The organism is Symplocastrum torsivum, assembly GCF_059505465.1.
Window position 1 is genome coordinate 57672 of the sequence record NZ_JCACKQ010000134.1, and the last position, 89885, is coordinate 147556.

An 89885-nucleotide genomic window follows, 5' to 3' on the forward strand; every position below is an offset into this window, starting at 1 on the left:
AACCAAGAAGAGATATTCCGGGTTGTGCAAGAATTGGGTTCAATGTATGAACAGGTAGTGCTGTTGGGTTACCCGCCTTTCCTCAAAACGGTAATTGATACTGGGATTGCACGGGGAGTGGAGTGGCAGCAGTATCAGATCAAAATGGTGTTTGCTGGAGAGGTTTTTAGTGAAGAATGGCGTAGTCTAGTAGGCGATCGCGTTGGTTCAACTAACCCGTGTTACGATTCCGCCTCACTTTATGGAACGGCAGACGCGGGTGTGTTGGGTAATGAAACGCCTTTGAGCATCTGCATTCGCCGTTTCCTTGCAGACAATCCCGACGCTGCTCGTACTTTATTCGGGGGATCACGCTTGCCGACATTGGTACAGTATGACCCTTTGAGCCGCTTCTTTGAAGTTCACGAGGGGACACTGCTGTTTTCGGGAGACAATGGCATCCCGTTGGTGCGCTATCACATCTCGGATAATGGGGGGCTGATTTCTTACAAGATGATGCTCAAATTCCTTGCAGAATGGGGATTTTATCCACTAGGAGAGTTACAGAAACAGGGTGGACAAGGAATACATTCTCTGCCGTTTGTCTATGTATTTGGACGATCTAACTTTACTGTCTCGTACTTTGGGGCGAATATTTACCCAGAGAATGTTGTTGTTGGATTAGAGCAATCAGAGATTCAAGAATGGGTGACGGGTAAGTTTGTCTTGCAGGTGAAGGAAGATGCAGACAAGAACCGATTTTTATCAATTGTTGTGGAGTTAGCGCCACTTGTGGAGAGTAGTGAGGAGAAACAAAAAGCGATCGCTTCTTCCATACTCTCTCAGTTGCTGCGACTCAATAGCGAGTTTGCTAACTATGTTCCACCACCGTACCAGATGCCACAGGTGACTTTAGCCCCAACAGGTGACTCGGAGTATTTTCCGATTGGTGTCAAACATCGCTATACTCGCCAGTAAATTGTTTGACTGGAAATGTGCGATCGCTTTCGTTTAGTTTTTTCAGTAGCGCTCAGTTGCTCGAAGCTCAGAAACAATTGAAACAGCAGAACAGCGCTTTTTGAGCGATTCTGCTAGGGAATCGTTCAATTTCTTAATGATTGTTCTGAACTTGTCAACTTCTTCCTGGGTTAATTCAAACTCAGCTAAATCAACTTTGGCTTCAGCTTCAACAACTTCTACCGCTGACCGATTTGACAATCTCACAGCAATGAGAAGATTTTCAACTACAGCCAATTTACTTGCAGGTTCCACGATCATGCCTTTTGTACGTGCATTCACTCCTCATCATCTTTCTCACTGAAGGCATTGTCACCTAACCAAAGGCTGACAGGGAAGCGACATGAGTTCTTCGGCATGGTGATTAAGGGACAGTTGATCAAGCTGTTGAACCTTTTTATCTTATTCACTAGGTCAGAAATCTCCTTTAACTTAGGAATCTATTTGCTACTCATTCGGAGGACAAACTATAGCTGAAACCTAAGGTTTGCTAACCGAATGCTTCGCCCTTATCCCAAATTTTGGATTTGGCAGAAACGCTCTAGTCAGAAAAGAACATTAGGGAACTTGTAAACATAACAAGCAATTTCCCGCACCCTTGCTAGAGGAACAGGAAACCCGATTGTACAGTAGCCTTGATTTTGTACCCTTTTCTTTTCGAGCATTGCCAGGTGTTCCAAAACTAACCACCTGAACTTGCCTGGTTCAATGACCAAAATCTCTTGCCCAGGAATGAAAAAAATCCAGAGGTCAGCTTGCGAAGTCAATCCCCAACCAACAATATTGCGATTGTCAACAGATACAATCTCAAAAAACAGGTTTCCAGTTTGCTTGGCTTTTACATCAGTTTTGTACTCAGCCTTTGTGATAGAACCGTCTGGACGAATTAATAAACGGTCAATACCTGCCTTCTGATACTCTGGCGACTCTGAGACATCATCAATTCGATAACCAAGAGCCTGTAGCCAATGGTCTATCACTAACTCTCCTGCTTTTCCGACTTTATATTGAGTGGAGAAGTCGTAATATCCCATTCGTGCAGATCCATTTTCTCTGACATTCCCCACTGAGTCAGGAAAGCTCAAGCTATCTGTACCGTTCAAAGTCATAGAACCTCATATTATTCAATGGTTGACACGGACGAGTGGCATTGCTGAATATGACCTCAATTCGTAAAATCTTGTCGCGAGTCTTACCCAGCTAACGCGAGAATGCGTTTCTGAGGATGACTGACTACTGCATGACTGACTTTTGAGTGATTGTTATTGTGACAACTCAACAAGAGGATGTCAAGGTTACTCTTGATATATTAAGAAACTATCTGCGACTCAATTCTCTAGCTTTAACGCCTGACTGGACGTTGTATGACTGACTGACTAGCTTTAGAGATTAAAATAGAAATTTATCAACTGCTGTGGTGGGAGTATGGCAAAGCGATCGCTTAAAGCATCTGAACAGGGACTTGAGCAACTCAATCAAGCTCTGGTGCGGAATGGGCAGAGCAAAATGGCATTAGCGGAAGAAGTTGGCGTAGCTCGCTCAACTGTTTCACTCCTATTTACAGGTAAATCTATTCAACGTGAGATATTTTCTAAGATTTGCGAAACACTAGGACTGGATTGGCGAGATATTGCACATATTGGTGAAGAGGAAGCCGAATCAGATATCGATGCCTTGGTGCAAGAGGTACGCGAAAAGGTAAAACCCCTTATTCAGGAACGCTGCGGCACGATGCGGGTGCTGGATATGTCCCAGCCAATCGGATTGAATGACATCTACACTGATGTCAACATTCTGGAGAAAATCACTGGACGCAGGCGGCTAGAAATTTCTGAGCTGCTGCAAGGTTTTGACCCAGAATCAGAAGACTTTGACCGCTTTGGATTGAGCAGGGTTACTGAAAAGCGAGTTCCAGGACTAAAGGCTGTAGAGCATTACTCTAAGTTGATGGTTTTGGGTAAGCCAGGGGCAGGAAAAACAACTTTTCTGAAATATCTGGCGATTCGCTGCATCAGTGGTGAGTTTCAAGCAGAGCGAGTGCCAATATTTATTACACTTAAAGATTTTGCTGAAACTCCCGCTCAGCCAGGTTTATTAGAATTCATCACCCAGATGTTTGCTAATTCCGGGGTAACGGATACTCAAATCACTGAAGTGTTAAAGAAAGGGAGAGCATTGCTTTTTCTCGATGGATTGGATGAGGTTAAAGATGAAGATAGCCAGCAGGTTTTGAGGGAGATTAGATATTTTTCTGAACAGTATTACACGAACAATTTTGTTATTACCTGTCGGATAGCAGCACAAGACTATAGATTTGAAAGATTCACTGATGTAGAACTAGCCGATGTAGAAGTTGCCGATTTCGATGATAAACAGATTCAGACGTTTGTAACTAAGTGGTTTAAGGCGAAACAGTTAGATTTAGCTGAACGATTTATGCAACAGCTAAATTTAAATCAGCCAATTAGGGAACTAACCACAAGTCCTCTGCTGCTGACATTGTTGTGTCTAGTATTTGAAGATTCAGGTAATTTCCCTACAAACCGTTCAGAGTTATATCAAGAGGGTATAGCTATTCTATTGAGGAAATGGGATGCTACACGCAGGATTGAGCGAGATCACGTATACAAAAAGTTATCAGTTCATCGCAAGGAGGATTTACTCGGACAAATTGCTTTAAATACTTTTGAGCATGCGGATTACTTCTTTAAGCAGAGAGATGTTGAGCGATATATTGCCGATTACATCCGCAATTTACCTGATGCTCAAACTGACCCAGAAGCCTTACAGCTCGATAGTGAAGTAGTTTTGAAATCTATTGAGGCGCAACATGGGTTACTGGTTGAACGAGCGAGAGGTATTTACTCTTTTTCCCATCTTACATTTCAGGAATATTTTACAGCTAGAGAGATTGTAAACACTTGTAATTTCCACTCATTAGATGATAAACTATTGCACAATTTGGTTAATCACATTACAGAAAAACGTTGGCGGGAAGTCTTTTTGCTAATCGTTGAGTCGTTGCCAAGTGCAGACTGCCTATTGTTGTTAATAAAACAGCAAATTGATGTACTTGTTGCTGATGATAAAAAGTTACAGCAGTTGCTGATGTGGGCAAATCAAAAATCTCTCTCTGTTGAGCTTCCCTACCAGGCAGCAGCCATTCGTGCTTTTTACTTCGCCTTCGCCTTTGACGGATACCCCCGCATCCTAACTACTGGCTATAATCTTACCCGCTTCCTCAACCCAATCCTCTCCCATGCTCTTGACCAAGCCTATGCTCATGACCCCATTTTTGATCTCAACCTCGCTCACGCTCTAGTTCTCGATCTAGCCTTCGCTTACACCTACTTCAAAGCCCTTCGCAGCAATGTTGAGGGCAACAACTTTCATGACTTCTTTTACATTCATACTATTAAGGGCACTCTTTCCAAGATTTGTACTCTCCCCCTCGATCCTAAACTTCAGCAAGTGCTACACCAACTTAAGGAACTAATACCTGACATAAATAGTGATAAGGAAATACTCAAGCAATGGTACGAAGATGAAAGTCAAGCTTGGACTGAGCAATTAAGAGCAATGATGGTTGAGCATCGCAATATTGGACAGGATTGGCAATTCAACGAACAGCACAAGAAATTGCTTCAGCAGTATTACAATGCCAATCTGTTGTTACTGCAATGCCTGAATAGCGATTGTTATGTGAGCCGTGAGGTACGATCGCACATCGAAGACACCTTACTCTTACCCATCGCTGAGATTGAGAAACGGACATACAGAGATTGAGTGCGATCGCATCCTTCCCGAAAAAGCGATCGCTCCGGCTAAAATCCCGTAAGCACACAGATACAATAATCATTGAATAGCTTCAAATAGGTTACATCGTGGCGAGAATCACCCTTGAAGTCCCTGATGAACTCTCCAAACAACTTGAACACATAGGCGATCGCCTTCCAGAATTACTTGCGCTTAGCCTCCAACAGCCAGCACTACCAGCTCACATCTACCGCTACATTCTCAACTTTCTGGCTAGTAAACCTACACCTGAAGAAATTGCTGCTTTCAGCCCTACACCAGAAATGCAAGAACGTTTGCGTATTCTGCTGGCACGAGAACAAGCAGGTGAACTATCCTCTACAGAACGCCTTGAACTGGACGAGTACGAGCAGATTGAGCATCTAGTGATTATGCTCAAAGCTGGTAATTTACCTTACCTATCGAGTACCCCGAACTCGTGAGCTATATTCCTGCTGCACTCCGCCGACTCGTTGAAGAACGAGCCAATTATCAATGTGAGTATTGCTTACATCCTGCAAGTGTTGCCTTTTTCCCCCACGAAGTTGATCATGTCATTGCTCAAAAGCACGGTGGGAAGACTGAGGCTGATAATCTAGCTTTCGCTTGTTGGCGTTGTAACCGCAACAAAGGTACTGATCTTGGTTCATTTGACCCCCAAACTGGAGAATTTAGTTTTCTCTTCAACCCACGAACGCAACAGTGGGCTGAACACTTTAAGCTTGAGGAAAAGACATTAACATTAATAGGCTTAACTATTCAAGGACGAACAACCGTCAACTTACTTAAGTTAAATAGCGATGTACGCATTGCTGAACGACAGCGTTTGCTTTGAACTTTGCTTAAATCATTGCCACTTGCAGATTCTAAAGCGTATTGGACAGATAACAATATCACCCTAAATACATAGTGAAAGAGAATCTACCAAATGCTAGCAACAAGGTGTACAGGATGATTGTACCTTCTTCAAAAAAGTGATCGCATTTCTATCTCATTTACATACTAAATTTCTTTCAATGACTTTGCTTATCTTTTTAAGAAAAAAGACCTACATTTAAACCTTTATTGAAATTCTCCAATTGTAGAGCTAGGTGAATCTAACTGACGTTGTAGTTCAGCTCATTTCCTGCAAGCTTTTTTCTCAACAAATAATCAAACTAAATGCCTATATCCCTCGGCTGACTGGAGGTTTGGCAATATCCCCCTTTAGCACAACGTCAAGCCTAACCTGTTGTTGTTAAGTTAGCAGTAGATAAGAAGACAATTTTAGCGTAAGGGAGTTAAGGATATTATGATGAATACCAACGGACAATTTTTTGACGAGTATAACAACAACGTGGAACCCATTCCACCAGTAGTTCACTCTGATGATTATGTGGAACCTGCTATTACGGTTCAAGCTGAAGACGCTTTAGATGAGGCAGAAGGCGAGGCAGGAGCGGGTAATATTGCGGCTGGAGTAGCCGGAGCAGCAATTGGTAGTGTAATTGGTGGCAGAATCGCTGGTAGAAAAGGTGCAGTTATTGGTGCTGTTGCGGGTGCAGTAGCAGGTGGTTTTGCAGCTAAAGCGACACCCGACGATGCAGGGGAAAAGCTTAAGAACGTTACTGAAAACGCAGCAGAAAAAGTGAAAGATGCGGCTGAACACGCCAAGCCATCACTCGAAAGTGCAGCAGATAAAGTAAAAGATGCCGCGCTCAACACCGCAGACAAGGTTAAAGAGGCTGCTGAAAAGGCTAAGCCTTCAATAGAGAACGCCGCAGACAAAGCAAAAGAAGCAGCTAGCAACACAGCAGATAAGGTTAAAGATACGGCTGAAAATGCTAAACCCTCAATAGAGAATGCTGCCAATAAAGCAAAAGAGGCAGCTAACAACACAGCAGATAAGGTTAAAGATACGGCTGAACAGGTCAAGCCATCGGACAACATTCAAGATGTTCACTCTGCTGATGTAAAAGAGCGAATCGTCATTGAACCAACGGCGGATGTTGTGACTGAACCAAGCTTCGTTGCTGGTACAGGGACTTATCTGGGAAGCGAAGTTGCTCCCATGGATCTTTACGAAGAGGAAGAGATAGTTACACCTGAAGTCGAAAGACAAAACATCTACACTCGTGAACCTGAGCAACGTTTCTAGTAGTTCATCCAGGCAAAAATGCAGGGTTATCTTTAACTTCCAGTAACCTCTGTAGGGGCGCACAGTTGGGCGCCCCTACCCTAATTTTTTGATAGCCCACCTAATCCCCAATCCCCTTCACAACGCGATCGCAGGACGATTGGTACTCCAAGGCTTAGCCGCTTCTATTTGTGCCGCTAGAGCAATGATTGTTGCCTCAGCCGCGGGACGTCCCACAAGTTGAACCCCTACAGGTAAACCATTCGTATCAAAACCAGTAGGAATTGCGATCGCAGGTAATCCCGATGCATTAAAGGGTGGACAGGGCGCAATCCAACTAATAATTTTCTGCAATGTCTCTTCGGGATTCAAATCAGCCCACTCGCCAACGCGAATCGTTGGAAACAGATACGTTGGCAACACCAAAACATCATAGGCTTCAAAGAACATCACAACCCGTCGTGCAACAATCTGCATTTGGGAAACAGCTTGCAGATATTCTCCAGCCGAACCCGATTGCTCAGCAATCCAGCGATTCATCGGGGAGAGTACCTCATTAGGAATCCCCGCCGTTGTCACACCCGCTTGCCAAATCTTGATAAACGGTTCAATTAAACCTGTGAAGTCTGGGCAACCCTGTTCTACGATATGCCCCATGCCTTCCAACTGTTGCACCGTCTCTTGCACGGCTTGCTGGCATACCGTTTGCGCCTCACCAATTGGGGGAAGTGACGTTGTAAAAGCAATCCGCAACTGTCCTGGCGGTTGACGTGCTGCATCGATAAAGGAGTTCTCTGGTGCAAGCACCCAGTAAGGGTCACCTGTAACATAACCCGACATCACATCCAGCAGTGCCGCAGCATCGGCAACAGTACGAGCAATTGGGCCATTCGTGGAAATGCCACTTTGATAATCACCCACAGGTGCCCAAGTCACCCGACCCCGTGAGGGCTTAATCCCTACCAATCCACAGCAGAACGCTGGCCCCCGAATCGAACCCCCAGCATCAGAACCTTGGGCAATGGGAGACAACCCAGCCGCTACCGCCGCTGCTGCACCACCACTCGACCCCCCAGCCGTATAGTCCAGATTCCAAGGATTGCGAGTTGGTGGAAACCCAGGTGCCTCACTGTAAGGCAATGAACCCAGTTCTGAGGTTGAAGTTTTACCGAGAATCGTAAACCCTGCCCGCTTAATTCGCATCACCACCCCATCATCGTAGGTAGCGATTTTATCCTTCAAAACGTTCACACCATAAGTGCAGCGAATCCCTTCAACGGCGTTGAGGTCTTTAATCGCAATTGGTACACCAAAAAATGGTGGCAAGTCTGAATTACTCTTGCTCAGTTGCTCAGTCTTAGCTTTTGCATCAGCGATCGCTTGCTCAGCTGCTACGGTGAAATAGCTACCTAGCTTGGAATCTAGGCGTTGAATGCGCTCCAGATAAAGCTCTACTAACTCCAATGGTGACACTTCGCCTTGACGGATGAGCTGTGCTTGTTCTAAGGCTGAAGCAAACGCTAAATCAATTTTATTCATGATTTTCTGAGTTGGAGAAAACAGCTACGGCTGACTAGGACTAGATAGAGATTTGCTATGTGCAAATGCTTAGAGGTCATATTCTAAACAAGGCACCCGCCAACTAGTCGAGTGCCTTCAACAGCGTTGCAGTTTCCAGTGATTGTGACACTTGTCAAGCGATCGCTCAACCTTCAAAAGTGCGAAATGATAGATTGGGAATCTCTAAAGCCCAGCAATAGTCTACTATCTCAAAAAATCTCCAGTAGCCGGAACCCTTGTTTTATCAATCGTAACCCTCGAACCATTTGGATAATAGTAAGTTGTGGAACCATCCCCATTTCTTATAGTCACGTTCGGGAAAACCACTTCACCTTGTGGCGTGGTAATCGAACCGGATGATCTAACACGCGAACCGTAGGGATAAGAACGGTTAGTGCCATACCGATTTTGCACACCTGGATTTATTCGCTCAATCGGGTCGTTTAAGAGAGTCCGATTCGGGTTTGGATTGGTTCTATTGAAGGGTTCATTCTGGGAATAAGCAGGCAAGGCGATTAAAGTACTAAAGCCCAGTATCCCTAGCCAACCTGTCAGGATTCTGATGTAAGCCAGCATATTGATTAAACAACTTATGTCTAGATCTCTAGCCTAATTTCGTCAGCATTAAGAAACACCACTCCATTGGGTGAGCTACCGGAAACTTTCCTATTTAGAGCCATAGTAGGGTGCGTCACGACGCACCCTACTACAACTAAGATTTGTTCTTTGTTGTTAGGTGTTTTTATTTTTTACAACGTATTAACAAAATCCAATAAATGATGAGCTAACTGTAACTTGCTACAAGGTGAAATCTCTACTTGGCGTCCTTGGTTATCGAGAAAGATCGCTTGATTGGTATCACTGCCAAAACCTGCATCTGGTTGGTCAATGGGATTAGCCGCGATCGCATCTAGCTTCTTCTGTTTCAACTTCTGCAATGCTGGCTTGACAATATCACCAGTTTGTGCAGCAAACCCAATCAAACGTTGATGGCGCTGCTTGCTTTGTCCCAACTCTGCCACAATATCCGGCACAGGTTCTAAGGGTAAGGACGTCGGGAGTAATTTCTTCGGTAACTTCTCGGTAGCGTATTCTGCTGGTTTTACATCTGCCACCGCTGCCGCCATTACAATCAAATCAGCCTCTGGAAAGCATCCAAGCATCGCCTGTTGCATTTGGGCAGCACTCACCACGGGAATGGCTCGAACCCCCTCTGGGACTTCCCAAGTAGCTGGTGCGTGAACTAGCGTTACATTGGCTCCCCGATGCATCGCTGCTTGTGCCAAAGCCAGCCCCATTTTGCCCGTAGAGGGATTACCAATAAAGCGTACAGGATCGAGATGTTCTCGCGTTCCTCCTGTACTGATTAGGACTCGCTTACCCACTAAATCTCGCTTACCGCCCGTGTGCAACAATGATTCAACCGCTGCCAGAATCTCGGCGGGTTCTGCCATGCGTCCCGAACCAACGCGATCGCACGCTAATAGTCCTGCTCCAGGCCCAACACTGTGATATCTTTGCTCACTCAACAATTGTTGCCAATTTCGCTGCACTGATAGCTGTTCCCACATTTGGGTATTCATCGCTGGTGCTAGCAGTATCGGGCATTCAGAAGCTAACACTGTATTCGTCAGCAAGTTATCCGCCAAACCGTGTGCTAGCTTTCCCAAGGTGTTAGCCGTTAGCGGTGCAATGACAAAGACTTCCGCCCATTCCCCCAACTCAATATGCACAGGGCGATCATGAATCGGTTGCCAAAATCCCTCATCGGTATACGCTGGATGACGTGAGAGCGTTGTTACCGTTAGGGGAGTAATAAACTCTTGAGAGGCTTCGGTAAGAATTGCCCTAACCTTTGCTCCTGCCTTAAACAAAGTAGAAACAACCTCACAAACTTTATAGGCGGCGATGCCGCCGCCTACACCAATTAAAACTCGTCTACCACGAAGTATCTGCATAGATATTAGTAGGAGTAAAGAGCTAAGCGATATTGGCTGCAAGAGGCAAGACTTCAATCGCTAATCTGTCATGAGGTTCTCAGCTCACAACTTATCACTCTTCAACTCATTACTTTACTTACGCTTCGTCGTAACCTTCCAAGTCGAGTAAATAGAGATATGGTTCGGCTAACTCTGGACGTTGAAACGCCAGCGCCCGGAGTAGATGCCAATCATCCAGCCCTTCAAAGGCACTAGCATAATCATCCCGCTCTAAACGTGCAGCGAGTTCTGCAACGTCATCTACTGTGAGAGCCGAAATTTCACGCCGGGAAATGGTTAAAGTTGCCATCGCTAACGCCTCCCTTAACTAGCATCTATGTGAAACGCTGTACAGATTTAACAGCCGTTTTTATATTATCGCCATTTCCTGGCAGGACTATGTTTAAATACTACAAAGTATTATGTAAAGTAATGATGAGGTTTTGGTTTTAGCGTTGAGTTATTCATTAATGAATGAAAAACGAAAAACTCATCCTTCTCAACTCTTAACCACTAGTCAGAGATTTACCAGGATAAACTCTCGGATTACTTCTAAAACATCTGGTAGTATCTCATGCCCCATCTCAAATTCTTTGTATTGCATGGGTGTTCCTAAACCCATTAAGTGATCCCTGACTCTTTGCGCTGCACTTAGGGGCACAACATTATCGTGTTTACCATGCACAATTAAGACTGACGGCAATGGTGGCTCAAGTTCTTGAGGTGTCCGATGGAGATAACCGCTCAGGCAGATTAATCCTGCTAGTGGTAAGGTTAAGCCGACATCTAGGGTCATGGCTCCACCTTGAGAAAAGCCACATAAAACTGTCGATGCCAGAGGAATGTCTGTTAGATTCTCCAAAGATTGAAGCCATTCTGTTAGCATTTCCTGACTTTGGGTTAATCCCTTGTAGTCTTCCCGTTCAAGGTCATACCACATCCTGCCCTCTGGAACTTGAGGGTGAAGAAATGGCGCATTAGGAAGTAAGAACTGATAATTGGGCAAGTTTAGGACTGACGCCAGAGATGCCACGTCTTGGGCATTGGCACCCCAACCGTGCAAAATCACGATTAACCCAGCAGGTACCTGACCTGTTTCTGGGGGAATTGAAATAAAGTCGAGAGACAGGGCCTTACTCCAGAAGAATGCAACTCACCGATCAATATATTTTTGAAGCTGTCATTCTAACAGGATAATGTGGTAATTGTGCAAGAAAATCACCAATCAGAGATATCCTTGAAACTGTCGTTGTTCAGAATCAAATGGCGATCGCGATCAAAAGTAATTGCTCCTTCACTGCGTAGCTTGCTCAACAGTCGTGTCACTGTCACTCGTGTGGTTCCAATCGCATTCGCTAGGTTCTGATGGGTTAGCCGCACTCCTAAACGAGTCCCTTCCTCCACAGGTTGACCAATTTCCCGCTTCATCAGCATCAGCAGATGTTGCAAACGGTCTTCTACTCGGCGTTGACCGGATATCGCTAGGAGTGCCTCTGTTTGACGCATCCGGCGAACCAACTGCGGTAATATTACTTGCGCTAGTCGTGGGGAAGCATTCACTTCAGCTAAAGAAAACCAAGTGAGATGGACATCAGACAGTGCTGTTGCCTGATAGCTTTGTAGCAGGGAAAACCAATGACCAAAGAACGTTGAAGGTTCTGCCCAACCTAACCATATTTCCTCTCCATTCTGGCAAAGTGTAGTTAGCCGCACTAAGCCCTGGCAGACTTGCCATATACCTTGAGATACCAGAGGGATTTCTTCCCCTTTGGCATAAAAATGCAAGCGGCGTCCTTCATTCGGTTCGCGTTGATCGATTTCGAGAATTGCTCTGGAAGCTTGGGGCATGAGGTGCAACGTTTTCCAGTTTTTCAACAACTGGCTTAGATAGCCAGCCTCAATGTAAGCTACTCAGGTAAAGACTCGGTAATCACGAGATTAAGTGATTAATATTACAAAAATCTTGTTGAGGTGAGTTGAAAGACTATTCGGAAGGGCTTCTAGGCAATAGGCTAGACGGATTGGGCTTTTCTTCCCATAGCCTCTAGCCCTTTTCCGATCAGGTAAAAATTATTGCTCAACACCGCCTGAAGTGTCACGGACTGTTGTTGAAACAGGTTGCAGCACTGCCAGATGAAAGTCTTTCCTCACTTGAGGATTGAGATAGCGCTGTTGTAAACGCTGCCACTCCTGCCATGCTTGGTAACGAGCTTCGGTTAGCTGAGCAGCAAGTGTTGGCAGTTGAACGGTAATCTCTGAGTTGAGGGTATCAGCAAGAAAACCTGCCAAGACGAAGCTGTCTTGAATCTCCCCTAAAATCCTTTGGATTTCTTTGATGTCGTTGAGATAGTCCTGATATGTAGAGCTGTAAAAGTCTGTAAATAGCTCCATCTGATAGCGTACTCGCTTGGCTTGCTTACGCAGACTATGAACCTGATCTCCGTGAGTGTTTAAAAGTTGCACCACGCTGTCTGAGTTAATAGCACTGGGAATTTCTATCTCTCCAGCTTCGAGTTTGACCCCAACTAGCCAAGCTGGACTGAGAAAGAATTTACTCACTGAGGGGAGTAGCAAATCTGGCAAGATTTCGTAGATTGAGATTTCAGACAACTCTCCGTAAGTCGGTTCCTCTAGCCAATCTTTGAAGGCTCGCTTCAGTTTCGGATAGGGTTGCTCTTTGAGGGTACTCTGAACTTGCTCAAGGGACTTTTGACGCTGCTTTTCTAGCGTCGATAAAACTTTCTTGAGAGTGCCTTGTTCTTGCGTTGGTAGTGCTGGAAGGTAATGATTTTTGAGAGCATCTTGCAGTACGTCGATGTCCCGTAGTTCGCCTAGCCGTCTGGCAACTTTGGCAATTTTTTTCTCTTGGGCAGCTTTTGGCAAGTCTAGGGCGGGTGCGAAACCTGTTACGGCTGTACGCAAACGCCGCATCCCCACGCGCATCTGGTGTAAAGCTTCTGGGTCTTTATCTTTGAGAACGTCGCTTTCGTGTTTGTTCGTTTTCTGGAAGTGTTTTTGTAGTGCCAGATAAGCCCAATCACCGAAGGTTTTTGGGTCTGAGTTTTTAGTTTTTGTCATTTGAGCAGATGCTGGCTTTTAATGGTGAATTTGAATTAAAAGCCTATTTAATGAGGATGTATAGGCTAATCCTCTACTATACTATGTTTTTGACTCAATGCTTGTAGTAGAAATTACTTAATACCAAGGTGGTTGTGTGATGTCTAACGGACGAGAAACCCATAGGTCATAGCGGGTTGATGTTTCGCCCGTATGGAGATGCTTGACAAAAGGCTTACCTGTCCAGATTTGGCAGCTACAAACAGGTTTCGGCTCTTGCATTTCAAATCCACCGTTGGTAGTCGCTAGTTTGAAGAATTCAATATGCCAATGCGCGGGTTCAACGGCGATATGACCAAGATCTGTCTTGTCTTTCGCTGAATTGGAATGCCGATTATCGCGCTTGATGGCGGTGGGCAAAAAGTCGATATCAAGTAAATAAGACTCAAATCCCTGCTGACGGGCAAAGGCTAGGACTTCCTGCCAGCCATGAACAGGCAGACGATCGCCTTGGCGGTGGCAGTGTTGGCTAAAGCAGTATCCTCCAAATAGCCAGACGAGTTTTTCTAAGATGCTTTCGAGGCGATCGCGATCGCGTGTCATCAGTTCGACATCTTCGGGGAGGAGAAGGCGATCGGGTACGCACCACCAATACTCCCAAGACACCTCGTGATCTAAGGGTATAGTTCGCTTAACCACGCCAGGAATGCGATCGCGCCGTTGCACCTCCCGCACTTCCTCAGCATTTTGGGTATCAGGAATCGGCAATTCTAGATTTTGCTCTAGAGGATGTTTTGGTGCGATCGTGATTTCATCAGGAATAAAAGAGTCAAAGTCAATCATCAATCATCCTCTCAAGTCTTTGGTGCCGACAGCTTGCTCATTGCTTACCATAAAAGGTTGAAAATAGTAACTCTCGCTTGCCTAGTTTGCCACGCAACCATTATCTTTAAAGGATAAGTTTTTTAGACGCACTAACTACACCGAACACAATCCTTCTGTATGATGCCGAGCCAAGACTTGGGAGCAGCAGAGTCCATCGGGGCAATTAATACAAGAGACTTTTCCAGCCTAATGCCGAGACCTGGCTGGAATTGGAGCCGTCCTACAAAAGATAGATTTTTGTAGCGGTTGCTACAGCAGGAATGTAGTGAACTCAAGTAGCGAATAGCCATTATTTACTGCTTCCGTTTCACAAGAAATCGTGTAGTAGTGCAGTGTTAGGGGAGGTGACATAGGCTGAGCTGTCAAAAAAAGCTTTCTGCGTTTGACAAACATCATGGATATCATGAATCGCGGCTCCACTAAGAGTTGCCATTACTATCGCAGGCTTGGAACACTCAGTCTTAGTACAACTCGTAGGTTAATCAGGAAACGACCTTTAGTTAGCGAGGCTGTTCTAAAGGGAAGGCAAAGGTTTCAGATTGACGACTTGCTTCACAAAACGTCCCTTGTTTCCTTTTATTGACATCATTGTTTCCATCACTTTTCCCCTTTTAACTGTAGAGCCATCAGCCAAGCGTGATGATTCTTGGTTAAACCAATCAAGAATTTACCCTTGGCTCACTACCGCCTTCAATTAGAAGGGATTGAAATCGTACTCATTTCCAAAAAACTATTAGCTAACCCCTGCCACATGAACTTTCTTTTTATCCCAAGTTGCAGTCTAGTGCAGCATTTGACGCGGAGCTTTCCGCTTTTGGTTCCCCGTGTCTTGGCATCAAATATCACAACAGAATGCAACTGGGTATTAGAAAATCATGGCGAACCTGGGGCTGATTAACAGCCAATAAAATCAGGCAATTTTTATGAAAGCCAGTGAATTTTCAAGTGAAGATGTACTTTTGAGTCGGCATGAGACAGGAGAAAAAAATTTCTCCGGTGCCAATCTCATTGGAGCCGATTTAAGTGAAGTTAATCTCAATCGAGTCAATTTAACTTCAGCCCGTTTGAAGGGAGCAGATTTAACAAAGGCTAAACTCATTAGAGCAAATCTTAGCAATGCAGATTTGCGGTTTGCCAATCTTAAGGGCGCTCAATTGATTGAGACAACTCTTTCACGAGCTGACTTGACGAAAGCAATACTCAGTGAAGCAGATTTGAGTGGAGCGATTCTTTCTGGAGCTATTCTCTGTGGAGCAGATTTGAGGGCGGCTACCTTAATTGGCACTAGTCTAGTTTCCACTAGACTCAAAGGCGCAAAACTGACAAAAGCAAACTTGACTGGGGCAACACTCAGTCGAGCGATTCTTGTACAAGCCGACTTAAGAAAGGCAACGCTGAGTCGAGCGATTCTTAGTGAGGCTGACTTAAGTGGGGCAAATCTGAGTGGAGCGAGTTTGATGCGAACCTATTTGCATCGAGTGGACTTGCGGGGAGCCAATCTGGAAGATGCAGACTTGAGTGAAGCTGACCTTAAGGGCGCAAACCTAAGTGGGGCAAATCTGAGTGGGGTTGACCTACGAGGTGCAGACTTAAGGGAAACTAATTTGAGTGGTGCTGACCTCAGTGGGGCTGATTTGCAAGGCGCTAATCTCAGTCTGGCGAGTCTCAAGGGACTACTCCTAAAGAAAGCGAATCTCCGGGGGGCAGAACTGAGCAAGGCAAACTTGTACAAAGCAAACCTCTATAAAGCGAATCTCTCAGGGGCAAATTTGCTTGAAGCTAATTTACGGGATGCTAACCTGAGTCAGGCAAATCTGCTACGGGCGGGTTTGCTGCTAACTTATTTGACGGGAGCAAACCTTAGTGGCGCAAATCTCAGTGGTGCTAACTTAATCGGCGCAAATCTGAGTGAAGCCAATTTGAGTGATGCGGCTTTGGAAGGGGCAATTATGCCCAACGGTACAACCTATAGTTAAACGGCTTCGATTCCCGTTTTCTAGCCCCCAATCAACACTATATCGGTGTTTGTTGGGGGTTGATGTTTGCTACATATCTAAAGGAAAAATCTTCTATCAACTCAAATGCCTACACAGATGAGCCAATGTTTTAGGGAATTGGTACTACTCCTGATTTTCGGGCTGCACTCCAAGAATTAACAGCATCGCCTCCCTGTTCTTTTGCCTGATGCAGTGCTTGTTCAGCCGCAGTAATTAGCATCTTTGGAGAATACTCATAGCTAGGAATAATACTAGCTACTCCGAAACTCGTGGTGAGATATTGGCTAGCTGGAGGATTTGTTGGAATTTGTAATGCTTTCACTCCCTGACGAATTTCTTCTGCTATTCGGACAGCCCCTTCAGCTTTTGTCTGCGGCAGTATGATAATGAATTCCTCAAAACCATAACGTGCTACTAAGTCCGCAGGATGGCTTGCTGCCTTGAGAATCATTTGGGCAACTTTCTGTAAACATCTATCACTAGCTTGGTGACCGTAGGTATCGTTATAAACGTTAAAAAAGTCGAGGTCACAAAGAATGACAGATAAAGAAGCTTGCTCCTGCGCCATACGTTGCCACTCTTGCTCAAGATAGGCTTCAAAACAACGGCGCTTTGCAACCTGAGTCAGGCAATCCAAGAAAGTTAGGTGCTGTAACTCTCTACTCACTTTAAAGGAACAATCTAGTTCTTCACTTTGCTGCCATCCGCCTAAAGGTGGATGATATCCAGGAAGAAATTGACTACTCCAATGTTGTGAAGAAGCTTGAGTTTCTAAAATATTTTCTATGTCTGGCATCTCTTGGTGACATTGGCTACAAAACCAGTAGCTTCTCTTGTAGGAGACATGACGAAGTAAAGGATGGGAACAGCAAGGGCATAAATGTCTATTCATAGTAGTTTTTATCACTTTCTCTGAAAAGCTAGAATGGATGTGTCAGATTTGTTGACTTAGTAACCTTATTTATCTACTTATATTTTCCTTGTTTTTATAACAATAAAGATGTAGTTATTAGAATATTTATTGATAAGTATTAACTTGATACGGAATTAGGTCAATAGATGCAAAACCTCAAAGAAAGAGGCTGTTGCATTATTTAGCGATCGCTTTTCTGTCGGCAAGAATTTTTATCAACTCCAGAGGGGTGCCTACTCTCGCCATAGCTACGCTATGGCGGCTAGGGTTTTTAATCGAGGGTAAACTGAGTCCTGCGCTCAAAACTTCAATCAGACGAGTTTGCCCTGATTTAATCGACGATGCTCAACAACCCATGCCGAACGCCGTAAAACACCCGATCAATTAGTGTCCGCTCTTGTTCATTCAGTGTTTCATCCCTGAGTAAGGCAAATCTCAACAGTTGCTGATCGGTGTATGTAATTCTACGATGCATTAAAATTTGGGCAACGAGTTCCTCAATACTAACTTTGGTAGAACGCAATTTTTGTGGAAATACTTGAGCTGACATAGTATTTTCCAGAGTAAGTTTTTTCTACTCTTAATATGAGGTCTTCCTGAAGATGATTCTGTGATCCCAAAGTGGCAATAAAAGTGACACAAAGCCAACTTGATCTGTGATGTATGTCACTACAACAGACAGTATGTAAAGAAATTTGACCAAAAATCGAGGTGGGAAGAGTCGTAGTTATAATTAATTTCGCTTAACTACTTAAAATCATCACTCTGTGGCAAAAAAGAATGAGCGAAAATTGCTGCTTGAGTGCGATCGCGTAAATTCAACCGAGTCAAAATATTCGTTACGTGATTTTTGACCGTTCCTTCAGAAATATATAAAGACTGAGCAATTTCCCGATTACTCGCTCCCTTGGCAATCAACTGTAAAACATCCTGTTCTCTAGGTGTCAAGTCATCCCAACTTGGTGGTGGTGCTGGCGAGGCGGTTGGCACTTTTGCAATAATTTTCTCAACTAATCCCGGTGCTAGCTGAGTGTAACCCTTATGAATCGCTCGAATTGCAGCAGCTAACTCTTCGGAGGGCGTATCTTTGAGCAAATATCCCATCGCCCCATGACGTAACGCGGCGGCTACATATTCATCATCATCAAACGTTGTCAGCACTAAAATTTTTGTACCTGCAAACCGTTTGGTAATTTCTCGCGTTGCGGCTACCCCATCCATAAACTGCCTAAGTTTTTCATTAGCACTTACAAGTTTTTCTCGACTCTGACGCTCAGTCAGTAGAGCATTCATTAATAGCAGCACAAAGGCTAAACTTAAGCCAAATAAAAGTGCATAGCTCAAGAGGAAAAAACGCAATTTATTTTGCAGAACGGGGCGTGCAAGAAAGTTTTGAAACCAGCGTAACAGTGTTAGCAAAAATAAAGAAAATGATAAACTTGTAATGACTAAACGCCCTGGTAATTGAAAGATTAAACAACTGCGAATGACAAGCACAATGTAAGGGAAGGGAAAGAGCCGCATTCCTCCTGCAAATGTGGTTACTGAAATCAAGAGAATTTCCAGACAAGTGTATATTAGCTTGTGAATATGCTTCCCTGTCGGTAGTCTCAAACCAATTGCCCCATAGGCGGCAATACTTGAAAATGTTAACAGTGGCAACCGAGGAATTCTGCGAAACGGGTAAGGTGAAACTTCAGAGAGAGCAGCAACAGCCAGTAGTATCCACTCTCGATAGAGCAGAAACCGAAATGGATGGTTGTGGATTTGTATGGGTCGGCTCATCAGGAACTCTTCGGTTTTATTTAGGATAAAAATCCCAGCTAATAATTGTTTGATGGTTAATCATTTAACTCTATAAGGAGGTAAATCTAGGGTCGTGGACAACATTAGACTAATGGGTTGTCTTTTAACCCATGACTATAGTCATGATGTAGAACATGACTTTTTGGATATGTGATCTGACGGTTGAAATTTCTATGATGATGACATCGAACAAAGGCTCTTACAGGAGATTACAGATGAAACTCAAATTAATGCCTATGTTAGTTGGTGGAGCCGCTGCACTCGCCCTTGTTGCTACTCCCTTCGTTCTCAAAGCCGATGCCAACACTTCTGAGCAACCCTTACTAGCGCAAGCACAACGTCAAGGTCAAGGTCGGTATGCAGGACTAGACCTTACCCAGGAACAACAAGACAAAATTGCTCAAATTCGGCGGGAGACGCGATCGCAAATTGAAGCACTCCTCACACCAGAGCAACAGGAGCAACTAAAAGCCCTCAGACAGAACAACCGACAGCAGCAACGAGAAGCATTCCGAGCCGCTCGCGAGGCAGTGAATCTCTCTGACACTCAGATAGCTCAAATGCGAGAGATCAGAAAGTCTGCAAGAACCGAGATTCAAGCTATTCTAACTCCACAACAACAGGAACAGTTGCAACAAAACATCCAAGAGCGGCGTCAGCAGCGAAACAGTAACACTAATTAAGCTGTCATGCATTTAAGAAAGTGATACGCACTCATGGGACAAAGGTTAAAGGGAAACCAGCCTTTCCCTTTTCCCCTACTCTTGCTCTCTACTACATTTGAACGCAACTTGGTATTAGTCCTATTTACAGGCTCAGATCGCTTGTATAGCTGTCGCCATAAATGTTAGGACATTAGCAGGAGCTTGCGTTCCTGAGCTAGAGCCGATTTGACCAAAAGCTGACCGCTGAAAGCTGACTGCTGATTGCTATAGCATAGGTTGAAGTAGTAGATGAAAATGAGATTGAAAGTCTGTAATGAAAAAAGCATTGTGGTCGAGTCTGTTGCTTTTGTTGTTGCCACTGGTAGCTTGCTCACCGCAACCAATCAGAACTTCAACAACAGGTAAAACCGAAGCAAAACCCCTAGTTATGGGTGCGATTCCAGACCAAGACCCACAAAAGTTGCAGCGACAATACGAAAAGCTAGCAAGCTATCTGGAGAAAGAACTGGGTGTACCAGTGGAATATAAGCCAGTAACTGACTATGCCGCAGCCGTGACTGCCTTTAAAGTTGGCGATGTGCAGTTGGTTTGGTTTGGGGGATTAACGGGTGTTCAGGCACGGTTACAAGTGCCAGGTGCAGACGCGATCGCACAGCGGGATGTCGATGAGCAATTCCACAGCCTCTTCATTGCTAACAAGCAGAGTGGGCTAACCCCAATTAAAGATACTGCCGAACTCCAGCAGCTTAAAGATCGTACCTTTACCTTTGGCAGTGAGTCTTCCACTTCTGGGCGTCTAATGCCGCAATACTTCCTGGAACAAGCTGGTGTCAAACTGGAAAACTTCAAAGGTCAACCCGGTTTTTCTGGCGATCATGATAAGACAATCAAACTGGTTGAAGCTGGCACCTACGAAGTGGGGGCTGTGAATGAAAAAGTTTGGCAGAAGCGAGTTGCTACCAAAGAAGTAGACCTAAGTAAAGTTGATGTGATTTGGCGATCGCCTGCCTATTACGATTACCACTGGGTAATTAATCCAGATGTCACAGATTCATACGGAAAGTATTTTATCAAGAAAGTGCAGGATGCTTTTTTGAAACTAGACCCTAATGTGCCAGAACACAAGGAAATTCTCGATCTGTTTGAGGCGAAGAAGTTTATTACCACTCAAAATTCCAACTACACTCAAATTGAAGAGATTGGGCGGAAAATTGGCAAGATTAAGTAATTGTCAATGTGAGAGTGTTATGGCAGTCGCCAACGCAACTCTTGACTCTCACCAAATACTGAAACCAAGACCCGTCAATCTTTCCGCTTCTGCCTTCTGCCCTCTGCCTTTTGCTATAGATGGAGACAAGCTTCAAACGAGCCGAGATATCTGATATAGAAATCCTGATGGAGTTCATCCGGGAGTTCTGTGAGGTCGATCATCATCCATTTGATGACTCTAGTATTCGTGTTGCCTTAGCAAAAATTGTGAGCGATGAGTCTCTAGGGAGAGTGTGGTTAATCCAACACAATAACCAAGCGATCGGGTATATTGTCCTGACGTTTGGCTATAGTTTGGAATACCGAGGGCGTGAAGCCGTTATTGATGAAATTTACATCCGCGAGGGTCATCAGGGGCAAGGAATAGGCAAAAGAGCTATAGAGTTTGTAGAAGAAGTTTCTCCGTCTCTCGAAATAAAAGTCCTTCATTTAGAAGTTGAGCGGGAAAATACTGCCGCCCAAAACTTTTATCGGAAGGTGGGTTTTGAAGCTCAGGATAGCTATTTGATGACCAAATGGATAGCAACCTGAGTGGTGAAATGAACTCAAGTTTACCTATCTTTGAACTGAAAAACGTTACACAACAATTTGGGAGTTTTCAGTCGTTAGTTGATATAAATTTGCAAATTCAAGCAGGCGATCGCGTTGCACTGGTTGGTTCTAGTGGGGCAGGGAAAAGCACCCTGATTAGTTTGCTCAACGGTACACTATTACCAACACAGGGCGAAGTTTGGGTACTCGGTCGCAACCTTGCTCAGCTTCGCCCAAAGCTGCTGCGCCAAGTCCAACGGCAGATTGGGACAGTTTACCAGCAATTTCATTTAGTCGATAACTTGCGGGTGATTCACAATGTGAATGCTGGACACCTCGGTCGTTGGTCGTTTCTGAAAGCTGCTGCCTCACTCATGGTTCCAATGGATGTTGAAACGGCTTTCAAAGCGTTGGCACAGGTTGGAATTCCCGAAAAGCTGTATGAACGCACTGATAAGCTTTCTGGTGGTCAACAGCAACGAGTTGCGATCGCGCGTGTCCTTGTCCAAAATCCTACAGCTATCCTTGCTGATGAACCGATATCCAGCCTCGATCCAGAACGCAGCCGTGAGATTATGGACATATTGCGCCAACTAAGTCAGGACACAGGCAAGACATTGGTTACCAGCCTTCACGCGATCGAGTTTGCTCGTAGCCATTACCAACGCATTATCGGTCTGCGACAGGGACGCATTTTGTTTAATACACCTGCTGAAGCCCTGTCAGACTCGATGATTGAAGAGTTGTATCATCTTTCGAGATAAAACTAAACTCACCGTTACGGCTTTCCTGATGTGCTTTCTGAGTCCAACTATCATTGGACAACGGCTCATCAGAAATTTTGGGATAAAACGGATGGGGAGGTTCCTGGGCAAATAAGGCAGAACCTTGGTCATGGGATTTAACCAAGTTGACTAGCCAAGGCAAAAAGTCTAGAATCTCCTCCGGAAGAAGGGTTAACTCAAAGTGCCAATCCTGATTAAGTCCTTGATGGTCTCTTCTCCACTTTGTAGCTGTAGCCACACCGCCACCTTTATTAAGAGATAACCGAAGAATAAAAGGACGCTCAGGGATTAATTGATCAGGTGCAGTGTGAACATAAATACGCAAATAATTCAGTCGTTGCTGGTCATCTATCCAAGATGCCATTGGAGGATTACCAGTGGATGAACTACCGTTAGTAACGTTCACTGGTACTTCCATCGCTGCGGCAAATAGAGAGTAGAACTCACGCCTTAGCTGAGAGATAATGCGTATCGCTTCTGGAGTCATGGTTACTGGACCTTTTGGAAAAACATATGCTAAGTGACTCTTTTTATAACTACTGAAGAGCTTGAGCCAAATAGCCTTTCATCTCGTTTACCATTTAGAGCGGGAATGTCTCTTAGATTGCTTGTGCCTTGCAATTAGTTTGCGCTTGCGTTTTTCAAGAGGCGTTTCAAAGTGGCGATGCTTCCTCATGTCGGGAAAAATTCCTGCTCTAGAAACTTGTCGCTTAAATCGACGAAGAGCTGACTCAATTCCTTCGTTTTCGCCAAGAATTACTTGGGTCATCTGTTTTCCTCCATTGCCTTAGTTAGTAGCGTTTTTTGTACTGAGTAATCCAGTAAGCCGGTGTATAAAAAAGGACAGACTCGGAGCCTGCCCTTTAGACCTCAGAGCTAAATTTTTAGTCTCAAGACTCTTAGTTGTAGTTGCGCCGAGACGTTCTATTGTTGTTGCCCCAGTTACCACCGCCACCACCAGATGGTTTTCTATCTTCGCGAGGCTTAGCCTTATTTACCTTCAGATCACGCCCCATCCATTCAGCACCATCAAGTGCCTCAATTGCAGCCGCTTCTTCTGCCTCTGATGCCATTTCGACAAATGCAAAACCTCGGACTCTCCCCGTTTCGCGGTCTGTGGGTAGTTGAACCCGACTCACAGTTCCGTACTCTGCAAAGACCTGGCTGAGATCTTCTTGGCTGACCTCATAGGAGAGGTTCCCGACGTAAATTGACATAAATGTCTCCAAATCAGAGGGTGTAGAGAACTAGATTCGGAGAGAGGCTTGTCAATGCTAAAGAGCAAACTACGCAGCCGAATTTAAGCTTCCCTGGACATATTAACACACCAAGGAGAGGTAGGGTGGGAGAAAGAAGGCATAGGAGCTATAGGCTAGATCGATGGACATGAGCGAGTGTTTTTGGATGTGATATGAGACGAAATCTAAATCATCTATCATATCCTCTCCCTCATCGCCCCTCACTCCTCAACGTTAGAAGCTTGTGGGGCTTAGTATTAGTAGCCTCTCTTGTCTGGTCATTGCACACAGCAGGTTTATTTCAGGGGGATCTGATTAACCAAGGGGGCTGGACACTTGTCCTACGTTTTCTTGCTGCGGCTATTCATCCTGAACTGAGTGCAGAATTACTGAAGCTGACACTGGAGGCATCCCTCAAGACACTCGCTTACGCTGTGTGTGGTACAGCTTTGAGTGTACTTATCGGTTTGGTCGGTGGTGTTCTTTCGTCTGAGGTGTGGTGGCAGTCTGTCTTAGCTGTGAGTCGGGGCACGACATATCGCACTCCTACTTACTGGTTGGTGGTACGAGCCGTTTTAGCAATTCCTAGAGCAATTCATGAACTGATTTGGGCATTGTTTTTCGTCAACATCTTTGGACTTGACCCACTTGTCGCAATTTTAGCGATCGCAATTCCCTTTGGTGCCATCACTGCCAAAGTCTTCTCAGAGATTTTAGATGAAACACCTCGCCAAGCCTTACTCGCACTCCTCAACAGCGGCGTTCCACCGCTCAATGCCTTTATCTACAGCCTAATTCCGCAAGCCTTTCTCAATCTCCTCTCCTACAGTTTCTATCGGTTTGAGTGTTCGATTCGTTCAGCCGCCGTTCTTGGCATCATCGGTGCGGGTGGACTCGGTTATGAACTTCTCCTCAGCCTCCAGTCTCTACGCTATGAACAGATGTGGACGTTTTTGATTGCTCTAATTCTATTAAGTGGCATCACGGATTTCTGGAGTGCGATGCTGCGCCGTCGTTTAGGGGCACCTAGTCGCCTAGATTTGAATGTCCTCAATCTTCAAGAACGCAAAAACCCAGTTTCCCAAACTGATCCAGTCGTAAAGGGTTCATTTTTGGGTGGCATTGTTTTAGTTCTCTTCTCCTTCTGGTATGTCCAAGCTGACTATTCCAAGCTTTGGGCACCACGAACCGCCCAACTGTTAGCGGGAGTCGTTCAGGATGCGTTTCCACCGGATGGTAGCCAGCTAAGCCAACTGTTCACCTTGTCATTGCAGACGTTGGCAATGTCTATTCTGGCAATGGCAGTAGCAGGCTTAGGGGGCATCTTGCTTTCTTTTCCTGCCGCAAGTAACTTCCTTTTACCAGGAGGAATTTTTGACCGTGGCAAATCTGCCCAACCCTCCTTTTTCAGGGGAGATCTAAATCGCTGGTGGGGAACCAGTGTTTTGGTATGTACCCGATTCCTACTGCTTTTTGTTCGTGCGGTTCCTGAACCGATTTGGGCGTTAATCTTCCTATTTGTCTTATTTCCAGGAATTCTACCCGGAGCGATCGCACTCGGTTTGCACAATCTAGGCATTCTAGGGCGTCTGATGGCGGAAGTGACAGAAAATTTAGATGAACGCCCAATGCGATCTCTTAAAGCCTTAGGTGCAACAAGTCCTCAAGTCTTCCTGTACAGTGTCTTACCCCTCACCTTGCCTCGCTTTATTGCGTACATTCTCTATCGTTGGGAAGTCTGCATCCGCGCTACCGTAATTGTTGGCTTAGTGGGGGCTGGAGGATTAGGTCGTCTACTGACAGAGCAACTAAGTAGCTTTGACTACAAAGGACTGCTAACAACTTTAATCGTTTTTATTGCCCTTACCTTCCTCGTAGACCTAATCAGTGCCTCAGTGCGACGGACATTAAGGTAGTAGTAACAAGCCTGTCCTCACTTCGACAAAGCAGAAAATCTCGATTTTAATAGAGCAGTTGAGAGATTTTTGAGGATAATCCCTAGATGCGAGTACTAAAAAGTTTTTTTTATAGACTCCGAAGACGTAGAAAAGACTGGGTTATCTGGCTTGTTTTTACTGGCGCGATCGCTTTCTTGTTGGCGGTTATCCTCAACCCTCAAAAGCTTCCCATAAGCATTGCAACTAACGAAACAGCTACAAAAACTCGCGTTGTAGTGATGACAGATATTGGAGATGACGCTGATGATCAGCAATCAATGATTCGCTTTCTCAGCTATGCTAACGAATTTGACATTGAAGGGATTACAGTTACACCTCTCTACAGACCCGGAAGACCTAACAGTGTTGCCGCTAGTATGGCAATTATGGAAAGCTTGCTAAATGCTTATGGAACTGTTCATAGCAATTTAATTTTACATAGTTCAGACTTTCCTACAAAGGCTTATCTAGAAAGCGTGACCAAGACGGGAAATCACGGCTTGAAGTTTTATACCTATGGTTACGAATCAAATATTGGGGATTGGATTGGGGAAGGAAATACACCATCGGGACCGGAGTGGGTCGTACAACCTAAGGACTCAGAGGCTTCCAATCTAATTGTTTCAAGTTTGAAAAAAAATGACCCTCGCCCAATTTGGTTCCTAGCTTGGGGAGGAACTTATCCGCTTGCACAAGCCCTTTATCGAATTGAACATTCTGGGCATAGTAAAACGGAGATTGCGGCAATGAAAAGTAAGATAAGACTTTATGATATCGACAAACAAGATACAACGTTCCCTAATTATATTCAAACGAATCACAAGGATATTAAAATCATTGCCAGTGGTATAACTTTCAACCAAATTCATACCCCTAACGAACCCGATCACAACTACAAAGATAGTAATTGGGTAGAGACAAACATCCGTAATAATCACGGAGAATTAGGTGCTAAATACCCAAATTATACTGGCGATGTAGTCGGAGTAAAAGAGGGCGATAGTCCAACATTCTTGCACCTAATCCCCAATGGCTTGAATGACCCAGAAAAACCTGATTTTGGAGGTTGGGGAGGGCGATACCAGCTAAATACAGCAAATGGCTCTCAATGGTATGAAGATATTACAGACCCTTCAGGTCTTGATATGTGGGGTCGGCGGATAGAAAGCTCAATTCCTCAATGGCGCAAGCAATTCCAAAACGATTTTGCAGCTCGAATGGATTGGCAGACCAGGAGTTATGCTGAAGCCAATCATAATCCTACCGCTGCTTTTAATGGTGAGCTTTCTAAAAATGTTATTCTCCAAAATATCTCACCGGGTCAGACAGTAACCTTGAGTGCTACTGGTTCTAGCGACCCTGATGGAGATTCACTGTCTTACAATTGGTTTCAATACAAGAAACCAGGAACTTACAGCGGCAATCTTGAAGTTAGTAATTCAAACTCTAGTAAGGCAAGCTTTGTTGCGCCGAATGCTGTAGGGCAAACTATCCATATCCTTCTTGAAGTTCAAGATAATGGAAACCCATCGCTAGTAAGCTATCGAAGGATTGTCTATACCATCAGATGAGTCGGCTGCTTCATAATCATTTACAAACTGCCTTTAGGAAGTTGTTCTTAATAAAAAATGAGGCGTAGCTTGCTCTACTCAAGCAGATTGTAAAACTTTGGAGTTAATTTGATAAAGTTTTCAATAATTTTCTTCCGGAATCAGTAACAGCTAGTTTGTAGGTTGCAGTGTTCCTACAGGAAGTTTAACAACGCGGATAAATAAGTTTGTTTAAGCCAACATTCTCACTTAAATCGAGAGTTTGGTTACAAGAAGCTGTTTATCCAAAGTCTTTTTCTGTAGAAAACACTTAAACACTAACTTACAAAATAAGGCAATAAACATGGTTAGATTTCATGGTTTTAGCCCTCGTACAGGGGAGAATTGCCCTCCTGGTCAATTTGCTCAAACCGGAAAGTTTGGCAGGATGTTTCCAGAACTTCGTGCCTTGACTCCCTCCTTGGACGCTTTGGAGGACTTGGGAGACGCGATGAATGATGCAAACCCTGAGTCTCCAAAAGGCGACAATAAAGACGTGCCAGCCGGGTACACCTACCTCGGTCAATTCATCGATCATGACATCACCTTCGACACTACAGCTCTACAAGAAATCATTGTTGACCCGTTGGCGGTGAGAAACTTTCGCACGCCGATGCTCGACTTAGATAACCTCTATGGGAGTGGTCCGAGTGTACAACCCTATCTCTATCAACTCTCTGACCCTGAGCTATTTTTGATTGGGAAAACCAACGCACAGCCTGGTGGAGGAGACTCCAGCCTTCCCACTCAGCTACCCAACGACCTCCCTCGTGCCGAGAGTGGTCTAGCAATCATTGGTGACCCACGCAATGACGAAAACTTGATTGTTGCACAACTTCACTTAGCTTTTCTCAAGTTTCATAACAAGATAGTTGCAGGAATTCGGGATGGTAGCATCCAACAAGAATCTCCTATTCGCAAGTCAGCGTTTGAAGAAGCCAGAGATTTAGTAATTTGGCATTATCAGTGGATTGTACTTCACGACTTTTTGCGCCGCATTCTTGATAATGAGCAACTAGACCAAGTTCTGAATGGAGGTAGACGCTTTTACAAATTTGAGAAAGAGCCGTTTATTCCGATTGAGTTTTCGGTCGCAGCTTATCGTCTCGGTCATAGTATGATTCGTGCAATTTATGACTACAACCGAGTCTTTACACCTCGTCCTGGTGGAGTCGTACCTGCTTCGTTGGAACTACTATTTAACTTCACTGCCAAATCAGGCCCACAAGGCGAGTTTACCAGTGTTCCCATTCCTAGTGACTGGATTATTGATTGGAGAAGATTTTTTGAAATAGACCCTAAGGTGCCAGTTGGGTTCAGTCGTGAACTAGACCCGTTCCTGGTTGACCCACTGAAGAATTTGCCGAATGTTCCAAAACCAAATTCACTGGCTGTCAGGAACTTGCAACGTGGTCGCAGTGTCGGCTTGCCATCCGGTCAAAGTATAGCGAAGTTCATGGGATTCAAGCCGTTGGCTAAGTCAAAGATTGCTCAAGGTCCCGATGGAAAGGTTGCTAAGAAGCATAAGTTTGATATTGAATCACCGCTCTGGTACTACATCCTTAAGGAAGCACAAATTCAAGGTCAAGGAAAGCGTTTAGGTCAAGTGGGAAGTCGGATTGTAGCTGAGGTTTTTGTTGGTTTACTGCAAGCAGATAGCAGTTCATTCTTGGCGCGGAATCCAGATTGGAAGCCAACACTGCCTGCTGAGAAAGCCGGAACATTTACGATGGCAGATTTGCTGAGATTTGTGGATGACATTAATCCCATTGGCTAAGCCATTACCACTTTACTTGTGATGATTGGAAAAGGGTTACGAGCATCTACAGTAGGGAGGTACAACTGTACCCCCTACCATGAAATGTCGTGAACGCCAGTGAATCCTTAGCAAAGCGGTTCGGACAGGACTAGCGTAGAGCGTACTTGCTCGAATAGCTGAGCAACTTTATCTAAATCTTTATCTCCAGGCGATCGCTCTACACCACTTGATAAATCTACCCCATTCGGTTGCAACCCGCTCAGAGCCTCTAAAATATTATCCGGTGTTAAGCCGCCAGCTAGTAACCACGGGCAATCGGGACTAAATTGCCGCAGCGTTACCCAATCTAAGGTTTTACCCGTACCTCCCAACATTTGAGGATGATAAGCGTCTAGTAACAGCGTATCCACACAACTGACGTAAGTATTCGAGTGGCTTAAACACTCTGGTGTCTTAACTCTGAGCGCTTTAAGAATTTCCACTTCTGGGAGAGACTCTCGCAGCCTTTGACAAAATTCTGGGGATTCACTGCCGTGTAATTGCACAGCACTCAAACCCGCTTCAGCAACAATCTCAGTGATGTCTTCAATTGTGGCATCAGCAAACACGCCAATTCGATCAACCTCTACAAGCAATGCCTCTACGATTGCCCGAATTTGCCCCGGCGTTACATAACGGGGAGAGGCTTGCACACAGATGAATCCTAAGGCTGTTGCTCCTAGTTGTGCGATCGCCTGACCTTGATCTGGTTTGGTAATACCACAAATTTTGACCCGCATCGTCTACAGTTCTCAGTTTTTGTGAATTGTATAGCTTTGTATCAAAATAACTCGTAAAAGTGTTAATTCTTCAAACAAGTTGTCAATTTTTTCCTTAGAGCTTTTTATAATGCCCTTAAATGTAAGGAGTGTAAACCGCAATCATTCCCAAGGAAGAAGGGATAATTCACTTTTCTCGGTAGTCTTCAATTACTCTATTAATGTTCTTCGTGACAAAAGGAGAAGAAAACTTGATTGACTTAATTAATTCAATTTTATTGGCAGCAGTGCAGCCGACCGTCGCTGACACGAGTACGTGGAGCTGGAGCGGTTCGCTCGTCATGAATATTTGCGTCCTCCTTGGTATTATCATTGCCAAAATTGGTATCCGCAACAAAGGAAAAGGTCCTGCCCTGCCTTTGCTAGAGCCATTTCTGGGGAAGAACTTTGGTGCGCCTGAGCTAATAGCGGGCGCAAGCATCGGTCATCTATTAGGGGTTGGTGCTATTCTGGGGCTGACTAATATTGGTCTCATTACATAAAGACAATACCCAGAAAGGATAACGATCTCCAAGAGACGCTCGATTTGAGCCACTAGCGACTCAAACTGGGCGTCTAAATTTTTGGTAAGAAGCATCATCTGCTATAAGCTTTTCCCCAGGTTTATAGGTATGGCAGTGGATAAGAATATCTTGCTGCTTATCGCAAGTGCCACCTTCTAGGTAAAGATTTGTTCTTTTTTTGCCGTTTACGCTGGGGCTTGTACTCTAGCTGAATGCTGAATGCTGATAGCTTTTTTGGTCAAGCCTAGAAGAGAGGGAGAAGAATAGTCATGCAAGCAAGTTGGCGAATTGGCTCTTTATTTGGAATCCCACTATTTTTAGACCCATCCTGGTTTCTAATCTTAGTGTTAATCACAATTATCCATGCGTTGAACTTTTACCCTTCCTTCGGATTAGCTTTGGCTTCGAGTGCTGGGTTAGTCATGGCGCTGTTGTTGTTCGGTTCAGTTCTCTTGCATGAACTCGGTCATAGTTTAGCCGCGCGATCGCAAGGCATTAAAGTTAACTCAATTACTCTATTTCTCTTTGGTGGAGTAGCGTCCATCGACCGGGAATCCAAGACTCCAGAGGGAGCATTACAAGTTGCGATCGCAGGACCAGGTGTAAGTTTGCTGCTATTTGGGTTATTTACTGTGCTAGCGCAAGTGCTACCCAGTAATAGTGTGGCAGAGGTCTTAACGTCAAACCTCGCTAACATTAACCTGATTTTGGCGCTATTCAACTTAATTCCCGGTCTGCCTCTGGATGGGGGACAAGTTTTGAAAGCGGTAGTGTGGAAGCTGACGGGTAACCGCTTTAAGGGTGTCCACTGGGCAGCTTTGACAGGTAAAGTGTTGGGAGGTTTAGCGATCGCATTTGGTCTAGGACTTGCTCTTTGGACAAGGGAGTTAGGAGCAATTTGGATTGCTTTCATTAGTGGGTTTGTGTTCCGTAATGCCAACGCCTACGACCGCATCACAACGTTGCAAGAAGCCTTACTCCAACTTTCAGCCTCAGATGCCATGACCCGTGAGTTTCGGATTGTAGATGCCAATCAGACACTACGCTCCTTTGCTGACGAGTACATCCTGGCAGACCTCCAGACCCCGATGCCTTACTACGCCTCATCTGATGGGCGTTATCGTGGTCTAGTAGCAATTGAAGATTTACAGTTTGTAGAACGTAGCCTCTGGGAAACCCAGACTCTTGAAAGTATTGTTCGCCCTTTATCAGAGATCGTCTCAGTTGAGGAGAAAACTCCTCTGGTCGAGGTGATTAACCGCTTAGAGGCGCATCAGACCAATCGCCTGACTGTCCTTTCCCCCGCAGGAACCGTTGCTGGTGTGATTGACCGAGGCGACATTGTGCGTACCGTGGCGAAGAAACTGAACTTACCAATTCCAGAAGCTGAAATCAAGCGTGTTAAAGCTGAAGGAACCTATCCTCAGGGATTACAACTACCTGCGATAGCGCAAGCTACAGGTCAGTAAACAATATTAGATTCTCACTTGGGTGAACCAACCTCTAAACTCGGTTGTGCCAAGATAGCTTGCCACTCCTCATCCAATAACGGCTTGTTCACCAACTGAACGCCAAAACAAGCAGCGGCGGCGTTAGTCAGCGCGTCTACCACCGTTTGAATTAAACCATCTCCACGTTGAGCAATTGGTAGATGAATCGGTGGTAGCGCCTCTTCCCCAAATACTTGCTTAAATAACTGACTATCTAGCTCTAGGCGCATTGAGCCATGTTGTAAAATCGCGTTGCCACGTCGCAACTGAGCGCTACCAATAAGCTTATAATTCTCAGCCGATACTAAATCTGCACCTGTAGCTGTACCAAAACAGTTGGGATTGTGTATGTACCCTCGTCCTACTGAACCATAGTGCAACTCAATGCCAAGCGATCGCCAACCTTGAATCAAAAACTCGCAAATCGCCCGATAATCATCGAGACGCTTGCCAGTCAGCCCTGACATCACCACCATATAGGTCAAATCGCCTTGGTGCAGCACGGCCCTCCCCCCAGTTGAACGCCGCACCAACTGTATCGGCTTTTCTTGCCAAGTTAGTTGCTGCCAAGATTCTGACCAACGTCGTTGATGATATCCCAGTGAGATTGTGGGTGATTCCCAGGTGTAAAACCGCAACGCTGGCGGATGCTTCCCTGCCTGATGTTGCTCCAGTAGCCACTGGTCAATTGCCATCTGAAGCTGTCCAGATGCGCGTATTAGTGGAATCAAACGCCAAGATGAGTGGGGATTTTGGATTAAGTTATTTTGATTCATTTAATCTTCCCATCCCTAATCCCCAATCTCAAGCTAAGCTTTATGCTGCACCAAATTCAGCTTGCAAAGCATCATCATTATCATCGGCAATTGTTGCAACTACAGTAATTGCACGAGAAATTTCTCCAGCAGAAAGTTCGGCTACGGTTCGCGAACTCAACACAACAACTTGATTATCGACAATGCCGAAACTGGATTCAAACGTATCAGACCAGTTCATTTCTAGAAGCTTACGCATCAACTGTGGTTCATTCTTGGCAGGTAACGGAAGCACCGAAGACCAAACGGTGAATGTATCATCATCCGTAGAACCAGTGAGTTGCACAAACACTTCAACGCTACCGTACCTGAACTTCCATAGGTGCCCCTCTTCACTTTGGCTTACCATGGCGGTGTCTTCCTGGTCTAGGCTGGAGATAACGGTTTCAATAATCTCCACATGGTTCACAGTAGCGGAATCCTCGATTAGCTCATTGCTAACTATATCTGCTGTTGAAAAGCTTTCAGTAGAAACCGTTTCAGGATTTGGCTGTTGGGTAGTCATGGCGGTTTGTTTTTCCCTCCTCTTGGGGTTTGCTCAAGACTCAGTATCGCCTGTGGGTGTCCTTCTTGGTATGTATCTTGATGTGTAGTGGTTTCTCTAATCAAGTTTTAGAGGTTAAGAGGCGATCGCCTTTCCTAGACTTCCTCACTTAGTCTCACGTTAGGTGGTAGGTGATGAACTGGCTTTCTCTACCACCTACCACCTACCCTCTAAGCCGTAACCTTCTGTTTCTTGTTGTTTTTGTTGTTTTCCCCATTAAGGTTTGCCAAGAACATCGGCACAACCTTTTCCATAAACATTTGAGGATTTTTGAAGACGCGCCCAGCGAGATCAATCCTAGTCATTTGTAAGTCTGGAGCAAGTAAAGTCTGCGGCAATCGCTCCATCAGGTACTGTGGCCGTTGCCACAACGGCATTGTCTCGGCGATATCTAGGAGTTTGCCCACTCTCCGCAGTTCGGCACCCAACATGATATCCATGCCGGATTCAAAGGCTGCCTGTTCAATCGCGATATATTTGCGCTTTGCCTGTTCGACTTTCTGACGATTTTCCGGGCTTTTACGTGCCAGTTCTGCTAACCAGCGATTTCCCCAGCGTACATGACCCGCTTCCTCTGGAAAAATTCGTTCGATGGTTTCACGGATTTTGATGTTTTCTTCCGTTTGTGGTGCCTCTTTTAAAGCATGAATGTGAGCCGAGAAATACTCACAACCCCGTTTTTCAGTGACATTAATCGCGGCTAATGCAGCAATGATGCCATCTTCTAGGTTTCGCTGTGGGTCAAAAAATTCTCTGTCTACAAGACGATCAAATTCATCGATGTAAGAAGAACCAGGCGGCGTCCCTACGTCTGCTCCCAACTCTACCAACAGATCTGTCAACCACATCGCATGACGCGATTCGTCAGAGATGTGATGAGACAAATCACGTACTAATTCTGGCGGTTGTCCGTTTAGCTGTTCAATAACATCTGTCAGGTCTTTACAGCTACGTTGTTCGCTGTAGCGGTAGCGGTTGAGAGTCATCAGATGAATGCCGCGATCGCTCACCACTTGTTTGAGGATGTCACGCGCACCCATTGATTTATTCAGTTTGCGGGGATAAGCAACCGTCATATCTTTATATGTCGTTTTGTAAAGTTGTTCATCTAATCGTAACGTAGATTTTTTTGATGAAACAGCTCACGCCTCGACTGATATACGGTTGCTTTACCTTATTCACCCTACTAAGGCTTATGAGCAACCCAGTACTTACTCATAAAGTGGTTTTCCGTTGCAATATCCTGGAAGCCCGCTCGCTTCAGACGTTCTACCAAATCATCAGTGGTGTAATGCCTGTAGAAAGGTTCATGGAACATCGCAGGAAAGTTTTCCATCAGTGGCATCATTTCCGGAGAATCAATCGCCTGAATCGAGTCACAGATAACGAAGACTCCACCCGGTTGAGTCACCCGAAACGCTTGCTCAATCACATGCTGACGCGCCGCAGGCGGCAACTCATGAAATAGAAAAACGCTAGTAACTCCCTGGAAATAGTTATCACGATAAGGTAAATCCTCTGCATTCGCCTGAATCAGTTGCGGCAACTCGCCTGGATTCTCAGACAACAGTTGGTTGGCCTTACGCAGATAAGCTGGCGATAAGTCCATCCCAAATAATGAGACTTGAGGCAGCATTCCCCGGATGAACTTCAAAGTACGACCTGTACCACAAGCAATATCCAGTACCTTGATTTGCTTTTGTGGCAGTGAATTAAAAGCTTTCAGACCTTCCTTTAAAGGAGCGAGAACCCGCCGCCGCATCGCATCAGCGGAACCATTAAAGAGAATTTCCACCTGCAAATCATACAGATTGGCAGACATATCACTTAAGTAGCCATCAGTCTGATGATGGAAGTTTTGCAGGTAGTAGCTGGGATAGCCTTCCGTCTCAATCCCTGGCGAGAAATCTTGATATTTCTTTTGATTAGCTCGTTGCCAAATTGTTGGCGTATCGAGCCACAACGCTGGATAGTAGCGAAAGAAATCTTCCCAAGGATTATCAAACAGCAATGCGGCTGGGTAAACGCCCCGTTGTGCATCCTGCCAATCTGTTTCAATAATCCGATTGAGCCGCTGCTGAATTTCTAAGAGAAGCTTCGGGTCAATAGGATTCGTCTTCAGTTCATTAATAGGAGGAGAAATTAGATTCAGCAGTTGCGAACTAATGGTCTTGTGTGCCAGACCAAATACGCTTTTGCTCTGCTGAAACGACTGATAAGCAAGCTGAGTTAAGGTGTCAGACATGGGGATTGCTTGACTCGTTTTAATCCATTTCTATGTAGTATATGAATAATTGTAACGAATAGATGAGAAATAATTCCTGACCAAAAGGTAGAGTTGGTAAGAGATACAGAAGATATAGAGGCGCTCAAACACATAAAAAACCACCCTTGGGGGTGGCTGATGTTGTCTTTTGTTGCTAATTGCTCATTTGAGCAAGTGACGTGAAACCTTTTAGGGCAGTTGTTTAGCAATCGTAGTAGAGGGCGAACTCGTATGGGTGAGGACGCAGCCGCATTGGGTTGACCTCATTGTCGAGTTTGTACTCAATCCATGTGGTAATAAAGTCTTCCGTGAACACACCACTCTCAACCAAGAAGCCATGATCTTTCTCTAGGGCTTCTAGGGCTAAATCTAAAGAACCTGGGGTTGAAGGAATCTTGCTCAATTCTTCTGGAGTGAGGTCGTAGATATCGACATCCAAAGACTCACCAGGGTCAATTTCGTTCTTGATGCCGTCAATCCCAGCACAGAGCATAGCAGCAAAAGCTAAGTAGGGGTTTGCTGTTGCATCAGGACAACGGAACTCTAACCGCTTCGCCTTGGGATTGGTACCAGACAGAGGAATACGGATGGAGGCAGAACGGTTGCCTTGAGAGTAGGCGAGGTTCACTGGCGCTTCAAAACCAGGTACCAAACGCTTGTAAGAATTGGTGGTTGGGTTGGTCAAAGCCAAAAGTGCTGGAGCGTGTCTGAGGATACCACCGATGTAATTCAGTGCCATTTTACTCAAACCAGCATAGCCATCACCTGCAAATAGAGGCTGTCCATCCTTCCAAATAGACTGGTGAGTATGCATCCCAGATCCGTTGTCGTTAAACACGGGCTTTGGCATGAAGGTGACGGTTTTGCCATATTTCTTGGCAACGTTCTTGATGACATACTTATAGGTCATTAAATAGTCAGCGGCTTTTACCAAGGTGTCAAAGCGGAATCCGAGTTCGCACTGACCACCAGAGGCAACTTCATGGTGATGCTTTTCAATCGGAACGCCGCATTTCGCCATCGTCAGCAGCATTTCCGTCCGCATATCTTGCGAGGTATCCGTTGGGGCAACTGGGAAGTAACCTTCTTTATAACGTGGCTTGTAGCCGAGGTTGCCACCTTCTTCTTTTCTGCCAGAATTCCAACGACCTTCTATGGAGTCTACGTGGTAGTAGCCTTCATGTTGGTTTTGGTCAAAACGGACATCATCAAAGATGAAAAACTCCGCTTCAGGACCAAAGAAGGCGGTGTCACCAATGCCAGTGGAAATTAGGTAGTCTACTGCCTTCTGAGCAATGGTACGAGGACAACGACTGTAAGGTTCGCCTGTCCGGGGTTCTGTAATGCTACAGATGACACTCAATGTCGGTTCTGACATGAACGGGTCGATCCAAGCCGTTGTGGGATCGAGTACCATCGTCATGTCGGATTCATTGATCGTTTTCCAACCCCGAATACTAGAGCCGTCAAAAGGTACGCCGTCTGTAAAACTGCTTTCATCAATTTGGTTTTGGAACAGCGAGAGGTGCTGCCAGATACCTGGCGTGTCAATAAACTTTAGGTCAATAATTTGGATGTTGTTCTCTTGTACATAGGTTAGGAACTCTTGCGGGGTCTGGAACATGGAATAAACTCCTTAATCTCTCAACAATCTAGAGCTACTAGGGGACAGGCTAAACACAGGCTCAACAATTTAACGATATTCACTGCTAAGGAACGAATTGGTCAAACTTGGTACAAGTTAAGAGTTTAGTATTAGCAAATGGTAGGGCGGTTGGTTGTTGACAGCTTGGCTTTGCCTTACAAAGAGACCGGAGAAGGTTTCCCCAGAAGGCGGTAGTCTAGACAATCATCTGAATAATCCTAGGGAGAGCGAGTAGCAGCTTTTGTATCCAACGATACAGATTCTCGCTTCCTAATTTTGGGTATCTGGAGAAAATTACGAATTGTAGCAAAATTAGAAAAATCTTACCTTATGCATTTCCCAAAGTTTAATATTGTATCAGAAGCTACAGTTTATTGATTAGGGGGAAGTTATGAGTTCTAATTTCTGTGTTGATGATTTGGATCAACAAGAAGCGCTCAGATACCGACCCGGACAACGGGTAGAACTCAAAGCAAATCCTGGGGTTGTAGATGTTATTACTGAATATGACCCAATGATGGTACCCCCCATTTGGCTGGCGAATGATCCAAAGCCGCGATATCCCCATGAATTGAGTGTGCTTGTTAAGCCGATGATAGGCATGGGTTGGTTAAGATTATCCAAGCGTTCCTCCGCTAGACCTCCAGTGCAACAGTCTCGCGTTCACATAGCAATCGGTTCTAGGTAGGGCATCATCAGTGGTGTCTACAAAACGTTACCTTGTGATTGACACTTTTACAGGTCTCTTCCTATGTGATTATTAATAGATAAAGATATGCAGATTGTTGTTGGGAGAGCATTTTCATGCGAGATGCAGTCACAAATCTGATCAGGAACTACGATGGCGCCGGCCGTTACCTGGATCGTAATGCGATTGATTCACTCAAGTCTTACTTTGAAACTGGCACAGCACGAGTAGCAGCAGCGGCTGTAATTAACTCCAATGCTGCATCAATCGTCAAGCAGGCGGGTTCACAACTGTTTGACGAACTGCCAGAACTGATTCGTCCGGGCGGAAATGCCTATACGACTCGTCGCTATGCGGCTTGTTTGCGAGATATGGACTATTACCTACGTTATGCTAGCTACGCGCTGGTTGCAGGTGATACGAATGTACTCGATGAACGGGTGTTGCAAGGTCTGCGGGAAACCTACAACTCTTTGGGTGTACCAATTGCACCAACGGTTCGCGGTATCCAGTTGATGAAAGACATCGTTAAGGAACAAGTTGCAGCGGCTGGTGTGGAGAATACCGCATTTATCGATCAGCCCTTTGACCACATGAATCGGGAACTGAGCGAACAGGATATTTAAACACCAATTTAACAAAATTGAGCGATCGCACTTTTAACGGGTAACACTGTAGGGTGCGATCGCTATTTTTAGGGCTTGTTATTCCCAGTCCCAGCAAAACAGTTATCTTCTCTTGATGACAAGATTACCGTCTTGCACCTGAATATCGGTGATGTTTTTCAGCCAAGCTTGTACTCTTGGGTCAGAGTTAACCATTTGATTAAGATTCTGTGTCTTCAATGCTTGCAAAATAGCACCTTCAACTTCAGGAGGAATTTGTTGCCCGTCGGTGGTACTAATCGATGTAGGAGTAATGGCTAAGAGTCCATTCTCTACAGCAACCTTCAGAGAAAAATTTCCATTGAGGTAGCGCCCACTAAATCCCGGTACAGCATCCAGAGGAACAGCACTTTGTACCATGACTTGATCGTTCTCTATCTTGAAGTAAGCCTTCCCCGCTAACGTGGGGCTATTGGCAACTAAAGTGTTAATGTCATCAGCACTTAAAGCCAATTCGGCTGGTTCCGCTTCAACACCAGCACCAATACTAGGAGTAGAGAAGGCTTCAATTCGACGATTAATTTCAACTGACTTTTCTGCTGAGGGTTCAATAGGGATGTCTGCTTTTTGAGTTGAGGTAATTAACTGTCTGGCTGAGTAGGTTCTATGGATTAGGAAAGCCGCGCCGCCACCAATCAGAAAGAAGGCTATGACAAGCGTCAGACTAATAAGAGAAAAATAGCCATGTTTTTTCGGCTCAAGCATTGGTTGCATTCGAGTAAGTATCCTTTATTTTGATCAATAGCAGATTATGTTTTTTGCAATAGGCGATCGCTTTCCAGAATATCAGCCAAAGCGATCAGGGCTGTGGTTGCAGAAAGGGTGGAAACAGAGACACCGTTCCTACAACTCCTGATTTTCCTGTAAAGAGCGATCGCTTATGGAATCAGAAGCAATACCCTCGGACTCTTGTGAGGCTGTTGCCTACCACTAAGTTCAGTGTTGTCTTCGATGTTGATGCGCTAAATTAGACGCTAAGACAGTGACTATAACTGCATGATTAATCCACCGAATAAGGCGGCATGAGACTTATGACTTCAGAGGCATTGGGTGAATTGGAAGATGAGGAATTAGAACAAATGCCCAGCCTGGAACATGGTGCGATCGGAATTAGGCTGGGGCGCTATCTTGATGCTCATGTTGAAGAATATCAGCTAGGTCTAGTCTGCAATTCTCAAACGACTTACAAGTTCGTTGGTCAGAAGTCAAATCGCTTGCCTGACTTATCGTTTGTCAGTCGTGAGAGACTCCCTCAGCGCATTGACCAAAATGCTAACTTTGCACCTGATTTGGCGGTCGAAGTTCTATCCAGAGGAGACGATGTTGCGGAAATTGACAAAAAGGTTCTGCAATATCAGAAGTCTGGAGTTCGCTTGGTTTGGGTCATTCATCCTGTTATTCAAGCGGTTGATGTTTATCGTTTAAAAGATGGGATGAAGTTACAGCGCTTACTTATTGATGATGAAATGGATGGAGAAGATGTCATCAAGGGTTTTAAGTTGAAAGTCAAACGTCTTTTTGACTTGCCGAACATGGGTCAACCCGATGATTTTAATTAGTGGCTGAGGGAGGGTTCTGTTTGAAAATTGTTGATAGATTCACTAATTTAATCCCTAAACCTGTCCCTTCAAAAATATGAGTAAAGATAGGCACAGTAAAAGCCAAAATCCATAGGGCTATTGAGGGAACAATCAAGACTGTCACTATTAATTAGAGCAGAAGGTATCAGAATGCTACAGGTGGCTGGAACGTCGATCTCTGCTGACGGAGGGGAAGTAAGACCTTCATCTGGACGCAAGTCTGTCTTGAGGCATTCCCCCTTGATGTCAGAAACCGCCTGACGCGCTCTTCGACTGGCGGTAGTTCATTCCACTTCCTTAAGGGAGATTGGCATAGTAACTGATTGGCGGTACTATATTACACCTCAAGGACACAAAATACCTTATACAATAGCTTGATCATAACTTTGGGGCAGCCATAATCGGTAATTAGTGTTACTGTATGGCAGCATACTGTTTTATAAGAATAAGTTTGCTGAAATACTTTGCGAAATGCTTGTCCGGAAAGTTCCCCCCAACTGATGGAGCTTCTAGATCAACGGTATCTCCACAGCTGCCTTAAAACCTCTGAGGAGAGACTGGGTTTAACTCACTTATTAGCTCAGATTATTTCTCTGCTCAATTAATGCTCCCAACGCTGACGCTATGACAGCAAGGCCGATTCCACGCCAACCCTCAAGTTCAACTGACAGCAGCAGTAGTAGCACTGCCGCTGAAGGAACTCCCGTTTCTGCTCTCAAAGAACTCGTGGCACGTCTGCACAGGGAACAACACAAGATTCAAGATTTGTTGAGTTCACTGGGGTTTGCCTTACGCAGTTTCAACAATTTGAATCAGTTTTTGGAGTTAATTCCGCTAATGGCATCACGGGTAACCGATGCTGACGGTGGGGCACTGATTCTATTCAAATCAAATGGTCAGGTAAGACTAGAGCGATTACATTGCCAGGAAGGTCAAGCTTGCAATGATATTCGGAAAGCGATAGAAAAGGCAACTCGTAAAGTTACAGCAGCGAACAGTGAGGAAGGGGCTGCCTCGACGAACTCAGTTTCCGCCGATTTCATTCAATCCTCCCTTGATGAGCAAGTGACTCAGGCTCTAGGCGCAGACGTACAGCTATTTGGTACGCCAATTCTGATCAAGAATGCTGAACGAGGGCGTCTCTATGTCTTTAGCCATGATCCAAAATACACCTGGACAGCAACACGGCAGAAGTTAGTACGATTGGTCGCCGATCAAACCGCCGTTGCGATCGCAAATGATGAACTCACGGTTGAGCTACGCAAGAAAGAACGCTTAGATCGAGAGTTAGAAATTGGAGCAGATATCCAACTGCGCCTCCTACCACGGGAATGTCCTGAGATTGAGGGCATTGATCTGGCGGCGATGTGTAAAACGGCTAACCGAGTCGGAGGCGACTACTACGACTTCATTCCGACTAACTACGACCAGCTACGCCCCAAAAAGCAAGACAGCACGGAAGCCAGCGACCCTCAGAAGGTGTCTGTCCCCTGGAGTGTTGTGATCGGTGATGTGATGGGAAAAGGTGTCCCGGCTGGATTGATTATGACAATGACACGGGGAATGCTTAGAGCAGAAGTCCTTAACCGTCACTCGCCCGCACAGATTTTACAGCACTTAAACCGAGTCATGTATGCCGACTTGGAAAATTCCAATCGGTTTGTCACGCTGTTTTATTCCGAATACGATCCCCAGACACAGATACTCTCCTACAGCAATGCTGCCCACAATCCACCGTTGTTGTGGCAAGCGTCAACTCAGTCAATTGTGCGTCTCGATACAAACGGGATGCTGATTGGTTTAGAGGCAGATTCTCAATACGAAGACGCTCAAGTCAAACTCTCCGAGGGAGACACAATTATTTACTACACAGATGGGTTTACTGACGCGGCAAATCAAAATGGCGATCGCTTTGATGAGGAAAACTTGACGCAATCTTTCCAGTGGGCTTGTGAGCATTGCGACAGTTGTCAAGAAATTCTAGATTACTTATTTGAGCAAGTACAACTATTTATTGGCTCAAAAAACCGTAATGGAGATGATATGACCTTGGTCGTGATGCAGGTAAAATCTTCCGAGTGACCTAAATTTGTCAGAGGCAAGAATCGCATGGTCGTTGAAGGACTACAAGCCGTAACTGCTGGGTTGGATAGCATCAGCCACTTGAGTGAGGCTCTAGGAACGTTGAACCATTATTTATCAAACGATTGGCTTGTGCTAGCGCAATCAGTCCAAGACCCAGAAGTTCTAACACGGATTCAAGATGCATGGAACAATTTCATTAGCACGGGTCAAGTCTGGGCACTGATAATTGGGCTAATTATTGGTTACCTCTTCCGGGGCATAACCTCATAGTGAGATTGGTCAATCGAAAGTTCTTAGTTTTTAGTTGTTAGACAAGGCTGCCCTTCTAACAACTAATAACCAACAACTAACAACTGCGAACTAAAGACTAAGGACTACTGCTGTGACAAAACAAACAACCTGGAGCCAGCGGTTTGAATCGGCTTTGCATCCTGCGATCGCTCGTTTCAATGCTAGTATTGGCTTCGATATTGCACTGATTGAGTACGACCTAACAGGCTCTGTTGCTCATGCCAAGATGCTGGCGCGTACTGGCATTATTTCCCCTGAGGAAGGGGAGCAACTGGTTGCAGGCTTAGAACAAATCCGCTCAGAGTACCGCGAAGGCAAGTTTAATCCCGGCGTTGATGCTGAGGATGTCCACTTTGCCGTTGAGCGACGCCTGACGGAGATTGCGGGAGATGTGGGGAAAAAGCTGCACACAGCGCGATCGCGTAATGACCAAGTAGGAACGGATACACGACTCTACCTCCGAGATCAGATTTCCCATATTCGCACTCAAGTGCGGGAGTTCCAATCTGTTCTCCTCAACCTCGCCGAAGCCAACGTCGAAACCCTGATTCCAGGCTATACTCACCTCCAACGTGCCCAGCCCCTGAGCCTAGCGCATCACCTTTTGGCATACTTTGAAATGCTACAGCGCGACTGGACGCGACTAGGGGAGATTTACCAACGGGTGAATATCTCCCCTTTAGGAAGCGGTGCCCTTGCTGGAACCACATTTCCCATTGATCGGCATTACGTTGCCAAAGAGTTGCAATTTAGTGGAATTTATGGTAATAGCCTGGATGGTGTAAGTGATCGCGATTTTGCGATCGAGTTCTTATGTGCCGCTAGCCTGATCATGGTTCACCTGAGTCGGTTGTCAGAGGAAATCATTCTCTGGGCATCCCAAGAATTTAGCTTTGTTACCCTCAAAGACACCTGCTCAACGGGTTCCAGCATCATGCCCCAAAAGAAAAACCCTGATGTCCCAGAACTGGTACGCGGGAAGACGGGTCGTGTTTTCGGTCACCTGCAAGCAATGTTGGTGTTGATGAAGGGGCTACCTCTGGCATATAACAAAGACTTGCAAGAGGATAAAGAAGCATTGTTTGATAGCGTCAAGACGGTTCAAGGCTGCTTAGAAGCAACGACAATTCTCTTGCGGGAAGGTCTGGAATTTAAGCGTGAGCGTTTAGCCGAAGCCGTTGCCGAAGACTTTTCTAACGCCACCGATGTTGCCGATTATCTAGCGTCGAAAGGCGTTCCTTTCCGAGAAGCTTACAACTTGGTTGGGAAAGTCGTGAGAACTTGTCTTGCGGCAGGTAAATTGCTGAAGGATTTGAGCTTGGAGGAATGGAAGGAATTACACCCAGCCTTTGAGGACGATATTTACAATGCGATCGCACCGACTCAAGTGGTTGCCGCCCGAAACAGTTACGGTGGCACAGGCTTTGAGCAGGTGCGTCAAGCCCTAAAAAACGCTCACGAGCGCTTAGTTGCTGAGTAAATTAGAGCTAAGTTAAGGTGTTGGCGGGATACGCTAGGTAAACCGCCTAAAAATATGAACCAAGCTTCTTTTTTCGGAGTGTTAGTTGCCATTGCACTGCCCTTCACAGGAATTGGTCTTCAACCAAGCACCGCTCAAGAAGGGCAACAACTCATCGCTCAACGCATCAACTGTACTAATCCAAATAGCACTGTAGAAATTAACGAATGTAGCCGTCGAGATGCTGCCGAATCTGACCGAAAGCTCAATCAAGTCTACCAGCAGCTAAGACCAAGATTGGTAGGGCAACAACGCCAACGATTAACTGATGCCCAACTCGCCTGGATTAAGTTTCGAGATACAACTTGTGAATATGAAAGAGGTGAGTGGGGTAATGGAACAGGTGCGCCCTATGGCTACTCGATTTGCCTTGATCGAGTAACACGACAACGGACAGAAGATTTGGAGCGATATTTGGAGAGGCTTAATCAATGATGCTGCATTGAGAATCTACTGATAAGCTGACTAAAAATCAGGAGTTAAAAGGACATTGCCATGAGGAATGAGACACTGGCAGTACACGCAGGTCGTAGCATTGACCCAGCAACAGGTGCTGTAACACCTCCGATTCATCTGTCTACTACCTTTGAGCGAGAAGCTGACGGTAGCTATCCTCATGGCTATGACTACATTCGTACCAACAACCCGAATCGAGAAGCCCTAGAAAAATGCCTGTGTGAATTAGAGGGCGGAGTTGCCGCTGCTGCTTTTTCTTCAGGTTCAGCCGCAACGGTGAGTGTATTTCAAGCCCTTGCACCAGGCGACCATGTTATTGCACCCAATGATGCATATACGGGAACGACGGCTCTTTTGAGAAATGTTCTTGCTCCTTGGGGTTTGCAGGTAACGTTCGTGGACATGACCAATCCCACTGACGTTAGCCAAGCAATTCAACCGAATACACGGCTGATTTGGATAGAAACACCATCCAATCCCCTACTTAAAATTACCGATATCGGGAAAATTTCTGCGATCGCTCATCAAGCTAATGCACTGTGTGTGTGTGATAACACTTGGGCTACTCCAATCGGTCAAAAACCCTTCAGCTGGGATGCTGACTTGATTGTGCATTCGATGACAAAGTATCTCGGTGGACACAGTGATGTCTTGGGAGGTGTGGTTATTTCCAGAGTTGAAGATGACTTCTTTAGGCGAATCAAGACCATTCAAACCAGTGGAGGTGCTGTTGCTTCACCCTTCGATTGTTGGCTAATCCTCCGGGGTATTCAAACCTTGCCCTATCGGATGCGGGCACATTCAGAAAATGCCTCAAAAGTAGCAACGGTCTTAAGTGACCACCCAAAGGTCGAACTTGTCCATTACCCCGGTCTCAAAGAGCATCCAGGACATGAAATTGCCGCGCTTCAAATGCCGCTTTTCGGTGGAATGCTTTCTTTCCAGGTAACAGGAGGACGTGAGGAAGCGTTTGCGTTAGTGGCAAAAGTACAACTGTTCACACGAGCAACTAGCCTTGGTGGTGTTGAAAGCTTGATTGAACACCGAGCTTCAATTGAAGGGCTAGGAACAAGCACTCCTGATAACCTGCTGCGAGTTTCTGTTGGTCTTGAACACCCAGATGATCTAATTGCGGATTTGGCGCAAGCTTTGGGTTAGTAGTTCGTTGTTTGTTATTGGTTGTTTGTTGTTATAGCAGTAGCTAATTAGGTTAGGACATCGACTAGAAGCGAGTCCTCGCCCCTTTTGCTATTTGGCTGAAAGCTGATTGCTGAAAGCTGACGGCTGATTGCGATGAAAGCAAAAACTGGGCATCAATCCGATCATAAATGGTTGATGCCCAGCTAAGTTAGAGCAAGTTTTTGCGTTGTAGATCATCTCTTGCTCACTCCTACGCAGGGATTGAGCTAATTCTCGTTTCCTATGTGCGGGAAGCTTCGCTTTTATTGACCGTAAGCGCGTGCTTTAGGGCTGTTTTGACTGCCCACAAGGTGACGCTATCAGCGAGGAGCATACTTCTAGAAATTCTCTTAAAGAGCAGAAGTATCTCGCTCGCCTCCTTGATCGCTATCTTCCTCTTCTTGGTTTTCATCCCTCGAAGTTCTGCTGTACCGCCGATTTTTAGAGAAACGACCCGTATTTTTGCGTTTACGAAACTTACGGGCGTAAGCTTGATTCCGCTGCGCCTTTTCTTTTTTTAGATTGCGGCGCTTTGCCATGTTTACCTCATGAATAACAAAAAATGTGCCTCGCTTGCCTCTTGCTTTGAGATTAAGCTTGGCTTGTCTATCTTACCAGTGTTAGACCTCCTGCTTGAGAAGCTGCCTCAAAACAGGTGATGTCTAGACTACTATGTAAGGCTTGCCAATGCTAGTATCTCTTGCGATCGCCACTTGGTTTCCAATGGTTTGTTTTGGGTCAAGCGTTGATAACACAGCAAAGCACGTTCAATCCATTCTGCACTATCTAGAGCAGAAATTGCAGAGTCTTCTTGGTGGAGTTGTTGAGGCGCGTGAAGAGTAAAATTCTTAAACGTTCAACGTTGAATTGCGTCAAAAAGTAGCTTTTTAACCGCTAACATGACCGAACTTGCATCAGGAGCGTCTATGATAACAGTCTGTAAGCAACCGATTACATAGGTAAAGAGAGCTTTCTCATCAATGTATCGAAAATGGCAATTTGTACAAACAGTGCTTGGAGTTATATTTCGCCATCCTGTCCCTGGCACCAGCATCATTCCAATTTTGCCGGATGGGCAAATTGTGCTGGTTCGGCGTCGTGATAATGGTAAGTGGTCACTGCCAGGAGGTATGGTGGACTGGCGCGAAGATATTGCTACATCCGTGCAGCGAGAGTTGGCTGAAGAAACAGGGCTAGAGGTGTTGGAAATTGCTCGATTAGTTGGAGTTTATTCAGCACCCGATCGCGACCCTAGGCTCCATTCTATTTGTGTCCTGGTAGAAGCAAAGGTTCAAGGAACAATACAGATACAAGACACATCAGAAATTTTGGAAGCTCAAGCCTTTCAACCCTCAGATATTCCATTAGGCACCCTCAGCCATGATAATGACCAGCAGTTGCAGGATTATTTTGATGGCAAAACAACTCTTGCTTAGAGGCTGAGGATGTAGAACAGTGAGAAGGTTGTCTTGTCTCCTCTTGTACTCTCTTGCCTAACAGCACATGTCTCACCAGAAAATGGGCAACCGTCTTGCCAATCTCCAATCCTTGAGAGTTAATCCCTTTTACCCGTCGGACTTAAAAGAAAAAGACCTTGCGATCAGGATGAATCTACCCTTACGAAATTCTCGAATTAAGCTACAGTCGGGGCAATTGTTCTGGCGTGAAGTGGGTCAGGGGCCAGTTCTCGTCTTTCTACATGGCTCTTGGAATGATGGTAGTCAATGGCTACCCGTTATTCAACAATTAAGCCAGGATTACCATTGCTTAGCCCCTGACTTACTGGGGTTTGGCGACTCACTCAAACCCAAACTCCACTACTCAATCCAACTAGAAGTTGAGTGCCTAGCGGAATACCTAGAATTGCTACACCTACCCCAGGTATATTTAATTGGTCATTCCTTGGGCGGTTGGATTGCTGCTAGCTATGCCTCGAAATATCCGGAGAAAGTCCGTGGTCTTGTATTACTCGCACCAGAGGGGGTTCAGGTAGAAGGACAGCGAGGACGTTGGCGGGGTTCACGATGGTTAGTCGGGCGTTCCTCTATTGGTTATAGTATTCTGCGATCGCTTTTGCCCCTAGCACGGCTATTTGGTCGTCATAAAGGCATTGAACAAGCCCTACAGCAACGGCAACTGCTCAACAGTTCACCCACCGCTTGCCAACTTTTGTTCCAGCGACGCCGCGCCGAAATTCAAGCCGAACTCTTGCAAGAACAACTTGACTGGCTCAAAGTACCAACGTTGATTCTACAAGGCAGCAGGGATACAACGGATGCGATCGCACGTAGCCAAACCTATGGCGATAAACTGCCACAAGCCTATCTAGAGATGATTGAACAGGCCGGTCATGACTTACCGGAAGCCTTCTCAGAACTGGTAGCTCAGTACATTAATGACTTTGTTGTAACGCAGGAGGAAAGTGTTCAAACAGATAACGTAGTAGGACTGTGAAAGCTGTTTTGCTCTCTTGGTAATCTCTTCCCCCACTCCCTACTTCCCTTGTTCAATCAATAAGCGCATTCCCCAAAAGATTAAGTAGGGGTCAGCTACAAGATGATATATGTCGTGAGGAAACTGGGCTTGAAGGTGAGTTAGCAGCAAGCGAGAGTCGCCGCCCGTTAGAGCAATCTGAGTATCTGGAAACTGACACCGCCAATCATTGATAAAGTCCTGGATACCTGCCAAGACGGTATAGACTACACCACTTTCAATTGCCGCTGATGTCTGCTTAGCCCAGCGAGGTGGTAGCTGTGGTGCGAGTTGGATGGCTGGTAAGGCCGCTGTGCTTCCTGCCAAAGACTTTAGCTGTAACCCTAGTCCTGGTAAAATCGCTCCCCCAATTAGCTGCTTGTCGGCATCAGCACCTGTAAAGGTTAAGGCGGTGCCAGCATCAATGACTAGCACTGGGTAACCATAAGTTTCCCCTGCACCCAACAAGGCTAAGGCACGGTCAATCCCCAAAGAAGGATAAAGTCCCAAAAGTGGCACTCGCTCTAGGGTAATGACATCACTATCAGAGTAGGTTTGCCAGAGTTTTGTCTGTTCTGGTACGACTGAAGCGAGATAAAGAGGTAGCGGGTTGGGATCATCCAATTGTTGAGATACTAACAAGGACGGAAAAATTTTCTCTGACATTACCCCAACTGCCCATTGCTGAATTAGTTCCTCAACGGTGGCTGTTGATAAATGGTCAGTATCCCAAGCCTCTCGAAGAATTCCCTCGACAAACCAAGCCCAGTGTAATCTGGAATTTCCAATTATTAAGGCGAGGCAGTTTCCTTTCACAGGGGTATAGGGCAGGGAATGAGTTGTTTAAGTATTTTTACTTAGCTACTATAGAAGAGTGAACCTGCTGAGTTTAGGGTTGATGCATCTTCTGCTCAAAAAAGCAAGATATCAATCTATAGCAAGATCTATGAAGAACCTATAAAAAAACAATAACTAAATGCAGAAAAGAAATGCATTGAGATTTCAATCTTCTTACGCTTCATATTAGGTTGCTTGATAAAGCCTCTAAAAATAGTTGTGTAAAAATAAAGAAAACATAAAAAATTAAAAGTAGCTGATTAAGGAGTTAAGAAATGGTATTACTCACTGACAGAAGCCAAAAGCGATTAACGATTCAGACGGGCGAAATAGCGGCAGATACAACAACGATTCGCTCATTGGACTGGGATCGCGATCGCTTTGATATTGAGTTTGGACTACAAAATGGTACAACCTACAACTCATTTCTGATTCGGGGCGAGAAAATCGCTTTAGTTGATACCTCTCATGAAAAGTTTCGTCAGCTATATTTAGACACCCTCAAAGGATTAATTGACCCTCCTAAAATTGATTACCTAATTATTAGCCATACGGAGCCAGATCATAGCGGTTTGGTCAAAGATGTCCTTCAACTCGCGCCTGATGTGACAGTGGTAGGAGCAAAGGTGGCAATTCAGTTTCTTGAAGATTTCGTGCATCAGCCCTTTAAGCGGCAAATTGTCAAAAATGGCGACAAATTGGATTTGGGCAATGGGCACGTTCTAGAGTTTGTCAATGCCCCTAATCTACACTGGCCTGACACAATCTTCAGCTACGACGCAGGAACTCAGGTAATCTTCACTTGCGATGCGTTTGGGATGCACTACTGCTCAGAGAGTACCTTTGATGAAGATTTAAGCAGGATTGAACCGGATTATCGATTTTACTACGACTGCCTAATGGCTCCAAATGCCCGTTCTGTGCTGTCTGCCCTCAAGCGGATGGGCGAGTTGGGTGAAGTAAAGATGGTTGCTAATGGTCATGGGCCATTGCTACGCCACAATGTTGAAGAATTAGTGAGTCGCTACCGCCGTTGGAGTCAAGCGCAGACAAAAGCAGAGACATCGGTTGTTGTGTTTTATGCTTCAGACTACGGCTATAGCGATCGCCTTTCCCAAGCCCTCGCTAGAGGTATCACCAAAACTGGTGTTGGTGTAGAGATGATGGACTTAAAATCCGCCGACCCTCAAGAAGTGCAGGAATTGGTCAGTCGTGCGGGTGGAATCGCGATCGCAATGCCTCCAGTATCCAGTAAGACGGCGGCGGCGGCTGTGGGCACAGTACTTGCTGCGGCTAAGTCTAAGCAAGCGATCGGTATTTTCGAGTCTTACGGTGGGGATGACGAACCGATTGACCCTCTATTAAGACAATTCCGGGATTTGGGCTTGAAAGAAGGCTTTCCTGCGATTCGGGTTAAGGATACCCCGACAGAAGCGACGTATCAACTTTTTGAAGAAGCGGGTACGGATATGGGGCAGTTGCTGACACGCGATCGCGGTATCAAGCAAAGAAAATCTCTTGATACTGAACTCGATAAAGCGCTAGGACGGATTAGTGGCGGATTGTATATTATCACCGCGAAAAAAGGTGATATTAAGGGCGCGATGCTAGCCTCCTGGGTATCTCAAGCCAGCTTCCAACCCTTGGGCTTGACGATTGCGGTGGCGAAAGACCGGGCGATTGAGTCGTTGATGCAAGTAGGTGATCGCTTTATCCTCAATATCTTAGAAGAAGGTAACTACCAAGCACTAATGAAGCACTTCCTCAAGCGCTTCCCACCTGGTGCCGACCGTTTTGCTGGGGTGAAAACTCAACCTGCTGAAAATGGTTCCCCAATCCTGACTGATGCCCTAGCTTATATAGAGTGCAAGGTTTCTAGCCGGATGGAACTTAGTGACCATTGGGTTGTTTATGCGACAGTTGATGCGGGTCGTGTTTCCAAGTCTGATGCTCTCACCGCCGTTCACCATCGCAAAGTCGGGAACTATTATTAAAGGGATTCAGGGTGGGCATTTCCCACCCTACAACTATCCATAGGGAAAGGTTGGAAGATGCTAGAAAAACCAGAAGAATTGGCTATAACTTTATCGGCTTCACCCAACCTTCCTACTAAGAACTCTCGAAATCTCAACAGAACTATTGCATTAGTTGAGGAGCTATTAGCCAAATCAAAGTCACCCAATGAGGCATTAGATTGGGCTAGAGTACGCGAGGTGATTCTTCGCCAGAATGAAGAAGTTAAACGAGAAAACCACCTGCGTTTTCTGGAAAAAAGCCAAATTATCTATAAGATTTCATTCTCCGGGGTTGCTTTCGTAGTCGGGATAGTGCTTTTTATCTGTGGCTATAAAGATGCTCTTTATCTAATCGGTGTAGGATTTGTGCCGCTAATTTCACGAAAAAAACCTACTTAGGCATTTTAGAGTAACACTCATGTTAGAAACGAAGCAAAGAGATGTCCAAGTTCTCCCAATCGGTGCAGAAACAACAGTCTTGCGATCGCGTACTTGGGATAGACTCAAGTTTGAAATCGAATACGCCCTACAACGAGGCACCACGGCTAATTCTTATTTAATTCAAGCCGATAAAATTGCTCTTTTTGACCCACCCGGTGAATCATTTACTGAAATATTCTTGGCGGCATTGCAACGTCGCATAGACCCAACCTCGTTGGATTATGTGATTCTCGGTCATGTCAATCCGAACCGGGGCGTTACGCTGAAAGCCTTGCTAGAGAAAGCTCCTCAGATTACCTTTGTTTGCTCAAATCCAGCCGCGATCGCTTTACGCGCTATTTTGCCAGACCACGACCTCAACATCAAGGTCGTGCGGGGAGAACAAACCCTAGATTTAGGCAGAGGTCATCACCTGCAATTTATCCCAACTCCTAGCCCCCGTTGGCCAGACGCCGTCTGTACCCACGACCCACAAACGGAAATTCTCTTTACCGATAAGTTATTTGGGGCGCACGTCTGCGGTGACCAGGTACTTGACGAAGGATGGGCGACGATTAGCGAAGACCGACGCTATTACTTCGATTGCCTAATGGCACCCCACGCACGGTATGTAGAAACAGCGTTAGATAAACTTACTGACTTCCAAGCCAGGATTTATGCAACAGGTCATGGCCCCTTAGTACGCTATAGCCTCATCCTACTAACTCAGTATTATCGCCAGTGGTGTGAGCAGCAAAAGTCTCAGGATACGACTGTTGCCTTGATTTATGCTTCGGCTTATGGTAATACAGCGACATTGGCACAAGCGATCGCACGGGGCATTACAAAAGCAGGGGTTGGAGTTGAATCGATTAACAGCGAAGTTGCTCAACCTTCGGAAATCCGGGAAGCGATAGAGAAATCTGACGGGTTTATTATGGGTTCCCCAACCCTTGGCGGTCATGCACCAACGCCCATCCAAACCGCATTGGGTTTGGTACTATCTACGGCTACTAAAACTAAACTTGCTGGTGTCTTTGGTTCCTACGGTTGGAGTGGTGAAGCCATTGACTTGATTGAGGATAAATTCCGCGATGCAGGTTATCGCTTTGGCTTCGAGACAATTCGGGTTAAATTCAAACCCACCGATGTCACCTTAAAGTTCTGTGAAGAAGCAGGCACGGACTTTGCCCAATCGCTAAAGAAAGCCAAAAAATCCCGAACCCCCAAGCAACCCGTCGGTGACTCCCAAGCTGCCCGTACCGAACAAGCGGTGGGGCGTTTGATTGGTTCTCTATGTATTGTCACCGCTAAACAAGGAGAAGTTAATGGTGCGATGCTTGCGGATTGGGTGTCTCAAGCCACGTTTACGCCTCCAGGTCTGACTATTGCTGTTGCCAAAGACCGGGCGATTGAATCACTGATGCACTCTGGAGATAAATTTGTCTTAAATATTCTCGAAGAGGGGAAGCATTTGGGTTTGATGAAGCATTTCCTCAAGCCATTTAGTCCCGGTGAAGACCGATTCGCTGGGGTTGCGACTCAAGAGGCTGAGAATGGCTGCCCGATTCTGACTGACTCCCTCGCTTATCTAGAATGCACGGTTGAAAATCGCATGGAATGCGGCGATCACTGGCTCGTCTATGGGGTTGTCAAGAATGGCAAAGTACTACAACCCGAAGGCGTTACGGCTGTGCATCATCGTAAATCAGGCACTCATTACTAAGCCGTCAACATTTCGTTTTCACAAGGATACTTGTGGCGATAAGTCGTAGAGACGTACCCTTTGGGAACGGCTAGGCTAGCGCCTCGCTAGTGCTGACGCACCGCTACGCTAACGCTAACGCCGAACCGCCGGAATGTCTCTACAAAGTTTTATGGGTTGCCGAAAAAGGGGATAGCTGACCCGGATTCGTATCACTTAAGATTCAGGAGTTACGCAGCTAATCGCTGAAAGCCTGATTTTGTCATAGGAACTTGGCAATGCCAAGCCTGTACAGCGTGTTGAAGTGGTAACCCTAAATCATATAGTTTCGTTTCGTGAAAACTCTTCCATCGGAGGGATGGTCTTAGGTTAAGATTTGGTTAATCATAGATTAAAGAAAACCTGTTGAGCAAGACTCTATTTCTAAAATCATGAAAAATCTTGACCCAATGAACAAAAACGGCTTTCTCTATCCGCGAAGCCGCTACTATGGAGCGTTTTCGCCGGAAACTCTAGCGTTTAATGCCAATTTACAAGAATTTGCTCAGAAAATTTCTTATATTTCTGCTTTAGAGACAGGAGGTAAATTATCTCCTGAGGAAGCTTACACTCAGGTAAAGCGTTTGTGGAAGCAGTTGAAGCAGAGTAAGAAGGAACTGAGAATTGGCTCAAATCCATCACCAGAGACGAAGTAGTTATTTTAGCCAATACATCTTCATTGAAAAATTGAAACAATCTATTCAAGCCAGGGAGTTGGCAAGTGCTGCTTTTGTCGTCGTACCGTAGTCCAATTCTCAAATAGCGATCGATGGCAAAGGTATTGGTGATTGAAGATGACGAACTGCTGCGTGAGAGTATCCTACACATATTAAACACAAGAGAGTTTAATGCGATCGGCGCTGGAGATGGTCGCTGCGGATTGCAGTTAGCCAAAGAATTTGTTCCAGATTTAATTTTGTGTGATGTAAGGATGCCAGAAATGAATGGCTATGAGGTTTTGAGGTCGTTACGTCAAGACCCAGTTACGGCAAGCCTTCCTTTTATCTTCCTCACTGCTGAGTCTAGCGAAGATGTCCTTCGCCAAGGGGAATTATTGGGAGCAAACGGCTATCTGACCAAGCCCTTTGCCACAGCTGAACTTCTGGAAGTCCTCGAAACCCATCTCAGGAAATAAAACTTTTTTCTCAGGTGAAGTTTCTAGGAAGTAGAAAAAATAATTAAACGCATATCCCGTCTCGATCCCTCCCCGATTCGGAGAGGGGTATCTGGTGCCCTTGCCTCATAGAGACAGAGCAAGGAAAACAAAAAAGCTGATAGCTGGCGGCTTTCTGCTATATCTGTGACTTCCATCAATACTCTCACTGGAGTAAGCGAATGTTTAACTCTGAAGTCTGGAGACTTCTGCAGTCTTTCTTGAGCTTTCTCAAGCGTCTACTGACTAAGCATTGGCGATCGCTCCTACTGCTATTGATTGGAGTTTTTTTGCCGTTACAGGTTTTTGGGGAGCTTGCTGAGGAGGTTTGGGAGAACGAAGGGGGTTTCCCTTGGGATGTGCCGCTTCTGTTAGCCATTCGCACAACAGCGCGACCTCAACTAGATGTTTTTGCAGTAACGCTGACTAAGTTTGGCGTGTTTTGGGGGGTATTTCCGGTCGCTGCTGTCGTTGTGCTAATTTTGTTCAGACAACGACGGTGGCGAGCGCTTGCTTATTTAACCACCACTTTGTTAGGAAGCATCGTCATCAATCGTACTGCCAAAGTTCTGCTGCATCGAGTACGTCCCCATTTGTGGGAGTCACCAGCGCCAGAGTTTGATTATGGATTTCCGAGTGGTCATGCGATGTCGAGTATGACGTTGGTGGCGGCTTTGCTGATTTTGACTTGGCATAGCCGTTGGCGCTTGCCAGTTCTGGTTGTTGGGGGCTTGTTTGTCTTAACGATTGGCTGGACAAGGCTCTATTTGGGGGTTCACTACCCTAGTGATATTTTGGCAGGCTGGATGGCTTCAGTTGCTTGGGCAGTGGGGGTTAGTGTACTTCTGAGACTACATCCCACGAACAGGCGCTCAAAGAATCAATAGAAATAGCAGGGGAGGGAAATTTTCATGCCATCGTTGTGAGTATTGGCTCATGATGCCTTCCCTTCTTGTGACGCTCCTACACCTCCCTAACGGATGAGACGTGAGGCTCCTGCGGGGTTAGCTGAATCTAGACGATCGCAAATTTTATTCAGTTTCATCTGTTAAAAGGAAGAGAAAACTGGGAACTATAGATGTGGAACGATATTTCCACACTATTAAATTTTCCATCCCAGTGGAGAGATAGAGATGCCTGAACTACCAAACTTCCGCAATGCTTCACTCCTCAGCCTTGCGCTTACCCATTGCTCCTACCGTGATGAACATGGGGGACTCGAAGACAATGAACGACTGAAGTATCTCGGTAACTCTGCCCTAGTTTTTTTGAGCAGTGCGTTTCTCTATAAGCTTTACCCAGAGATGGGGGAAGGAGAACTGACCTATCGGCGTTCTTCATTAATCAATCAAAATCAACTAGCAAAGTTCGCAATCGTCCTGGGCATCGATAAACAAATGCTAGTTGGCACAGAGGTAGTCAAAGAAGAGGGCGACCTAAGTACAACGTTACTTAGTAACATATTTCAAGCGATTATCGGTGCCTACTTTCTAGACTCCGGCATTGATGCTGTCCGTGCTTTTGTTAAACCTCTGTTCACCTCAGTACTAAGAAAAACAACTCGTTCTCGCTCTAGCCTGGATTACAAGGCTTTGTTTCAGCAATGGTCGCTCTTAAACGTTGGTCAAGTGCCTGATTATTTCATCCTTGAAGAGTCTCAACCAAATTGCCCTACAAGATTCACCGCCGCCGCCTGCGTAAGTGGCGAAGTGTATGGTGTGGCAACAGAGAGTAATCAACAATCTGCCGAGAAGCTTGCGGCTGAAGCGGCACTGAAAAAACTTGGACTAATGTTTTAGATCAAGGGAAAGGCGATCGCTATCTCTTAACGGATGCTTTGATTTCCTCCCACGTCAGCACATGATCTGGAACACAATCTTTATCAGCAATTCGACGAGCAAGCTCTTGCTTCTGTGCATTGGTTAGATCAGGGTAAACTTGCTCGGCTGCAATACCACTATCCCAAATTGCTTACACAAGTAGGTTGTTGCTCCTATGGCAGCCGACTGCGCCATTTCTTTGGATCTTGAGAACAATGAAAAACTGAGTAGACAATAATTGTATTGTCTGAATACTCATAGAAAAGAACGTAAGGGAATCGCCGAACTACAGCCCTTCGATAGCTTTCATAAACTACCCGGTAAAGCTCTGGATTCCGCCGGATGAACTGAATACAAGCATCGACACAACGAAGAAACTCTTCACCTAAACCAGATTCCTGTTCTTCGTACCAAAAATAAGCTTGAGCCGCATCTTGTTCTGCCTCTGGCAGAATAATCAGACTTCTAAGCACCATGCTGTCTGCTACGAATTCGTTCCTTAACGGCTTCCCATGAACTGCCTGAGTCAGAATTTTGCAAATAGATTGCTTTCCTCCTAGCAAGTTCTTCTTTTTGCCAATCAAGCACAGGGATTTGATCGGGAACCAAGGCAATACTGTCCCATAAGTCTTCGAGAAGTTGCAATTTTTCTGAGAGGGTTAACTCAAAAACCTGAGCAAATTCTGCGTTCATACTAACCTCGCTCAGTAACTAGCCATTATTTTGTTCTCAGTCTATCACTACCAACACTGATGTCCTCAGAATGACGTTTTGAGAAGCTATTCAACCGCTTGAAGAACAAACGAACTTCTGATGCACCTTGACGATTTCAGGACAGGTAGTCTAAATTAGGTATACCTATTCAGGAGTACCTAATTATGTCCTATTATTTGTTTGAGGTTCCTTCTGTAAGCGGTCATCATACGGATCTGGTTCTTGCAGACCCGGATAACCCAAATGCACCTGCTTACTCTCACTACGCTTTTACCATCGGAACTCCCGCGAACCCAAACGAATTAACACAGCGTCGAGGAATTCCATTTAGCAGCTTTCGTGATTGGGAAAAATTGTCTAGCAACTTTAATATCGAAGAGATGCTGATCCCAAAGAAGGCATACCTTCCTGGAGGGAGTGTGCTTGGGGAAAAAGATTTAAATCCAGCATTTCAAGCTAACACGGCTATGCGGCTTGGTGCGTTAGAACTACTTGCCAACATCTCTTCGGGTCGAATTACTGCCAGTGACAAAGATCCTTTTCCTCATCAATTGGCGCTGCAACAGTATATGAAGGCTCATCAGACACAAGTTCAACGCCTCCTTATTGCTGACGAGGTTGGACTTGGAAAAACAATTGAAGTGGGTTTGATACTACGAGATTTGCTTGTTGCACAGGTTGATTCTAAGCTGCTTCGCTGTCTTTACCTAACAAAGGGTGGACTCCTAGATGATGTCAGGCTGAAACTCCAGTCAGTTATCCCTGGTGTAGATGGTGAGAGTATTGTTCAAGTTGAGAAATCTTTTGTTGAATATGGCAATCGTACTGACGGAATTCATATCGCCAGTATGGATGCTGCGAGACGTTATGTAAAAAAGGCACAGAAAAAAAAGTTGCCTACAGGGGTTAGCCCCGAAATTTTAATTATTGACGAAGCACATCATTGTGCAAGCGAAGATGAACTAACTAGCCCACAGCGTATTGGTCTAAAAGCAACAACAAGAGCTTATGAAGCTGCTTACCAAATGATCACTGGAGAATTTTGGCATGATTCCGCTCCTCCAAAGCTAGTAATCTTCATGAGTGCTACTCCCTTTCGCTCCAGACCCCAATTTATCAACCTATTACGTCTTCTCACAAATAAGACTTCAGAGATTGAAAATGCATATTCACCTAAGTTAACTGACAGAGAACTCGTTCAAGTTTTAGGTTCTGATAACTCATCTACGGCAGTCATTTGGCGGCAGCATTATAATGTCCGTAGCTGGTCTGATAAACGCTTATTCCCGAACTTGGCGATCGAACGTCCGCCTCTCCAAGCAAGCGAAGCCTACTTGAAATTGATTGAAGATATTCGGGAAAAAATAAAAGAGATTTATAGTAATTACGGTGAGAGTTTTGGTGGATTTGCAATTCGTCAACTTGAAACGCGATTAACTAGCACTACTATTACTGGCGCAATGTGGCTGTTCCGTTGGTGCGTCAGACATCAAGAGTGGAAAACTCAAGATGAATACAGACAAGATATTTCCGAAAGTACAGCGAATCTTCGCAAGCTTATTAAAGGAATTTCTCAAAAGCTTGCCGCTTACGACGAACGCAATAAATCTGGGCACGTTACAGTCTCTTTTCCCAGCGATGATTTTTCGTTTGATGCAAAAAGCTTAGGACAACCATTACCGGGTAATAAAATAGTCGATATTTACAGACTTAATGAAAAGCTTCGTAGAGGTGATGATGAAGATAATACTTTTGTTGCTACTCATGAAGAGATTACAGAACTAACAGAATTTGCGCTAGAACTGCTGAACTTTGCAGATTTTCATAGTGAAGATGAAACTGGAGCGGAGAATGCCAAGCTAACTTGGCTCAAAGATATCTTGGCAAAGCATCCTGAGTCAAAATTTCTAGTTTTTACTGAGAGTTTACAAACCTGCGAGATTATCATTAAAGCTCTTCCCAGAGAGAGTGAAAAACTGACTGGAGATATGAGCCTTGCTCAGAGAGAGGAAGCTGTTGCCAAATTGCGTGATGTGAATAGTCCCGTAAGAGTCCTAGTTGCAACTTCAGCCGCAGACGAAGGGTTTGATTTTCAAGTTGCAAACCGCGTTATTCATTGGGATTTGAGTCCAAATCCAGCAGTGCTGATGCAACGAAACGGTCGCGTCGCTCGACTGGGGCAAATCTTAGATGTTATTGCTTATTACTTGATTATTGCTGGAACGCATGAGCAAAGACGGGAGCAAGCATTAGTTGATCGCTTTACTCAACTTGGAATCACAGATGAAAGAATGCGTCTTAAAATTCTGGGTTCTCTCAGTATTGAACAGGAGGAGAAAATCTTTCAGGATATCGAAGAAGAAAAGTTTTCACTAATTGACGATATCCTCAAGCAGGCTGAAGCCGACCAGAAGGATATGGAAGAGAAATTAGGGGAACTTCAAACACAACTTACTCAGCAATGGGTCATCAGTCGAGAAGAACTAGCGAAGCGGCTTGACAGATGGATGGAATTAGGATTACCTGGTGTTGATCAGAAATATGAACTTACATTTAGTACCAAGGAGTGGAGCCGTCCTGTATTCCGTGACGAAGGTACAGCTATGGAAACTGCTCAGGCTAAGATTGCTACCATTCAAGGCAGGAAATTCACGTTTGACCCAGAATTCAAGGTCTTTGGCAGGGAGAAAGAAAATATCTTGCTAGCAGGTCTTTATCCTTGGTTTAAGAATGAACGGGAGGGAGTAATCGAGCATCGTCCGCTTCCCCGCAACGCCGATCCAATTGGTTATCTTGCGTGTTCTCTAGCTCGACAGCGTAAGGCAGACTTTACTACAATCTCAGCGAACCAGTTGTATGAACAATTTCCTAATCTGCGAGATGCTCATTATCTCTTATTTGCCACTCACCCGCTTCGTGAAGTAGAAAATCATGCGCTAGCCAGCACCGATTCTTACTTAACGTTTTACGCTTTCAGTAGTGACTTATCCAAGTCTATAGAAGCTCAAGGCGCATCAGCCAAAGAAGTTTACCAAATGATTTCCCTGTTGGAGAAAGATGCACTTAAAACGGGTTCAACATTAATAGAAACTGGTGTGCTTGAGGCTGCAAAAAGCGCAAGCCAAGAACTTGCAAAATGGTTGGAGCAATCAAGAAAACTTGGGGGACTTACTAAGAAGTCATATTTTCTCCCAATTCCAGTGGCACTTGTTGCAGTGCTTCAGTAGGAGAGAACAGACTTGAATAGTGGCGATCGCTTCTTAATCTTGTCAAGCAATGAGTGCCCCACCACCAACCTCAAAACCATATCCTTGCGAATAGTCTCACGGTAACTTACCCCTGAATACCAAGAGATCACTTTCGGGATACACCCCACCTACAACTCAAGTAGCAAAACTTTTTATTCAACCGCAGAAGTGCGAAATAGAAAGCAAGGGCAGGGGGAGATTGGCTTCTCGCTTCCCCTGCCTACTTCCTACACATTGGAGTTAATTACACACTCACTAGAGAGACAACAACCCTAAGGCAACTGACTCAACCAGTGGCTGACATCTACAGCCAGTTTTTCACCAAGCTGGAGCAACTGGCGTAGTTGAGTAGTATCCCAATCAGTTTTTGAAGGCAGTTTCGTCAACTCACCCACGTCGTTCTTTTCAGAAATCAACTGGGCTTGAATTGCCAGTTTGCACTGAGGGACGAGGCGCGTTTGTAGGCTGCTGAAGTACAGTTCCTGGCAACGATCCAGGCATAACCCAAGGTGAAGCTGATTGCCTAACTCAATTAGACGCTCAATGCGGTAGATATCAAATTTTAAGGTGTCTGGATTAGCGTCGTGCAAGACTTGCCAGAGCGATCGCAAAATCATCTGTTCTAGCGTTTGCCTTGCTTCTGGGATTTTGAGCTGGCAACGTAGATGCTGGGCTTCTGTTGCGATCGCTTCCAACTCGGCTAAGTGACTGAATACCATCTGGGGATCGCTTGTTTCCTGCTCTAGCGATCGCAAGGAACATAAGCACCGATTTGAAAGCGCAATCTCCGCAGCCACTTGCAATTCCTGCGGAACTGACAACTCATCTCGATGGAATGCCATCAATACGCCATAATTATCCCGGTAAACCTGAGTATAAAGCTGATCTAATCGTGTCAAGGTTTCCTGACTTAATAGTCCCATAATCCGGTGACGCTCCTCAGCAAACAGGTTCTGCAAGCTAAACGATTGATCACCAAACATCTGGTTCATTGCCAGAATTGCATGGGCAGCACTCGCCTGTTTTAAAGCCTCGAACACCTTTTCTTTAAGTTTGCTGTAGGCACGGCGTCCCGCAAACGGTTGAATGCAGCAGTGGAAGTCCCAACCCCCTAAGTGCAGCACAGCAAATACAAGATGAGAACTTTCCCAGGTAATTTCTGAAACCAGGCGTAACTGTCCCACAGCTAGCGTCAGCGATCCCATCCGTTGTAGCTGGTAGTCGAGTTGATGAGCCTCGTAGCAGTAGAGTCGTTGCTGTTGGGGATAGCTGGTGAACAGTGAACTAATTGCATAGTGGGCAGCTACTTGCTTAAAGCTGATTTGTGCCGACACCACCAGTTGCCGATAAACCTCTAAACCAGTTTTGAAGAAATCAACATTACTAGGTGCAAGGGCAAGGCGTCTAAGGAAGCCTTTTTCCAATTGCACCCCAGCGACATCACCCGCTAATTCCAACGCATGAGAGGCATAACGGAGAATCTGTACCCCTTCTGGACGAGAGAGTTCTTCAAAGAACCAGCCGCAACTGGTATACATCAGCAGCGCGTGACGCTGCATTTCCAAAAGGCGTAAGGCATCAATCTGTTCGGCAGGTGAGAGTTTATGATTGCGATGACGATCCAAAAAGCTTTCGACATTCGCTGGGGAGCGATCGCGCATCACTTTGATATACTCATCCCGTGCTGCCCAAGGATCACGGAATAACTGCCGCCCTGTCTCTTCATAAACCTTAGCTAATCGATCCCGCAGCCAATCAAGAGCATCCCGCAACGGACGCCGCCACTTCTGGTTCCATGCCCCACCACCACCGCAACCACAGTCCTCCTGCCAACGCTCAACTCCATGGGCGCAACTCCAAGCAGTTACAGGCTTCAGTACGACTTCCCAAGTCGGTGGATTGATGCTGAGGTAGTGAGCAAAGTTCGTGACAGTCCAGCCTCGATTGGGAATTTCTTGGGTAAAAGCGTAAGCAAGACATTTCTCTGTCCCGCCTTTATGGTGCCCAAAGGTTTCCCCATCTGTTGCGACAGAAATAAGCTGTGCTGGTCGATGATCCCCACGCACGGCTTGACCCAAACGCCCCAAAAAGTGAGGGGAGTAACTTAAAACATCGTTAAAACCCATATCTCTAGAGATTGGGCCGTCGTAGAAAAAGATATCAATATACTTGCCATCAGCAAGGAAACACCGATAAGGGCGAGTGGGATCAATTTGGCTACCACCCACTTCCAGCCATTGAGTAACAGGTTGATCGTCATTGGGGAGGGGGCGACACCGTTCTGCTTGGGAGGGAGCGAGAATGATAAATTTAATTTCCTCTGCAACGAGTGCCTCTAATGTGGCATAGTCCACAGCCGTTTCCGCTAGCCACATGCCTTCGGGATCGCGACCAAATCGGGAGCGGAAGTCTTCTTTGCCCCAACGGATTTGGGTGTATTTGTCCCGTTCGTTTGCCAGAGGCATGATGATGTGGTTGTAAACCTGCGCGATCGCATTACCATGACCATTTAGACGCTCAGCACTTTTGCGATCGGCTTCTAGAATCCGCTGATAAACCTCAACATCGTAGCGTTCCAGCCATGACATCAGCGTTGGCCCGATGTTAAAGCTCAAATACTCATAGTTGTTCACGATCCCCACAACTTCACCCCGCTCATTCAACACCCTGGCAAAGGCATTGGGGCGATAACATTCATGGTGAATTCGCTCATTCCAGTCGTGGAACGGTGTTGCACTGGGCTGGCGCTCAATCGTGTCAAGATAAGGATTTTCACGCGGCGGCTGATAAAAATGACCGTGAACCGTCACGTACACACCTGTAGCCGTCTGTAGGGAATCGGGAGCGATCCCCGTATCGTCTGTAAACTTTATAAGCGCATCCATTGCAACAGCTTGTGAAGCTGGAAGATCAGCAGCAGAAGTCATGGGATTACCAAATACTAAAAAACTAGTTAGACTACTTTCCTCGCCCTACACGGAAATCATCACTTGGGTAGGGAACTATGCTCCGTCAAGCCAGTATCTACTTCAAAGGCAACAATCTTGAATCAGGAACACGTAAATAAACTTTGGCGAGGATTAAGAAAGGACTGGTTAAGCTTGCTTTGGGGTGGAAGCTTAAAAACCTTTGACACTGTTCTTATTCAACCGCAATGCCTAAGTAGAGCTGACAGTCGGTTCATGGAACTTGCCTTAAGTTCATAGAACTTAATTGCAAGATAACAGTTCTTCAACGCAACGACACCCTATCGAACGACATAATCCTGCTCACCTCTAAGTAAGAAGCGAGTATTCTAGAGTCGAATGAAAGCACGCCTTTTGAGGTGCAGAAAATCTAGATGCTGACCAAAAATACAATTTTGTTTGCTTTGCTGGTGTTTGTTCCCATTTCCATTGCGGCTCATTTTCTGGAGTGGGGAGCATCCGTTGTCTTCATTACGTCTGGTTTGGCGATTGTTCCCCTGGCTGCCTTTATGGGTACGGCGACGGAAGAAATCGCTGTGGTGGTTGGGCCATCGCTAGGTGGTTTATTAAATGCGACCTTTGGCAACGCTACCGAATTAATCATTGCCCTGATTGCCTTGAATGCAGGGTTGGTGAATGTGGTCAAAGCCACAATTACGGGATCGATTATCAGCAACTTACTTCTGGTGATGGGCTTTGCCATGCTGTTGGGCGGCTTGCGCTATAAAGAACAGGATTTTCAGCCCGTTATCGCACGAGTGAATGCTTCCTCTATGAACCTTGCCGTGATTGCGATTCTAGTACCAACGGCTGTAGATGCCACCTCAACAGGTATTGGTGAAGCTACGTTGCAGAAACTTTCGGTTGCCGTTGCGATCGTGTTAATTCTGGTCTATGGGTTGACGCTGCTATTTTCTATGAAAACGCACAGCTATCTATTTGACGTTGGTGTCGCAGAAATGGATGGAGAGGAGTCAAACCTGGCGAAAGAAGATACTGAAGAGAAGCCTAACTTGACGCTTTGGATTAGCGTGCTGCTAGGGGTGACTCTTCTGGTAGCGGGGGAGTCAGAATTGCTTGTGGAAACCTTGGAAGAAGCAACCTCGCAATTGGGCTTGAGTACCTTGTTTACTGGTGTCATTCTTCTCCCAGTGATTGGCAATGCCGCAGAACACGCCACAGCCGTGACAGTAGCGATGAAAAACAAGATGGATCTTTCTGTTTCTGTGGCAGTAGGGTCTAGTTTGCAAATTGCTCTATTTGTTGCGCCCGTGTTGGTTCTTGCTGGGTGGTTCATGGGACAGCCGATGGATTTGGACTTCAATCCCTTTGAACTCGTGGCGGTTGCTGTGTCAGTTTTAATTGCCAATTCGATCAGTTCTGATGGTAATTCAAACTGGTTAGAGGGAACGTTGCTTCTTGCTACTTATGTGGTTTTGGGACTAGCGTTTTTCTTCCATCCGATTATTGAAGGCTTAGGCTAGTAGACGTAGAAAAATTATTTCTTTGTGTCATCAGTAGCCGCAACTTCCCTTGAAACTGGAAACCACGCTTCTATTTTTAAGAAATGAAGCGTGGTAGTTCACAGCCTTTTTAAAACCTCGCTGAATCCTTGTGAGTGCTTACTGCTACTCATTGCAGTTAGCCAACTCGTCAAGGTATGTGGCATAGCACAGACACTTCCCAAATGAACACGCCATTTACTCCAAGAACGTACTGCACGGGAGAAGGGATAAACGTGCCAGAAACGATTGACAGAGCAAACTATTTCATTACCTAATGCAGTTACTTCATGAGACCATCCCGCAGGAATGAAGAGTATATCTCCCCGGTTGAGGATGACTTCGTGACGGTGCTGAAGTGCTAGTTTGAACTTGGGAAATGATTGAAAGTCTGGTTTCTCAGGATAAACCTGGCTATATCCAGCACGCTTCCTTAATCCGTGCCGTAAATGAACAGCAACTGGAAACGGATAAAGATTGTACAACTGTGAGGGTGGGAAGAGTACAATTCTCTTTGCACCATGCAACTGCATTAAAGTGCCATCCATCGTGTCATAGTGAAGACAGGTTGTATGCCCTCCCAGACCCAGCCAGAGATTTAGGTCAGTGGCAGGCAGCCGCAATCCCATGCTTGCTTCCGTAGACTTGATTAAAGTAGCATCTGCCAATGGGGTATTGGTCAGGGTCGCTTTAGCTAGGTAGAGAGCGTTCTCCTTGGCTTCACCGTTCCGCAGTAGTTCGGCATACTGAAGAAAGGACATGGTTTTGGTTTCTACACCACTGCCAATGTTTGCCCATTTTCGTTTGTCTTGCTCATACCTTTGCTGCCCGTTATAACGTATTGGAAACTCTGTAGTTCCTAACTTCTCACAGAGATAGTCAAGCGTCCAATCCGCCTCGGCATCCAGCAATCCAGTAATAACAACAGGGATACCATGGTTCTGGTACTCCTCAAAGAAGATTTGGGGAGTTAGCTTTGCTGCCTGTATACGAGAGACAGGAAAATCTCGGTTGTTTAGCTTGGGTAAATTATCTTCTTCTGGCTTTGTTTGCATGACTCTATCTAGAGAGCGTTAAATTACACGTCATGGCTGTTTTTAAAAGCTCAAAATCCGCGTTGAGGAGGGCATTACTTGAAGATAGTCGAAGCCATAGCCAAAAATACTCTGAGCTTTGCGCCTATGCCTCTTAATCTTGAGAGGGTTCTGTTGCTTCAACCGAACTATTACCACATCCATCAGTAAATGGCAAGGGCTAATCTAGCAATCAGCTTGCTCAATCACTCCACTGCGGTCGGGTAAGATGCATCTAAAATCTAAGGATGACAACTTTTCAAGGGATCTATAGAAATGCCTTCCCACAAATCTACCCGTGGGATTTTCTCTGATCGTCGCCGATTTTACCTTAGTCTTTTAGGAGCGATCGCCTTTATCGGTGTTGGGATTGCTGTTTATTGGAGTTACTTTAAGCGCAATCCCTCGTCAATTAGTCCTTCTGTGTCTAGCACGGCTTCGGAGACTCGTTCCTCAGGCGATCGCACTACAATCAGTGCATCAGGCTCAACGAGTCAACCTAAGGCGAAGTTGGCTTACATCTTAAAGGGAGATTCATCTTCTGTTCACTCCCTCGCGATTAGCCAAGACGGGCAGACGCTTGTTAGCAGTAGCGATTACTCAAGTGTGATGGTCTGGAATCTGGGTGCAGGCTGTACGGGTACGGTGTGTAATCCTCCAACGCGCACTTTGCCAATGTACTCAATCTCGGTCTACTCTGTCGCCCTCAGCCCAAATCGTCAAATTGTCGCCAGTGGTAGCTGGAAGGACATTAAAATCTGGAATCTGAATGAGGGCGAACTACTACGAAACATTTCGGGACATTTAGGGGCTGTCTATACGGTGGGAATCAGCCCCAATGGACGAACTCTCGCTAGTGGCAGTGGTGACGATGAAGTGAAACTTTGGAATCTGGACACGGGGAAGCTGTTGCACACTCTCTCTGGTCATTCCGAGGCTGTGTATACCCTAGCCTTCAGCCCCGATGGAAAGACTCTCGTCACTGGCAGTTCGGATAAAACAATTAAGATTTGGAATTTAGATAGCGGCTGTACGAGTGAAACCTGCATTAGTTCCACGCACACGCTTTCTGGACACACAGAAGATATATCCTCTCTTGCGATTAGCCCGGATGGGCAAACATTAGTCAGTGCTAGTGCAGATCAAACAATTAAGATTTGGGATCTTCCGAAAGCAACACTGGTTCGTACTCTCTCTGGGCACAAGGGGAAGGTTTTATCGGTTGCGATTAGCCCGGATGGCACGATGGTAGCGAGTGGTGGTGCGGATCAAACGATTAAGCTATGGCAGTTGAATAACGGCGAGTTATTGGACACGATTGCTGGGCATTCTGATGTGGTTAATGCTGTCGCCTTTAAGCCTGATGGTCGTACTCTCTTGAGTGGGAGTGCTGATAAAACGATAAAGATTTGGCGGTTGCAGTAGTTGTTTGTTGTTGGGTTGAGGGTGCGATCGCGTTCTCATTCACAATCAAAAAAATCGCACCTCCCATTGAGGGAAATGCGACTAACTTTACAAAGTTGTGGCTTCTAGTTCTTCCGATTAGAAGAACCTGATTTTTGTAATAACATTACCGGACGCAAGACCCAAAGCAGAATTGCGATCGCAAGAATAATCGCTGTTGGGCTGTTGCTTTCCAATAATGGAGTTGGGTCAATCGGTAAAGTTGTTGTGCTTGGTTGGCTAGCGGAAATCGTGGATTGTGCTTGAGACATTGAGTTATTTGTCCTTGAAAACTCTACAGTCTCATCCTCTGATCAGGCTCACTGAGGTCGAATCTGAGCAATACCTGAGTTAATAGCTGATTTCGTGACTGACTTCCGTTCAGAAGCGAGATTGCTAGAATCTGGGTAAATTTTAGGAATAAGCTATGCCACGATCCGTTAAGATTCACCCAGATCGCAAGCAAGAGGTCATATCAGCTCTTGAGCGTAATAGCTTTCTAACTCAGGGTGACTTAGCAGCGCATCTAGGGATAGCTCTATCCACAATCAATAACTTCGTCAACAGCAAACCTGTTTACATCTCGAAGTTTGAAGAAATTTGTGAGGCATTGGGGCTAGATAAGCGAGAAATCACTAAGCCAGTTGAGCAAGGTAGCAATAGTGCCTCTGAGCAGCCTGCTCCTCCAGTCAGCTTTTTTGCTTATGATTCTTCCTGGGTAGGTCGAGAGCAGCTAGTTGCTGATCTGAGTGAAAAGCTTCGAGAGAGATGTCGGCTATTAATCCTCGTTGGCATCACGGGAATTGGTAAAACGGCTTTGGCTGAAAGATTGGCAGTAAAGTTACAAGACTGGTTTCTTGGAGATTGGAAGAACAAGTTCAAGAGAGCGAATTTTGACTACGAGGACAAAGCTACAGATTTTGCCAGTATCGCTGGTAGATGGCTAGAGGAGTGGGGAGAGAGACTCCCACTAGAGGAGAAAAAGCCAGAGCTACTGTTATATAGGTTAGTAAAATACCTACGCGAGAATCAGGTTCTAGTGCTGATTGATTCTCTAGAAAGACTGCTGACAGGAAATGAAGAAGACGGCTGGGGTGATTTTGCCGATGAGTGGTGGCAGAAATTCTTTTTGAGCTTATTGTCAGCAGAATCTTGCCAAAGTCGATTAATTGTCACCTCACAGGATTTGCCAGTTAAGTTAGTAGACTCCCGTTATAAAAATTTCTGGCATCACCAAGTTTTATATGGACTAGAGGAATCGGAACAGGTTGCCTTGTTCGAGACAACGGGGTTAGATGTTAGCGAGGATTCACTCGATAAACCTCTGCTGTTGACAATTGGAAAAGCTTACGAGGGTCATCCTTTAGTTTTGCGGGTGATTGTAGGAGAAATTACGGAATCTTTTAGCGCGAATGTCCGAGCTTACTGGAAAAAATACGGCGATGAGATTGAAGAGGTAAAAGAGGCTTTGGACTTAGCTCGTAATGAAGGAATAGTTGAAGGAAAAACGGATCGGTGGGCGCTAGATCGATATACCCATGAATTGAAAAAGCAAGTGAAAGTACGTCTCGATAGGACTTTTGCTCGGCTGGAAACGGATGTTAAGGATGCCTATTTTTTGCTTTGCACTGCGTCAGTTTATCGCTGCGAAGTACCTGAGAATTTTTGGCTTAGCCATTTGGAATATCGAGGTTACGATAAGCCGCGATGCGAAGATGCGTTGCAGACATTGCGCGATCGCTATCTGGTTGAGGACAGAGGAATTGACCATGAAGACGAGCGTCTTGTAGGGCAACATAATCTGATTCGTAGCGTTGCGCTCACTCGTCGAGCAAACCTCTTTCCAGAGAACTGAACAACTACTATCCACTCTAGCCCTCTCAGTATGACAAATAGCCTGACACCCTCAGGGGAGATTATTCTTGCAGAGCTTAACATCAATCCAAACAGTCTGGTGGCTCATGTCCCAGCTAGTAAGCTCGATGATTACATAGCCGTTGTAAACTGGCTCAAGAAGTACAAACCCAAATCGGATGCTACCAATCTACAGAAAGTGCGTGGATATCTGGAAGCATTCCACCATCTGTGTGAAGTAGAAGCATGGGAAGAAGCTTTCAAAATACTTTCTACTCACCTTAATACTCCGACCAATGAAGAGTTACACAATCAACTCAACACTTGGGGGTACTATCGCGAACAAACTGAACTTTACAACAGAATTTTAGGCAAATTAGATCCGATATTGAACGCTGTTTGTTTGAATGGTTTGGGAAATTTGTACCAGGTTTTGGCAGAGTATGACAAAGCAATTGAATGCCATCAGCAGTATTTGGCAATGTTTGCTGATTGCGCGGCAAATCAAAGACGGTAGGGGAGAAATGGCAGCCATTGCACAACAGGGAAGGAGTTATGCTGCACTAGAAGACAATGCCAAAGCAATTGAGTCATATCACCAGTTGCTGCCAATTGCGAGGAAAATCGGAAACCGTGAAGGAGAGATAATTGCACTGGCTGGTTTGAGTTCTGCTTATGCGGCACAAAAAGACCATGCCAAAGCGATTGAGTCCTACCACCAGATGTTGCCAATAGTGCGGGAAATTGGAAACCGCGAAATGGAGATAGTTGCACTGGCTGGTTTGGGTTCTGCTTACGCCGCACTGAAAGACCATACCAAGGTGATTGAGTTTGAGCAACAGATTTTGCCAATCTTGCGGGAAATCGGAGACCGCAAATTAGAGATAGCGACGCTAGGACGTCTGGTACTGGCTTATGCCGCACGAGGAAACTATGCCAAGATGCTCGCAAATATCCTAAGGCTACTCCTCATCCTCAACTAACTCGCCTAAATACAGTTCAACAAACTTCTTTGCCGCCGCTGGCTCGATTCCCTTCAAAGCCGTGACTATCTCTACAATTGCCTCGCCAGAAGGGTCTGTCTGTTCGTGAAACCAACGAAAAACAATAGAACGATCTACGCCTAAAGCGACTGCCAACTTGTTTTGGCTAATGCGATAGGTTTCCAATGCCTGTTTGAGGGCTTTGCCTGCTCTTCCCATGCCTCTAATCGTGTCAGAGGAGCATGATCTCGTAAATGTTGATATATTATCCTACTTGAGTTGATATATTTGCCTACAAACCATGAACTCAAAGTCGTTAGCAAATATATCAACAAAAAGGTGAACTCTAATGTCCGAAGAATTTATTCCAGATACCAGCGAAACCCCCACTCCACCTGCATTCTCCAATCCTCCCAGTGAATCCTCTCCACGTCGAGAACCCATCAAAGTACTTGTCATTGGTTCTCCCCAAGGTGTCAACAATACAATTCACACCCTGTACAAGCGGGGTTTTGCCGAAGTTACTGAGTGGAGTCCTCTGCAACCGACTTCCAATCCTGGTGAAGTTATGAGCGTTTTGAGGCGGCAGCTTCGGATTCACTGAATTGAGGAATCGTCAGGCGATCGCATTTCTAAATTGGTCTCAAGATGCGATCGCTTATCATAAATACCAAGACGCGATCGCAAATTATGGAGAAAGGATGGAGATTGCTAAGTTGTTGATGGATGGCGATAAGCAAGCTGTTATCTTACCCAAAGAATTTCAGTTTCAGGGCAGCGAAGTTTATATAAAAAAAATAGGAAATGTTATTGTCCTGATTTCCAAAGAAAACCCATGGAAGACTTTGTTCGACAGTTTAAGCCTATTCTCTGAAGACTTTATGGAAAGTCGGGAACAGCCTGTAATAGAAAGCAGAGAGGCTTTTGAATGAGGTTTTTGCTAGATACAAATATTTGCATCTACATCATCAAACAGAAACCTGCCAAAGTTTTCGAGAAGTTCCAAATGCTTAATCCATCAGAGGTAGGGGTGTCATCAATTACTGTTGCCGAACTGGAATATGGAGCTTATAAAAGCCAGTGGGTAGAGTGAATGTCTCTGTGAGGATAGGTTTGCGATCGCATTTCTAAATCAGAATAGCGCGTCTAAATCATTTGTACAACCAACTGGCTTCATTACCTAATACTTGATGTTTGTGAAAAATTTTTGGCTTGTAACTCTTAAGTTCTGACCTTTGCTTTTTCTGCTTTACCTGAGTTGTACGACTCAATTAGACGCGCTATATCAAGATGCGATCGCCTATCATCAATACCAAGACGCGCAGCTAAGTATTGCTTTGTTACTGATTGTTATTGGTCACTCCCGCCCTAGAAGCCTACCCAGACAGTGAGAAGTTCGCCCCAGATGAATTTTTGGTAAGCTTGATGGGATAGGATTCTTGTGAGTCTGATGTTTTTCAAATAGTTTGTTGGATTCATGAGTGAGTAAAAAGGGATAAAGGTACGGATAAGTTTTGTAGTAATTCAGTAAAACTTTCCATCCACAACTCCTTTTTAAGACACTCCAGCACCAGGAGATTCGATGAGTACATCAGGGGAGTAACCCGTTGGTTTCAAGCCAACTGGCTTACCGCCATGAATCATCCCTTGATGATTTGGCTCAAAGAACGTGTAAGGAAACTGAGGTTCAGGACGACTAATTGCCTCAAGGCGTGAGTTCAGTTCGCCTGGAATCTGAAAATCCAAGGCTTTAAGATTGTCTTCTAGCTGGGATAGCTTTGTAGCTCCAACAATCACACTTGCAACACCAGGCTGGTTCGCCGTCCAGTTGACTGCAACCTGAGCCATGCTGTGACCCAGTTCCTTAGCCACATTTTCCAGTTCTGCTACTATTTTCCAGTTTCGCTCGGTGAACTTCTGGAATGCTGAATTCTTACTGTCTCGGAGTGCTTCAAGTCGTCCCTCGCCGCTGATGCTACCCTCACTCGGCTTATATTTTCCACTGAGAAGACCGCTTGCTAAAGGACTCCACACCGTGATGCCCATGCCAAGTTCCAGACCCAAGGAAATGAACTCACGTTCAATGTTCCGCTCAACCAGCGAGTATTCAAGTTGTAAACTACACAGCGGTTCATAGCCGCGCCACTCGGCAATTGTCTGTGCCCGTGCTGCGTACCAAGCGGGTGTATCACTCAGCCCCACATGACGAACCTTTCCTGATCGCACTAAATCGTCAAGCGTCCGCATCACCTCTTCGGCAGGCGTAATCCGATCCCAGGTGTGGAGAATGTAGAGATCGATATAGTCTGTTCCCAGACGTTGCAATGAACCCTCCACGGCTCGAAGGATATTCTTGCGTCCGTTCCCGCCAGCGTTTGGGTTTCCGGGTTGGGCGTTGTAGCTGAACTTGGTGGCAATGACAACGCGATCGCGCAATCCACGCTCTGCAACGAACTTACCAATCCAAGCTTCCGAAGTGCCGTTGGTATATAAATCTGCCGTGTCGATGAAATTTCCACCCGCATCAACGTAGGTATTGAATAGTTGACGCGCCGTATCTTCATCAGCACCCCAACCCCATTCCGTGCCGAATGTCATGGTACCCAGTGACAGACGACTGACTCGTAAACCTGAACGTCCCAGTGTGTAATAAGTATCGAGAGACATGAAGTTACTCCTTTGATTTCAATTCAGTAGAACCAGCATTTATGGTTCATGGTTCACAGCGATTTACGAAAGCTTTTATATCGTTTTCAATCCACCTACTAACCCCAACCACCACCATTTACAGATCTTCTGTTCCATCCCGCTGAATCCAGATTTTGCCATCAATGATGTCAATATGCAGCAAACAGCCATGCACCCGGCGATCGCCATCCCAGCCTACATCCATCCACAAATAGCGATCGCGGATGCGGTCAAACACGACTTCCGGTTGAATATCTGCATAGGAATAAGGCAACGAAGCGTATTCGCTCAGAATCGCTTCAATAACTTGGCGGTAGTGTTCTAATTGGGCGTGATCCATTGTTTTACAACCTCCTGGCTTGGCTCAAAGGTTATCAGCTTCAAACGGCGATTTTTCAGCAATAGCTTCCCGATCGGTTCTTCAAACAAATCCTCAAAGACACTGCTAGGAATTGCTAGATACAGCAACCGTTCTGGCTCTAATTCAGCCAAAATATCTTGATTTTATACCTTGAACGAGTTGCCTATGTATCCTGAAAAGACATAGTTGTAGAGTAATCAAGCAGTTATCTAGGATTGGTGCAGCGATCGCTACTTTTCGTAGATTATCACAGGAACACTATTTTCACTTTCGTACTCTTTACTAAGCTCTCTTCATGTCTCGACCAGCTTTATACTTTGCAATCACCAGCCACGGTTTTGGTCATACAGTGCGGGCGGCTTCTGTGGCGGCAGCTATCCAGCAACTTTGTCCAGAGATTCTGCTAATTCTCGTAACAACAGCACCGCGCTGGTTATTGGAGTCTTACATTTCAGGAGATTTTATTCATCGCCCTCGCTCTTATGATGTCGGTGTCATTCAGTCTGACAGTTTGACGATGGATAAAGAGGCAACACTAGAAAAACTCCAGCAACTTCGCTCTGAACAACGCTCGATTATCGCAGGTGAGGTGAACTTTATCCGGACTAATCGAGTGGGACTTGTTCTGGGAGATATTCCTCCTTTGGCACCGCTGATTGCTTCTTCTGCGGGGATTCCCTGTTGGATGATGAGCAATTTTGGCTGGGACTATATCTATCGAGATTGGGGAGGAGGGTTTGTTGAGATTGCGGATTGGATTAGTGAATGTTACGGAAAGAGCGATCGCTTATTTCGTTTTCCCTTACATGAACCGATGAGTGCCTTTCCCAACATCACTGATGTCGGCTTACCTGGAGGTTCGCCTCGCTACAATTTAGACGAGTTGCGAGAAAAACTAGGTCTTACTGCCCCTCCTGAGAAAATAGTTTTACTCACCTTTGGCGGATTGGGGTTGGAGCAAATCCCTTATGAGGGTCTAAATCAGTTTCCGGACTGGCAATTCGTCACTTTTGACAATAAAGCTCCAGATATGCCCAACTTACTAAAAGCATCTGGTCATGACTACCGACCTGTAGACTTGATGCCATTATGTGGGCGAGTTATGTCCAAACCGGGACACAGTACCTTTTCTGAAGCCTTGCGCCTCGGTACGCCAATCGTTTCACTCACCCGCGAAGGCTTCGTGGAATCGTTCATCCTGCTGGATGGCATCCGAGATTACGCTTATCATCAAATCTTGACACCCGAAGAATTTTCCCAAGGCGACTGGGAGTTTCTGCGCCATCCTCTAGAACCGCCCAGGCTAGCCCAAACGGTAGCCAAAGATGGAACAGAAGCGATCGCACAAATGGTGGTCAACTACTTTCAAGCTCAGTAACTAGGAATTAAAGATGAGAAGGCAAGATGTTTAAGCGATCGCGCTATTTTACCATCCCTTCATCACCCTCATTAACCGATATGGCACATTATCAACAGTTAATTAAAATTCAGACCACTGGTAAATCGTTATCTAAAATTACCTCAAAAGTCCAATCAATAGTTGCCGAATCCGGCATTAATACCGGACTTTGTACCATTTTCTTACGGCATACTTCAGCAAGCTTGCTGATTCAAGAAAATGCAGACCCAGATGTTCTCAAAGATTTATCTAACTTTTTTGCCAAATTAGTACCAGAGGATGGCAAAAGTTATATTCACGATGCAGAAGGTCCTGATGATATGCCAGCTCATATTCGCACCGCCCTGACAAAAACCTCGGAACAAATTCCAATCGCTTATGGAAAATTACTTTTAGGAACCTGGCAAGGAATTTATATCTGGGAACATCGTCACCATAGTCATTATCGTGAAATTGTTGTTCATATCACAGGTGACTAGTGCGGCTTTGCTCTATTTGGCACTCTCCCCCTCCGTCCTATAAAAATGGAGATTCTTTCGGGGATTTCGCGGGATTGCCGAAACACTCTGCAATCACGCTGTTAACGGATAACCGTCGCCCAATGCCCTCGATCTCAACCTGTTGGATCAAGTTCAGGCTTGCTTGCTGAGCACCATGACCTAACTCATTCACAGGTGGGCAATCGTGGACTAATTGCTTCTGTGTATGTTGGGCTGCCCGTGCCAGTTGCTTACGCTTGGCGTCGAGCTTGCCAGAGGATTCCAAATTAGGCGATCGCATATTATCATCGTTCCCGGCAACCATGATCTCAATTGGGAACTGGGCGACAAAGCGTTTTCCTACGACGAAAACGGTCTACCAAAACGCGATCTGACGCAACACCAACGGCCGACCTACTTATTTGAACTCTAAATGAGAGTATCTTTCGATCACATTTAGGAGTGGCACCAGTAGAATTAGCAGGCAAGCTGAATAAACATCACCACCCCAGCCGTCATGGAGCCACTTGAAGGCGCTATCTTGTCCAGTACCATGAAAGAACGTCAAGACTGTATTGCGGATGATATTACCACTGACACTAATTATCACTGCCCCTAGTAAGAACACAGTTGTTGCCTTGCGGGAAACCCAAGTTCCTCGGCTGTAGAGTAGCATCATGCCGACATAAAGAACGGTGAATAACATTTTCAATCCGGCACAATAGGGTGCAACTTCGACTAAGCGTCCACCTACCGATAAGTAAATCTGGTTGACGCTGACATCAATGCCACACTGAATCAAAATAAATCCAGCGGTTCCGGCAATAAATTCTTGTAGAGGCAGAGTAAAGGGCGCGATTAGGTAAGGAACGGCTGTTGGAGTTGCCAAGAATACTAATAAGAGGGGAAAACTCTGAAGCTTAAAACCAGGAACACCTTTAAGCCAAAGACTGATGCCTGCTAATACAGCAGGGAACGATAAGTTTACCAATTCGGATTGACCGCTGAGATAGAAGAATCCTCCAATAATTAAGCAGACAAAACCAAGCGGATGCGTTGTATTCGGTAGCTGATGCCATTGCTGTCGATGTGTCCAGACAATATAGGCGGCAAACGGCAATCCGATTAAACCATGACTGAAGTATTCATGTTCAAGGCTGATGGTTTTGTTGAGCCAGCCATCGTACCAGTGAATGAGTAAGGGTGCATAAATGGCTACTAATAAAGCGATGATCGCACCATCGAGGAGGTAACGCTCGATCGCGATTGGAATCTTGGGACGATATAGCATGGTACTACCCTGAAATTAAAGCAATAGAACGAGTCTTCAGCAGATTTTTAAGAGAGTCAACGACTTGATTGATTTGAACTTCACTCAAGCCAGGATACATCGGTAAAGACAAAATCTCTTGGCAGAGCAGTTCCGTATGAGGGAAGTCACCAACTTTATAGCTTAAATCTTCGTAGGCGGGTTGGAGATGACACCCAATCGGATAATGAATGCCTGTTTGAATTCCTTGCTCTGCTAGTTCCTCTTGAATAACTTGTCGAGTAACAGGACACTCTGCACTGATGCGAATCACATAGATATGATAAATGTGACCTGTACTGCTGTGATTCTGTAAGGGAAAAATTCCTTGAGTTTTTAGTGGTGCTAGGAGAGCATCATACTGTTGAGCAATTAAATTACGAGACTGATTCCAGCCAGCTAAATGAGGCAGCTTAACATTGAGGACAGCAGCTTGGAGAGTGTCTAAACGGCTGTTTTTGCCCTCGTCAGGGTGGAAGTACTTACGCGGTGAGCCATAGTTACGAAGCGATCGCACTTTTGTAGCCAAACCCGCATCCTTTGTGATCAGCATCCCGCCATCCCCAAAAGCACCCAAATTTTTACTTGGATAAAAGCTAAATGCAGCCGCAATTCCTACAGAACCAGCATGATAGCCTTCTCGTTGAGCGAGGTGAGCTTGAGCGGCATCTTCAAAAATTAGTAAATTGTAAGTATTGGCTAGCTCCAATAGCTGAGTTGGTGACACCATCTGACCGTAGAGATGGACAGGAATAATTGCCTTGGTTCTGCTGGTAATTGCCTTGGGAACAGCACTCAAGTCAATCAGAGCGGTGTCCGGGTCACAATCCACCAAAACGGGTGTTGCTCCTGTATCACGAACACCGATCAGTGTGGCAATAAACGTATTCGCTGGCAAAATCACTTCGTCACCTGCACCAATGCCACAGGCTTGTAATCCCAGCGCGATCGCATCTGTTCCCGACGCTACGCCAACACCATATTCAACACCCGATGCTTGGGCAAATGCTGCCTCAAAGTCCGCTAAGGCTTGACCCAAGACAAAATCGCCGCGTTGGATTACAGTCTGGATTGCCTGCTCCAACTGGGCTTGAATCGGCTGGTGCTGGAGGGTGAGATCAACGAAGGGAATGTTTACCGAGACTGGGTGGCTCATATAGGCTGAGGTTTTATTCTAATTATTGATTTTTTTGCGGGCAGCTTCTAAGAGTAGGCGTTGTTCGGCACGAGCGATCGCGTTGTAGATGCGCTCTACATCATTCACATCGACAGAAATGGATGTAATACCCCATTCCACCAAAGCATCAATGAGTTCAGGATATTGAGCGGGTGCTTGACCGCAGATCGAGCAGGGAATACCCGCCTGTCTCGCCATTTGGATCAGTTGCTGAAGCGCTCGCTGCACTGCCGGATGCCGCCCATCTAGCGTAGAGCCTAACCGTTCTTGGTCGCGGTCAACAGCAAGCAACAGTTGTGTTAAGTCATTTGTACCGATTGAAATCCCCTGAACACCCGCTCTGACATAATCCGGTAACAAAAACAAAACAGAGGGTACTTCCGCCATAATCCACAGTTGGAAGTGGGGGTTTTCCGTTAGCCCTGCCTGTTCAACACGGCGACGGCAAAAAGTGAACTCCTCAACCGCACGAATAAACGGCAACATGAGCTGGACATTGCTGTAGCCATAAGCCTGAACCTGCTTTAAAGCAGCAAGCTCTAAATCAAACAAGGTTGGGTCAATCAAATAGCGCAGCGTACCACGTAGACCAACAATCGGATTAACTTCCGGTTCTGAAGGAGGAGTGACTCCGGAGAGGAAGGGAACTTCATGTGAGGCGCGAGGTGCTAACTCCGCTTCACGCCAATCTATAGAGCGATACAACACAGGACGTGGTGCAAAGGCAGCAGCAAACTGAATAATGATTTCGGCAAAGCGTGTGACTAACTCACTCTTGTTTCCCTGTCGGAGCCATTCATTAGGGTGTAGATTTTCTAGAGCGTCCAGCATAATTAGTTCTGAACGCAATAAACCGACTCCATCTACTGGCAAATCAATGATTTTTTCCAGGGAGTTGACTTGGCTGAGGTTGACTAATAGTTGGGTAGCAATTGGCGGGAGGGGAGAGTAAGACATCACTGGTCGAGAGCGCTCAACTTCGCGGTTAGGGTCTTTGACACGATGAATTTCTCCCTGGTCACCATCCACCAGTAGAGACTCGCCAGTTTCAAACAATTGGGTAACACCGATAGCGCCAACAACGGCTGGGATACCGAGTTCTCTGGCAATTATTGCCGCATGACTGGTCATCCCCCCCTGTTCAGTCACAACAGCCGCCGCTTGCTTGAGTAAAGGTAGCCAACTGGGAGTGATGCTTTGGACAATTAAAATCCGTCCGGGAATGATGCCTGTGAGGTTTTGGCTATTACTTGGGATCACTTGCGCCGTTGCAATCACTCGTCCGGCAGCAGCGGGTAGACCTCTAACAAGCTGTGGAGTGGGGCTTGGAGAGGAAGGTTGGCTAGAGGGGGAAAGCAAAGATCCTACAGGTGAGAGTTGAGGGGTCAACTGCATGATTTGTAGCTGCGGTTCCGGGCTTCCTGGGATTTGACACAGTGCCCACTCTAGTGAAAAAGCCGGAGAGATTTCAGTAGCGAGGCGCTGGGACAGATCAATTAGCTGGTTGAGGGATTTTTCGTCTAGGGCGTACTGTTTTTGTTGCTCTTCACTCAGGAGATAGGGTTGTACACCGCTTGCTATAGGTGCTTCGGAGTCTTCGAGATTGTACAGATGATAGGCACGAGTTTTACTGCCTAAGCGTTGCGTTCGAGTTTGGACAGTGCCAGATGCCAGTGTTAACTGGTACTGATCGGGAAGTACTTCTCCTTTGGCGATCGCAATTCCTAGTCCCCAAGTTGCTTGAATCGTCCACTCAACTGGGCTAGCGAGTAGTGTACCAGAAGCGATCGCGTCCCAAAGGGGTTGCACTAAGACGGCAACTGAAAGCTGCTGTAGTCCAATGCCGTTCCGCTGCCAGTAGAACAGACTTCTCGCCCGAAACAGTTCTGCCCAAACTTGTTTTAAACCCTTTTGAAGTGCATCCGCTTGATTTGGGCAGATGTAGGATTCCCAAATTCCCGGTGGTACGTCAGGATACTCTTGCCCGTTAGCTCTCGAATGCCCAATATCGAAGGTCTGATTGAGTGATCTTATTGATAGGGAGGGATGCAAAATCAGCGTTGGGGCTGACATTGCCTCGGCAGCGGCGAGGAATGCCGATTCCCACATGGCTGGTAAACTCGCGGCTGTAAGCTCTTGCCGAAGTTGTTGGGCGACTAGTTGTAATTGACGTGGATTGTCTACATCCACATAAAAAGAAGAATGGGGCAAGTCAGCTAAAAGGGGTTCCGACTTGCCCAGCGTTTCCATACATTCCCAAAAGGCGATCGCTGGCACGACAAAACCCGGCACAACTGGGTAGCCACGCTGTAAAAGCTGGCTCAAGTTAAATGCTTGATTGCCCACTAATGGGCGTTCGGAGCGTTGAATCTGATCAAGCCAGTAGAGGTTGTCCAATGTTAGGTGTTGGTTGTTGGTTGTTAGTGGAAGAGTTTAAGAGGATTCGGTTGCTTAAACAATTGCTGGACTAGACCGATAGGGATAAAAATCCTTTATTCCTTCTTTCCTCTGTCCTCTGCCTTATTTTCAAGACAGGTCTACTGAAGTTCTGAAGATTTCAGCCAACTTTCCACTAACAACCAACTACAACTCAACCTGTGTTCCTCATCCCAGCCGCAATTCCGTTGATGGTCAACAGTGCGCCACGAAGTAACTCGCCTTTACTATAGCGGGAGTGAACAATTGCCGATGTCGGTTGGTTGCTGTGTTGACGCAGACGTTTCAGCAGTGAAACCTGCAAGAACCCAAGCGGAACAATCGTACCGTTACGGAGCTGCACTGAACGCTGTAATTCTGGGTCACCATCTAGAAGGCGCTTGTGTCCGGTGATCGAGAGAACTATGTCGCACGTTAGGTTGAATTCATTGGCAATCTGTTCAAACAGTTGCTCAAAGCGTTCTTTGTCTTCCTGTCTTGACAATTCACGCACATAGTGATGAGCAATTTGGATGTCTACTTTCGCCAACGTCATCTCTACCTTAGAAATTGCCATTTTGAAGAACGGCCACTTGAAGTAGAAGTAACGCAGCAGCTTGAGATTTTCCTCCGTCTCCTCATCCAAAAATCCTTGGAGTGCTGTTCCGACACCATACCAGGACGGTAGGAGGAAACGGCTTTGAGTCCAGCTAAAGACCCAGGGAATCGCCCGCAGACTGGCTAAATCTTTCTTGCCACCGCGACGGGCTGGGCGAGAACTAATCTGGAGTTGGCTAATTTCTTGGATAGGCGTAACTTGGTGGAAGAACTCAACTAAGTCAGGCTGATCGTAAATGAGCGCCCGGTAGTGGGTACGCGCTCGTGTTGCCAACTCCTCCATAATTTCGTTCCAAGGCTCAATATCATCAAAGCCAGTTCGTAACAAGCTCGCTTGAATGACTGCTGTCGTGACGGTTTCCAAGTGATAAAGCGCCAGTTCTGGGAGAGAGTACTTCGAGGCTAAGACTTCCCCCTGTTCGGTAATCTTGATTCGCCCATTAATACTGCGTCCAGGTTGCGCCAAAATAGCTTCGTAGGCTGGGCCACCACCCCGACCAACTGAGCCACCCCGACCATGGAAGATGCGTAAAGCAAGGCTGTAGTCCTCAGCAATTTTCTGGAGTGCTTTTTGCGCTTTGTGGATTTCCCAGTTGCTACTCAGGAAGCCAGAATCTTTATTGCTGTCGGAGTAGCCCAGCATCACCTCTTGTAGGTCTTTTGTCAGTAGTCCATCATCAGGTGCTAGTTGTTTTTTTGTTTCTCCTGATGACTGAGCGTTAGTCTCTGACAAATTCTCATAACCACCTGCAAGACAAGCGCGATAGAGTGGCAGATCGAACAACGAACTCATCACGCCGGGGGCACGTTTCAAGTCGTCTACTGTTTCAAACAGTGGCACTACCTGAATAGTACTTGCGCCCGTTGCTGGGTCATACAGACCTGCTTCCTTAGCTAGCAAGAGTACTTCCAAAATGTCACTACCATCGTGACACATGCTGATGATGTAGGTTTGACAGACAGGGCGACCAAACTCCTGTTGCAGTTGGCGCAGCATCCGGAATGTTTCAACCGTTTCGCACGTTTTCTCGGAAAAGGGCAACTCAGCAGGGATTAATGGGCGTCGAGTTTGTAACTCAGTGGTTAGCCAAAGCGATCGCTGATTTTCTGAGAGTTCGTTGTAGGACTTGGGTAAAATTTGCAGGTACTCAGAAATCTCGTTCAGGGCATCTGAGTGGCGAGAGCTTTCCTGACGAATATCCAGATGCGCCAGGTTAAAGCCATAAATCTCTACCTGACAAATTAGATTCTCCAAATCCCGGCAGCTCAATCCTGTTTCTGATAGGTTCCGCTCAATCAGCCGCAACTCTGCCAAGAATTCGCTTCCAGAGCGGTAAATGTAGGGGCTTGTCAGGGCGGCGAGGTCTTCTTCTAAGGGCTTGCCATGACGCAGGTGCTGATTGCGATCGCGTGTATTTTCCAGCCGTTTCTGCACGTAGGCAAGTTTCAGTCGATATGGCTCTTGACGGTAGCGAATTGCTAGCTGCTCATAAACCTCTGGCATTTGGGAGCGCTCCTGTTCCAGAGAGTCCAATAGCTCCGGTAAGACATCACTCCAGTGCAACGACAGGCTGAGTAAAGTCGTTAAACGTCCGACTGAATTGATATATTTTTCTAGCACCAAATCGCGTTGGTAACAGGCAGTTGCCCAAGTGACTTGAGGAGTCACTGAAGGATTGCCATCTCGATCTGACCCAACCCAAGAGCCAAATTTACAGAAGTTATTACTGGGAGGCTTTAGCCAAGGATATGAGGCTTTTAAAGCTTGTCCGAGACGTTGATACAGTTCGGGAATTGCCTCGAAAAGGACTTCTTGGAAGTAGTGGAGTGTGTAATCGACCTCATCGAGTACAGTTGGCTTAAATTGATGCAATTCATCAGTACGCCACCAGAGGCGAATTTCTTCCATTAGTTGTTCGGTATAGTTCTCTACCTCCCAGGAAGACGTTAACCCCAAGGCTCTCAAGGCTTCTTCTGCTTGGTCTAACTGTTGCAGAATCTTCGCAATGCGCCGCTGTTTTGCTCGAATCGTGTGCCGAACGATTTCCGTCGGATGTGCCGTGAAAACTAAGCGAATATCGAGATTGTCAATCAGCCGCTGAATTTGCTGGGGTGGCATATTCAGTTGTTGTAGGTAGGGAAATAACCAGTGAAACGTCCCAACTTCTTTGTTGGACGCTCCGTTTTCCTGCCAGCTTTTCTCTAGTAGATCGGCAACGGGATCAACACTTTGAGCCTCTGACTCAACAGAGTTTACAGAAACCATTGCTGACTTTCTGTCTTCCGCATTACTGGCTTGCTTCGCCGAAGACTTTGTCATCGTGGAAGCGTTATAAGTCGCGCGTCGTGCAAGCTGTTGATCGCGCTGTTCGTAATGCTGCTCAACAATGTTGATGAGCTGAAAGTAAAGGGCAAAGGCGCGTGAAGCACGGATTGCCGCATTCAGGTCAAGTTTTTCGATGACCTTGGGAACGGACGATTCCGGTAAGTCCGTTGCTTGTCCCTCCGGAGAACACAAATCACGCAGTTGTTTGAGTAGATCGACAAGTTCCTGCCCACATTCGGAGCAAAGAACAGACTCCCACAAGTCTTCTACAACTTTGAGGCGATGGCGTAGAAATAGTTCGGAGGTTGAAGGAACGGCGAATTCTTGGTCAGACGGATGGAGGAGCGAACTCATAATGTCTGTTCACAGCAAGACAAAGATAATCCATTGTAGGGGGATAGTGTTCCGCAGAGTCGTTTCGCAGTTAACCAACTGAAGTTTTGATTTGAGTTATGGTTCCTGCTTAAACTTTGTGCCTTACCCCTCCTCTTGGCATCCTGTATCGGGGAAATGGAGTACAGGTAAGCGATCGCCTCGAAATACTTCCTCACTAGCCACTCCTGCCGCTTGCAGCCAAGAGCCAACTGCCTGAATCGAGACGATACCCAGTAGCACTGGAGCCGCCGCAAGACTTAATAAAAATTCTGTAGGAATTCCTGATGTCGCTGGGTTGCCAGCAGCCGTTTGGGGTGTGTTTTTGTTAGGAGACATTTTAAGCCAGTGAGTCAGTAACTGTATTCAGCTAGTACAAATATCCTAACGCTACCGGAAAAGTATGCAACACAGTTTTAGAGTTTAGAGTGAGTGTTATGTCAAACTATTTAGATGTATTTTGATGAAGTAAGCCGATGTAAACAACAAGTTATGTTTTATTGTGCTTACTTGCTTAATGGACTCGTAGGGGAGGAACCGATACCCGCTGTTGACTGTTCATACTTGACTATTGACTGTTTTCCAGTCAACGGTCAACCGTTTATAGTCAACGCTATCCCCCAACTAAAACTACGGGGAAGAGTCAATCGTCCGTTATCAGTCCAGGTGACAGATTTGTGATGTTGGATGTCGATCAGCTGGCCCAAAACGATCGTCCGTCCTCTCTAGCTCGGTGGGCATACCATGCCATCGGGCAGCCAGGGGTGTGCTTAAGAGTCCGATTGCGAGGGAATGACCTGCATATTTTATGTGAGAGCCGCCAAGGTTTAGAAGCCAAAACGGTTGTAAGTAGCTTCATCAAGGCACTCAAAAGGCAGGAGGAGGGTGATTCTCTTCCAGTTACTCCAGGAAACCCGATTTACCAAATCATCCTGTATGGGCGCACGATTGGACAGCAGCGTCCAGACTGGATTAAGCAAATCCGGATTAAGTCGCCTCAACAGGTTAGTAAAGCGGCGAGAGTATCTACAACAGCAGGAAGTGATACGGCGACGGATGCTGCATTACTCGTTTCTAATGAAATTCTTGCTCGTTCTGGCTCTCCAGAAGCGATCGCTCGTTATCTGAGCGAAACCCTCAGCCCATTGGGAGTCAGCGTTAAGGTGCTGATCCAAAACCTTCCCGATGCATCTGCTCAACCGGAAGAGGAGGAAAAAGCCGCTAGTTTATCTCCTAACCGCCGTCTTTGGGTCGTTTGTAATTCCAACTACAGCCCAGATGCGTCGTTGATTGCGGAACCTGTTGTTGAACAGTTGCGGCACTTACAGCTCAAAGGCTTCCGTGATGCGGCGATTTGCTCTCAAGTGAGTGGGGAAGCGACACCAGAATGGATGTTGCGGGTGGATTTGACCCCCCCAGAAGAAATGCTCAAGGAGTGGGCACACTGGGGCGATGTCCAAGCGATCGCTCGAACCTTGAACCAGAGGCTCTCAAGCGTAGGGATGGAAGTTCGAGCCGTTCTCAAAGACGCTACAGTTCATTTGTTTTGCAGCCTCTTAAAGCCTAAGGGCGCTGTTGCTCCAGACAAACAACGGGCAATGAAAGCGATCGTCCCTGTACTGGAGCGAATTGCCCCCCAAGGCATCCAATCGGCTATGGTTTATGGCGTAGAGACGTGTCATGATAAGGCTTTCCAGCAGCGATTACTCGCTCCAGAGCCAGAGGCACCCAATTGGATTGAGTGGCTCAACTTACCAGCAGCCTTCAAACCCCATTTAGCAGAATCGGCGTATTCACTAGCACAAAAAGGCAGCCAAGAAGCAATTACCTTTTTGCTCCATCGCTTACTCAATCCTGACCTGGATCGGCGCTTAGCAACGGGTGGAATTCATCTCAAAATTCGCCGTAAACAAGACCTGTTGCACATCATGAGCGAGGCACCAATCTGTCCGCCACAAGCTCAGGTTGGACCACCCATTGCCAAATTTCTGCGCCAGTTAGCCATCCCAGAGATTGTTGGAGTACGGGTTTATGGTCGTCGCGCTGGTTCAACTGCCCCGGCTTGGAATTATGGGGATGATTTTGTCCATCGTCGGCGGTTAGTACCAGAAGCAACTCCAGAGTTTGCCGCATCGGATGCTTATGTGAGTGAGCTGGTGGCTCCGACAGAGGAATCCGCTCTGCGCCCAGACTTAACCAAAGAAGACCTCAAAGATGGTTTAAGGCAGACACTTCAGGCAACAGTCCGTACACTTCGCCGTGGCTTGTGCTACTCGCAGCTATTTGTCCCCGCCGTCGAGAACCAAGACCTAGCAGCCGTTCCCCAACGTTCAACCCCTAGCAGTTTTTCAGCATCTCTAGGGTTTAAAGTGGCAATGGTTTGGGGAACGTTGGGATTGTTGCTCACAATCCAAACGGATTGGCTAGTTGGTCAGCTACTACGCTCACCAAAAGCATCTCCAAGTGTGACAATAACGGACGGGTCACCCACAGCTGTACCTTTGCCTCGAATATCTTTGCAGAAAGGTGGTAAGCCAGGTACAGGCGACTTCAATGCGTCTGGGTTTACGCGAACAGGCGAGACGAGTGTCATTATTAACGAACGAACCGAGACACCGGAGAAAGCGAGTGCCGCAACAGCAGCAAGTTTAGCGGCGGCGCGATCGCCGAATCCCTCGTTCAACAACCCACTGTTAGATGAGAAGATGGTAATCTACCAACAGCGCCTTCTCCAGAGTGGGCCCCCTGATGTTTTAATTGTCGGAAGTTCCAGAGCCTTGCGAGGAATCGATCCAGTTGCCCTCCAAGACGCTTTAGCGGCTCAGGGCTACCCTGATATTGAGGTGTTTAACTTTGGTATCAACGGCGCCACTGCTCAGGTTGTAGACTTCCTAATCCGTGAGGTGTTAGCGCCAGAGCAACTACCTAAATTGATTATCTGGGCAGATGGGGCACGGGCGTTTAATAGTGGTCGGGAAGATGCTACCTATAAAGCGATCGCGACTTCTGAGGGCTACCAGCATCTCAAGGCTGGAACCTTCCCTACTTTAGTGCAAGTCGGTAGCGATCGCACAAATCGTAGTTCTGAGGGAATTAATGCTGAAGCCGCAAACCCGATAGCGTCTTGGAAAGCAAGTTATCAGTCAATCAATGATTGGCTCAATCAGTCTCTAGGAAAACTTTCCTCAACCTATCCTCAGCGAGACGAACTAAAATCGGTCTTGCGAGAGCAGTATGTCTCCCTTGTGAAACGTACCAATGTTTCTTCAGACCAAACCTTGTCTGCTACCCAAAAAGAAGTATCCAACACCGAGTCCATTGACTTTGATGGCTTCCTTCCTCTTTCTGTTCGCTTCAATCCCGCTACCTACTACCAGAACCATGCCAGAGTAGCTGGGGATTATGACAGCGATTATCAATCATTCCAACTAGCTGGTGAGCAAGACGCGGCTCTTGAAGCACTCTTGCAATTTTCCAAAGCTCATGAGATTGGTGTTGTTTTTGTCAACTTACCCCTTACTAAGGATTACTTAGACCCCACACGTACAGCCTACGAGGAACAATTTCAGAAGTACATGCGTACCTCAGCCTTGCAAAGGGGACTGATTTTCCGAGACTTGACTGAGTTATTACCAACTAAGCATGATTACTTTTCTGATCCTAGCCACCTCAATCGCTATGGCGCATACCAAGTTGCCAAGCAACTAGCTCAAGACCCATTAATTCCTTGGGCAGTTAAGCCAACTAAGGACTAGGTATGGCGTTTCTCACTTAGGTGAAATACATGCTCTCTCTCATTGTTTGTTCATAGTTCATGGTTCATAGCGATGAACTATAAACGGGCACTTCACAGCGATAAGAATTTTAGGAATTTTTTAGATAGATGACCATGAACTCCGCCCACAACGAAAGAGGAAAATTTCCTCTGCCCTACCACCTACCATCTACCACCTAACACCTATTCCCAGAACAATGACATTTATTTCAATTCCCTATGCTCTATTTCTCTTGGTTGTCCTGGGAATTTACTGGTCGGTACGAAAGCAATCTTTACGCCTACGTGTATTACTCATTGCCAGTCTAGTCTTTTATGGCTCCCTGCAAATTGCGTATATCCCTTTGCTACTCATAATTACTTTAATTAACTTTGGCTTGGGAAAAGCAATTGGCTCGAATACAGCACCAGGTTCTCACGCGACTAATCAGCGTCTTTCCAATGAAGAATGGCTATTTGCTCAAGGAGTGTGGAATCGCCGACGATTGAGGATTCTGTGGTTAGGGATTATTTTGAATGTCATCGGCTTACTAGGCTTTAAATATCTTCCTTTTTTCTTAACTAACCTTGCCGTATCGCTAAATTTGCCAGTTGTCCAAGCGGGTGCTGACTGGCTCAGTACTCATTTAATTGCTCCTTTAGGACTTTCATTTTTTATTTTTGAGTGTATTGCTTATTTAATTGATGTCTATCGGGGGGCACCAGCAACACAGAATTTAATGCAGTTTGCTACCTACAAATTGTTTTTTCCAAAAGTGATTTCTGGCCCAATTACTCGCTTCCATCCCTTTGCAACTGGGCTAAAGTCATTACATTTTCCTAGTTCTGATCAATTAACAGAAGGACTGTGGTTAATTGCCTGTGGTGCTATTAAAAAGGCACTCCTCGCTGATCAATTAGGTATTTTTGTTGATTTATGTTTTGGTAACTTAGAACGAGCGGGTAGTGGTGATTTATGGCTAGCAATCATTGCCTACGGTCTGCAACTGTATCTCGATTTCAGCGGCTATGTAGATATTGCGCGTGGTAGTGCAATTCTCCTGGGATTTAACCTTCCAGAAAACTTTGATTTTCCCTATTTCAGCACGAGCATTGCCGACTTCTGGCGTCGCTGGCATATCACTCTAGGGGACTGGATACGCAACTATCTTTACTTCCCTTTAGGTGGTTCCCGTAAAGGTTTGGGTCGAACCTGCTTGAACCTGCTGATTGTGATGCTCATTACTGGTATTTGGCATGGTGCCGCTTGGGGTTTTGTCGTTTGGGGTGGATTGCATGGTCTTGCCTTGGCGGCGCACCGCTTGACACAAGCGGTATCGGAACGTCAGGAATGGGCAAAACATTGGTGGCAAAGCTGGTCAGGTGTACTGGTTGCCTGGTTGTTAACCCAGTCAATGGTTTTTACATCCTGGATTTTTTTCCGGTTACCCAGCCTCAAGCAAGCAGGCTTAGTAATTCAGCGTCTTTGGGGGCACCCAGCGGATATTCAATTTGCTCAAAAAGTTTACGTGGAGGTGGTTGGTATCAGACCCCTCCCGATTGCTCTACTACTCGCTGCCTTGATGGTGCTAATGGCTGTAGCTTACGGTATCCAACGAGGCTTAAAGCTACAGATCAATTGGCCATTAAAACTGCTATTAGTACCGCTATGTCTATATATAGTCTGGGTATTAGCTCCTACGGGTGGGTTGCCTTATATCTATTTTGATTTTTAGCGGGCACAAATGCGATCGCCTAATCGCCTTACCAAAGCTTTGGTACAACTGTCCACGTAGTAGTGGCAATGATTCTTGTTGCGATCGCAACTTCACATCGCTTAGGACGAGTTAGCACTGCTGAATCTCTACTCCTCTGGAAAGACTTTACCAAGAGAGCCAGTCTGCTAGCAAAGCGAGGCGAATCCTGAAACAACAGCACACAAAGTGCTTCGGGAAAACCTATTCAACTAAATATATAAGGAAATCTGATTACAGATAGTTAAGTAATTAAACAAAAACTGTTGAATTTATAAATAACCCTAAATAATATCAAAGAAAGGGTAAGAATTACTTGCCTTGATTCAAATCAAATTGATAGTAATCATTTAAACTATGACGACCACATTACAAAGAGAGCGTAGCGGCAATTTGTGGGAGCGCTTCTGCGCCTGGATCACAAGCACTGAGAACCGCCTGTATATAGGTTGGTTCGGCGTATTGATGATTCCAACACTACTCGCTGCCACCACCTGCTTCATCATCGCCTTCATCGCCGCTCCCCCAGTAGACATTGACGGCATCCGTGAGCCTGTTGCTGGTTCCTTACTCTACGGAAATAACATCATCTCTGGTGCTGTTGTTCCTTCTAGCAACGCTATTGGCTTACACTTCTACCCAATTTGGGAAGCCGCATCTCTTGACGAGTGGCTCTACAATGGTGGACCTTACCAGCTAGTGATTTTCCACTTCCTCATCGGCGTATTCTGCTACATGGGACGTGAGTGGGAATTATCGTACCGCTTAGGAATGCGTCCTTGGATTGCCGTAGCTTACTCAGCACCTGTAGCAGCAGCTACCGCAGTATTCCTCATCTACCCAATCGGACAAGGTTCTTTCTCTGACGGAATGCCCTTGGGAATCTCTGGAACCTTCAACTTCATGTTTGTGTTCCAGGCAGAGCACAACATCCTGATGCACCCCTTCCACCAGTTAGGTGTTGCAGGTGTCTTCGGTGGCGCTCTGTTTAGCGCGATGCACGGTTCTCTGGTGACCTCATCACTGGTACGTGAAACAAGCGAAACCGAATCACAAAACTACGGTTACAAGTTCGGGCAAGAAGAAGAGACCTACAACATCGTCGCTGCACACGGTTACTTTGGTCGTCTCATCTTCCAATACGCTTCCTTCAACAACAGCCGGAGTCTGCACTTCTTCCTCGCCGCTTGGCCAGTCATCGGCATCTGGTTCACGTCGTTGGGCATCAGCACGATGGCATTCAACCTAAACGGTTTCAACTTCAACCAGTCTGTGATTGACTCTCAAGGTCGTGTGATTGGAACTTGGGCAGACGTACTCAACCGCGCCAACCTAGGTATGGAAGTCATGCACGAGCGTAATGCTCACAACTTCCCTCTAGATTTGGCATCGGGTGAAGCAACTCCGGTTGCTCTAACCGCTCCTGCTATCAATGGATAATTCTTAGGAATCTAGCTGAAAAAGAAGCGCTCTCCTTCAGGGGGGCGCTTTTATTAATATGAATAAACTCTACATAGGGCTTGCTGCACAAAGCCGAAACCCTTAGCCATCAATAGTTTAAGCGGGAT

Annotated in this window: 90 protein-coding genes (1 of these 90 only partly in view); 49 read left to right on the forward strand and 41 right to left on the reverse strand. The window is 45.8% G+C overall.

Going from position 1 to position 89885, the window contains the following annotated elements:
- On the forward strand, positions 1-957 hold the 3' portion of the coding sequence (locus AC5JL3_RS34805; protein WP_496078808.1) for a phenylacetate--CoA ligase family protein. 549 nt of this gene lie to the left of the window's left edge; the window shows 957 of its 1506 coding nt (coding positions 550-1506); its start codon lies off the left edge, out of view; the stop codon is at positions 955-957.
- A 42-nt stretch (positions 958-999) separates the two neighbouring features.
- On the opposite strand, the gene AC5JL3_RS34810 is transcribed toward AC5JL3_RS34805, so the two are convergent.
- Together AC5JL3_RS34810 and AC5JL3_RS34815 are read right to left on the reverse strand one after the other, a co-directional pair.
- Positions 1000-1251 (reverse strand): hypothetical protein, encoded by a 252-nt coding sequence (locus tag AC5JL3_RS34810; protein WP_192221679.1) that lies wholly within the window; start codon positions 1249-1251, stop codon positions 1000-1002.
- Positions 1252-1541: 290 nt separating this feature from the next.
- Entirely contained in the window at positions 1542-2105 is a 564-nt protein-coding gene (locus AC5JL3_RS34815; RefSeq protein ID WP_496078809.1) for a hypothetical protein, read from the reverse strand.
- A gap of 316 nt (positions 2106-2421) precedes the next feature.
- On the opposite strand from AC5JL3_RS34815, the gene AC5JL3_RS34820 reads away from it, so the two are divergent.
- The 4 genes from AC5JL3_RS34820 to AC5JL3_RS34835 all read left to right on the forward strand — a co-directional run bounded on the left by AC5JL3_RS34820 (position 2422) and on the right by AC5JL3_RS34835 (position 6928).
- Positions 2422-4782 carry an NACHT domain-containing protein gene (locus tag AC5JL3_RS34820; RefSeq protein WP_496078810.1) on the forward strand — a complete coding sequence of 787 codons (2361 nt, stop codon included), beginning with the start codon at positions 2422-2424 and terminating at the stop codon, positions 4780-4782.
- A gap of 98 nt (positions 4783-4880) precedes the next feature.
- Complete coding sequence (locus tag AC5JL3_RS34825; protein WP_496078811.1) at positions 4881-5234, forward strand: hypothetical protein; 354 nt, start codon at positions 4881-4883, stop codon at positions 5232-5234.
- Positions 5231-5626 (forward strand): HNH endonuclease, encoded by a 396-nt coding sequence (locus AC5JL3_RS34830; RefSeq protein ID WP_496078812.1) that lies wholly within the window; start codon positions 5231-5233, stop codon positions 5624-5626. Before AC5JL3_RS34825 ends, AC5JL3_RS34830 begins: the two co-directional genes overlap by 4 nt.
- A 456-nt stretch (positions 5627-6082) precedes the next feature.
- Positions 6083-6928, forward strand: coding sequence for a hypothetical protein (locus AC5JL3_RS34835; RefSeq protein ID WP_496078813.1), 846 nt, complete (start codon positions 6083-6085; stop codon positions 6926-6928).
- Between the two features lie 117 nt (positions 6929-7045).
- On the opposite strand, the gene AC5JL3_RS34840 is transcribed toward AC5JL3_RS34835, so the two are convergent.
- From AC5JL3_RS34840 to AC5JL3_RS34875, 8 genes are all read right to left on the reverse strand, one after another.
- Positions 7046-8446, reverse strand: coding sequence for an amidase (locus tag AC5JL3_RS34840; RefSeq protein ID WP_496078814.1), 1401 nt, complete (start codon positions 8444-8446; stop codon positions 7046-7048).
- A 225-nt stretch (positions 8447-8671) separates the two neighbouring features.
- Positions 8672-9043 carry a hypothetical protein gene (locus AC5JL3_RS34845; protein WP_496078815.1) on the reverse strand — a complete coding sequence of 124 codons (372 nt, stop codon included), beginning with the start codon at positions 9041-9043 and terminating at the stop codon, positions 8672-8674.
- A 173-nt stretch (positions 9044-9216) separates the two neighbouring features.
- On the reverse strand, positions 9217-10425 hold the full coding sequence (coaBC, locus tag AC5JL3_RS34850) for a bifunctional phosphopantothenoylcysteine decarboxylase/phosphopantothenate--cysteine ligase CoaBC (RefSeq protein WP_496078816.1): 1209 nt from the start codon (positions 10423-10425) through the stop codon (positions 9217-9219).
- A 118-nt stretch (positions 10426-10543) separates the two neighbouring features.
- Positions 10544-10756 carry a protein IsiD gene (gene isiD, locus AC5JL3_RS34855; RefSeq protein ID WP_192221671.1) on the reverse strand — a complete coding sequence of 71 codons (213 nt, stop codon included), beginning with the start codon at positions 10754-10756 and terminating at the stop codon, positions 10544-10546.
- A 207-nt stretch (positions 10757-10963) separates the two neighbouring features.
- Positions 10964-11575 (reverse strand): alpha/beta hydrolase, encoded by a 612-nt coding sequence (locus AC5JL3_RS34860; protein ID WP_496078882.1) that lies wholly within the window; start codon positions 11573-11575, stop codon positions 10964-10966.
- 89 nt (positions 11576-11664) lie between these two features.
- On the reverse strand, positions 11665-12294 hold the full coding sequence (locus AC5JL3_RS34865) for a Crp/Fnr family transcriptional regulator (protein WP_192221670.1): 630 nt from the start codon (positions 12292-12294) through the stop codon (positions 11665-11667).
- A 222-nt stretch (positions 12295-12516) separates the two neighbouring features.
- The gene (locus tag AC5JL3_RS34870; protein WP_496078817.1) at positions 12517-13524 is read right to left on the reverse strand and encodes a CHAD domain-containing protein; all 1008 of its coding nucleotides are present in this window, start codon (positions 13522-13524) and stop codon (positions 12517-12519) included.
- A 117-nt stretch (positions 13525-13641) separates the two neighbouring features.
- On the reverse strand, positions 13642-14346 hold the full coding sequence (locus tag AC5JL3_RS34875; protein WP_496078818.1) for a hypothetical protein: 705 nt from the start codon (positions 14344-14346) through the stop codon (positions 13642-13644).
- Between the two features lie 965 nt (positions 14347-15311).
- Between AC5JL3_RS34875 and AC5JL3_RS34880 the strand changes: the two genes are divergently transcribed.
- Positions 15312-16364 carry a pentapeptide repeat-containing protein gene (locus AC5JL3_RS34880; RefSeq protein WP_496078819.1) on the forward strand — a complete coding sequence of 351 codons (1053 nt, stop codon included), beginning with the start codon at positions 15312-15314 and terminating at the stop codon, positions 16362-16364.
- Positions 16365-16494: 130 nt separating this feature from the next.
- Here AC5JL3_RS34880 and AC5JL3_RS34885 read toward each other — a convergent pair whose 3' ends face one another.
- The 3 genes from AC5JL3_RS34885 to AC5JL3_RS34895 all read right to left on the reverse strand — a co-directional run bounded on the left by AC5JL3_RS34885 (position 16495) and on the right by AC5JL3_RS34895 (position 19083).
- Entirely contained in the window at positions 16495-17277 is a 783-nt protein-coding gene (locus AC5JL3_RS34885) for a diguanylate cyclase domain-containing protein (protein WP_496078820.1), read from the reverse strand.
- 352 nt (positions 17278-17629) lie between these two features.
- The gene (locus AC5JL3_RS34890) at positions 17630-17848 is read right to left on the reverse strand and encodes a hypothetical protein (RefSeq protein ID WP_496078821.1); all 219 of its coding nucleotides are present in this window, start codon (positions 17846-17848) and stop codon (positions 17630-17632) included.
- A gap of 197 nt (positions 17849-18045) precedes the next feature.
- Complete coding sequence (locus AC5JL3_RS34895; RefSeq protein WP_496078822.1) at positions 18046-19083, reverse strand: LuxR C-terminal-related transcriptional regulator; 1038 nt, start codon at positions 19081-19083, stop codon at positions 18046-18048.
- 236 nt (positions 19084-19319) lie between these two features.
- Here AC5JL3_RS34895 and AC5JL3_RS34900 point away from each other — a divergent pair, with 236 nt between their 5' ends.
- The 4 genes from AC5JL3_RS34900 to AC5JL3_RS34915 all read left to right on the forward strand — a co-directional run bounded on the left by AC5JL3_RS34900 (position 19320) and on the right by AC5JL3_RS34915 (position 22333).
- A complete protein-coding gene (locus AC5JL3_RS34900) occupies positions 19320-19787 on the forward strand; it encodes a hypothetical protein (RefSeq protein ID WP_496078823.1) in 468 nt (155 codons plus the stop codon).
- A 295-nt stretch (positions 19788-20082) separates the two neighbouring features.
- Positions 20083-20997: a putative selenate ABC transporter substrate-binding protein gene (locus tag AC5JL3_RS34905; protein ID WP_496078824.1), complete on the forward strand. Its 915-nt coding sequence runs from the start codon at positions 20083-20085 to the stop codon at positions 20995-20997.
- A gap of 119 nt (positions 20998-21116) precedes the next feature.
- The gene (locus AC5JL3_RS34910) at positions 21117-21569 is read left to right on the forward strand and encodes a GNAT family N-acetyltransferase (RefSeq protein WP_496078825.1); all 453 of its coding nucleotides are present in this window, start codon (positions 21117-21119) and stop codon (positions 21567-21569) included.
- Between the two features lie 8 nt (positions 21570-21577).
- Positions 21578-22333 carry a phosphonate ABC transporter ATP-binding protein gene (locus AC5JL3_RS34915; RefSeq protein WP_496078826.1) on the forward strand — a complete coding sequence of 252 codons (756 nt, stop codon included), beginning with the start codon at positions 21578-21580 and terminating at the stop codon, positions 22331-22333.
- Here AC5JL3_RS34915 and AC5JL3_RS34920 read toward each other — a convergent pair.
- The 3 genes from AC5JL3_RS34920 to rbp form a co-directional block, all read right to left on the reverse strand.
- The gene (locus AC5JL3_RS34920; RefSeq protein WP_496078827.1) at positions 22269-22841 is read right to left on the reverse strand and encodes a hypothetical protein; all 573 of its coding nucleotides are present in this window, start codon (positions 22839-22841) and stop codon (positions 22269-22271) included. The two genes, AC5JL3_RS34915 and AC5JL3_RS34920, sit on opposite strands and share 65 nt — an antisense overlap.
- 87 nt (positions 22842-22928) lie before the next feature.
- The gene (rpsU, locus tag AC5JL3_RS34925) at positions 22929-23123 is read right to left on the reverse strand and encodes a 30S ribosomal protein S21 (RefSeq protein WP_192221658.1); all 195 of its coding nucleotides are present in this window, start codon (positions 23121-23123) and stop codon (positions 22929-22931) included.
- 130 nt (positions 23124-23253) lie between these two features.
- Positions 23254-23571: an RNA-binding regulator gene (rbp, locus tag AC5JL3_RS34930; protein WP_192221657.1), complete on the reverse strand. Its 318-nt coding sequence runs from the start codon at positions 23569-23571 to the stop codon at positions 23254-23256.
- 194 nt (positions 23572-23765) lie between these two features.
- On the opposite strand from rbp, the gene AC5JL3_RS34935 reads away from it, so the two are divergent.
- The 3 genes from AC5JL3_RS34935 to AC5JL3_RS34945 all read left to right on the forward strand — a co-directional run bounded on the left by AC5JL3_RS34935 (position 23766) and on the right by AC5JL3_RS34945 (position 28895).
- Positions 23766-25508: a PhnE/PtxC family ABC transporter permease gene (locus tag AC5JL3_RS34935; RefSeq protein WP_496078828.1), complete on the forward strand. Its 1743-nt coding sequence runs from the start codon at positions 23766-23768 to the stop codon at positions 25506-25508.
- A gap of 86 nt (positions 25509-25594) precedes the next feature.
- Positions 25595-27100 carry a nucleoside hydrolase-like domain-containing protein gene (locus tag AC5JL3_RS34940; protein WP_496078829.1) on the forward strand — a complete coding sequence of 502 codons (1506 nt, stop codon included), beginning with the start codon at positions 25595-25597 and terminating at the stop codon, positions 27098-27100.
- Between the two features lie 322 nt (positions 27101-27422).
- Positions 27423-28895 (forward strand): peroxidase family protein, encoded by a 1473-nt coding sequence (locus AC5JL3_RS34945; protein ID WP_496078830.1) that lies wholly within the window; start codon positions 27423-27425, stop codon positions 28893-28895.
- Positions 28896-29002: 107 nt separating this feature from the next.
- Here the strand turns inward: AC5JL3_RS34945 and AC5JL3_RS34950 are convergent, their stop codons facing one another.
- Complete coding sequence (locus AC5JL3_RS34950; RefSeq protein WP_496078831.1) at positions 29003-29656, reverse strand: phosphoribosylanthranilate isomerase; 654 nt, start codon at positions 29654-29656, stop codon at positions 29003-29005.
- A 200-nt stretch (positions 29657-29856) separates the two neighbouring features.
- Here AC5JL3_RS34950 and psaK point away from each other — a divergent pair, with 200 nt between their 5' ends.
- Together psaK and AC5JL3_RS34960 are read left to right on the forward strand one after the other, a co-directional pair.
- Positions 29857-30177: a photosystem I reaction center subunit PsaK gene (gene psaK, locus AC5JL3_RS34955; RefSeq protein WP_496078832.1), complete on the forward strand. Its 321-nt coding sequence runs from the start codon at positions 29857-29859 to the stop codon at positions 30175-30177.
- Between the two features lie 290 nt (positions 30178-30467).
- Positions 30468-31667, forward strand: coding sequence for a site-2 protease family protein (locus tag AC5JL3_RS34960; RefSeq protein ID WP_496078833.1), 1200 nt, complete (start codon positions 30468-30470; stop codon positions 31665-31667).
- A 14-nt stretch (positions 31668-31681) separates the two neighbouring features.
- On the opposite strand, the gene AC5JL3_RS34965 is transcribed toward AC5JL3_RS34960, so the two are convergent.
- The 5 genes from AC5JL3_RS34965 to glnA all read right to left on the reverse strand — a co-directional run bounded on the left by AC5JL3_RS34965 (position 31682) and on the right by glnA (position 36937).
- Complete coding sequence (locus AC5JL3_RS34965) at positions 31682-32464, reverse strand: lipoate--protein ligase family protein (RefSeq protein ID WP_496078834.1); 783 nt, start codon at positions 32462-32464, stop codon at positions 31682-31684.
- A gap of 40 nt (positions 32465-32504) precedes the next feature.
- Positions 32505-33008, reverse strand: a complete 504-nt coding sequence (locus AC5JL3_RS34970) for a YbjN domain-containing protein (protein WP_192221649.1) — start codon at positions 33006-33008, stop codon at positions 32505-32507.
- 209 nt (positions 33009-33217) lie between these two features.
- The gene (locus AC5JL3_RS34975) at positions 33218-34123 is read right to left on the reverse strand and encodes a ferritin-like domain-containing protein (RefSeq protein WP_496078835.1); all 906 of its coding nucleotides are present in this window, start codon (positions 34121-34123) and stop codon (positions 33218-33220) included.
- A 110-nt stretch (positions 34124-34233) separates the two neighbouring features.
- Positions 34234-35292: a class I SAM-dependent methyltransferase gene (locus tag AC5JL3_RS34980; RefSeq protein ID WP_496078836.1), complete on the reverse strand. Its 1059-nt coding sequence runs from the start codon at positions 35290-35292 to the stop codon at positions 34234-34236.
- 223 nt (positions 35293-35515) lie between these two features.
- A complete protein-coding gene (gene glnA / locus AC5JL3_RS34985) occupies positions 35516-36937 on the reverse strand; it encodes a type I glutamate--ammonia ligase (RefSeq protein ID WP_496078837.1) in 1422 nt (473 codons plus the stop codon).
- A 412-nt stretch (positions 36938-37349) separates the two neighbouring features.
- Here glnA and AC5JL3_RS34990 point away from each other — a divergent pair, with 412 nt between their 5' ends.
- Both AC5JL3_RS34990 and apcB read left to right on the forward strand, forming a co-directional pair.
- On the forward strand, positions 37350-37646 hold the full coding sequence (locus tag AC5JL3_RS34990) for a hypothetical protein (RefSeq protein WP_242058701.1): 297 nt from the start codon (positions 37350-37352) through the stop codon (positions 37644-37646).
- 116 nt (positions 37647-37762) lie between these two features.
- Positions 37763-38272, forward strand: a complete 510-nt coding sequence (apcB, locus tag AC5JL3_RS34995) for an allophycocyanin subunit beta (protein ID WP_192221645.1) — start codon at positions 37763-37765, stop codon at positions 38270-38272.
- A gap of 102 nt (positions 38273-38374) precedes the next feature.
- Here apcB and AC5JL3_RS35000 read toward each other — a convergent pair whose 3' ends face one another.
- Positions 38375-39025: a hypothetical protein gene (locus AC5JL3_RS35000; protein ID WP_496078838.1), complete on the reverse strand. Its 651-nt coding sequence runs from the start codon at positions 39023-39025 to the stop codon at positions 38375-38377.
- 317 nt (positions 39026-39342) lie between these two features.
- Here AC5JL3_RS35000 and AC5JL3_RS35005 point away from each other — a divergent pair, with 317 nt between their 5' ends.
- From AC5JL3_RS35005 to AC5JL3_RS35030, 6 genes are all read left to right on the forward strand, one after another.
- Complete coding sequence (locus AC5JL3_RS35005) at positions 39343-39870, forward strand: Uma2 family endonuclease (protein WP_496078839.1); 528 nt, start codon at positions 39343-39345, stop codon at positions 39868-39870.
- A 645-nt stretch (positions 39871-40515) separates the two neighbouring features.
- Complete coding sequence (locus AC5JL3_RS35010; protein ID WP_496078840.1) at positions 40516-41973, forward strand: PP2C family protein-serine/threonine phosphatase; 1458 nt, start codon at positions 40516-40518, stop codon at positions 41971-41973.
- Between the two features lie 27 nt (positions 41974-42000).
- A complete protein-coding gene (locus tag AC5JL3_RS35015) occupies positions 42001-42246 on the forward strand; it encodes a hypothetical protein (protein ID WP_199348906.1) in 246 nt (81 codons plus the stop codon).
- 112 nt (positions 42247-42358) lie between these two features.
- Positions 42359-43747: an argininosuccinate lyase gene (gene argH / locus AC5JL3_RS35020; RefSeq protein WP_496078841.1), complete on the forward strand. Its 1389-nt coding sequence runs from the start codon at positions 42359-42361 to the stop codon at positions 43745-43747.
- Between the two features lie 54 nt (positions 43748-43801).
- Positions 43802-44221: a lysozyme inhibitor LprI family protein gene (locus AC5JL3_RS35025; RefSeq protein WP_192221640.1), complete on the forward strand. Its 420-nt coding sequence runs from the start codon at positions 43802-43804 to the stop codon at positions 44219-44221.
- Positions 44222-44281: 60 nt separating this feature from the next.
- A complete protein-coding gene (locus AC5JL3_RS35030) occupies positions 44282-45400 on the forward strand; it encodes a trans-sulfuration enzyme family protein (RefSeq protein WP_496078842.1) in 1119 nt (372 codons plus the stop codon).
- A gap of 371 nt (positions 45401-45771) precedes the next feature.
- On the opposite strand, the gene AC5JL3_RS35035 is transcribed toward AC5JL3_RS35030, so the two are convergent.
- Positions 45772-45960, reverse strand: a complete 189-nt coding sequence (locus AC5JL3_RS35035) for an Asl3888 family RNA-binding protein (protein ID WP_192221638.1) — start codon at positions 45958-45960, stop codon at positions 45772-45774.
- 148 nt (positions 45961-46108) lie between these two features.
- On the opposite strand from AC5JL3_RS35035, the gene AC5JL3_RS35040 reads away from it, so the two are divergent.
- The 3 genes from AC5JL3_RS35040 (at position 46109) to AC5JL3_RS35050 (ending at position 47875) form a co-directional block, all read left to right on the forward strand.
- Positions 46109-46264, forward strand: coding sequence for a hypothetical protein (locus AC5JL3_RS35040; RefSeq protein WP_496078843.1), 156 nt, complete (start codon positions 46109-46111; stop codon positions 46262-46264).
- A 137-nt stretch (positions 46265-46401) separates the two neighbouring features.
- Positions 46402-46857 (forward strand): NUDIX hydrolase, encoded by a 456-nt coding sequence (locus AC5JL3_RS35045; RefSeq protein ID WP_192221637.1) that lies wholly within the window; start codon positions 46402-46404, stop codon positions 46855-46857.
- 67 nt (positions 46858-46924) lie between these two features.
- Positions 46925-47875, forward strand: a complete 951-nt coding sequence (locus AC5JL3_RS35050; protein ID WP_496078844.1) for an alpha/beta fold hydrolase — start codon at positions 46925-46927, stop codon at positions 47873-47875.
- 39 nt (positions 47876-47914) lie between these two features.
- Here the strand turns inward: AC5JL3_RS35050 and AC5JL3_RS35055 are convergent, their stop codons facing one another.
- Positions 47915-48709 (reverse strand): pantothenate kinase, encoded by a 795-nt coding sequence (locus AC5JL3_RS35055; RefSeq protein ID WP_496078845.1) that lies wholly within the window; start codon positions 48707-48709, stop codon positions 47915-47917.
- Positions 48710-49005: 296 nt separating this feature from the next.
- Here AC5JL3_RS35055 and AC5JL3_RS35060 point away from each other — a divergent pair, with 296 nt between their 5' ends.
- The 7 genes from AC5JL3_RS35060 to rnc all read left to right on the forward strand — a co-directional run bounded on the left by AC5JL3_RS35060 (position 49006) and on the right by rnc (position 55861).
- Entirely contained in the window at positions 49006-50724 is a 1719-nt protein-coding gene (locus AC5JL3_RS35060; RefSeq protein ID WP_496078846.1) for a diflavin flavoprotein, read from the forward strand.
- 57 nt (positions 50725-50781) lie between these two features.
- The gene (locus AC5JL3_RS35065) at positions 50782-51144 is read left to right on the forward strand and encodes a hypothetical protein (protein ID WP_496078847.1); all 363 of its coding nucleotides are present in this window, start codon (positions 50782-50784) and stop codon (positions 51142-51144) included.
- Between the two features lie 19 nt (positions 51145-51163).
- On the forward strand, positions 51164-52891 hold the full coding sequence (locus AC5JL3_RS35070; RefSeq protein WP_496078848.1) for a diflavin flavoprotein: 1728 nt from the start codon (positions 51164-51166) through the stop codon (positions 52889-52891).
- 410 nt (positions 52892-53301) lie between these two features.
- On the forward strand, positions 53302-53565 hold the full coding sequence (locus AC5JL3_RS35075; protein ID WP_496078849.1) for a DUF7219 family protein: 264 nt from the start codon (positions 53302-53304) through the stop codon (positions 53563-53565).
- Between the two features lie 113 nt (positions 53566-53678).
- Entirely contained in the window at positions 53679-54044 is a 366-nt protein-coding gene (locus tag AC5JL3_RS35080; protein WP_496078850.1) for a response regulator, read from the forward strand.
- A gap of 200 nt (positions 54045-54244) precedes the next feature.
- The gene (locus AC5JL3_RS35085) at positions 54245-54949 is read left to right on the forward strand and encodes a phosphatase PAP2 family protein (RefSeq protein ID WP_496078851.1); all 705 of its coding nucleotides are present in this window, start codon (positions 54245-54247) and stop codon (positions 54947-54949) included.
- 246 nt (positions 54950-55195) lie between these two features.
- Positions 55196-55861 carry a ribonuclease III gene (gene rnc / locus AC5JL3_RS35090; protein WP_496078852.1) on the forward strand — a complete coding sequence of 222 codons (666 nt, stop codon included), beginning with the start codon at positions 55196-55198 and terminating at the stop codon, positions 55859-55861.
- A gap of 19 nt (positions 55862-55880) precedes the next feature.
- Here rnc and AC5JL3_RS35095 read toward each other — a convergent pair whose 3' ends face one another.
- The 3 genes from AC5JL3_RS35095 to AC5JL3_RS35105 are packed head-to-tail and all read right to left on the reverse strand — an operon-like array spanning position 55881 to position 56575.
- On the reverse strand, positions 55881-56030 hold the full coding sequence (locus AC5JL3_RS35095) for an addiction module protein (RefSeq protein ID WP_496078883.1): 150 nt from the start codon (positions 56028-56030) through the stop codon (positions 55881-55883).
- Positions 56031-56055: 25 nt separating this feature from the next.
- Positions 56056-56358, reverse strand: coding sequence for a type II toxin-antitoxin system RelE/ParE family toxin (locus tag AC5JL3_RS35100; RefSeq protein ID WP_496078853.1), 303 nt, complete (start codon positions 56356-56358; stop codon positions 56056-56058).
- On the reverse strand, positions 56348-56575 hold the full coding sequence (locus AC5JL3_RS35105) for an addiction module protein (protein WP_496078854.1): 228 nt from the start codon (positions 56573-56575) through the stop codon (positions 56348-56350). Before AC5JL3_RS35105 ends, AC5JL3_RS35100 begins: the two co-directional genes overlap by 11 nt.
- Positions 56576-56760: 185 nt before the next feature.
- Here AC5JL3_RS35105 and AC5JL3_RS35110 point away from each other — a divergent pair, with 185 nt between their 5' ends.
- Positions 56761-59823, forward strand: coding sequence for a helicase-related protein (locus tag AC5JL3_RS35110; RefSeq protein WP_496078855.1), 3063 nt, complete (start codon positions 56761-56763; stop codon positions 59821-59823).
- Positions 59824-60116: 293 nt separating this feature from the next.
- On the opposite strand, the gene AC5JL3_RS35115 is transcribed toward AC5JL3_RS35110, so the two are convergent.
- The gene (locus AC5JL3_RS35115; protein WP_496078884.1) at positions 60117-62729 is read right to left on the reverse strand and encodes a DUF3536 domain-containing protein; all 2613 of its coding nucleotides are present in this window, start codon (positions 62727-62729) and stop codon (positions 60117-60119) included.
- A gap of 455 nt (positions 62730-63184) precedes the next feature.
- Here AC5JL3_RS35115 and cax point away from each other — a divergent pair, with 455 nt between their 5' ends.
- Positions 63185-64294 (forward strand): calcium/proton exchanger, encoded by a 1110-nt coding sequence (gene cax / locus AC5JL3_RS35120; RefSeq protein ID WP_496078856.1) that lies wholly within the window; start codon positions 63185-63187, stop codon positions 64292-64294.
- Between the two features lie 98 nt (positions 64295-64392).
- Here cax and AC5JL3_RS35125 read toward each other — a convergent pair whose 3' ends face one another.
- On the reverse strand, positions 64393-65367 hold the full coding sequence (locus AC5JL3_RS35125; RefSeq protein ID WP_496078857.1) for a cupin-like domain-containing protein: 975 nt from the start codon (positions 65365-65367) through the stop codon (positions 64393-64395).
- 294 nt (positions 65368-65661) lie between these two features.
- Between AC5JL3_RS35125 and AC5JL3_RS35130 the strand changes: the two genes are divergently transcribed.
- Positions 65662-66810, forward strand: a complete 1149-nt coding sequence (locus AC5JL3_RS35130; RefSeq protein WP_496078858.1) for a WD40 repeat domain-containing protein — start codon at positions 65662-65664, stop codon at positions 66808-66810.
- Positions 66811-66914: 104 nt separating this feature from the next.
- Here AC5JL3_RS35130 and AC5JL3_RS35135 read toward each other — a convergent pair whose 3' ends face one another.
- Entirely contained in the window at positions 66915-67100 is a 186-nt protein-coding gene (locus tag AC5JL3_RS35135) for a hypothetical protein (RefSeq protein ID WP_496078859.1), read from the reverse strand.
- A gap of 155 nt (positions 67101-67255) precedes the next feature.
- Between AC5JL3_RS35135 and AC5JL3_RS35140 the strand changes: the two genes are divergently transcribed.
- Genes AC5JL3_RS35140 through AC5JL3_RS35150 form a run of 3 tightly spaced genes read left to right on the forward strand, consistent with a single transcriptional unit; the run spans position 67256 to position 69665 of the window.
- Positions 67256-68683 (forward strand): AAA family ATPase, encoded by a 1428-nt coding sequence (locus AC5JL3_RS35140; protein WP_496078860.1) that lies wholly within the window; start codon positions 67256-67258, stop codon positions 68681-68683.
- A 30-nt stretch (positions 68684-68713) separates the two neighbouring features.
- On the forward strand, positions 68714-69199 hold the full coding sequence (locus tag AC5JL3_RS35145) for a hypothetical protein (protein ID WP_496078861.1): 486 nt from the start codon (positions 68714-68716) through the stop codon (positions 69197-69199).
- Positions 69126-69665: a tetratricopeptide repeat protein gene (locus AC5JL3_RS35150; protein WP_496078862.1), complete on the forward strand. Its 540-nt coding sequence runs from the start codon at positions 69126-69128 to the stop codon at positions 69663-69665. The genes AC5JL3_RS35145 and AC5JL3_RS35150 overlap by 74 nt, the downstream gene beginning before the upstream one ends.
- On the opposite strand, the gene AC5JL3_RS35155 is transcribed toward AC5JL3_RS35150, so the two are convergent.
- Positions 69645-69884, reverse strand: a complete 240-nt coding sequence (locus tag AC5JL3_RS35155; protein ID WP_496078863.1) for a helix-turn-helix domain-containing protein — start codon at positions 69882-69884, stop codon at positions 69645-69647. The genes AC5JL3_RS35150 and AC5JL3_RS35155 overlap by 21 nt on opposite strands.
- 130 nt (positions 69885-70014) lie before the next feature.
- Between AC5JL3_RS35155 and AC5JL3_RS35160 the strand changes: the two genes are divergently transcribed.
- The 4 genes from AC5JL3_RS35160 (at position 70015) to AC5JL3_RS35175 (ending at position 71056) form a co-directional block, all read left to right on the forward strand.
- A complete protein-coding gene (locus AC5JL3_RS35160; protein WP_496078864.1) occupies positions 70015-70269 on the forward strand; it encodes a peptide ABC transporter substrate-binding protein in 255 nt (84 codons plus the stop codon).
- A gap of 1 nt (position 70270) precedes the next feature.
- Positions 70271-70597: an antitoxin gene (locus AC5JL3_RS35165; protein WP_496078865.1), complete on the forward strand. Its 327-nt coding sequence runs from the start codon at positions 70271-70273 to the stop codon at positions 70595-70597.
- Positions 70594-70758 carry a PIN domain-containing protein gene (locus AC5JL3_RS35170; RefSeq protein WP_496078866.1) on the forward strand — a complete coding sequence of 55 codons (165 nt, stop codon included), beginning with the start codon at positions 70594-70596 and terminating at the stop codon, positions 70756-70758. Before AC5JL3_RS35165 ends, AC5JL3_RS35170 begins: the two co-directional genes overlap by 4 nt.
- Positions 70759-70900: 142 nt before the next feature.
- The gene (locus AC5JL3_RS35175; RefSeq protein ID WP_496078867.1) at positions 70901-71056 is read left to right on the forward strand and encodes a hypothetical protein; all 156 of its coding nucleotides are present in this window, start codon (positions 70901-70903) and stop codon (positions 71054-71056) included.
- 163 nt (positions 71057-71219) lie between these two features.
- On the opposite strand, the gene AC5JL3_RS35180 is transcribed toward AC5JL3_RS35175, so the two are convergent.
- The 3 genes from AC5JL3_RS35180 to AC5JL3_RS35190 all read right to left on the reverse strand — a co-directional run bounded on the left by AC5JL3_RS35180 (position 71220) and on the right by AC5JL3_RS35190 (position 72845).
- Positions 71220-72332: an aldo/keto reductase gene (locus AC5JL3_RS35180; RefSeq protein ID WP_496078868.1), complete on the reverse strand. Its 1113-nt coding sequence runs from the start codon at positions 72330-72332 to the stop codon at positions 71220-71222.
- Positions 72333-72450: 118 nt separating this feature from the next.
- Positions 72451-72693 carry a XisI protein gene (locus AC5JL3_RS35185; RefSeq protein WP_496078869.1) on the reverse strand — a complete coding sequence of 81 codons (243 nt, stop codon included), beginning with the start codon at positions 72691-72693 and terminating at the stop codon, positions 72451-72453.
- Positions 72675-72845 carry an element excision factor XisH family protein gene (locus AC5JL3_RS35190; protein ID WP_496078870.1) on the reverse strand — a complete coding sequence of 57 codons (171 nt, stop codon included), beginning with the start codon at positions 72843-72845 and terminating at the stop codon, positions 72675-72677. The genes AC5JL3_RS35185 and AC5JL3_RS35190 overlap by 19 nt, the downstream gene beginning before the upstream one ends.
- Before the next feature lie 164 nt (positions 72846-73009).
- Between AC5JL3_RS35190 and AC5JL3_RS35195 the strand changes: the two genes are divergently transcribed.
- Both AC5JL3_RS35195 and AC5JL3_RS35200 read left to right on the forward strand, forming a co-directional pair.
- On the forward strand, positions 73010-74092 hold the full coding sequence (locus AC5JL3_RS35195) for a glycosyl transferase (RefSeq protein ID WP_496078871.1): 1083 nt from the start codon (positions 73010-73012) through the stop codon (positions 74090-74092).
- Positions 74093-74172: 80 nt separating this feature from the next.
- On the forward strand, positions 74173-74592 hold the full coding sequence (locus AC5JL3_RS35200) for a secondary thiamine-phosphate synthase enzyme YjbQ (RefSeq protein WP_496078872.1): 420 nt from the start codon (positions 74173-74175) through the stop codon (positions 74590-74592).
- A gap of 37 nt (positions 74593-74629) precedes the next feature.
- Here the strand turns inward: AC5JL3_RS35200 and AC5JL3_RS35205 are convergent, their stop codons facing one another.
- From AC5JL3_RS35205 to AC5JL3_RS35230, 6 genes are all read right to left on the reverse strand, one after another.
- The gene (locus AC5JL3_RS35205) at positions 74630-74917 is read right to left on the reverse strand and encodes a hypothetical protein (protein ID WP_496078873.1); all 288 of its coding nucleotides are present in this window, start codon (positions 74915-74917) and stop codon (positions 74630-74632) included.
- Positions 74918-75010: 93 nt separating this feature from the next.
- Positions 75011-75883: a cyanoexosortase B gene (crtB, locus tag AC5JL3_RS35210; protein WP_496078874.1), complete on the reverse strand. Its 873-nt coding sequence runs from the start codon at positions 75881-75883 to the stop codon at positions 75011-75013.
- 4 nt (positions 75884-75887) lie between these two features.
- On the reverse strand, positions 75888-77057 hold the full coding sequence (locus AC5JL3_RS35215) for a DegT/DnrJ/EryC1/StrS family aminotransferase (RefSeq protein ID WP_496078875.1): 1170 nt from the start codon (positions 77055-77057) through the stop codon (positions 75888-75890).
- An 18-nt stretch (positions 77058-77075) separates the two neighbouring features.
- A complete protein-coding gene (locus AC5JL3_RS35220; RefSeq protein ID WP_496078876.1) occupies positions 77076-79475 on the reverse strand; it encodes a putative PEP-binding protein in 2400 nt (799 codons plus the stop codon).
- A gap of 193 nt (positions 79476-79668) precedes the next feature.
- Positions 79669-82791: a phosphoenolpyruvate carboxylase gene (gene ppc, locus AC5JL3_RS35225; protein ID WP_496078877.1), complete on the reverse strand. Its 3123-nt coding sequence runs from the start codon at positions 82789-82791 to the stop codon at positions 79669-79671.
- A 123-nt stretch (positions 82792-82914) separates the two neighbouring features.
- Positions 82915-83148, reverse strand: coding sequence for a hypothetical protein (locus AC5JL3_RS35230; RefSeq protein ID WP_348259819.1), 234 nt, complete (start codon positions 83146-83148; stop codon positions 82915-82917).
- Between the two features lie 341 nt (positions 83149-83489).
- Between AC5JL3_RS35230 and AC5JL3_RS35235 the strand changes: the two genes are divergently transcribed.
- The 4 genes from AC5JL3_RS35235 (at position 83490) to psbA (ending at position 89757) form a co-directional block, all read left to right on the forward strand.
- Positions 83490-86564 (forward strand): DUF1574 family protein, encoded by a 3075-nt coding sequence (locus AC5JL3_RS35235; protein WP_496078878.1) that lies wholly within the window; start codon positions 83490-83492, stop codon positions 86562-86564.
- Positions 86565-86781: 217 nt separating this feature from the next.
- Positions 86782-88299 carry an MBOAT family O-acyltransferase gene (locus AC5JL3_RS35240; RefSeq protein ID WP_496078879.1) on the forward strand — a complete coding sequence of 506 codons (1518 nt, stop codon included), beginning with the start codon at positions 86782-86784 and terminating at the stop codon, positions 88297-88299.
- Between the two features lie 62 nt (positions 88300-88361).
- A complete protein-coding gene (locus tag AC5JL3_RS35245) occupies positions 88362-88490 on the forward strand; it encodes a hypothetical protein (RefSeq protein WP_496078880.1) in 129 nt (42 codons plus the stop codon).
- A 184-nt stretch (positions 88491-88674) separates the two neighbouring features.
- The gene (psbA, locus tag AC5JL3_RS35250; RefSeq protein WP_496078881.1) at positions 88675-89757 is read left to right on the forward strand and encodes a photosystem II q(b) protein; all 1083 of its coding nucleotides are present in this window, start codon (positions 88675-88677) and stop codon (positions 89755-89757) included.
- Positions 89758-89885 lie beyond the last annotated feature (128 nt).

Excerpts from the sequence above, each read along its gene's own strand:
- AC5JL3_RS35205 (WP_496078873.1), bottom strand. The coding sequence starts at position 74,917 with ATGGTTGCCGGGAACGATGATAATATGCGATCGCCTAATTTGGAATCC.
- AC5JL3_RS34990 (WP_242058701.1), top strand. The coding sequence starts at position 37,350 with ATGAGTTCTAATTTCTGTGTTGATGATTTGGATCAACAAGAAGCGCTC.
- AC5JL3_RS34980 (WP_496078836.1), bottom strand. The coding sequence starts at position 35,292 with ATGTCTGACACCTTAACTCAGCTTGCTTATCAGTCGTTTCAGCAGAGC.
- AC5JL3_RS34920 (WP_496078827.1), bottom strand. The coding sequence starts at position 22,841 with ATGACTCCAGAAGCGATACGCATTATCTCTCAGCTAAGGCGTGAGTTC.
- AC5JL3_RS34940 (WP_496078829.1), top strand. The coding sequence starts at position 25,595 with ATGCGAGTACTAAAAAGTTTTTTTTATAGACTCCGAAGACGTAGAAAA.
- AC5JL3_RS34880 (WP_496078819.1), top strand. The coding sequence starts at position 15,312 with ATGAAAGCCAGTGAATTTTCAAGTGAAGATGTACTTTTGAGTCGGCAT.
- psaK (WP_496078832.1), top strand. The coding sequence starts at position 29,857 with ATGTTCTTCGTGACAAAAGGAGAAGAAAACTTGATTGACTTAATTAAT.
- AC5JL3_RS34915 (WP_496078826.1), top strand. The coding sequence starts at position 21,578 with ATGAACTCAAGTTTACCTATCTTTGAACTGAAAAACGTTACACAACAA.
- AC5JL3_RS35130 (WP_496078858.1), top strand. The coding sequence starts at position 65,662 with ATGCCTTCCCACAAATCTACCCGTGGGATTTTCTCTGATCGTCGCCGA.
- cax (WP_496078856.1), top strand. The coding sequence starts at position 63,185 with ATGCTGACCAAAAATACAATTTTGTTTGCTTTGCTGGTGTTTGTTCCC.
- AC5JL3_RS34875 (WP_496078818.1), bottom strand. The coding sequence starts at position 14,346 with ATGATTGACTTTGACTCTTTTATTCCTGATGAAATCACGATCGCACCA.
- AC5JL3_RS35230 (WP_348259819.1), bottom strand. The coding sequence starts at position 83,148 with ATGTCTCCTAACAAAAACACACCCCAAACGGCTGCTGGCAACCCAGCG.
- AC5JL3_RS34945 (WP_496078830.1), top strand. The coding sequence starts at position 27,423 with ATGGTTAGATTTCATGGTTTTAGCCCTCGTACAGGGGAGAATTGCCCT.
- AC5JL3_RS35125 (WP_496078857.1), bottom strand. The coding sequence starts at position 65,367 with ATGCAAACAAAGCCAGAAGAAGATAATTTACCCAAGCTAAACAACCGA.
- crtB (WP_496078874.1), bottom strand. The coding sequence starts at position 75,883 with ATGCTATATCGTCCCAAGATTCCAATCGCGATCGAGCGTTACCTCCTC.
- AC5JL3_RS34970 (WP_192221649.1), bottom strand. The coding sequence starts at position 33,008 with ATGACTACCCAACAGCCAAATCCTGAAACGGTTTCTACTGAAAGCTTT.
- AC5JL3_RS35080 (WP_496078850.1), top strand. The coding sequence starts at position 53,679 with ATGGCAAAGGTATTGGTGATTGAAGATGACGAACTGCTGCGTGAGAGT.
- AC5JL3_RS35050 (WP_496078844.1), top strand. The coding sequence starts at position 46,925 with ATGTCTCACCAGAAAATGGGCAACCGTCTTGCCAATCTCCAATCCTTG.
- AC5JL3_RS35185 (WP_496078869.1), bottom strand. The coding sequence starts at position 72,693 with ATGGATCACGCCCAATTAGAACACTACCGCCAAGTTATTGAAGCGATT.
- AC5JL3_RS35235 (WP_496078878.1), top strand. The coding sequence starts at position 83,490 with ATGTTGGATGTCGATCAGCTGGCCCAAAACGATCGTCCGTCCTCTCTA.
- AC5JL3_RS35070 (WP_496078848.1), top strand. The coding sequence starts at position 51,164 with ATGTTAGAAACGAAGCAAAGAGATGTCCAAGTTCTCCCAATCGGTGCA.
- AC5JL3_RS34910 (WP_496078825.1), top strand. The coding sequence starts at position 21,117 with ATGGAGACAAGCTTCAAACGAGCCGAGATATCTGATATAGAAATCCTG.
- AC5JL3_RS35085 (WP_496078851.1), top strand. The coding sequence starts at position 54,245 with ATGTTTAACTCTGAAGTCTGGAGACTTCTGCAGTCTTTCTTGAGCTTT.
- AC5JL3_RS34975 (WP_496078835.1), bottom strand. The coding sequence starts at position 34,123 with ATGACGGTTGCTTATCCCCGCAAACTGAATAAATCAATGGGTGCGCGT.
- AC5JL3_RS35060 (WP_496078846.1), top strand. The coding sequence starts at position 49,006 with ATGGTATTACTCACTGACAGAAGCCAAAAGCGATTAACGATTCAGACG.
- AC5JL3_RS34935 (WP_496078828.1), top strand. The coding sequence starts at position 23,766 with ATGAGACGAAATCTAAATCATCTATCATATCCTCTCCCTCATCGCCCC.
- AC5JL3_RS35010 (WP_496078840.1), top strand. The coding sequence starts at position 40,516 with ATGACAGCAAGGCCGATTCCACGCCAACCCTCAAGTTCAACTGACAGC.
- AC5JL3_RS34865 (WP_192221670.1), bottom strand. The coding sequence starts at position 12,294 with ATGCCCCAAGCTTCCAGAGCAATTCTCGAAATCGATCAACGCGAACCG.
- AC5JL3_RS34890 (WP_496078821.1), bottom strand. The coding sequence starts at position 17,848 with ATGTCAGCTCAAGTATTTCCACAAAAATTGCGTTCTACCAAAGTTAGT.
- AC5JL3_RS34870 (WP_496078817.1), bottom strand. The coding sequence starts at position 13,524 with ATGACAAAAACTAAAAACTCAGACCCAAAAACCTTCGGTGATTGGGCT.
- AC5JL3_RS35160 (WP_496078864.1), top strand. The coding sequence starts at position 70,015 with ATGTCCGAAGAATTTATTCCAGATACCAGCGAAACCCCCACTCCACCT.
- coaBC (WP_496078816.1), bottom strand. The coding sequence starts at position 10,425 with ATGCAGATACTTCGTGGTAGACGAGTTTTAATTGGTGTAGGCGGCGGC.
- AC5JL3_RS35075 (WP_496078849.1), top strand. The coding sequence starts at position 53,302 with ATGAAAAATCTTGACCCAATGAACAAAAACGGCTTTCTCTATCCGCGA.
- glnA (WP_496078837.1), bottom strand. The coding sequence starts at position 36,937 with ATGTTCCAGACCCCGCAAGAGTTCCTAACCTATGTACAAGAGAACAAC.
- AC5JL3_RS34840 (WP_496078814.1), bottom strand. The coding sequence starts at position 8,446 with ATGAATAAAATTGATTTAGCGTTTGCTTCAGCCTTAGAACAAGCACAG.
- AC5JL3_RS35110 (WP_496078855.1), top strand. The coding sequence starts at position 56,761 with ATGTCCTATTATTTGTTTGAGGTTCCTTCTGTAAGCGGTCATCATACG.
- AC5JL3_RS35200 (WP_496078872.1), top strand. The coding sequence starts at position 74,173 with ATGGCACATTATCAACAGTTAATTAAAATTCAGACCACTGGTAAATCG.
- AC5JL3_RS34950 (WP_496078831.1), bottom strand. The coding sequence starts at position 29,656 with ATGCGGGTCAAAATTTGTGGTATTACCAAACCAGATCAAGGTCAGGCG.
- AC5JL3_RS35100 (WP_496078853.1), bottom strand. The coding sequence starts at position 56,358 with ATGGTGCTTAGAAGTCTGATTATTCTGCCAGAGGCAGAACAAGATGCG.
- AC5JL3_RS34900 (WP_496078823.1), top strand. The coding sequence starts at position 19,320 with ATGAAACTCAAATTAATGCCTATGTTAGTTGGTGGAGCCGCTGCACTC.
- AC5JL3_RS35150 (WP_496078862.1), top strand. The coding sequence starts at position 69,126 with ATGACAAAGCAATTGAATGCCATCAGCAGTATTTGGCAATGTTTGCTG.
- AC5JL3_RS35030 (WP_496078842.1), top strand. The coding sequence starts at position 44,282 with ATGAGGAATGAGACACTGGCAGTACACGCAGGTCGTAGCATTGACCCA.
- AC5JL3_RS35155 (WP_496078863.1), bottom strand. The coding sequence starts at position 69,884 with ATGGGAAGAGCAGGCAAAGCCCTCAAACAGGCATTGGAAACCTATCGC.
- AC5JL3_RS34815 (WP_496078809.1), bottom strand. The coding sequence starts at position 2,105 with ATGACTTTGAACGGTACAGATAGCTTGAGCTTTCCTGACTCAGTGGGG.
- AC5JL3_RS35180 (WP_496078868.1), bottom strand. The coding sequence starts at position 72,332 with ATGTCTCTCGATACTTATTACACACTGGGACGTTCAGGTTTACGAGTC.
- AC5JL3_RS35000 (WP_496078838.1), bottom strand. The coding sequence starts at position 39,025 with ATGCAACCAATGCTTGAGCCGAAAAAACATGGCTATTTTTCTCTTATT.
- AC5JL3_RS34960 (WP_496078833.1), top strand. The coding sequence starts at position 30,468 with ATGCAAGCAAGTTGGCGAATTGGCTCTTTATTTGGAATCCCACTATTT.
- AC5JL3_RS35240 (WP_496078879.1), top strand. The coding sequence starts at position 86,782 with ATGACATTTATTTCAATTCCCTATGCTCTATTTCTCTTGGTTGTCCTG.
- isiD (WP_192221671.1), bottom strand. The coding sequence starts at position 10,756 with ATGGCAACTTTAACCATTTCCCGGCGTGAAATTTCGGCTCTCACAGTA.
- AC5JL3_RS34845 (WP_496078815.1), bottom strand. The coding sequence starts at position 9,043 with ATGCTGGCTTACATCAGAATCCTGACAGGTTGGCTAGGGATACTGGGC.
- AC5JL3_RS34965 (WP_496078834.1), bottom strand. The coding sequence starts at position 32,464 with ATGAATCAAAATAACTTAATCCAAAATCCCCACTCATCTTGGCGTTTG.
- AC5JL3_RS35025 (WP_192221640.1), top strand. The coding sequence starts at position 43,802 with ATGAACCAAGCTTCTTTTTTCGGAGTGTTAGTTGCCATTGCACTGCCC.
- rpsU (WP_192221658.1), bottom strand. The coding sequence starts at position 23,123 with ATGACCCAAGTAATTCTTGGCGAAAACGAAGGAATTGAGTCAGCTCTT.
- AC5JL3_RS35140 (WP_496078860.1), top strand. The coding sequence starts at position 67,256 with ATGCCACGATCCGTTAAGATTCACCCAGATCGCAAGCAAGAGGTCATA.
- AC5JL3_RS35035 (WP_192221638.1), bottom strand. The coding sequence starts at position 45,960 with ATGGCAAAGCGCCGCAATCTAAAAAAAGAAAAGGCGCAGCGGAATCAA.
- AC5JL3_RS35170 (WP_496078866.1), top strand. The coding sequence starts at position 70,594 with ATGAGGTTTTTGCTAGATACAAATATTTGCATCTACATCATCAAACAG.
- AC5JL3_RS34905 (WP_496078824.1), top strand. The coding sequence starts at position 20,083 with ATGAAAAAAGCATTGTGGTCGAGTCTGTTGCTTTTGTTGTTGCCACTG.
- AC5JL3_RS35065 (WP_496078847.1), top strand. The coding sequence starts at position 50,782 with ATGCTAGAAAAACCAGAAGAATTGGCTATAACTTTATCGGCTTCACCC.
- AC5JL3_RS35105 (WP_496078854.1), bottom strand. The coding sequence starts at position 56,575 with ATGAACGCAGAATTTGCTCAGGTTTTTGAGTTAACCCTCTCAGAAAAA.
- rbp (WP_192221657.1), bottom strand. The coding sequence starts at position 23,571 with ATGTCAATTTACGTCGGGAACCTCTCCTATGAGGTCAGCCAAGAAGAT.
- AC5JL3_RS35215 (WP_496078875.1), bottom strand. The coding sequence starts at position 77,057 with ATGAGCCACCCAGTCTCGGTAAACATTCCCTTCGTTGATCTCACCCTC.
- AC5JL3_RS35005 (WP_496078839.1), top strand. The coding sequence starts at position 39,343 with ATGACTTCAGAGGCATTGGGTGAATTGGAAGATGAGGAATTAGAACAA.
- AC5JL3_RS34820 (WP_496078810.1), top strand. The coding sequence starts at position 2,422 with ATGGCAAAGCGATCGCTTAAAGCATCTGAACAGGGACTTGAGCAACTC.
- AC5JL3_RS35115 (WP_496078884.1), bottom strand. The coding sequence starts at position 62,729 with ATGGATGCGCTTATAAAGTTTACAGACGATACGGGGATCGCTCCCGAT.
- AC5JL3_RS35195 (WP_496078871.1), top strand. The coding sequence starts at position 73,010 with ATGTCTCGACCAGCTTTATACTTTGCAATCACCAGCCACGGTTTTGGT.
- apcB (WP_192221645.1), top strand. The coding sequence starts at position 37,763 with ATGCGAGATGCAGTCACAAATCTGATCAGGAACTACGATGGCGCCGGC.
- AC5JL3_RS34895 (WP_496078822.1), bottom strand. The coding sequence starts at position 19,083 with ATGAGCCGACCCATACAAATCCACAACCATCCATTTCGGTTTCTGCTC.
- AC5JL3_RS34835 (WP_496078813.1), top strand. The coding sequence starts at position 6,083 with ATGATGAATACCAACGGACAATTTTTTGACGAGTATAACAACAACGTG.
- AC5JL3_RS35145 (WP_496078861.1), top strand. The coding sequence starts at position 68,714 with ATGACAAATAGCCTGACACCCTCAGGGGAGATTATTCTTGCAGAGCTT.
- AC5JL3_RS35045 (WP_192221637.1), top strand. The coding sequence starts at position 46,402 with ATGTATCGAAAATGGCAATTTGTACAAACAGTGCTTGGAGTTATATTT.
- psbA (WP_496078881.1), top strand. The coding sequence starts at position 88,675 with ATGACGACCACATTACAAAGAGAGCGTAGCGGCAATTTGTGGGAGCGC.
- ppc (WP_496078877.1), bottom strand. The coding sequence starts at position 82,791 with ATGAGTTCGCTCCTCCATCCGTCTGACCAAGAATTCGCCGTTCCTTCA.
- AC5JL3_RS35135 (WP_496078859.1), bottom strand. The coding sequence starts at position 67,100 with ATGTCTCAAGCACAATCCACGATTTCCGCTAGCCAACCAAGCACAACA.
- AC5JL3_RS35040 (WP_496078843.1), top strand. The coding sequence starts at position 46,109 with ATGCTAGTATCTCTTGCGATCGCCACTTGGTTTCCAATGGTTTGTTTT.
- rnc (WP_496078852.1), top strand. The coding sequence starts at position 55,196 with ATGCCTGAACTACCAAACTTCCGCAATGCTTCACTCCTCAGCCTTGCG.
- AC5JL3_RS35015 (WP_199348906.1), top strand. The coding sequence starts at position 42,001 with ATGGTCGTTGAAGGACTACAAGCCGTAACTGCTGGGTTGGATAGCATC.
- AC5JL3_RS34885 (WP_496078820.1), bottom strand. The coding sequence starts at position 17,277 with ATGAATAGACATTTATGCCCTTGCTGTTCCCATCCTTTACTTCGTCAT.